The following is a 110,291-nucleotide window of genomic DNA, read 5'->3' as shown; positions in this document are numbered from 1 at the left end:
TGCTGCCCGTCACCTACGGGCTCGATCCTGCCGGGTCGCTCATCATGTTCGCGGGCATCTATTACGGCGGCATGTATGGCGGCTCGACCACCTCGATCCTTCTGAACACACCGGGCGAAAGCGCGTCCATTGTGACCGCGCTTGAGGGCAACAAGATGGCCCGCGCCGGGCGCGGCGGCCCTGCCTTGGCCACCGCCGCCATCGGCTCCTTCGTGGCCGGGCTTCTGGCCACGCTCGCGCTGGCCTTCCTTGCGCCCCATATTGTCAAACTCGCCCTCGTCTTTGGCCCGCGCGAATACTTCGCGCTGATGGTTCTGGCCTTTGTCACCGTCTCCGCCGCCTTTGGCGAAAGCACGATGAAGGGGCTGACCTCGCTCTTCGTCGGCCTTGCCTTGGCGATTGTCGGGATCGACGGGTTGACCGGTCAGGCGCGGCTCTCCTTCGGCGTCCCACAGCTTCTGGACGGCATTGAAGTCACCACCCTTGCCGTCGCCATGTTCGCCGTGGGCGAGGCACTCTTTGTCGCCGCCCAAGGGGCAGGCCTGCAAGACAAAGTCCATGCCATCAAAGGCTCTGTCGCCATGACGCGGGCGGACTGGTCGCGCTCCTGGCGGCCATGGCTGCGCGGCACGGCCATCGGCTTTCCCATCGGCGCCATGCCCGCAGGCGGGGCCGACATCGCAAGCTTCCTGTCCTATGGCACCGAAAAGCGCTTTGCCCGAAAGCCCGAAGAATTCGGCCATGGCGCGATTGAAGGCGTCGCAGGCCCCGAGGCCGCCAACAACGCCGCCGCCGCCGGAACGCTGGTGCCTTTGCTGACGCTGGGGCTGCCCACCACGGCCACCGCCGCGATCATGCTGGCAGGCTTCCAGCAATTCGGCCTGCAACCGGGGCCTTTGCTGTTCGCCACCGCGCCACAACTCGTTTGGGGGCTGATCGCCAGCCTGCTCATCGCCAATATCATGCTTTTGGTGCTGAACCTGCCGCTCATCCGGCTTTGGGTGAAACTCCTCACCATCCCGCGCCCGTGGCTTTACGCCGGGATCCTCCTCTTCGCGACCTTGGGCACCATCGGGGTCAACCCCTCGCCGGTGGAGCTGTCGATGCTGATGATCTTTGGCGTCATGGGCTATGCCATGCGCCTGCACGGCTATCCCATCGCGCCGGTGGTGGTGGGCCTGATCCTTGGCCCGATGGCCGAGGCGCAACTGCGCCGGGCACTGGCGATCAGCCAAGGCGATTGGTCCACGCTGGTCAGCACACCGCTCGCAGCAGGGCTTTTGGCGGTGGCGCTGGCGGCCTTGGTGATTCCACCCATCCTGCGCTGGCGCGGCAAAGGCGCCGTTCTCAAGCAGATTGCAGGCGACGAAGACTAAGCTTTGGGCGGCCCGTCCCGGTCGCCCAAACGCGCCCTTACGTCACGCAGGCTTCTGACGTGACGTTACATTTACGTTAACGTCAAGCACTCTACTATCATGGTCCAGCGCGCCCCACTTCGGCGCGGCACCCCAGCCCAAGGGCCAGCCATGACCGACACCGCCGACACTCTAACGATCCGCGAGATGTGCGCCGCATTTGACGTCAGCCCCCGCACGCTGCGCCTTTATGAGACGAAAGAGCTTTTGTCGCCCATCCGCCTTGGCACAAGGCGGCTTTTCACCAAACAAGACCGCGCGCGGCTGCGGCTGATCCTGCGCGGCAAACGCTTTGGCTTTTCGCTCGAGGAAATCCGCCAGCTTCTCGACATGTATGACCGCGACGGCTCGAACGAGGCGCAGCTTTTGCGCACCTATGACATTGCCAAAGACCGGCTCGCCCAGATGGAGGCGCAACGCGCCGAACTCGACGTGGCGATTGCCGATCTGAAAACCCAGCTGGCTGAGGGCGAAAAAGCCCTTGCCGCCTTCCGCAAAACCGCCAGCGCCGCCTAAGGAGACCCCGATGACCAGCTACACCGCGCCCCTCAAGGATATGGCCTTTCTCTTGCACGATGTGCTGAAGATCGGCGCATCGGACATCCCCGGCTACGCCGATCTGGACCGCGGCTTCACTGCCGCCGTGCTGGAAGAGGCGGGCAAACTCGCCACCGATGTGCTGGAACCGCTGAACGCGGTCGGTGACCGCGAGGGCTGCACCTTGGAAAACGGCGTAGTGCGCACCCCCACCGGGTTCAAGGCCGCCTTTGACAAGCTGCGCGAAGGCGGCTGGCCCGCGCTCGATTGCGATCCGGCTTATGGCGGGCAGGGGCTGCCTTACCTCATGGGCACTGCGGTGGGCGAGATTCTGGTTTCAGCCAATATGGCCTTCAACATGTATCAGGGCCTGACCCATGGCGCCTATTCCGCGATCCACGCCCATGGAACCGACGCCCAAAAGGCGCTTTATCTGCCCAAGATGGTGACCTGCGACTGGACCGGCACCATGAACCTGACCGAACCGCATTGCGGCACCGATCTTGGCCTCATGCGCACCCGGGCCGAACCTCAGGCGGACGGCAGCTACAAGATCACCGGCACCAAAATCTTCATCTCGGCTGGCGAACATGACATGGCCGACAACATCATCCATCTGGTGCTGGCCAAGGCCCCGGGCGGGGGAGAAGGCACCAAGGGCATTTCCCTTTTCATCGTGCCAAAGTTTCTGGTGAACGCTGACGGCTCGCTTGGCGCGCGCAACAGCCTTGCGGTGGGCAAGGTCGAACACAAGATGGGCATCCACGGCAACGCCACCTGCGTGATGAACTATGACGGCGCGACGGGGTATTTGCTGGGAGACCTCCACAAAGGCATGCGCGCCATGTTCACCATGATGAACGAGGCGCGGCTGGGCGTGGGCCTGCAAGGCTATGCCGTGGCCGAAGCCGCCTATCAAAACGCCGTCGCCTATGCGCGTGACCGTCTGCAAGGCCGCGCGATCACCGGGGCAGAAAACCCCTTGGGGCCTGCCGATCCCCTAATCGTGCACCCCGACATCCGCCGCAGCCTGATGGACCAGAAATCCTTCGTCGAAGGCGCCCGCGCCCTGACCCTGTGGGCCGCCAGCCTGATCGACCGCGGCCACCGCACGGGCGATGCCGCCGCCGAAGGTCTGGTGTCGCTGATGATCCCGGTCATCAAGGGCTTCCAGACCGACCGCGGGTTTGAAATGGCCGTGCAGGCCCAGCAGGTCTGGGGCGGGCATGGCTATATCGAGGACAATGGCGTCAGCCAATTCGTCCGCGACGCCCGCATCGCCCAGATTTATGAGGGCGCCAACGGCGTGCAGGCGCTGGACCTTGTGGGCCGCAAGCTGACGCAAGACGGCGGCAAACATGTCATGGCCTTCTTTGAAATGGTGAAGGCCGAATGCAAAGCGCATGACGCAGACCCCCGCATGGCCGCCTTTACCGAACCCCTGAAACAGGCGTCCAAAGCCATGCAGGCGGCGGGCATGTTCTTCATGCAGAACGGCATGAAAAACCCCAATGCGGCGCTCGCGGGGTCTTATGACTTCATGCTGATGATGGGCCATGTCTGCATGGGCCTGATGTGGACGCGCATGGCCGCAGCCGCCTCTCAGGCGCTCAACGCAGGTGGCGGCGATGATGCTTTCCTCACCACCAAAATCGCCACGGGCCGCTATTACATGGCCCGCCAACTGCCCGCTTGCGCCATGCACCTCGCCCGCATCGAAAGCGGCGCAGATCCGGTGATGGCCTTGGCGGCGGAGGCGTTCTAATCTTGGGGCAGAAAATTCTTGAAGTAAGAATTTTGCCCCAGAGCAACCCGAGGTATTAAATGCCCAAACGCTTTCGCCTGACCCGGCGCTTTCCCGTTGCCATGACCGAAGACGGCTACCGTCGCCTCACGCGCTTCGCGACCGAGGCCGGGCTGGATGAGGGCGAAGCGCTGTCGTTTCTGTTCGAGCATTTCGATTCTGTGACCAACCATGACAACCTCACCCACCGGCTGCGGCTCTTCAACGCCGAGCTGGAGGGGCGGAAAGGATAGGGAGGCGCGGGTGGACCGGGCGGGAGCCTCCGGCGGGAGTATTTGGACCAAGATGAAACCCAGATCCGCCCCGCCTTCGAGGCTCCGTTTTGGCTATCCGTCATGTCGAAGGCGGGGTTTCACCTTGGGAGGCCATCGGCTCTCCAGCCTGTGCCACGGGATGAGATTGAAAGGTAATGATGAACAAATCCTTTTCATCTTGGTGAAAATACTCTCTGGGGGTCCGGGGGGCGAAGCGCCTCCGGGGCTGGGGCAGAGCGCAACGATAGGGAGGACGCGATGACGATCACGCTTTATGGCTTTGGTGAAAGCGGCAATGCCTACAAGGTGGCGCTGATGCTGCAGCTCACCGGCACGCCTTGGGAGCTGCGCTTTGTTGATTTTTTCAAGGGCGAGGCGCGCAGTCCGGAGTTCCTCAAGCTCAATGAAATGGGTGAGGTGCCGGTGTTGGTCGACGGCGATCAGGTTCTGACCCAATCGGGCATGATCCTTGACCATCTGGCGGAAAAGACCGGGCGGTTTGGGGGGGCTACGGCTGATGAAGCGCGCGAGGTTTGGCGCTGGATCCTGTGGGACAATCACAAGCTGTCCACCCAGATCGGCACAGCGCGGTTCTTGGCCAACTTCCTGCCCGAGGACAAGCGACCGGCCGGTGTTGTGCCCTTTCTGCAAGGCCGGCTCAAGGCGGCCTACAAGGTGCTGAACAGCCATCTCGAGGGGCGCGATTGGATCGTTGGCCAAGGCCCGACCATCGCAGATTTCTCCTGCTGCAGTTACCTTTACTACCCCGAGCCTTACGGCTTTGACCGCGCCGAATGGCCTGCGATAGACCGCTGGCTGGCCCAGATCGCCGCGCTGCCAGGCTGGGCGCATCCCTATGATCTGATGCCGCGCGCACTGCCGGGGGCAGGCGGATGATCCCTCGGCCGGTTTCCACCGAAGGCCCCAGATGTGACGCAGCGAAAGCGTTGCGCGACGGGGCCGCAGGGCGGACAAAGGGACACCGCCCAGCCAAACTGACCTTCGATGACGCCCCCCGCCGACCCGACCAAGGAGCCCAACCATGACCGACGCTTTCATCTATGACGCCGTCCGCACCCCCCGTGGCAAGGGCCGCCCGGACGGGGCCTTGCATGAGGTCACCTCGGTTGCCCTGTCGGCAGGCCTCTTGAACGCCGTCAAGGCGCGCAACGGGCTTGAAGGCCACGCGGTCGAGGATGTGATCTGGGGCAATGTCACCCAAGTGGGCGAGCAGGGCGGCTGTCTGGCCCGCTCGGCGGTTCTGCTCTCAGACCTTGACCTGTCCATTCCCGGTCTTGCCATCAACCGCTTTTGCGCCAGCGGCATGGAGGCGGTGAACCTTGCCGCCAATCAGGTGCGGGGTGGGGCTGGCGCGGCCTATATCGCGGGCGGGGTCGAAATGATGGGCCGCGTTGCCATGGGCAGTGACGGGGCCGCCATTGCGGTGGACCCGGCCCTTGCCATGAAAACCTATTTCGTCCCGCAAGGCATTTCGGCCGATATCATCGCCACCGAATACGGCTTCACCCGCGAGATGGCCGATGCGTTGGCCGTAGAATCCCAACGCCGGGCGGCCGCCGCCTGGGCGGACAACCGCTTTGCCAAATCCATCGTCCCGGTGACCGACCGCAATGGGCTGACCATTCTGGACCGTGACGAATACATGCGCCCCGGCACCGATATGGCTACCCTTGCCGCCCTGAAGCCTGCCTTCAAGGATATGGGCGAAACCATGCCCGGCTTCGATAAGATCGCGCTGATGAAATACCCGCATCTGGAGCGGATTGCCCACATCCACCACGCCGGAAATTCCAGCGGCATCGTCGATGGCGCCGCCGCCGTGCTGATCGGCAATGCCGATTTTGGCCGCGCCCATGGGCTGAAGCCCCGCGCGCGCGTCCGCGCAACGGCCAAGATCGGCACCGATCCCACGATCATGCTGACCGGTCCGGTTCCGGTGACCGAAAAGATCCTGCGCGACAGCGGTATGTCCATCAAGGACATCGATCTGTTCGAGGTGAACGAGGCCTTCGCATCGGTCGTCCTGCGGTTCCAGCAGGCCTTCAACGTCGATCCTGCGCGCGTCAACGTCAACGGCGGCTCTATCGCCATGGGCCACCCGCTTGGTGCGACTGGCGCGATCATCATCGGGACGCTTCTGGATGAGTTGGAGCGCACGGGCAAATCGACCGGGCTTGCCACGCTGTGCATCGCCTCTGGCATGGGTGCTGCCACGATCATTGAGAGGGTGTAATGGCCAAGATCAATCTTGCCTCCCTGCCGGTCAAGACCGGCTCCATCTACCCCGCGCCCTATGATGCCTTGGTGGCGGGCCGGTCCTCCTTGCGGTTGGGCGATGCGGGCGGGTTGACGCAGTTCGGCGTCAATCTGGTGACGCTGGCCCCAGGCGCAATGTCCTCCATGCGCCACTGGCATCTGGCGGAAGATGAGTTCGTCATTGTCACCGAAGGCACCTTCATCATGGTCACCGATGCGGGCGAAACCGAAATGGGCCCGGGCGATTGTGCGGCCTTTCCGGCGGGCAAACCCGACGGCCATCACTTCCTCAATCGCACCGATAAGCCGGCCCGTTTCCTTGTGGTCGGCTCAAAAGCCCCGCGTGAGGTGGCCACCTACAGCGACGAGGACCTAATGGTCATGGTCGAAGCCGGTCGCGCCACATTCACCCACAAAGACGGCACCCCCTATATCGCCCCCAAGGGAGACCAGTGATGACCGATTTCACCTATGCGATGGACGCCGATGGCGTCGTGACCCTGACCTGGGACGTCAAGCACAAGTCGATGAACGTGATGTCGACCGAGGCGTTTATGGACCTGTCGGGCATGGTGGACCGGGCCTTGGCCGACCCTGCGGCGAAGGGGATCATCATCACAAGCGCCAAGAAAGATTTCGCGGGCGGGATGGACCTTAAGGTGATCGCCGCCATGCGGGCGGGCGGCGCTCAGGCGATCTTTGATGGCGTCATGGGCATGCACCACGTGCTGCGCAAGATCGAACTGGCGGGCATGGACCCCAAGACCAAAAAGGGCGGCAAGCCGATTGTTGCGGCCCTGCCCGGCACGGCGCTGGGCATCGGGCTGGAACTGCCCCTTGCCTGCCACCGCATCATTGCCGCCGACAATCCACGCGCCAAGATTGGCCTGCCCGAAATTCTCGTCGGCATTTTCCCCGGCGGTGGCGGCACCACGCGCCTGACGCGCAAGATGGGCGCGATGATGGCGGCCCCCTTCCTGTTGGAAGGCAAATTGTCTGATCCCAAATCCGCCAAAATGGCCGGGCTGATTGATGAGGTCGTGGCCCCCGAGGATCTCTTGTCGCGCGCCAAGGACTGGGTGCTGTCAGCCAAGGACGCGGACCTTGTGAAGCCTTGGGATGACAAGGGCTATAAAATGCCCGGAGGCGCGCCCTATCATCCGGCCGGGTTCATGACCTTTGTCGGCGCCAATGCCATGGTGGCGGGCAAGACCATGGGGGTCTACCCGGCCGCCAAGGAACTGCTGGGTGCGGTCTATGAGGGCGCGCTTGTGCCCTTTGACACCGCGATCAAGATCGAGGCGCGGCACTTCACCGCGCTGTTGATGAACCCGTCCTCCACCGCGATGATCCGCTCCTTGTTCATCAACAAAGAGGCGCTGGAGAAGGGTGCAAACCGGCCATCGGTGGCCGATCAGACGGTGAAGAAGGTTGGTATCATCGGGGCTGGCATGATGGGCGCGGGGATCGCCTATGTCTCGGCCAATGCCGGGATCGAGGTGGTCCTGATCGACGCCGCACAAGAGGCGGCGGATCGGGGCAAGGCCTATTCCGAGGGGCTGTTGGACAAGGGCATCCAGCGCAAGAAGGTTACGGCTGAAAAGAAGGCCGAAGTTCTGGGCCGCATCCAGGCCACCACCGATTATGCAGCGCTGGCCGGCTGCGATCTGATCGTCGAGGCGGTGTTCGAAGACCCGAAGGTCAAGGCCGAGGTGACGGCACGCGTCGAGGCGGCGGTGGGTGAGGCGTGCATCTTTGCCACCAACACCTCCACCCTGCCGATCTCGTCCTTGGCCAAGGCTTCAAAACGGCCCGAACAGTTCATCGGCATCCATTTCTTCTCGCCCGTCGACAAGATGATGCTGGTCGAGATCATCCGCGGCAAGGCCACGGGCGATGTCGCGGTGGCCAAGGCGCTGGATTACGTGCGCCAGATTCGCAAGACACCCATCGTGGTCAATGACGCGCGGTTCTTCTACGCCAACCGCTGCATCATTCCCTACATCAACGAAGGCATCCGCATGGTGGCCGAAGGGGTGGAACCCGCGCTGGTGGAAAACGCGGCCAAGCTGGTCGGCATGCCCTTGGGGCCGCTGCAACTGGTGGATGAAACCTCAATCGATCTCGGCGTGAAAATCGCCAAAGCCACCCGCGCCGCGATGGGCGATGCCTATCCTGATGGCGCGGTAGATGAGGTGCTGTTCTGGATGGCCGCTGAGGGGCGTCTGGGCAAAAAGGCCAACGCGGGCTTTTACGCCTATGACGCGGCGGGCAAGCGCGAGGGGCTGTGGGAGGGCTTGGAGGCTCGCTATCCCGTGGCCAAGGACCAACCCGATCTCGGGACCGTGCAGCACCGTCTGTTGATGGCCCAAGTGCTGGAAGCCGTGCGCGCGCTGGAAGACGGTGTCTTGACCGACATCCGCGAAGGCGATGTGGGCGCGATCCTTGGCTGGGGCTTTGCGCCCTGGTCCGGCGGGCCGTTTGGCTGGCTCGATATCATCGGGGCGGTCAAGGCGGTGGAGATTTGCGAAGGTCTGACCGCCAGCGAAGGCGCGCGCTTTACCCCGCCGCAGATGCTGCGCGATATGGCGGCCAAGGGGCAGAGTTTCTACCCGGCTGCCGGTGCCAAAGCGGCCTGACCGCCAAGCTGCCCCCCACCCCCAACCCCTCCCCACAAAGGGAGAGGGGAGGCGGGCGCTGGTCATGGGGCAGGATCGTCAAACGCGTAGCCGAAGCGCGCAATATCCTCGGCGCAATCTTCGGCAATAAGGGCGGCGTCGGCATCACTGTAATAACCCCGCCAATCGCGCGCGCGCGCGCTTTCATTGGCGCGCGGCAGAGGGGTGAGGCGAAAGCCCAGATGCGCCTCTAACGGGGCAAGATCGCTGTCCAGATGCTCTACGCGTGCGTAAAGCTGGCAGCGATCAGTGCCCCTGCGATCGCGCAGATAGGCGGCGGCGGGCCAAAGCCGAAAGGCGGTGCGCGTCTGCGGATGGGCCAGAAAGCCGCTGAAGGTCGTGGCCTTGGCCAGACCCACTGCCGGATGGGCAAAACTTTGGGCGCGCAGCCAGTGGTAATAGCTGACCGCCCGATCCCAAGGGTTGCGCACAAGGGTAAAGCAGAACATGCTGGCCAGATCGTCCGCCGACAGAACCCCGTCGATATCGGCGAGCGTGGCATGTTTCCACAGCCGCCCCGCCGGCTTGAGCGCCTTGAGCCGCCCCCGCCGCGCCCTCGCCTTGGGCGTGTCACCGATCAAGATATCGTCTTTCATCGCCCGCCCTTCCAGCGCCAGCGTCAGTGCGGTCCCCCCGGTTTTGGGGATATGGACAAAGACAAAGCGGCGGCCGGGCGAGATGATCATGCGGCCGCCCGGTCGTGGGTAGAGCGGGCGGGTGCCTCCGGCGGGGGTATTTGGGCCAAGATGAAACGCATGGCGCTAGACCGGATTGGGCAGCGGGCGGCCTTCGGCAAAGGCAAAGACATTGTCCAGCGCCATAAGACCCATGGCGGTGCGCACCTCCAGTGTGGCGGTGCCGAGATGGGGCAGCAGCGTGACCGTGTCGAGCGGCAGAAGATCGGGGTGGATCGTGGGTTCGTGCTCGTAGACATCCAGCCCCGCACCGGCGATCTGGCGCGCTTGCAGCGCCTTGGCCAAGGCGGCCTCATCCACCACATCGCCGCGCGCGATGTTGATGAAGAGGCCATGCGGCTTCATGCAGGCCAGCGCCTCGGCGTTGATGAGGTGGCGGGTGGCAGGCCCGCCGGGGACGGCGACCACCACGAAATCAGCCGCCATGACCTGCTCTAGCGGCGCCGCGCGGGCGGGCAGGCCCGGATCGGTGGCGCTGCGGTTGTGGTAAAGGATTTCCATCCCGAAGCCATGATGCGCGCGCCGCGCGATGGCCTTGCCGATGCGGCCCATCCCGATGATGCCCAGCGTCTTGCCCGAGACATGGGTGCCGAGCATCTGCGTCGGGTGCCAGCCTTCCCAAAGCCCGGCGCGCACCAGCCGCTCGCCTTCCGCCGCGCGCCGGGCGGTCATCAGGATCAGCATCAGCGCGATGTCGGCGGTGGCATCGGTCACCGCACCGGGGGTGTTGGTGACCTGCACGCCTGCCGCGCGGGCGGCGGCCACGTCGATGTGGTTAAAGCCAACACCAAAGTTGGCCAGCAGCTTGGCGCGGGGTTGGGCGACATCGGCAAAGACCTGTGCCGAATAAAGATCGCGCAGCGTCGGCAGCACGATGTCATAGTCGCGCAAGGAGGCGCGGAGTTCGTCCGGGGTCAGCGGCAGGGTGTTTGCGCGGGCCGTGACGTTAAACCGCGCATGGGCGGCGGCCATCACAGGGTCGGGCAAGGGCCGGGTGATCAGTAGTTTCATCAAAACAGTTTTCCTCCCAAGGGCACGTCATGGCCCGGTCCTATTAGCACCACCTCGCCTGTCTCATCTGGCAGGCCCAAGATCAACACCTCGGACATGACCTTACCGATCTGGCGGGGTGGAAAGTTCACCACCCCCAAGACCTGCCGCCCGACCAGCCCTTCGGGCGTGTAGTGGCGGGTGATCTGGGCAGACGAGCGTTTCTCGCCAATCTCAGGCCCGAAATCGACCCAAAGCTTGATCGCAGGCTTGCGCGCCTCGGGGTAAGGTTCGGCGCGGGTGATGCGGCCCACGCGGATGTCGACGCGTTCGAAGTCAGCATAGGTGATGGTCATTTGCCAAGCTCCCGTCCACGGTCGGCTGCGGCCTGAATGGCGCGCGCCATCAAAGGGGGCAGGCCGGTGTCTCCGTCCATCAGCACAGCCAAGGCCGCCGCTGTGGTGCCGCCCGGCGAGGTGACATTGATGCGCAATTGTGCGGCGGGGTCAGGGGATTGAAAGGCCAGTTCTCCCGCCCCGCATACCGTGGCGCGTGCGAGCTTCATCGCCACATCGGGCGACAGCCCCTGCGCCACACCGCCCGCGGCCATCGCCTCGATCAGGTGGAACACATAGGCCGGGCCTGAGCCCGAAACCGCCGTCACCGCGTCGATCTGATGCTCGCCGTCAAGCTCCACCACCTCACCCACCGCGGCCATAAGATCGGCGGCCAGCCGCAGGCCCGCCGCCCCGGCATGAGCATTGCCGCAGATGCCGGTGATGCCGCGCCCCACCATGGCGGGGGTGTTGGGCATGGTGCGCACAATCGGGGTGCGGTCGCCAAAGGTGCTTTCAAAGGTGGCAATCGAGGTCCCTGCCGCGATCGACACCATCAGCGTCGTGCCATTGCCCAGCGCTTGCAGCGCAGGCAGGGCCGCGCCCATCATCTGGGGCTTCACCGCCAAAAGCGCCACCGCAGGCGCGGGCGGCACACCTGCGTTCAGATGCACGCCGGTGGAGGTCAGCCAGTCAGACGGGTTCGGTTCCAAAACCCAGATCGCTGACGGCGGCAAGCCCGCCTTCAGCCAGCCCGCCAAAAGCGCCGAGCCCATCTTGCCGCAGCCCAAAAGCACAAGCCCGTCGCGGGCAACCTGTTCCAACGCCATTGAAATCCCCCATCTCTCGGGGCAGAGGTTAGGCCCGACCGTAGGCCTCGGCAATGGCAACCTTCATCGCCTCGGCCGGGCTGCGGTCGCCCCATACGGCCAATTGGAAGGCCGGGTAGAACCGTTCCGCCGCCAACACCGCCGATGAAATCAGCCGGTCAATCTGTTCGGCCCCGGCCATCTGACCGCCGGCAAGGCACAGGCCATAGCGCCAGACCATCAACTTTTGCTCGGCCCAATAGGTGAAGGCCCCGGTCCAGACCATGTCATTGCAGCGGTTCAAGATGTCATAGACCACCGGCAGCCGGTCTTCGGGCGGTTCCATCTCAAAGGTGCAGATCAGGCGCAGGGTTTCATCTTGGGCCGACCAGGCCAGCGTCAGCGAATAGGTGCGCCACTGGCCTTCAACCGCCATGGCGATCTGGTCATCGGTGACGCGGTCAAATTCCCAGTCATGATGGGCGGCCAGATCTTCGACGATGTCGATCGGATGCAGGTCATCCAGCGAAAGGAAATCTTCTGAAACCGACATACCCGCCCCATCATTAGGCCCTTTGCGGATAAGATCCCACAACTGGCTGAGTGTCTGGCAAAGATCTGCGTAAGCCCGACTAGAACTTACTAGATATAGTGGGGCGAAGGCGAAAGCCTGTAAAGTGAAATCTGATGAAATCTTCTGTGGATAAGCCCGTGAGGCAGGCCTTGCGCCCTAGAAGGGGGGGCTTGGTCGCCGATTTGGTTGGCCTATCGGCTGAACCAGATCGCCCGATCAGCGCCGCAAAAGGCGGAAGCCTGCCGAAGCGGCCCAGCCCGCGACGGCGGCCAGCACCAGTGAGATCAGGCCGTAAAGCAGGGGCTGTTCATGCGCCATGATATAGAGCGTGCGCTCCAGCCCGGTCTTGCGTACGCCGATCACGCGCTCCATTTGGTCGATCACTTGGCCATCGCGGGTGATGAACATCCGCACCTTATAATCGCCCTCGATCAGGTTCGCAGGCAAGGTCACATCGGTGCGAAACAGCGTTTCCTCCGCCAGTTGCACCTGGCCTTGCAACAGGCGGTAGATGTCTTCGTTGCTGCGGATGCGTTCAAGGGCGGCGATGAATTCATCCACGCTGGCGGCCTCGGAGGCGCCGCCGATGACTCGGATCGCATGGGGCAGGGTGATGCGATAACGCAGGTCGTCAGTGTCCGACAGGATGTCATCGACCAAACCGGTGGTGGCAACGGCATAGAAGGACGGTGCAGCGTCCACCGTGACCGATGAGGTGTTCACCCAAATGCCCGCCACCCGTTCCTTGCGGCGGATCACCAGCGGGATCGAGGGGCCTTCGACCGTGATGATCACCTCAAGTGGAGCGCCTGTGGGTGCAGGTGCCTCGCGTTTCACCGCGCCGTAGATCAGAATTTCGGACCCGTCAAAGTTTGCCGTGATCGCCACGCGGTTCTGCGACAGGCCCGACACGATCTCTTCGCCCTGTGCCCGTGCGGCGCCGGTAACCAGCACCAGCGCCGTGGCTAACCACAGCGCCAGCGCACCCGGGACCCAGCAACGGCGCGCGGCGGCACGCAGGCCGCTCACGGCAGCACCAAGGGGGTCAGCGAGAAGAGCTCGGCCGGGCGCAGCAACAAATCCAGCGCGATCTTGATCGCCACCGCCAGCACCAGCGCGGCGAGGAGGATCCGCAATTGCTCGGCCTTCAGCCGCGTGCCCACCAGCGTGCCAAACTGCGCCCCAATCACCCCGCCGATGATCAGCAACAGCGCCAGCATCATATCAACGGTATGGCTGTTGACCGCATGCACAACCGTGGTGAAGCCGGTCACAAAAATGATCTGAAAGAGCGACGTGCCGATCACCACCTTGGTCGGCATGCCAAGGATATAGATCATGGCCGGAACTAGAATGAATCCGCCCCCCACCCCCATGATCCCGGCCAGAAAGCCCACCAGCGCGCCCACGCCCAAAGGTGGCAGCACCGAGATATAAAGCCCCGAAGCGCGGAACTTCATCTTCAGCGGCAGCCCATGCACCCACGTGTGGACATGGGCGCGGCGAATGGGGGCCGCCCCGCCATGGCGGCGGGCGCGCAACAAGGCGCGCGCGCTTTCAAAGAACATCATCGCGCCGATCAGGCCCAGAAACAGCACATAGGACAGCTGCACAAAGAGATCGACCTGCCCAAGCTCGGTCATCCAGGAAAACACCCGGACCCCAACCCAAGAGCCAAAAAGGCCCCCGACCAACAGCACAGACCCCATGCGGAAATCGACGGCCTTGCGTTTCAACTGCGCCAGCACGCCGGAAATCGACGAGGCCACCACCTGATTGGCCCCGGTCGCCACCGCAACCCCGGGCGAAATGCCGATGAACAAGAGGAAGGGCGTGATCAGAAACCCGCCGCCCACACCGAACATGCCCGACAAAAAGCCCACGATTCCGCCAATCCCGAGAAGCAGGAAGGCGTTGACCGAGACCTCGGCGATGGGGAGGTACAGTTGGAACATCAAGGTATGTTGGAAAGGGGCCTGTTGTCCAAGACTTGCGCCCGTTTCGCGGGCTTGTCAAATCCAGATCGAGATGGCGGATAACGCCAGTTGGCAGGGGGGTGTGCGGTGGGGCCTTTTGCCTGCCGGATTGCCCCCACCCCCAACCCCTCCCCACCAGGGGGAGGGGAGGCGGCTGAGGTCAGATGGGGCTGTCAGGGGCGGGCGGCCAACCCGCGCAAATAGGCCCGCAAGATGCGCTCCAGCTTGGCCGCGCCCAAAGGCGCCATGGCCTTGGTGTGCTCATGGCTGATTTGTTCGTCCGACATCCCGGCAGCCATATTGGTGATGGTGGAGATGGCGGCCACCTTCAGGCCCAAGAACCGCGCCAATATCACCTCGGGCACGGTGGACATGCCCACGGCATCCCCGCCGAGGATCTTGATGGCGCGGATCTCAGCCGGGGTTTCGAACGAAGGGCCGGAATACCACGCATAAACCCCTTCCGGCAGGGCCACGCCTTCGGCCCTGGCCGCATCCCGCAGGGCGGCGCGCAGATCAGGGTCATGGGCGGTGGTCATCGGGACAAATCGGGCATCGGTTTTTTCACCGATCAGCGGGTTCAGGCCGGAAAAGTTGATGTGATCGTTCAACAGCATCAGATCGCCTGGCCGAATATCGGGGCGCAGGCTTCCCGCCGCATTGGTCACGATCAGATGATCCGCCCCCAGCGCCTGAAGAAGGTCCAAGGCCGGGCGCATGGCGGCTGGATTGCCGTTTTCATAATAATGCTCCCGCGCGCCAAAGACCGCGACCCGCACGCCTTCCAGCGTGCCGATGTGCAGATGCGGGTTGTGGCCCGACACGCCGACATGCGGAAAGCCCGGCAGATCGGCGTAAGGAATGGCCACGCCGTCGACGGCATGGGCCAGATGGCCCAAGCCAGAGCCGAGGATAAGGCCCAGTTTCACAGGCTCGGTTCCCGCGCGGGATTGGACGGTGTGCAGCAAATCAGTCATCGGTCAGTCCAGCGTTGAGGGCAGGAGCGGGGGGTTCACACCCCCGCACCCCCGTGGGATATTTGGGCCGCATTGAAGGCGTCAGCGTTCTTTCACATAGGGCTCACCGCCCGCGCGGGGCGGGATGGCCTTGCCGACAAAGCCCGCGAGCACGAGGACCGTCAGGACATAAGGCAGCGCGTCGAGCATCGAGACCGGAACCTTTTGACCCACCACGCCTTCGACCACATCAGGGCGGAGTGCGAGGGCTTGGAAGAAGCCGAAGAGCATCGTCGCGCCCAAGGCTTGCCAAGGCCGCCATTTGGCGAAGATCAGAGCGGCGAGCGCGATATAGCCGCGCCCGGCCGTCATCTCGCGGCCAAAGCCAGCTTGCAGGGCTGTGGCCATATAGGCGCCGGCAAGGCCGCAGAGGACGCCCGTGATCATCACCGCGGCAAAGCGCAGCCCCATGACCGACACCCCCGCCGTATCGACCGAGGCCGGGTTTTCCCCCACCGCGCGCAGGCGCAGGCCAAAGCGGGTGCGATAAAGCAGCCACCATGTAAGCGGAACGCATGCGAGGGCCGCATAGACCAGGATCGAATGGCCCGAGATCACCTCATAGTAAAGCGGGCCGATGACGGGCACATCTTTCAGCGCCTCGGCAAAGGGCAGGGTGATGGGATTGAACCGCCCGTCGCCCGACAGGGGCGGCGTGCGCCCGCCTTGGCCAAAGAGCGCTTGCGCCGTCAGCACCGTGATGCCCGAGGCCAGAAAGTTCAGCGCCACGCCTGAGATAAGTTGATTGCCGCGGAAGGTGATCGAGGCGATGCCGTGCAAAACGGCGAACAGCATCGATCCCGCAATCGCCGCCAAAAGCCCGATCCAGACCGAACCGGTCAGGGCCGCCACCGCGCCTGCGCTCATCGCGGCCATCAGCATCTTGCCTTCCAACCCGATGTCGAAAATGCCCGCGCGTTCGGAGTAAAGCCCGGCCAAGCAGGCCAAGAGGAGGGGCGTGCCAAGGCGCAGCGTGCTGTCCAAAAGTTGCAGAAGCGTTGCGTAATCCATCACGCGGCTCCTTTCACGGCGGCAGGGCTGCGGAAAAGCGCAAAGACCCTGACCAGCATCATCCGCACCATGTAATCCAAGGCCCCGGTGAAGAGGATCACCAGACCCTGCACCACGATGCGCAATTCGATCGGGATCTTAGTCCACAGGCCCAGTTCCGCCCCACCTTGGAAGAGGAACCCGAAGAGAACCGCCGCCAGCACCACGCCCACCGGGTGATTGCGGCCCATGAGGGCCACGGCAATCCCGATGAACCCGGCGCCGGAGGCCGAGTTTTGCAACAGCCGTTCCGCCTCGCCCATCACGTTGTTGATCGCCATCAGGCCAGCAAGGCCGCCCGACAGAAGCATCGCAATCATCGTGATGCGAAACCCGTTGATCCCCGCATATTGCGCCGCCGCCCCCGGTTTGCCAAAGGCGCGGATCTGATAGCCAAGCCGCGTGCGCCACAGGATCGCCCAAACCACCCAAGCCGCCGCAAGGGCAATGAGGAAGGTGATATTGGCCGGCACATCCTTGGTGAAGAAGAGGTTGAAACCGGGGATATCGTTCAAGGTCGGCAGGTTGGTCACCTCGGGGAAATTGGCGGTGGCCGGGTCCATCTGGCCATCGGGGCGCAGCACGTCCACCAGCATGAACACCATCAAGGAGGCCGCGATATAGTTGAACATGATCGTCGTGATGACGATATGGCTGCCGCGTTTGGCCTGCAAATAGGCCGGGATAGCGGCCCAAGCGGCCCCGAAGAGGGCGGCTGCCATGGCCGCACCGATGAGGGCCAGCGACCAATGCGGCCAAGGCAGGAAGAGGCAGGCGAAGGCCACGCCAAGCCCGCCAAGCTGCGCCTGCCCCTCACCGCCGATGTTGAACAGGCCCGCATGAAAGGCAATCGTCACCGCAAGCCCGGTAAAGATGAAACTGGTGGTGTAATAGAGCGTATAGCCCCAGCCATAGGCCGACCCCAAGGCGCCGGTGACCATGGTGTTCAAGGCCTCCATCGGGTCTTGGCCAATCGCCAAGATCACCAGCGCCGAGATCAGCGCGGCCAGTGCGAGGCTGACCAGCGGCACAAGGGCGACATCGGCCCATTTCGGCAGTCGGTCCATCAGGCGGCCTCCCCGTTCATGCCGGCCATCAAGAGGCCCAACTCGCGTTCATTGGTCTGGGCCGGGTCGCGCAGGCCCATGATCTGGCCGTCAAACATCACCGCAATCCGGTCGGACAGGCTCATGATTTCATCCAGCTCCACCGACACCAACAGCACCGCCGTCCCCGCATCGCGCAAAGCGACGATCTGTTGGTGGATGAATTCAATCGCCCCAATGTCCACCCCCCGCGTCGGCTGGCCGATCAGCAACAGCGCGGGCTTGCGCTCCATCTCGCGGGCGACCACGATCTTTTGCTGGTTGCCCCCCGAAAAGGACTTGGCGGGCAAGGACGGGATCGGCGGGCGCACGTCGAAGGTGGCCATCTTCCGCTCGGTGTCGGCAATCAGCGCGGCATTGTCCATGAAGAGCGCGTTCTTCTGATAGGCCGGGTCGTTGTGATAGCCCAAGGCCACATTTTCCCAGGCCGCGAAATCCAAGATCAGCCCGTGGTGGTGGCGGTCCTCCGGCACATGGGCAATGCCCGCCGCGCGGCGCGACTGGCCGTCAGCGCCCTTGCCCGACAGCGGCAAGTCGGCCCCCTTCATGGTGATGCGCCCAGTGGCCCGCGCCATCCCGCCAAGGGCGGCCAAAAGCTCAGACTGCCCATTGCCTGCCACCCCGGCAATGCCAAGGATTTCCCCGGCGCGGATGTCAAAGCTGATGCCTTTCAGCCGCTCCACCCCGTGATCGTCCTTCACGCGCAGGTTTTGCACCGACAGAACCACCTCGCCGGGCGTGGCCGGGGCCTTCGCCACCTCCAAAAGCACCTTGCGGCCCACCATCAACTCGGCCAGCGCCTCCGGGCTGGTCTCGGCGGTCTTGACCGTGGCCACCATGGTGCCGCGCCGCATGACGCTGACATTGTCGGTCGCCTCCATGATCTCGCGCAGCTTGTGGGTGATCAGGATCACGGTCTTGCCCTGATCTTTCAGCCCTTTCAGAATGCGAAACAGATGGTCCGCCTCATCCGGGGTCAAAACCCCGGTCGGCTCGTCCAAAATCAGGATATCGGCTTGGCGATACAGCGCCTTCAGGATCTCCACCCGCTGCTGGTGGCCCACCGACAGATCTTCGATCAAGGCATCCGGATCGACGTCCAACTCATATTCCCGCGCCAGATCCGCCAGCACTTTCCGCGCCCGCGACAAGGAGGTGTTCAGCATCGGGCCATCCTCGGCCCCCAGGATCACGTTCTCCAGCACGGTAAAATTCTGCACCAGCTTGAAATGCTGGAACACCATGCCAATACCGGCGCGAATGGCGCTCTGGCTGTCAGGAATGGTGGTCAATTTGCCATCCACAAAGATCTGGCCCGCATCGGCTTTGTAAAAGCCATACAGAATCGACATCAGCGTCGACTTGCCCGCGCCGTTTTCGCCGATGATGCCGTGAATGGTGCCTTTCGGCACGGCAATGTTGATGTCTTTGTTGGCCTGAACCGGACCGAAGGCTTTGGAAATGCCCTTCAGCTCAATCGCGTATTGGGCGTCGCCCATGCGCATCTCTCCCCCGTGTGGAAAAGCAAGGCCCGTCCGCTGTGGCGCGGCTTCGGTAACTGGCCCTTGGTAAAATGTGCCGCGCCTGATGGGTCAGGCGCGGCACGGATGCAAGTCAGACGTTCTTAGAACGTGGCAGCCGGGCAGGTGTTGTCCGACATATAGTCGTGAACGACCAACTCACCCGATTTGATCTGAGCGGCGGCGGCATCAACGGCGGCCTGCATCTCAGGGGTCACAAGCGCCGCGTTGTTTTCGTCCATCGCATAGCCGACGCCGTCATTGGCCAGACCCATGACGTTGAAGCCGGGGGTCAGTGCTTCGCCTTCTTTGAAGGCCTCATACACAGCGTTGTCCACGCGCTTCAGCATCGAGGTCAGAACCTTGCCGGGGTGCATGTAGTTTTGGTTGCTGTCCACGCCGATCGACAGGATGCCTTCGTCGGCAGCGGTTTGCAGAACACCAATGCCGGTGCCGCCTGCGGCCGCATAGATCACGTCTGCGCCTTGGGCCTTCTGAGCCTTGGCCAGTTCCGCGCCCTTCACCGGGTCATTCCACGCTGTGGGGGTGGTGCCGGTCATGTTCAGAACCACGGTCGCATCGGGGTTCACAGCCTTGACGCCCTGCGCATAGCCGCAGCCGAACTTGCGGATCAGCGGGATGTCCATGCCGCCGATAAAGCCAACGGTGCCCGACTTCGACGCCAAGGCCGCCATCATGCCAACCAGATACGAGCCTTCATGCTCGTTGAAGACCACCGATTTGACGTTCGGCTGATCCACGACCATGTCGATGATCGCAAACTTGGTGTCCGGGAAATCCGGGGCCACTTTGGCCAGCACGTCGCCAAAGGCAAAGCCGGTCATGACAACGGGGTTCGAACCGGCTTCGGCCAGACGACGCAGCGCCTGTTCGCGCTGGGCTTCGTCCTGCATTTCCAGCTCTTTGTAGGTGCCGCCGGTTTCGGCTTTCCAACGCTCAGCGCCGTTGAAAGCGGCCTCGTTAAAGGATTTGTCGAACTTGCCGCCAAGGTCGAAAATGATCGCCGGCTCTGCCGAGGCAACGCCTGCGGTCAGGGCCAAGGTCGCGGCAGCGCCAAGCAAGTGTTTCATAAGGGTCATGGATGTTCTCCCGGTTACCATTCGTGTTGCCCTCTGTCGTGGCCGCAGCGGCCTTGTACAAGAGGATTGCCAACAGTTTAGGTCGAAAGCCGCGCAAAGGGTCAACAGGAATCTGTGAGCCGCCGAAGTGACGCCGGGTTTCGCCGATTGGCTGACCATTTGGCTGACAATTGGTATTACATTGGTTACATTAAGGATCTGACCAAGATCAGCGCATCTTCGGACGCGCCATCGGGTCGGTGGTAATAGCCCCGCCGCCGCCCGGCAGGGGCAAAGCCGCAGGCGGCATAAAGCGCACGGGCGGCGGCATTGCCTTCCGCCACCTCCAGAAAGGCCGATTCGCCTCCGCGCGCAATCGCCTCTGTCAGAAAGGCTCCCACAAGCGCCCCCCCCAGCCCCGCGCGGCGCTGATCGGGATGCACGGCGATGGTCAACAACTCCGCCTCACCCGCCACCACGCGGCCCAGCAAAAAGGCCCCGGGCCGGGTCAGCGCAAAGACCAGCGGGCTGGCCAAAAGGTCGGTGATCTCTGCCTCAGACCATGGGCGCGGGGTGGTAAAGGAACGCGCATGCAGCGCCGCCATCTCGGCCGGGGTCATGGCAAGATGACCGGGGGCGGGTCAGAGGGCGGGGCGGCATCGGCCCCGCGCAGGTAAAACGGCGCCGGGCGCGGCTGGGGCAGATCACGGGCGACTGCAAGGTGCGCCATCGCCTCGGCCAAGGGCATGGCCGGGGGCAGGGCAGCAGGCGCTGCAGCGTTTCCGGTGACATGCGCCGTCTCCACCACATGCGCCAGATCCGAGCCGTCCAGCAACAGCGCATCAGACGTCTCAGTGCCAAAGGCCTGGACATAAACCTCACCGCGCCTGGCATCTTCGACCACCGTAATCGGGCGCGGCAGGCCAAAGGCCAAGGCCTCAAGCCGGGTGATTCCAATCGCCGGAATCCCAAGCCCCAAGGCCAACCCCCGCGCAGCAGCGACCGCAATCCGCACCCCGGTGAAATTCCCCGGCCCGGTGCCGACAGCCAACCGCGTGAGGTCCGACCAGCCCAAGCCCGCCTCGCGCAACAGCTCCTCGAGCAGCGGCATCAGCCGCTCGGCCTGACCCTTTTCCATCGGCTCCAGCCGGGTCAGCACCCGGCCATCCGGCAAAAGCAAAGCGGCGGCGCAATGCGCCGCCGATGTGTCAAAGGCCAAAACCGTCTCAGCCATAGCTTTAGGCCGCAACCGGGCGCACCTCGGTGACTTCGGGGATATAGTGGCGCAAGAGGTTCTCGATCCCCATCTTCAGCGTCAGGGTCGAAGACGGGCAGCCCGCGCAGGCGCCCTTCATATGCAGATAGACGATCCCCCGGTCAAAGCCGTGGAAGGTGATGTCGCCGCCATCTTGGGCCACAGCCGGGCGCACGCGGGTGTCCAGCAGTTCCTTGATCTGGCGCACGATGTCGCTGTCCGGTCCGTCATGCGCCTGATGCGCGGCGGCCTGCTCGCCCTCAATCACCGGGGCGCCGGACTGGTAATGCTCCATGATCGCGCCCAAGATCGCGGGCTTGATATGGCCCCAATCCACCGCCTCGGCCTTAGTCACCGTTACGAAATCGGTGCCAAAGAACACGCCCGTCACCCCTGCCACCGCAAAGATGCGGGCGGCCAAAGGCGATTTGCCCGCCGTCTCAGAGCTCGGGAAATCGGCGGTGCCCATCTCCAACACGGTCTGGCCGGGCAGGAATTTCAGCGTCGCCGGGTTCGGCGTGGATTCGGTCTGGATGAACATCTGCGTATCTCCGACAGTTCAAGTCGGATATGCGCCCGAGGGGGGCAAGAGTCAAGGTTCGCCCGGCGGGTTGGCCCAGCTTGGCACCGGCATTGGCCGATCAATCCTGTGGGCTGTAATAGCCATACATCGCGTCCAACACCTCGGCCGCTGCGCTTTGTGCAGGCGGGCTGAGATGCGTGGTCGCTGGGACGGGAGGGGCCGAGTAATAGGCCAAACCCGGAATCTCAAAGGCTTTTGGCGGTGCGGTGCTGGGCAGGCTACGGGGATGAAGAGTCATGGCGACGTCCTTCTATGATCCCCCCTCAGTACAGACCCTACGTTATTTTCTGCATTGCAGCATTGATTCTTTTGCGCCCGCAGCATGCGCGCCCGGCATGGCGGTCAGGCGGCCTTAGGTGATGCTTTCCAGCCGTTCCTTGCTCATCTCGCCCGGAACAATGGTGATCGGGATCGGCAAGTTGCCCGAATTGCGCGACATTTGCGTGACCAGCGGGCCAGGGCCTGATTTGTCCGTGCCTGCGCCCAGAACCAGCACGCCAATCTCGGGATCCTCGCGCACCTGCGCCAAAATCTCGGTCGCCGGGTCACCTTCGCGGATCACAAGCTCGGGGTTCACCCCCTTCTTGTCGCGCATCCATTTGGCAAAGACCTGAAAATGCGCCTCGATCCGCTCGCGCGCCTCGGCGCGCATGAGGTCTGCGACCCCAATCCAGCCCTGAAACTCTTCAGGCCGGATGATCGACAAAATCTGCACCCCGCCGCCGGTATGGGCAGCGCGCAGCGCGGCAAAGCGCATGGCATTCAGACATTCGCGGCTGTCGTCGAGGACCACAAGGAACTTGCGCATAATCTCTCCCCTTCCAGTCGAGTATTGCCGGAAGGGGCGCGTCGGCGCAAGCCTTTGCGATCAGCTTAGCGATGCGAGGCCGCCCAATCCCAATAAATCGCCCGCGCGCGGGTCGCCATGGCGTGCGATTTGTAATGCGTGTCGTCAAAGCGGGTGACGCGGGTGACCTTGTTGAAGTTGCCGGTGAGGAACACCTCATCCGCGGCGTGCACCTCGTCAAAGCTGATGATCTTTTCCACCACCTCCACCCCATCGGCGCGCAGATTGGCGATGTGGCGCGACCGGGTGATCCCGGCGAGGAAGGTGCCATTGGCGATCGGGGTAAAGGCCACGCCATCCTTGACGATGAACACGTTCGCCGTGGCACTTTCGGCCACATTGCCAATCGCATCGGCGACAAGGGCGTTGGAAAAGCCCTTTTTGCGGGCCTCGGCGATCATGCGGTAATTGTTGGGGTACAGGCAGCCCGCCTTGGCGTTGCAGACGTTGTCGGCCAACACGGGGCGACGGAACGAGGTGGTGGTCAGCGTCACCGAATTTTCGGGCGCGGACATCGGAATCTCTTCCAGACAGACCGCAAAGCCCGTGTAATCGCGGTGCGGCCCAAGGCCATAACCGTCGTCTTCGATCCCCCAATACATCGGGCGGATGTAAAGCGCCTGATCGGCGCGATAGGATTTCAGCCCATCGCGCACAATGCCTTCGATGTCCTGCGCGGCATGGGTGGGCGTCATCAGCATCGCCTCGGCCGACCGGTTCACCCGCGCGCAATGCAGCGCAAGATCGGGCACCATGCCATCAAAGGAGCGCGCGCCGTCAAACACGGTCGATCCAAGCCACGACCCATGATCGGCCGCGCGCATGACGGGAATATTGCCCTCATGCCATTTGCCCTCGAAAAAGGTGCGGATATTGGTGCCCGATGCCATGGTGGTCCTCCCGAATTTCGGCGGAGTTAATCAGGATGGGCGGGCAAGGGAAAGGGGGGCCGATGTCGAAGCGGGGGCCAGCCCCCGCACCCCCGGAGTATTTTTGCCAAGATGAAAGCCGGGGCGGCGAAGGCGCGGGTCCGTGTGAAAAAAAGCGTCGCCGCTGGGGAACGGCGACGCGATAGGCAGAAGACGAGGCCGGGGAGCCTCAGCCGCGATTATGACGGGAGAATGAATCGATTCCGTGACGCTTTAGCGCCGCGACCGGATCATTCCCACGATGTCATAGACCTGATCGACGATCGGCCGCGCAATCGCCTCGGCGCGCTCGGCCCCTTGGCCCAAAATGCGGTCAATCTCGGCGGGGTCCTTCATCAACCGGTTCATCTCGGTGGTGATGGGGGCAAGCTTTGCCACGGCCAGATCGGCCAGCGCGGGCTTGAAGGTGCCAAACTGCGCACCTGCGAAATCGGCGATCACCTGATCCACGGTATGCCCGGCCAAGGCGGCATAGATGTTCACCAGATTGCGCGCATCGGGGCGGTCTTTCAGCCCTTCTACCGTGTCAGGCAAAGGCTCGGGGTCGGTCTTGGCCTTGCGGATCTTGGCGGCGATCTGGTCGGCATCATCGGTCAGGTTGATGCGGCTTTGATCGGAAGGGTCGGATTTCGACATCTTCTTGGTGCCATCGCGCAGGGACATCACGCGGGTTGCTGCCCCTTCGATCAAGGGATCGACCACCGGGAAGAAATCCACCTTGAAGTCATTGTTGAACTTGATCGCGATGTCGCGGGTCAGTTCCAGATGCTGCTTTTGATCCTCGCCCACCGGGACCATGGTGGCATGATAGGCCAGAATGTCGGCGGCCATCAGGGCGGGATAGGCGAAAAGGCCCAAGGATGCCGCTTCGGCGTTTTTGCCCGCCTTGTCCTTCCACTGGGTCATGCGCCCCATCCAGCCCATGCGCGCCACGCAGTTGAAAATCCACGCGAGTTCCGCATGGGCCGTCACTTGGCTTTGGTTGAAGAGCACCGAGCGTGCCGGATCAATCCCCGCCGCGATAAAGGCCGCAGCCCCTTCGCGGGTTTGCTGGCGCAGCTTTTCCGGGTCTTGCCAGACGGTGATCGCATGCAGATCGACAAGACAATAGATCGTCTCGATCCCTTCATCCTGCTTTTCGACAAAGCGTTTCAGCGCGCCAAGGTAATTGCCAAGGGTCAACCCGCCCGAAGGCTGGATGCCCGAGAAAATCCGGGGCTTGAATTGGGTCTGAGGCGTTTGGACCGGCTCGGACATCGGGAACTCCATCTGGAATGTTGTGCCGCATCGGCTTATCGCTGTGGGGCAGGGGCGTCAATGAAGCCCCGAGGAGAGTTGCATGCAAGATCACACCGCCGCCCCGCTGAACCCCTTGCCGCCCGCGGTTTGGGCCTTGGCCCTGCCGATGATCGCGATGGAGATTGTGCTGCAGCTGGGGGCGTCCGGCGTCGCAGGCGGCCCCGAGGCGGTGGGCTGGCGGATCGATGCCATCACCCGGCTGGCCTTTGTGCCCGACCTCTGGCGTGAGATGCTGTCCTTGGGCCAGTTCCCGCCCGAGCATCTGGCGCGGTTTGTCGGCTATGCCTTTGTGCATGGCAACCTGACCCATACGGTCTTTGCCGTGGTCATCCTTCTGGCGCTGGGCAAGTTTGTGGGCGAGGTTTTGCGCTTTTGGGCGGTTCTGGCGGTGTTTCTTGCCGCCACGATTGCCGGGGCCTTCGCCTATGGCCTTTGGGCCGGGCCGCAGCCGCTGTTTGGGGCCTATCCCGGCGATTACGGGTTGGTAGGGGCCTTCACCTACCTCATGTGGCTGCGGTTGGCCGGATCGGGAAGCGAATACCGCGCCTTCACGATGATCGGCTTTCTTCTGGCCGCGCAGCTTCTCTTTGGTGTCTTGACGGGCGGCCCGTTGGATTGGGTATCGACTTGGGTTGGACTTCTAGTGGACGGGAACCTTGATCTCGCCAGTCAGCATTTTTTGAAAGGTTTCAGTGACGATGGCGTAATTTGGGTGGAGGGCAGGCTCGGTTTCGTGGCCGATCTCGCAGGCTTTGCCGCGGGCTTTGCCGTGACCATTCTGGTGGTGCCCGGCGGGATTGGCCGGTTGATGGACCGCCTGCGTCAGCGCTGACCGCGCAGGCCCTTCAACTCTGACCAGCGAAAGGCTTTCAGCGCAAAGCCGCTGCCGAAATAGGCCACGCCGCCAAGGCCCACCAGCAGCGCCAGCGCCGGATAGCGCCAGCCCGCCGCTTGCAGCCAAGGCTGCAACAAAAGCGCCCCGGCCCAGACCACCAGAACCATCGCCACACAGGCCATCAAGACCAAGGGCAGGCGCGACATCAGCCGGTCGTCAAACTGCGCCTCTGGCCCCATCCGGCGCGCGCCCCACCACAATTGCCCCACCATGATCCAGGCTGACAATGTGGTGGCCAGCGCTGCGGCGGTAAAGCCGATCAGCGGCATCAGACCCACGGCCAGCACCGCATTGGTGACCATCGACCAGACCGCATAGCGAAACGGGCTGCGCGTATCTTCCCGCGCGAAATACAAGGGCTGCATCACCTTTTGCAGCACAAAGGCCGGCAGCCCTGCGGCATAGATCGCAAGCGCAAGTGCCGTATTGGCCGTGTCCACTGCGCCAAAGGCGCCGCGCTGATACAAGACCTCGATGATCGGATGCGACAGCACCATCAGCCCCACGGCCGAAGGCAGCGTCAAGACCAGCGCAAACTCGGTCCCCCGGTTGAACGCATCCTGCCCCCCTGCCGCGTCATTCGCGCGCAGACGGCGCGACAGTTCCGGCAACAAGACCGTGCCGACCGCAATCGCCACCACGCCCAAGGGCAGTTGATACAGCCGGTCCGCATAGACCAGCCACGAAATCGCGCCCTCGGTCCCCGAGGCGACCTGCCGCGACACCAAAAGGTTCACCTGCACCACGCCCCCGGCCAGCATCGCAGGCCCGGCGACGATCAAAAGCCGCTTCAGGTCCGGCGTCATCTGCGGCATCCGCAGGCGCGGCACAAAGCCAATGCGCGCGGCGGCAACCCACGTGAACGCCAATTGCGCCACCCCCGTCACTGGCACCGTCCAGGCCAGCGTCAGGCCCATATCCCAGCCTGCAACAGCGGCCAGCCACATGGCGGCAATGAACACAAGGTTCATCAAAACCGGCACAAATCCGGCCTCGGCAAAGCGGCCATGGGCGTTCAGCACACCCGCCAGCATGGCGAAAAGCGAGATGAAGAAGATATAGCAAAAGGTGATCCGGCCATAAGTTACCGCCAGATCAAACCGCGCATCCCCCACAAAGCCCGAGGCCATGGCCCAGACCAGAAACGGCATCGCCACCGTGCCAATCAGCACCAGTGCCAGCAGAATGGCCGACAGGCCCGCAAAGGCGTCTTGGGCAAAGGTTTCGGCATCCTCGCCTGCCTCAAGCTTCTTGGCATAGATCGGCACAAAGGCCTGATTGAAGGCCCCTTCGGCGAAAAACCGGCGGAACATATTGGGCAGCGAAAAGGCGACGTTAAAGGCATCGGCCACCGCGCCCGCGCCCAGATAATTCGCCATCATCAGATCGCGCGCGAGCCCCGCACCGCGTGACACCAGCGTCCAGATCCCCAAGGTCATGATGTTGCGGATCATCCGTGCCGCGCCGCTCATGCGCTGGCCCTTTCCGCGCCTTCTGTGATCGCCTGACGCAACTTCTTCTCCAATGCTTCTTGACGGTTCTTCGCGTGCAGTTTCAGACCGAACATGTCTTTCACATAGAAGGTGTCCACCACCTGCGCGCCATAGGTGGCAATCACCGCACTGGAAATCTGCATGTTGTTGACCGCCAGCGTGCGGGTCAGGTCAAACAACAGGCCGGGCCGATCGCGGGTGTCGACCTCGATGATCGTGTAAATCTCGGACCCCTCATTGTCGAAGGTGATATGGGTCGGAAAACGGAACTCGCGCTCGCGCTTTTTCACCTTATCGCGCCCGGCCAAAGCCTCGCGCGCCACAACTTCGCCCTTCAGCGTCTTGTCGATCATCTGCGTCAGACGCGGCAACCGCTCCACGTCATAGGGCTTGCCCTCGGCGTCCTGTATCCAGAACACCGGCGTCGCATAGCCGTCTTTCGACGTATAGGTCTTGGCATCCACCACATTGGCCCCGACCAAAGCCAAGGCCCCGGCCAGACGGCTGAAAATGCCGGGATGGTCGGCCAAGGCAAAGGCCGCGCGGGTGGCATCGCGCGCGGGTTCTGGGTGCAGGTCTATGCGAATTTCGCTGTCGTCCAACCCCTGCAGCAACCGGGCAAACACCTCTTGGGTGTCGGTGGTCAGGCCCTGCCAATAGGGCGCATAATGGCGCGCCCATTCGGCGCGGATCGCCTCATCGGTCCAATCCACCAGCCGGGCGCGCAACGCGGCCTTCGCCTCATCCTCGCGCTTTTCGCGGTTGATGCTTTCCAGCCCGCCTTCCAGCGCATCGGTCGTCAACCCGTGCAACTGGCGCAAAAGCATGGCCTTCCAGTTGTTCCACGTGTTCGGCCCGACCCCGCGAATGTCGCAAACCGTCAGCACTGTCAAAAGGTCCAACCGCTTGCGGGTTTTCACCGCCTTGGCAAAATCGCGCACCGTGCGCGGATCGCCAATATCGCGCTTCTGCGCCATGTCTGACATGAGAAGGTGATAGCGCACCAGCCATTCGACGGTCTCGCTTTCTTCCTCATCCAGCCCCAGCCGCGGCGCAATCCGCCGCGCCATCTGCGCGCCGATGATCGAATGATCCTCAGGCCGCCCTTTGCCAATGTCATGCAACAAAAGCGCGACATAAAGCACCCGCCGACTGATCCCCTCTTTCAGGATCGACGACGACAGCGGCAAATCCTCCACCAACTCGCCGCGCTCAATCTGCGCAAGGGTCGAGATGGTCTGGATGATATGCTCGTCCACCGTGTAATGGTGATAGACGTTGAACTGCATCATCGCGACGATGTTTTCGAACTCGGGGATAAAGGCCGACAAGACCCCCAATTCGTTCATCCGCCGCAAGGCACGTTCCGGATTGCCGTGCTTCAGCATCAGATCCAGAAAGATGCGCTGCGCCTCGGGGTCGTCGCGCATCTCGTCGTCAATCAGGTCCAGATTGGCCGCGATCAACCGCATGATATTGGGGTGCAAGAGATAGCCTGACCGCAACGCCTCCTCAAAGGCGCGCAACAGGTTCAGCTTGTCCGACAGGAACTTCGCCGGGTCCGCCGCATCAATCCGGCCCTGCACCAGCTTATAGCCCTTGGCCACCGATTTGCGGCTGAAAAACCCCATCAGCCGCGCCTCTGGCTTGGCGTGACGGGCCTCCAACTCGGTCAGAAACACGCGGGTCAATTCGCCCACACGGGTGGCGTGGCGGAAATAGTCCTGCATGAAATGCTCAACCGCGCGGCGGCCATGCCCGTCGCGATAGCCCATCCGCGCGGCGACCTCTACCTGCATGTCAAAGGTCAGCTGATCCACCGGGCGCTTGGCGATGTAATGCAAATGGCACCGCGCGGCCCACAGGAAGTTCTCGGCCCGCTCGAACTGGGCATATTCCTCGCCCGTCAAAAGCCCCGCCGCCACCAACCCGGCAGAGGACGGCACCCGGTGCAGATATTTGCCAATCCAATAGAGCGTCTGCAAATCGCGCAGACCCCCCTTGGCCTCTTTGACATTCGGTTCCAGCACATACCGCTGCCCGCCTTGGCGCTTGTGCCGCTCGGCGCGCTCGGCCAGCTTCGCCTCAATGAACTCGCGCCCCGTGGTCTTGAAGAGATCGCCCCAAAGCCGGTCACTCAGCTCGGTCTCAAGCGGCGCATGGCCGCAGATGAACCGATGCTCCAAAAGCGCGGTGCGGATGGTGATGTCGTCGCGCCCAAGCCGCAGGCAATCGGCCACAGTGCGGCTGGAATGGCCGACCTTCAGCTTCAGATCCCACAGCATATACAGCATGGATTCGATCACCGCCTCGGCCCAAGGGGTGATCTTCCACGGCGTCAGAAACAGCAAATCCACATCGGAATGCGGCGCCATTTCGGCCCGCCCATAGCCACCCACCGCCAGAACCGCGATGCGCTCGCCCTCGGTGGGGTTGGACAAAGGGTGCAGATGCTGGGCAACCGCCAGCGCGGTCCTCACCAACCCATCGGTCAGCCGCGATTGGTCGCTGACCAGTTCGCGGGCGCGCAACGGGGCCTCGGCAAAGGCCGCCGCAAGCGCCGCATTGGCCCGGGCTTTTTCGGCCGCCATATGGCGCACGGCACAGGCCCGCGCGGCGCGCGCATCGGTGTCGGTCAACCCCGCAATCTCGGCGCAGATCGCGGCGGTCAGGCTTGGGGCGTCAATCAGATCGGTGTGCGGCACAAGACCCGTGGCCGCAGGGGCTGCGGTCGCCGGGACCTCGGGGGTAGAATTTAACCTCATCCCGTCAGATCCCGGCGTGTCAGATCAGAACCCCGGCCCGGCAAAGCTGCGCGGCGCGGAATCGATGATAACGGCTTGCCCGTCTTTGATCTGAGCAACAGCAAGGCCGCGCTCGTTCTTGCCATCCTCAAGCAGGCGGAAGATGCCGTTGACGCCGACAAACCCGGCCGATTGGGTCAGCGCATCGCGCGGCAACGGGCCCCGCAGGCTCGACCGGCTCAGCGCGCCGACAGCGGCAATCCCGTCATAGGCCAAGCCCGCAATCGGATGCGGCGCCTCGGCATAGGCGGCGGTAAAGCGGTTTTGGAACTGCGCGAAAAGCGCCGGATCCGGCAGCGCAAACCAGCCGCCCTGCACGCCGGGCAGGCCCAAGGTCGCGGCGGGAATATCCCAGCGGGTCAGGCCAATGAACTGGGCATCCGCCGAGGACAGCCCGTTGTCGACCAAAAGCTGCGAGATCAAGGGCAAGGCCCCCGAACTGTCCGCCGTCATAAAGACAGCCTGCGCGCCGGTCTCTCGTGCTGCGCGTACCAAAGCAGGGGCGGCCGAGACGACGCCGTTTTGCGAAAACTCGTAATCGCCCACGGACACCACGGTGCCCCCAGTGGCACGCACGCCCCGCTCAATCGCGGCACGGCCGATGGTCCCGGCGGTGTTGCGATCATGCACGATCATGATGTTGCCCTTGCCCTGACGCACCGCAAAGCTGGCCAGACGCGCGGCGGTGTTGTCAAAGGTTGGCCCCAGAACAAAGACGTTGTTCCCGGCAATGTCGGGATTGTTCGAGAAGGACAAGACGTTCACGCCCGAGGCAGCCACCGCAACCCCGGCGGCATTGGCCTCTTGGGCAAAGACCGGCCCAAGGATGACCTGCGCGCCATCAGCCACAGCCTTTTGCGCCTGCGCGGCAGCTTGGGAAGGCGATCCGGCGGTGTTGTAAACGCGCAGATCAATCTCCACGTTTTGCAAATCGCCCATCGCCAGCCGCGCGGCATTCTCAAGGCTCTTGGCCAAAACCTCGTCGCTGAGCTGACCCGAGCCACCCGGCACCAACAGGGCGACCTGAATGGCCCCGCTGCCCGAGCCACCCGAAGGCGACAAACCGCCTCCCGGGACACAGGCCGCAAGCACGGCAGTGGCGGCAACAAGGGCAAGATGGCCCAGCGACTTGCGGGCCCGACGCAAAACAGACAACATCTGACAATTCCCCACTCGAAGAGATTGGTACACGAAGGCGGAAGTTAAGGCCTTCGCCGGGGGAAGTAAACGCAAAGAGGAGGGCATGGGCCCATGGCAGGCGGCAAGACGGTGCATGAGCTAACCCCGCTGGCGCCCGGGCTCTATCTGGTGGCCACCCCAATCGGGACGGCCCGCGACATCACGCTTCGGGCGCTGGATGTCTTGGCCTCGGCCGATGTGCTGGCGGCCGAGGACACCCGGACCTTGCGGCACCTCATGGAAATCCACGGCATCCCCTTGGGCAAGCGGCCGCTTGTGGCCTGTCATGACCACAACGAGGCGCAGACCAGCCCGCGTCTTGTGCAAGCCATCGCCGAGGGCAAATCGGTGGCCTATGCCTCCGAGGCGGGCACGCCGATGGTGTCAGATCCGGGCTTTCCCTTGGCGCGGGCGGTGATTGAAGAGGGCCTGATGGTGACAGCAGCCCCCGGCCCCTCAGCCGCGCTCTGCGCGCTGATGGTGGCGGGCCTGCCCACCGACCGCTTTGTCTTTGCCGGATTTGCCCCCAGCACCAAGGCCGCGCGCCGCAGCTTTCTGCAAGACTTGGCGCATCAACCGGCGACGCTGGTGCTTTATGAAAGCCCAAGGCGCATTAACCAAATCTTGGAAGATCTCTGCGATATCTTGGGAGAAGGGCGCAAAATGGCGCTCTGCCGCGAATTGACCAAGCGATTCGAAGAGGTGATCCTCGGCACCGTGGCCGAGGTGCGCGCAGCGTGCCAAGACCGCGACTTGAAGGGAGAGATCGTGCTTGTTCTCGGGCGCGGTGAGGCGGTTGAAGCAGATGCGGCGACAATTGAGGCAGCTTTGGATCGGGCGTTGACAACGATGAAGGTCAAGGATGCTGCGACAGCCGTCGCAGAGGCTTTCGGTCTGCCAAAACGCGATGTGTATCAAATGGCGCTGGCCCGCGGGTCTGCGGATCGGTCAAAGTAAAGGAATCGGGATGAGCGGCGCGCGATCTTATCAGGCAGGTTTGGCCGCTGAGGCTATGGTTGAACAGCTTTATGCGGGCTCAGGCCGGCCGATTTGCGCCCGGCGTTGGCGGGGCTCCTGCGGTGAGATCGATCTGATCGCCCGCGACGGCGCCGAGGTGATTTTCATCGAAGTGAAGCACAGCAAGACCCATGCGCAGGCCGCAGAACGGCTGGGCCCGCGCCAGATGGCGCGGATCTACGACGCGGCCTCTGAATTCATCGGCGGTGAACCTGCAGGGCAGTTGACCCCTGTCCGCTTTGACGTCGCCTTGGTCGATGGGCGCGGGCAGATCGAAATCCTTGAGAACGCCTTCGCGGCCTAAGGGGCGGGCGTGACGGGGGGTTTGCAACTCGGCCGGGCATCGGTCACAAAGGGCGCGCAATTTGAAGGAGCGCGCCATGGGTCTCAAAGTAGCCTTGCAGATGGATCCGATCGGATCGGTCAACATCAACGGCGACTCGACATTCCGCATTGGGCTTGAGGCGCAGGCGCGCGGGCATTCGCTGTTTTTCTACACCCCCGACAAGCTGGCCTTTGTCGAAGGCCGCGTCATGGCGCGGGGCTTCCCGATTGAGCTGCGGCGTGAGCAGGGCAACCACGTCACCTATGGCCCCGAGACCGAGGTGGATCTGGGCGAGTTTGACGTGGTCTGGCTGCGGCAGGATCCGCCCTTTGACATGGGTTATATCACCACGACGCACCTTCTCGAGATGATCCACCCCAAAACGCTCGTCGTGAATGACCCGTTCTGGGTGCGCAACAGCCCTGAAAAGCTTTTGGTCCTGCGCTTTCCCGATCTGACGCCGCCCACCGCCATCGCCCGCGATCTGGCCACGATTCGCGCCTTCAAGGCGCGGCACGGCGACATCATCCTCAAGCCCCTGTACGGCAACGGTGGCGCGGGCGTGTTCCGGCTGGATCCGAACGACCGCAACCTTGCCTCGCTCCATGAGTTGTTCACCGGGATGAGCCGTGAGCCGATGATCGTGCAAAAGTTCCTGCCCGATGTGTCCAAGGGCGACAAGCGGGTGATCTTGGTGGATGGTGCGCCCGTCGGCGCGATCAACCGCGTGCCGCAGGCGGGGGAAACCCGGTCCAATATGCATGCGGGCGGGCGGCCCGAAAAGGTGGGGCTCACGGCGCGCGATCTGGAGATTTGCGCGCGGATCGGGCCGGTCTTGAAAGAAAAGGGGCAGGTCTTTGTCGGCATCGACGTCATCGGCGATTGGCTGACCGAGATCAACGTCACCTCGCCTACTGGCATTCAGGAGCTCGAGCGGTTTGACGGCACCAACACCGCCGAGAAAATCTGGCAGGTGATCGAGGCCAAGCGCGGCCTCTGACGCCCTCCTCGTCCGCCGTCGGCAGCTCGTCGTCCCCCCGAGGAGCGCCGCAGGCGACGACGAGGTTCACCCCTTTGCCCCCACCGTCAGCCGAAAACTCACCGCCTCGGCGATATGCGGATGGCGCACCGCCTCGCTGCCATCAAGATCGGCAATCGTCCGCGCCACCCGCAAGACCCGGTGATAGCCCCGCGCTGAAAGGCCAAAGCGTTCCGCCACCCGGACCAACAGCGCGCGCCCCTCCGCGTCTGGGCTGGCGGTGGCCTCCAAAAGGCTGCCCTCGAGATCGGCATTCACCCGCGCCGTGGCATGGCCCTGAAACCGCAAAGCCTGCCGCGCCCGCGCCGCCGCCACCCGCGCGGCCACCGTGGCCGATGTCTCGCCCGAGGCCGGCAGGTCCAGATCGCTATAGGCCACCGGCGGCACCTCCACCCGCAGATCAAACCGGTCCAACATCGGCCCCGAAATCCGCCCCAGATATTCTTCGCCGCACACAGGCACCCGGGCACAGGCGCGCGCCGGGTCGGTCATATACCCGCATTTGCAGGGGTTCGCCGCCGCCACCAGCAAGAACCGCGCGGGATAGCGGATATGGGCATTGGCCCGCGCCACCACCACATCACCCGTCTCGATCGGCTGGCGCAGGGTTTCCAGCACCGCGCGGGGAAACTCGGGGAATTCGTCCATGAACAAAACCCCATTATGCGCCAGCGAAATCTCCCCCGGCTTCGCGCCCTTGCCACCCCCCACGATGGCCGCCATGGATGCCGTGTGATGCGGCTCGCGAAACGGCCGCGCGCGCGAAATCCCCCCTTCCGTCAACAGCCCCGCCAGCGAATGGATCATCGAAGTTTCCAGCGCCTCCACCGCCGACAAGGGCGGCAGGATTGACGACAACCGCGCCGCCAGCATCGACTTGCCCGACCCCGGCGTGCCCACCATTAGAAAATGATGCCGCCCCGCCGCCGCAATCTCCAACGCGCGTTTGGCCCGTTCCTGCCCCTTCACATCGCGCAGATCGCGCCCCCCCGCCTCGGGCATCACCTCGCCCGCCTCGGCCGGGCTCAGCACCGACTGATTGGTGTAATGGCGCAAAACCTCGTGCAACGACGCCGCACCCAGCACTTGGGTCGCCCCGACCCAAGCCGCCTCGGCCCCGCAGGCCTTGGGGCACAGCAGCACCTTATCCTCCTCGGCCGCGCACATCGCCGCAGGCAGCGCGCCAATCACCGGAATAAGCCGCCCATCCAGCGCCAGTTCCCCCAGCGCGATGGTGCCCTCCACCTCATCCTTCGGGATGATCTCCAGCGCGGCCATGAGCGCCAGCGCGATCGGCAGGTCGAAATGGCTGCCCTCTTTCGGCAGATCAGCGGGCGACAGGTTGACGGTGATCCGCTTGGACGGCAGCGCAATCGACAGCGCGTTCATCGCCGCACGCACCCGCTCTTTCGCCTCGCTCACCGCCTTGTCGGGCAGTCCCACAAGGTGAAACGCCGGCATCCCCGGCGACAGCGCGCATTGCACTTCGACCAACCGCGCCTCGACCCCTTCGAATGCCACCGTAAAGGCCCGCGCGACCATCTTGCCCCCGCTTCAATGGTAAACGGTTAGGCGAACAGCGTTAGCAAAGGGTTAACGCTGGCGGGGGCCTGCGCGAAGAGCGACGGGAACCGAGCGATGAGCCGCTTCAGATCAGGGCCTAGAGAAGCGCCATGAACGCAGGCCAAGCCTCGGGGTCAGCCACGGTCTTGTCGCGGCAAAACGCGTTGCAAAACCCAAAGCGGCGGCCCTGCATCTCCAGCACATGGGTCACGGGCTTGCCCGAATAGGGGCAGGCGGCGTTCTCGGCCTCAGTCCCTTCCACCGCGCGGGCCGCCATTGGCACCGGGCCGGGCCACGGGCGCAGCGGATAGGGGCGGCGGTAGAACTCCTGATCCGCCCCATCCACCAGCCCCATCGCGCGCCAGCGCCGAAACGACGGATGCGCCAGATGGGCCTGCACATAGGCCATCGCGCGGTCCGACACCGGCAGGTTATAGGTCGCGATCCGCGTCGCGACGGGTGCAAAAAACGCATCCGCCGCCGAATAGTCTCCGGCCAGCCAAACCGTCGATCCGGTCTGATCGCGCGCCCAATCCCAGATCACCTCCAGCCGTGCCAGATCGGCCAGAACCGCCTCGGGTGGGGCGCAATCGGTGTAGCTCACCCGCAGGTTCATCGGGCAATGGCTGCGGAGCGCGGTGAACCCGGCATGCATTTCAGCAGCCAGCACCCGCGCCACCGCCCGCGCCTTGGGGTCTGGGGGCCAGATCCCGACCTCAGGGTGCCGACTGGCCAATTCCTCGGCGATGGCAATGGTTTCCGGCACCACAACCCCATCGGGCGTGCGCATGGTGGGGGCGGTCTTGCCGGGATGAAACTGCTTCAAGAGGGTCGGCAATTCGTCGGTGTAAAGCCGCGCAGTATGCAGTTTGACCGGCAGGCCAAAGGCATCAAACAACAGCCAGCCGCGCAAGGACCACGAGGAATAGGCGCGATCCCCGATCACCAGATCATAGGTCATGGGACATCTCCTTTGTCGTCAAGAAAGCACGGGTGCCGCCAAGAAAGCACGGGGGCCCCAAAGGGAAAAGCGCCGATTTGTGCGCCCGCCCATCACGGGATGTGATTGATCGACAAAACGCGCGGCGCGGCACCAAACTCAAGGCAGGTCACCGACAGATTGTCGATCTTGTGACCAAAGGCCTGCGTGGCCGTCAGCCCGCCCGCGTGCTGGATGGCTGCGACAATGGCCCCGAAATGGGCCACCACAATCACCTCGGGCACAGGGGCCAACCGCTGCACCGCCCGCTCAATCCGCCCACAAATCGTGTTCCAACTTTCGCCACCGGGCGGGCTGATCTCGCCGGGCGTCTCCCAAAAGGCGCGGATGTGGTCGGGGCTGGCGGCTTCGACCTCGGCAAAGGTCTGCATCTCCCACGCGCCGAAATGCAACTCGCGCCAGTCGGCATCATGGGGCAGGCGCGGGCGGCTGTGCAGGGTGTCCGCCGTGGCCACCGCCCGCGTCAGGTCTGACGAGATCACCGGCACCTGCGGCAAATGCGCGTTCAGCCGGGCCAGTGCGGCCGCATCTGACAGATCGGCGGGCAGATCGGTCCAACCCACCATCCCCTTGGCATGGGTCGGCCCATGGCGCACCAACCAGATCCGGCTCATTGCAGCACCGGCATTTGGCCCTTTAAGACCATGGGCAGCCCGGCCATCACACCCGCCACCAGATCGGCCGCCTCGGCCAGCCTCTGGTTCAGCCGCCCCTGCGCGTCGCGGAAATCGCGCGACAGCTTGTTGTCCGGCACAATGCCCCAACCGACCTCATTCGAAACCACGATCACCGGGCCGGGATAGACGGCCATGGCCGCAAGCATCTCCGCCGTCTCGCGCTCAACATCGCCGCCCCCCAGCATCACATTGGTCAGCCACAAGGTCGCGCAATCGATCAGCACCACGCCCTCCGCGCGGGCCAAAGCCCCCGCCACATCACGCGGGGCCTCCTGCGTCACCCAACCCTCGCCCCGGTCGGCGATATGGCGGTCAATCCGCGCCCGCATCTCCTCGTCCCAGATCTCCGCCGTCGCGATATAGGCGCGCGGCAGCCCGGTTGCCGTGGCCAACCGCGCCACCAACCTCTCGGCCAGCCGCGATTTTCCCGACCGGGCCCCGCCGACGATCAACGATAACTTGGGCAAGGGCAGGCCGGGCGCAGAAAAACTAGAATGGTCCATGGGCAGCGGTGATCCGATCACTGGTTCGATCCGTAATTAAGTCAACAGCCGAGAACGAGAAACTTAGGGAGGCGCAGATGGCCCTGGACGGATATACCGATCAAACCCTGTCGCGCCAAGCGCGCGCCGCAGAACTTCTGGACGCCGAGACCGAGGCAGGCCTCGCCCGCGCTTGGCGCGACCACCGCGACACCGCCGCACTCCACCGTCTGGTGACAGCCTACATGCGTCTGGCGATTTCGATGGCGTCGAAATTCCGCCGCTACGGCGCGCCGATGAACGACCTCATTCAAGAGGCCTCACTTGGCCTTATGAAAGCCGCCGAAAAGTTCGACCCCGACCGTGGCGTGCGCTTTTCCACCTATGCCGTCTGGTGGATCAAAGCCTCGATCCAAGACTATGTGATGCGCAACTGGTCCATGGTCCGCACCGGCTCCACCTCCGGGCAAAAGGCCCTGTTCTTCAACCTGCGCCGCGTGCAGGCCAAACTCTCGCGCGAAGCGGCGGCAGCGGGCGAGGAACTCGACAGCGCCCAGCTGCGCGAACGTGTCGCCAATGAGGTCGGCGTGACGCTGGCCGAAGTGGAGATGATGGAAGGCCGTCTGGCCGGCATGGACGCCTCGCTCAACGCCCCGCAAGCCTCTGATGAGGACGGGCGCGAGTGGATCGACGTTTTGGAAGATGACGGCGTGCAGGCCGCCGAAGCGGTTGAGGTCGCGCATGACCACGCGGCGCTTCGCGGCTGGTTGGCCAAAGCCATGGCCGGGCTGAATGAGCGTGAACGCTACATCGTCGCCCAGCGCCGCCTGCGCGACGAACCCCGCACGCTCGAAAGCTTGGGCGCCGAAATGGGCCTCTCCAAAGAACGCATCCGCCAGCTTGAGGCCGCCGCCTATGGCAAGCTGCGCCGCCATCTTGAGACCCGCGCCGAAGGGGTGCACGACTTTCTGTGATGAAAGTCCTCGCCGCCCTTGCGATCCTGGCCGCAGGCCCGGCGCTTGCCGTTGAACTCCCGCCTCAGGCGCTTGACCGCGCGGCCACCTTCGCCGGGGCCGATGTGGTGATCTTGGGCGAGTTGCACGACAACCCCACCCACCACGCCCATCAGGCCCGCGCCGTCACGGCCCTTGCCCCCAAGGCGCTGGTCTTTGAAATGCTTACCCCCGAGGCGGCGCAGAAGATACCCGACACGCTTCCCGATGCGGACAGCTTGGGTCAGATTTTGGGCTGGGAGGCCGCAGGCTGGCCCGATTTCTCCATGTATTACCCCATCTTCACCGCCGCCCCTAAGGCGCGGGTCTACGGTGCCGAAGTGCCCCGAACCGAGGCCCGCCGCGCCTTTGACACCGGCATTGCCGCTGTCTTCGGTCCCGAGGCCGCCGCCTACGGCCTGACCAATCCCCTGCCGCCTGACGACCAATCAGCGCGTGAGGCCGAACAGGCCAAGGCCCATTGTAACGCCCTGCCGCCCGATCTTCTGCCCGCCATGGTCGATGTCCAGCGCCTGCGCGACGCCGCCCTCGCCCGCGCCGTGGTGCAGGCCATGGCTGACACCGGCGGCCCGGTGGCCGTCATCACCGGCAACGGCCACGCGCGGCGCGATCAGGGCCTGACCCTGCCCTTGGCACGGGTCGCGCCCGATCTCAGCGTGCTCACCATCGCCCAATTCGAAGAGACAGCCCCCGCCACCCCGCCCTTCGACCTCTGGCTCCTCACCCCCATCATCCCCCGCGACGACCCCTGCGCCACCCTCACAGGCAACGCCTCCGGGGGCGGTTGAGTTTGCCGCCGCGCGGGCCTAACGTGGGCCAACCTTGAACGGAGCCCGCCATGCTGGCCGGAAAACGCATTCTTCTCATCATCGGCGGCGGCATCGCGGCCTATAAATCCTTGTCGCTGATCCGGCTTTTGAAAACCGCAGGCGCTGCGGTCACCCCGGTTCTCACCCGCGCGGGGGGCGAGTTCGTTACCCCCCTGTCGGTCGCGGCGCTTGCGGGTGAAAAGGTGCATTCCACCCTTTTTGACCTGACGGATGAGGCCGAGATGGGCCATATCCAGCTCTCCCGCGTGGCCGATCTCGTGGTCGTGGCCCCGGCCACCGCCGATCTGATGGCAAAACTTGCCACTGGCCGGGCCGAAGATCTCGCCTCCACCCTCCTTCTTGCCACCGACACCCCTGTCCTGATGGCCCCGGCGATGAATGTGCGGATGTGGGAACACCCCGCCACCCAGCGCAATCTGGCGACGCTCAAGGCTGATGGCGTGGCCTTCGTCGGCCCCGACGCGGGTGAGATGGCCTGCGGTGAGTTCGGCTCCGGCCGCATGGCCGAACCCGAGGCGATCCTTGCCGCGATCACCGCGGCGCTGACCGATGGGCCGCTGAAAGGCCGCCATGTGCTGGTGACCTCTGGCCCCACCCATGAACCCATCGACCCCGTGCGCTATATCGCCAACCGCTCCTCTGGCGCGCAAGGCACGGCAATTGCTGCCGCGCTGCGCGATCTGGGGGCGAAGGTGACCTTTGTCACCGGGCCTGCTTCTGTGCCGCCCCCCGCTGGCGTGCAGGTGGTGCGGGTGGAAACGGCGCGCGAGATGCTAGAGGCCGTCACCGCCGCGCTGCCCGCCGATGCCGCTGTAATGGCCGCCGCCGTGGCCGATTGGCGCGTCGCCAATGCGGGCGCGCAGAAGATGAAGAAAGACGGATCAGGCCGCGCGCCCGCGCTCGAATTCGCCGAAAACCCCGACATTCTGGCCACCGTCGCAAAAGGCGCCCTGCGCCCGCGTCTGGTGGTGGGCTTTGCTGCTGAAACCGAGCATGTGGTCGCCCACGCCACTGCCAAACGCGCCCGCAAGGGCTGTGACTGGATCGTGGCCAACGACGTTTCACCCGAAACCGGCATCATGGGCGGCACGGAAAACGCCGTGGTGCTGATTTCCGAGGCGGGGTCCGAGACATGGCCGCGGATGGGCAAGGATCAGGTGGCCCGCGCCTTGGCCCAGCGCATCGCCGAGGCGCTGAAAAATTCTTGATGCAAGAATTTTGGCCGGAATTTGTGCAAATTCCGGGGGTGCAAGCGGGTTGGGCGGGATCGTCTGGGGCGGATGTGCGCCTCCGGCGGGGATATTTGGGAACAGATGAATGGCGATTAAGATAAGCGTGCTTCGCGAGGATTGGGCGGACCCCTTGGTGCCCTTGCCGGCCTATCAGACGGTGGGCAGCGCGGGGGCCGATATCTGCGCCAACCTGCCGGTCGAGATGCGCGCGGCCGGATTTGTGCTCCAGCCGATGGAGCGGGCCATTGTGCCGACCGGATTGCGGGTCGCGATCCCTGAGGGGTTTGAGATGCAGATCCGTCCCCGGTCTGGCCTTGCCTTGAAGCATGGCATCACCCTGCCCAACACGCCCGGCACCATCGACAGCGATTATCGTGGGCCTTTGGGGGTGGCCTTGGTCAATCTTGGAGCTGCGCCCTATGTCGTGAGCCATGGTGACCGGATCGCGCAATGCGTGATTGCCCCGGTTCTGCAGGCAGGGTTTGAGGTGGTGGAGGACTTGGACACCACGGCCCGCGGCGCGGGTGGCTTTGGCTCCACGGGAACGCGCTGATGGGCGTGGTGGTGCTGGCGGCCGGGTTCTGGGCCTTGGGCTGGGTCATGGGCGTGCCCGTGGCGCGGCGGCTTTGGGGTTTGCTGGGCCTTTGGCTCGCGGCGATTGCGGTGCATCTGGCCCTGCCCGAGGGCCATGGGTTGCGCGTGCTGGCCGGGGGCGATGCGCAGGTCTGGGCCGTGGTGGGCGGGCTGGCGGCGCTGGGCGCAGGCTATGTCCTTGGCCTTCGCCGGTTGCGCGCGCGGGTGAAGCCGGTTGAGCCGCCCACTGAGAGCGGACCCTTTCGCGCCGCCGAGTTGGACCGCTACGCCCGCCACATCCTGTTGCGCGAAATCGGGGGGCCGGGGCAGCAGCGGCTTAAGGCGGCGCGCGTTCTAGTGGTGGGGGCAGGGGGCCTAGGCTCACCGGCCCTGCTCTATCTCGCCGCCGCCGGGGTTGGCACCATCGGGGTGATCGACGATGACACGGTCGAAGGCTCGAACCTGCAGCGCCAGATCATCCACACCGACGCCCGCATCGGCCTGCCCAAGGTGCAATCGGCCGAAATCGCCATGCGCGCCCTGAACCCCTTTATCGAGGTGCGCCCCTATCAGCGCCGCCTTGATGCTGAAACGGCCGAGGCGCTGGTGGCCGACTATGACCTTGTCCTTGACGGCACCGACAATTTCGACACCCGCTATCTGGTGAACCGGGCCTGCGCACAGGCGCGCGTGCCGCTGATTTCCGCCGCCATCACCCAATGGGAGGGGCAGATCTCGCTTTATGACCCCGCTCACGGCGGGCCCTGCTATGAATGTGTTTTCCCCGAACGCCCCTTGCCCGGCATGGTCCCCACCTGCGCCGAGGCCGGCGTGGCCGCCCCCTTGCCCGGCATCATCGGCGCGATGATGGCGATGGAGGCGCTCAAGCACATCACCGGCGCGGGCGAGGGCTTGCGCGGGCGCATCCTGATCCATGACGCGCTTTACGCCGAAACTCGGGTGATCGGGGCCAAGAAGCGCCCCGATTGCCCGATTTGCGGCTCAGCCCATCCGGTAGCTTGAGGCGGTCACACCGCCAAAAAGCCCCTTGTCATGATACACTCTGCGCGCCGCATCGCCTTCGGCCGCCCCCACGGCGGCCCAGATCGGGGCAAAGTGGTCTTCCTGCAAATGGCAGACCCGTGCAAAAGGCGCTGTCTCCCATGCGATCAGGTCGGCGCTGCGCTGGGCGCCGGGTTTCGCCATCACCTCGGCCAGCCAGGCATCAAACGCCTCAGACGGCTCTTTCGCCCCCGGCCCGAAAAGCCGCAGGTTGTGATAGCTCAGCCCCGATCCCACGATCAGCACCCCCTCATCGCGCAACGGCGCCAGCGCGCGCCCCAAGGCCAAATGCCGCGCCGGATCATGGCCCTTTTGCAGGGAAATCTGGAACACCGGCACGCTGGCATCGGGATACATCACAAAGGCCGGCACAAAGCAGCCATGGTCAAACCCCTGCCTGTCATCCAGCCGCACCGGCAGACCGGCCGCCGCAATCAACCCAGCCGCACGGCGGGCAATCTCGGGCGCGCCGGGGGCGTTGTACTGGATCTGAAAGGTCTCTGGCGGAAACCCGTGGTAGTCATAGACCATCGGCGGGTTCGCACTGGTCATGACGGCAAAGCTTGCGTCCTCCCAATGGCCCGAGATCATCAAGATCGCCTTCGGCCGTTCCGGCAGGTCTTTCACCATCTGCACAAACGACGCCTCAAGGTTTTTGAACATCGCCCGCCAGTCGGGCATCCACGGCCAAGGGCCGCCGCCGTGGCTGATGAAATAGGTGGGCATGCGGGTCATGATGTGGCTCCGGGTTGATGTGGACAGGATGGGCGCAGTCGCAGCTTCGCGCAACGTCGGGTTCTGGCGGCGCATGGGCAAATGACTGTGCGCAGTTGCACAAAGACACGGAGTCCACCCCCATTTTGGTGCGCGCCTTTTGTCCGCACGCTGTCGGGACAAATGCCATGCGCCCGCCAGACGCAAACCCGACGCGGATCAGACGCCTTGCCACCCCTTGCGCCACGCCGCTTGGCGCTGTCATAGTCAGCCATCACCTTGTGACAGGGAGTTCACACATGAAGATTGCCGCCGCCGCCGCCCTCATGGGTATGACGATGTTCGCCACTGCCGCCATGGCCCAAGACCTGCCGAATCTTGAGGGCAAGGAAGTGGTCGTTGTGACCGAAAACGCCTATCCGCCCCTGCAGTTTCTGGACAAGTCCGGCGCAGCTGTGGGCTGGGAATATGACGCCATGGCCGAGATCGCCAAGCGCATCAACATCACCGTCAAGTATGAGAACACCTCATGGGATGCGATGATCCCGGCGGTGTCAGAGGGCCAGTTTGATCTCGGGATGACCGGCATCACCATCAAGGACGAGCGCAAGGAAAAGGTCGATTTCTCGGAACCCTATATGCGCTCGGAAATGCTGATGATCGTGCGCGGCGACGAGGCACGCTTCACTGATGCGGCCTCGTTCGCGGCCATCCCTGAGCTTTTGGTGTCGGCCCAGCCCGGCACCTCGCCCTTCTATGCCGCCATTTACAACATTCTGGACGGCAACGAAGAAAACCCCCGCGTCATCAAGTTCGAAACCTTTGGCGCGGGCCTTGAGGCCCTGAAGGCGGGCGATGTCGATCTGACCCTCTCCGACAGCACCGCCGCCAATGGCTATGTCACCGCCTCGAACGGCGGGCTGAAGATCATCGGCGAGCCGCTGGCCTCGGAAGACTTCGGCTTCATCTTCCCGAAAGGGTCTGAGCTTGTCGCGCCGATCAACGCCGCAATCGCCTCGATGAAGGCGGACGGCACGATGGATGCGCTGAACCAGAAGTGGTTCGTTGACTACAAGATGGGCGAATAAAGAGCTCAGGCGGCCCCCACCCATGGTGCGGGGCCGCCGATTTCCCGCATGACTCCCTCCTCAAAACCTGATGACGATTTTCCCTGGTGGCTGGTAATTCTGGCCCTGACCGGGGCGTTCTTGTTTTGGCAGGTCGCCACCTCTGAGGTCTATTCGGCGGCCCTTGCCGCGCTGTCCAAGGGCATCTGGATCACCATCGGGGTGGCGGTTGTGGCCTATCTTGGGGCCTGTGTCATGGGGCTTGGCCTTGCGGTCATGTCGCTCTCGCGCCACATGATTCTGCGCCAGATGGCGCGACTTTATATCGAGGTGATGCGCGGTATCCCGATCATTGTCCTCCTCCTCTATGTCGCCTTCGTGCTGGCCCCGGGGCTCGTATGGCTGGCCAATCAGGTCTTGGAACCCTTGGGCCTGTCGCCGCTTCGAACCCGCGATTTCCCCCTGCTGTACCGCGCCGTCATTGCCCTGATGCTGGCCTATTCCGCCTTTCTGGCTGAAGTGTTCCGCGCTGGCCTGCAAGCGGTGGACAAAGGCCAGATCGAGGCCGCCCAAGCGCTGGGCCTGAACGGCTGGCAGCGCTTTCGCCATATTAGTTTTCCTCAAGCCTTTCGCATGATCCTCCCGCCCTTGGGCAATGACTTTGTGGCCATGGTCAAGGACAGCTCCTTGGTCGCGGTGCTGGGCGTGACCGATGTCGCCCAATTGGCCAAAGTGACGGCTGCGGGGAATTTTCGTTACTTCGAGACTTACAACATCGCCGCGCTGATCTATCTGACCATGACAATCACCCTCAGCCTGATCTTGCGGCGCATCGAACACCGCCTGCGCGCCCGAACTCAGCCCTGATTCCGAAAAGGCCCCCCGATGAACGCTCTTATAAGCCCTTGGAACACAACGTTTTCCTTGCCCCCCTTTGCCGAAATCCGGGATGAGGAGTTCGCCCCCGCCTTCGACGCCGCCCTGGCCGAGGCGCGCGCAAACATCGGCCAGATCGCCGCAAACCCCGACGCCCCGACCTTTGCCAACACCATTGACGCGCTGGAACTGGCCGAAGCCCTGCTCGACCGTGTCTCGGGCGTTTTCTACAACCTCGCAGGTGCTGACGCGAACGACACCCGCGAAGCCCTGATGCGCGACCTCGCCCCCAAGCTCAGCGCCTTTTCGTCCGAAGTGACCAACAACAAGTCTTTGTTTTCAAAGATAGAAACGCTGTGGCAAAACCGCGCCACGCTCAGCCTGACGCCTGAACAATCCCGCGTGCTTGAGCTGTACCGCCAGATGTTCGTCCGCTCCGGTGCCAATCTGGACGGTGCCGAGGCCGCTCGCCTGACCGATGTCAAAGCCCGCCTCGCCGTCCTTGGCACGCAGTTCAGCCAGAACCTTCTGGCCGACGAACGCGACTGGTTCATGCCCCTGACCGAGGGCGATCTGGACGGCCTGCCCGATTTCGCCATCGCCGCCGCCCGCGCCGCCGGGGCTGAGAAAGGCCAATCCGGCCCCGTGGTGACCCTGTCACGCTCGATCATCGTGCCCTTCCTGCAGTTCAGCCCCCGCCGTGCCTTGCGGCAAAAAGCCTATGAGGCTTGGGTCGCACGCGGCGCAAATGGCAACGCCAACGACAACCGGGCAATTGCGGCCGAAACTCTCTCCTTGCGGGAGGAGCGGGCGAAACTCTTGGGATATCAAAGTTTTGCCGATTTCAAACTGGAACCCGAAATGGCCAAAACCCCGCAGGCGGTGCGCGGCCTTTTGATGCGCGTCTGGGAACCCGCCCGCGCCAAGGCTCTGTCCGATGCCGCCGTGTTGGAGGCGATGCTGCACGCCGATGGCATCACTGGGCTGCTGGAGCCTTGGGATTGGCGCTTTTACAGTGAACAGCGCCGCAAGGCCGAACATGATCTGGATGAGGCCGCGCTAAAGCCCTACCTGTCGCTCAACGCCATGCTGGCCGCGCAGTTTGACTGCGCACATCGCCTCTTCGGGCTCCAGTTCCGCGAGATCGATGGCCCCTTCTACCACCCCGATGTGCGGGGCTGGGAGGTCACCCGCAACGGCGCGCATGTGGCTGTTTTCTTGGGGGATTACTTCGCCCGTGGCTCCAAACGCTCGGGCGCTTGGTGTTCGGCCATGCGCAGCCAGAAGAAACTGGGCGTGGAGACAAGGCCCATTGTGGTCAACGTCTGCAACTTTGCCAAGGGCGAGCCTTGCCTTCTGTCCTATGACGACGCGCGCACGCTGTTTCACGAGTTTGGCCATGCGCTGCACCAGATGCTGTCCGATGTGACCTACGGCTTCATCTCGGGCACCTCGGTCGCCCGCGACTTTGTCGAACTGCCCAGCCAGCTTTATGAGCACTGGCTGGAAGTGCCTGAAGTCTTGGAAAAACACGCCCGCCATTGGCAAACCGGCGCGCCGATGCCCGCCGATCTTCTCCAGCGCCTTCTGGCGGCCGGAACCTATGACCAAGGCTTTGCCACGGTGGAGTTCGTGGCCTCCGCGCTTGTGGATCTCGCCTTCCACGAAGGCGCCGCCCCGGCCGACCCCATGCAGAAACAGGCTGAAGTGCTGGAATCGCTTGGCATGCCCCGCGCCATCCGTATGCGCCATGCCACCCCGCATTTTGCGCATGTCTTCTCGGGCGACGGCTATTCCTCGGGCTATTACAGCTATATGTGGTCCGAAGTGATGGACGCCGACGCCTTTGCCGCCTTTGAAGAGACAGGCAACCCCTTTGATCCTGAAACCGCCAAGCGGCTGGAAACGTTTATCCTTTCGGCTGGTGGCTCGCAACCTGCCGAATATCTTTACACCCAATTCCGCGGTCGCATGCCGGGGGTGGAGCCCTTGCTGAAAGGTCGGGGCCTGTTGGAGTCGGTGTAAGGGGGCCAGCCCCCTCGCCCGTTCCGGGCTCACCCCCGGAGTATCTCCGCCAAGATGAAAGCCCTTTCACTTTGGCCCAAATACTCCCGCCGGAGGCTTCCCTCATGGTGGCAGGGCGCAGGGTCTGGGCATTATCGGAGGCGGCTGGGGGCGGTGCCGAATTTCGCGCTGAAGGCGCGGGAGAGGCTGGAGGCCGAGGAAAACCCGCAGCGCAGCGCCACTTCGGCCAAAGGATGGCGCGTGTCGGTGATCATGCGCCGCGCCGCCTGTAGGCGCAGCGACAGCGCATAGGCGGCGGGTGCCAGGCCAAGGTTTTGGGTGAAGAGCTGTTCCAACCGCCGCGGTGACAGACCAACGGCGCGGGCCGTTTCTTCGGCGGTTTCGGGTTGGTCCAGTCGCGCCTCCATCCGGGCAATCGCTGTGGCCACGCGGGGGTCAAGCCGCAGGTCGGGTTTCTTCGGGCTGATCTGCGGATCATGCCCATCGCGGGCGGTGGTGATAAAGCTCGCCGCAACCTGCAAGGCCAGCGCCGGGCCATGGCGCGCTTTGATGAGGTGTAGCATCAGATCGGCCGCAGGGGCGGCCCCTCCGGCGGTAAAGCGGTTGCGGTCAAGGACAAAGCGGCTGGGTTGCACATCCACGCCGGGGTGGGCGGCGGCGAAATCTTCATGGTCTTCCCAATGCACCGTTGCCTTGTAGCCGTTCAAAAGCCCCGCCCGCGCCAGCACCCAGGCGCCTGCGTCGATCCCGCCGACGGCCGCAAAGCGCGGCGCCATGCGCGCAAGGCTGCGGATCAAGGGCTGTGTCGCCCCTTGCCACTGCTGGAACCCGGCGATCACGATCAGCGCATCAGCCCCTTCAGCCGCCGAGAGGGGCCCGTTTGACGGCAGTTCGATCCCGCAGGTCAGCGGCACCGCCCGGCCATCGGGGGACACCACGCGCCAGCGGTAACTGTCAGATCCCAAGTGCCGATTGGCCGACCGCAGGGGATCCAGCGTCGAGGCGACCTCAAGGATCGAGGATTGCGGCAGCACCAGAAGTGCCAGCGTCAGGGGTTGCTGCGATGCGGCGAAGATCGTTGCGCTTTTTGCCATGAAACTTGCGTAAATCGCAAAGCGTGCGCCTGCAAGCCCGTTATGCTGCCCGGCAACTGAATTGGAGGATTCCCATGCCCTTGGCCATGAACCGCGAAGTTTTCATCACCTGTGCTGTCACCGGATCGGGTGGCACGCAGGACAAATCCCCTCATGTGCCGCGCAGCCCCGAGCAGATTGCGACATCGGCCATTGATGCCGCCAAGGCGGGCGCGGCCGTGGTGCATTGCCATGTGCGCGACCCCGAAACCGGCAAACCGTCGCGCGACCTTGCGCTTTATCGCGAAGTCACCGAGCGCATTCGCGACAGCGGCACCGACGTGGTCTTGAACCTGACCGCCGGCATGGGCGGCGATCTGATGTTTGACGGATCCGAGGCGATGAACCGCATGTCGGCTAAATCCGACATGGCGGGGGCCACCGAACGTGTGGCGCATGTCGTCGAATGCCGGCCTGAAATCTGTACGCTGGATTGCGGCACGATGAATTTTAACGAGGCCGATTATGTGATGGTGAACACGCCCGGCCTCTTGCGCGATATGGCCAAGCGGATGGTCGACAGCGGCACCCGGATTGAGATTGAAGCGTTTGACACCGGCCATCTGTGGCTGGCCAAGCAACTGGCCAGCGAAGGCATCATCCCGGATCCGGTTCTGGTGCAGCTGTGCATGGGCGTGCCGTGGGGCGCACCGGATGACCTGAACACCTTCATGGCCATGGTCAACAATGTGCCGTCGAACTGGTTCTGGTCGGCCTTTGCTTTGGGGCGCAACCAGATGGCTTACGTTGCCGCCAGCGTGTTGGCCGGGGGCAATGTGCGGGTGGGGCTGGAAGACAACCTGTGGCTCGACAAGGGCGTGTTGGCCACCAACGCGCAGCTTGTGGAGCGGGCAGTCAGCATCATCAGCAATATGGGCGCGCGGGTGATCACCCCGGCTGAAGTGCGGGCGAAGCTGAAGCTGGAAAAGCGGGCGCCCTTGCCGCGCTGAGATAGCTGGCAAGCTGCGATGCGGACTGCCCTTGCATGGCAGACCCGCGCAGCGGTTCAGCGGTAACGCCGCTGGTCGGCTGTTTTGAAACGCGTGCAGAGGGCGGCCATAAGGTCGGCCCCTGCGCAGACGAACAAGGCCACCCGGCTTTCTGCCCTGCGAAAAAGGGTGCAGGGTCTTGGTATCGGGCGGCGCGAGAGATGAAAACGGCCCTTTGCCTTTCTCGATGGGGAAAGGCGGGGGTGCGGGGCGGGGCCCCGGCTTGAAAAGGAAATGACATGGCACGGAAAGCGGCAATCATTGGCGGTGGGGTGATCGGCGGCGGTTGGGCTGCACGGTTCCTGTTGAACGGGTGGGATGTGGCGGTGTTCGACCCCGATCCCGAAGCCCCGCGCAAGGTGGGCGAGGTGATCGCCAACGCCCGCAAGGCGCTTCCCGCCTTGTCGGATGTGCCGATGCCGCCCGAAGGCAATCTCTCATTTGCAGGCACCATCACCGAAGCGGTGGAGGGTGCCGAGTATATTCAGGAATCCGTGTCGGAACGGCTGGACCTGAAGCACCGCGTGTTTGCCCAGATTCAGCAGGTCGCCCCCGGTGTGCTGATCGGGTCGTCCACAAGCGGCTTCAAGCCCTCGGAACTGCAGGAAAAGGCACCCGAGCCGGGGATGATCTTCGTCGCGCACCCCTTCAACCCGGTCTACCTTTTGCCCTTGGCCGAAGTGGTGCCCAGCCCGAAAAACCCGCCCGAAGCGGTGGAACGCGCCAAGACCATCCTGCGCGAAATCGGCATGTTCCCCCTGCACGTGCGCAAGGAAATCGACGCCCATATCGCCGACCGCTTCCTTGAGGCCGTCTGGCGCGAGGCGCTGTGGCTCGTGAAAGACGGCATCGCCACCACCGAGGAAATCGACGAGGCGATCCGCATGGGCTTTGGCCTGCGCTGGGGGCAGATGGGCTTGTTTGAAACCTACCGCGTCGCAGGCGGCGAGGCGGGGATGAAGCATTTCATGGCCCAGTTCGGCCCTTGCCTCACCTGGCCCTGGACCAAGCTGATGGATGTGCCAGAGTTCAACGATGAACTTGTTGACCTCATCGCTGGCCAGTCTGACGCCCAATCCGGCCACCACTCCATCCGCGAGTTGGAGCGGATCCGCGACAGCAACCTGATCGGCTTCCTGCGCGCCTTGAAGGAACGCAACTGGGGCGCGGGCAAGGTCTTGCGTGAGCATGACGAACGCCAAGCGGCGGCCTTCTTTGGTGCGACCGATAGCGCGCCCAAGGCTGCACCTTTGACCATGGCCCATATGCAGGTTCTGCCCGGCTGGATCGACTACAACGGCCACATGACCGAAAGTCGCTATTACTTTGCCAATTCCGAAACCGTCGACGCCTTCCTGCGTCTGATCGGGGCGGGGATGGATTATGTCGCGGCAGGTCACAGCTATTACTCGGCGGAAACCCACATCCGCCATCTGGGCGAGGCCAAGCTGGGCGACCGTCTGACCGGCACGATCCAGATCATCTCGGCCGATGAAAAGCGCTTCCGGTCTTTCGTGCGGATCATGAAGGGCGAGGAGTGCGTGGCCACCATTGAACAGTTGTGCCTGCATGTGAACATGGCTGAGGGCAAATCGGCGCCTGCCTCGGCTGAGGTTTGGGCTAAGCTGAAGGCGATTGCCGATGCCCATGCCGCGCTGCCCTTGCCTGAAGGTGCGGGCCGCGCCGTGGGGCAAAAGAAGTGAAACGCGTCCTTATCACCGCAGGGGCGAATGGCATCGGTCTGGTGATGGCCCGCGCCTTCGCCGCCGAGGGCTATCGCGTCTGGGTGACGGATGTGGATGCAGGCCAGATCGCCGCCCTGCCGCCGGGTATCCGTGGCACGGTGGCGGACGCGGCCTGCGAGCCGGCGATGGAGGCGTTGTTCGCTGACATCGCCGCCGACTGGGGTGGGCTGGATGTGCTCTGCGCCAACGCTGGCATCAAAGGCCCGACGGCGACCATCGAAGACATGCCGCTGGAAGCTTGGCACCAATGCCTTGGCGTAAACCTTGATGGCGCAATGCTGGCCGCCAAACACGGTGCCCGATTGATGAAACCGGCAGGGCAGGGGGTGATGATCTTTACCTCCTCCACCTCTGGCCTGTACGGCACCCCCTTCCGCGCGCCCTATGTGGCGGCGAAATGGGGCGTCATTGGGCTGATGAAAACCGTGGCGATGGAACTTGGGCCCCATGGCATCCGCGCCAACGCGATCTGCCCCGGCTCGGTCAACGGCCCGCGCATTGACCGGGTGATCGACGCTGAAGCCGCCGCCAAAGGCATGACCCCGGACGCCGTGCGCCAAGGCTACGCCTCGGGCACCGCCATGAAACGGCTCAGCGACCCCGAAGATGTGGCTGACCTTGCCCTTTTCCTCGCCTCCGACCGCGCGCGCATGATCTCGGGTCAGGCGCTGGCGGTGGATGGCATGACCTATAACGTGGACCCGTAAGGAGACCCCGATGCATTTCGGACTGACCGAAGAACAGCAGATGATCGTCGATGCGACGCGCGCATTTGTGGAAAACGAACTTTATCCGCATGAACTGGCCGTGGAACGCTCTGGCCATCTGCCGTTGGAGCTGATCAAGGAAATCCAGCAAAAGGCCATTGCGGCGGGGCTTTATGCTGCCAACATGCCTACTGAAGTGGGCGGCGCGGGGCTTGATACCCTGTCATGGCTTTTGTACGAAAAGGAACTTGGCCGCGCGAACTACGCTTTGCACTGGACCTGCGTCGCACGACCCTCGAACATCCTGCTCGCGGGAAATGCCGAACAGCGCGAACAGTATCTGATGCCCTGCATCCGGGGCGAAACCTGGGATTGCTTGGCGATGACCGAACCCGGCGCAGGGTCGGACCTGCGCGGCATGAAGGCATCAGCCCGCCAAGACGGCGATGACTGGATCCTGAATGGCACCAAGCATTTCATCAGCCATGCGGACCTTGCGGGCTTTTCCATCGTCTTTATGGCGACAGGCGAAGAAGACACCCCGCGCGGCCCCAAGAAGAAGATCACCGCCTTCTTCGTGGACAAAGGCACCAAGGGCTTCACCGTCCGCGACGGCTACCGCAACGTCTCGCACCGGGGCTACACCAACGGCATTCTCGAATTCGACGACTGCCGCTTGAACAAACGCCAGATCCTGGGCGAGGTTCATAAAGGGTTTGAGGTGGCCAACAGCTGGCTCGGCGCCACCCGCCTGCAGGTTGCCTCCACCTGCCTGGGCCGCGCCGAACGCGCGCTGGGCCATGCCATCACCTATGCCGCCGAGCGCAAGCAATTCGGCCAGCAGATCGGCAAGTTCCAAGGCATCAGCTTCAAACTTGCCGATATGGCGATGGAGTTGAAAGCCGCGGAACTCCTGACCCGCGAGGCCGCGTGGAGATACGACCAAGGCTCGGTGACCGAGTCCGATATGTCGATGGCGAAACTGAAGGCCACCGAAGTGCTGGCCATGATCGCTGATGAGGCGATTCAGATCCATGGCGGCATGGGTCTGATGGATGAATTGCCGCTCGAGCGCATCTGGCGTGATGCGCGGGTGGAACGGATCTGGGAAGGCACCTCAGAAATCCAGCGCCACATCATCAGCCGCGAACTTCTGCGCCCGCACGGCGCGTGACACATGTCGGAACCGGGGGCCAGCCCCCGGACCCCCGGGATATTTGGGAACAGATGAAAGCAACGAAGTGTTAACCCCGTTGACCTATCGTGGACGTACCGAACAGGGGGGGACCCCGATGGCGGTAACAGGTGAAGATTCCCTGCCTCGTTGGTTCGGGGCAGGGCGTCTTGCCTTGGGTTTCATCTGTTCTCAAATATCCTCTGGGGGTCCGGGGGGCGAAGCGCCCCCGGGGGTGACTCATAAGGAACCTCTCAGATGAAAACCCTGGACCGCCTCTTGCGCCCGAAGTCCATCGCCGTTCTTGGCGCAGGCTGGGCGCTGAATGTCATCGAACAATGTCAGAAGATGGGCTTCAAAGGCCCGGTCTGGCCGGTGCATCCGACGAAATCTGAGATTGGTGGGTTGAAGGCCTACCCCTCGCTGGCCGATCTGCCAGAGCCACCTGATGCCACCTTCATCGGCGTCAACCGCTTTGCCACCATCGATGTGGTGCGCGAGCTGTCTGCCATGGGTGCGGGCGGGGCGATCTGCTTTGCCTCTGGCTGGACCGAGGCAGGTGAGCCGGAGTTGCAGCAAAAGCTGATCGACGCGGCCGGAGACATGCCCATTCTGGGGCCGAACTGTTACGGCGTCATCAACTACCTTGATGGCGCACTCCTTTGGCCCGACCAGCACGGCGGCATCCCGGTGGAAAAGGGCGTGGCGCTGGTCAGCCAATCCTCAAACATCGTGATCAATCTGGGCATGCAGCAGCGCGGCTTGCCGGTGGCCTATGTCGCCTGTCTGGGCAATGCTGCCGTGGTGGGCTTGGCCGATTTGGCTGGCGCGCTGTTGGACGATCCACGCGTCACCGCCTTGGGTCTTTACATCGAGGGCATCGATGATGCCCCGGCCTTTGCCGCCTTGGCCGAAAAAGCGCGGGCGGCGGGCAAAGGGGTGGTGGCGATCAAGTCGGGTAAGACTGAACTCAGTCGGACCGCCGCTGCCAGCCACACCGCCAGTCTTGCGGGCGGCGGGGCTGCCTCCTCCGCCTTCCTGCGTCAGATCGGGGTGGCTGAGGTCAACACGCCCTCGGAACTGGTTGAGACTTTGAAGCTCTTCCATGTCCACGGCCCCCAGATCGGCACGCGGATCTGCTCGCTGTCCTGCTCGGGCGGCGAGGCCGGGTTGGTGGCCGATCTCGCTGCCCCCTATGGCATAGACTTCCCGCCTGTGCCGCAGAACACCCATGATCGGCTGTTCGCGGTTCTTGGGGAGATCCCGACCATCTCCAACCCGTTGGATTATCACACCTTCATCTGGGGCGACGGGCCGAAAACCACCGAAGTCTTCAGCGCGATGCTCGACGCTTACGACGCTGGCATCTACATCATCGACAGCCCGCGCGCAGATCGCTGTGATCCCTCGGGCTATCAGCCCGCCTTTGATGCGATCGTGGCCGCCCAAAAGGCCACCGGCAAAATCGCTCTGCCGGTCGCTTTGATCGCCGAGAATTTCGGCGAGGCCCGGGTTGATGCGATGATGAAGGAAGGGGTCTGCGCTCTTCTGGGCCTTGAAACCGCGCTGGCCGCGATCAAGGCCGCGCAAACCCCTGCTGGCGTTCCGGGTTGGCGTCCCGCCAAGGCTCTTTCACCGCGCGAAACCCGGATGCTGAGTGAAGCCGAGGGCAAGGCCCTCTTGGCAGAGGCTGGGGTTAAGGTGCCGCAGTCCAGAACAGCGGCGCGTTTGGCCGATCTTTCGACCGAGGGGCTCACCCCGCCCTTCGCCCTGAAGGGTCTGGGCTTTGCCCACAAAACCGAGGCGGGCGCGGTGCGGCTGGGGCTGACCAGTTTGCAAGGTCAGGCCGAGATGCCCGGCGCCACCGGCTATCTCGTTGAAGAAATGGTCACCGGGGCGGTGGCCGAAATCCTGCTCGGCCTTCAGCGCGACCCGGTTTACGGCGTCACGCTGACCCTTGGCATGGGCGGGGTCACCGCCGAAGTGCTGGCTGATACCGTCACGCTGGTGCTGCCCGCGACCGAGGCCCAGGTGCTCGATGCGATGCGCGGCCTCAGGCTCTGGTCGCTTTTGGACGGCTATCGCGGGCGGCCAAAGGCCGACATGGCCGCTGTGGCGCAAATCGCCGTTGTCTTGGGCCAGCGCATGCTGGCCGATCAAACCATTGAAGAAATCGAAATCAACCCGATCCTCGTGCGCGCCGCCGGTGCTGTCGCGGTGGATGCCCTGATCCGGAAGGTATGACCATGGCGATGGAAATGAGAACCGAAGGCCCGATCAAGACCCGCCGCGAAGGCGCGATCTTGGAGGTAACGTTGGATGCGCCCAAGGCCAATGCGATCAGCCTGAAGACCAGCCGGGTGATGGGGCTCACGTTCCGCGATTTCCGCGATGATGACAGCTTGCGCGTCTGCATCATCCGCGCGGCGGGCGAGAAATTCTTTTGCCCCGGCTGGGATCTCAAGGCCGCCGCAGAGGGTGACGCCGTCGACGGTGACTATGGTGTCGGCGGCTTTGCGGGCCTGCAGGAACTGCCGAACCTCAACAAACCGGTGATTGCCGCCGTCCAAGGCATCTGCTGCGGCGGGGGGCTCGAGTTTGCCCTGTCGGCCGATCTGATCCTGTGCTCCACCAACGCCACCTTTGCTTTGCCCGAAATCCGCTCGGGCACCGTGGCCGATGCGGCGTCGATCAAGCTGCCCAAGCGCATCCCCTATCACGTCGCGATGGATCTTCTCCTGACCGGCCGCTGGTTTGACGCCGAAGAGGCGCATCGCTGGGGCATCGTCAAGGAAATCTGCGCGCCCGAGGATCTTTTGGCGAAGGCCTGGGATCTGGCGCGGCTCTTGGAATCCGGCCCGCCCCTCGTTTACGCCGCCATCAAGGAAGTGGTGCGCGAGGCGGAAAACATGCGCTTCCAAGACGCGCTGAACCGCATCACCAAACGGCAGATGCCGACGGTCGACCGGCTCTATTCCTCCGAAGATCAGCTCGAAGGCGCCAAAGCCTTTGCCGAAAAGCGCGATCCGGTCTGGAAGGGGCGGTAATCTCGCGACATGATCTGTCGGAAACAAACGCGGAAAACCGGCTTTCCGGGCTTATCAACGTGCTGACCCTTTGCCTTCAATGCGGCACAGATATCCCGGGGTCCGGGGCGGCGCCCCGGGGCATCAACAGGCGGACGGCATGCAGGATACCGACTATATCATCGTGGGCGCTGGCAGTGCGGGCTGCGTTCTGGCCAATCGGCTGTCCGAAGGCGGCAAGCACAAGGTGACCCTGATCGAGGCGGGCGGCAGCGATACTGCGCTCAGCCTCATCAACTTTTTCATCCATCTGCCGCTTGGCTATGGCAAGCTCTTTTACAACCCCGCTGTCAACTGGATGTATGGCACCGAACCTGATCCCGGTCTGAATGGCCAGCGCGACCACTGGCCGCGCGGCAAGGTTCTGGGTGGCTCCTCCAGCATCAACGCCATGGTCTGGATCCGCGGCCACCGTGCCGATTACGAAGAATGGGGCGCGGAAAACCCCGGCTGGGGCTATGACGACTGCACTGCCGCCTACCGCGCAATTGAGGACAACGAGGCCGGGGCGGATGCCTTTCGTGGTCAAGGTGGTCCCTTGTTTATTTCGGCCAATCGCACGGGTCTGCACCCTTTGGTCGATGATTACATTCGCGCCTGCGGTCAGGCTGGGCTGCCCTATACTCCCGATTTCAATGGGGAAAATCAGGAAGGCGCTGGCCACTACCAGATGACCATCAAGAAGGCACGGCGCAACTCCACCGCGCGGGCTTTCCTGCGCCCGGCGATGAAGCGGGCGAACCTGAAGGTTATCACCCGCGCGCAGGTCACGCGGGTCTTGATGGAGGGCAAGCGGGCCGTTGGTGTGGAATACGTTCAAAACGGTCAGCGCCAGGAACTGCGCTGCAATGCCGAGGTGATCTTGTCCGGCGGCGCGATCAATTCGCCGCAGCTTTTGGAACTGTCAGGCATCGGCAACGGGGCCCATCTGCAAGGTCTTGGCCTGCCTGTTGTCCTCGACAACCCCAATGTGGGCGAGCACATGTCCGATCATCAGGGCATCAACTATACCTTCCGCATGAAGGTGCCGACCTATAACAACATCCTGCGCCCGTGGTGGGGCAAGCTGATGGTGGGGTTGCAGTATTTCCTGACCGGTGGCGGTCCCTTGGCCAAGTCGATCAACCACGGCGGCGGCTTCTTCCGCACCCGGCCTGACTTGGCACGCCCCAATATGCAGCTTTATTTTCAGGCCTTTTCCACTCTGTTGCCCAAGGCGGGTGAGCGTCCGCTTCTGACGCCCGATCCCTATCCGGGCCTGTCCATCGGCCTGTCGAACTGCCGCCCCACAAGCCGCGGGCACATCCACATCGCAACGCCCGACCCCTTGGCGCATCCCAAGATCGTGGCCAATGTGTATTCGACCGACCATGACGTGCAAGAAATGCTGGAAGCGGTGAAATACCTGCGCCACATCGCTGCGCAACCGGCGATGGCGGGTCTGATCGAAGAGGAACTGCGCCCCGGCCCCGAGGTGCAATCTGATCCCGATCTTATCAACGATTTCCGCAACCGCTCGGGCACGGTCTATCACCATTCCTGCACCGCCCGCATGGGCCGCGATGCGGCGACCTCGGTCGTGGATTCGCGCTGCCGGGTACATGGGGTTCAGGGCCTGCGCGTCATTGACGCCAGCGCCTTCCCCAACCTGATTGCCGGCAACACCAATGCGCCGTCGATCCTGATGGGCTGGAAAGGTGCTGAAAAGGTGCTTGAGGACGCCCGCTAAGCCACGTCCGTCCCGCCGATGCCGAAAAAACCCGGCCAGAAGGATGTGCCGCCCCGCGCTTTGCCCTAGATAGGGTGCCATGGGCGGCAATTCGGCTGCACGGGGGATTGCATGCTTTTGGTGGCATCCGGGGTGACCAAGACCTACCGCACCGGGGACGAGGCGGTGCGGGTGCTGGACGGTGTTGATCTGACGCTGGCGGCGGGCGAAAGCCTTGCGCTGACGGGCGAATCCGGGTCGGGCAAAAGCACGCTTTTGCATCTGGTCGCCGGGCTCGACAGCCCCGACACTGGCCGCCTTGTGGTCGATGGCACCGATATGGCGCGGGCCACGGATGCGCAGCGCGCGGCGCTGCGCCGCGATGGCGTCGGGCTGGTGTTTCAGCAGTTCAACCTGATCCCCTCGCTCGATATCGCCGCCAATCTGGCCTTTCAGGCCCGTCTGGCCGGGCGATATGATCCCGCTTGGGCCCATGAACTGGCGCAGGTCTTGGGACTGGAGCCCCTGTTGCAGCGCTATCCCGAACAGCTTTCTGGTGGCCAGCAGCAGCGCGTGGCCATTGGCCGCGCACTGGCCGCGCGCCCGCGTCTGGTGCTGGCCGATGAGCCGACGGGCAATCTGGATGAGATGACGGGTGATGCCGTCATGGCGCTTTTGTTGCGGCTGGTGGCGCAGACCGGGGCGGGGCTTTTGATGGTCACCCACTCGCCCCGCCTGGCCGCCCGGTTGGACCGGCGCGTGCATCTCAGCGCCGGGCGTCTGCAACTTGAGCCTGCGGCATGAGGCCAGGCGTCGGTCTTGCGGCGCTCTTGTCGCATTGGGGGCGTCACCCGTTTCAGCTGGCCATGCTTTTGGTGGGGCTGTCGCTGGCCACGGCGCTGTGGTCGGGCGTGCAGGCGATCAACGCCGAGGCGCGCGCAAGCTATGCCCGCGCCGCCGATGCCTTGGCGCTGGATGGCCTGCCCCGCTGGGCCATGGCCGATGGCAGCGCCGTGCCGCTGGCGACCTATGCCGATTTGCGCCGCGCGGGTTTGCCGGTTTCTCCGGTGATCGAAGGGCCTTTGCCCGGCACCGATCTGCGGCTGATCGGGATTGACCCCCTGACCTTGCCCCGCGAGGCGCGGCTTCTGGATACCCAGACGCTTGATCTGCAAGGCTTTGTCTCGGCTGAGGGGGAGTTGTTGCTGAACCCCGATGCGGCCGAACTCTTGCCCGCCGATCTGCCTCCGTCCCGCGCCGCTCCCGATCTGCCCCAAGGCATTGCGCTCGCCGATATCGCGGTGGCCGACCGGCTTTTGGCCCAGCCGGGGATTGCCTACCTTCTTCTGCCACCCGATGCGGCCCAGACCGCCCCGCCTGTGGGCATCGTGGCGCAGCGCCCAACGGCGGGCGAGGATATCGCCCGGCTGACCGACAGCTTTCACCTTAACCTGACCGCCTTTGGCCTTCTGGCCTTTGCGGTGGGTCTGTTCATTGTCTATTCCGCCATCGGTTTGGCCTTTGAACAACGCCGCCCGATGTTTCGCACCCTGCGGGCCTTGGGGGTGTCGGCGGTGGCGCTGACCGGGCTTTTGCTGGCAGAGCTTCTGTTGCTCTCGCTGATCGCCGGGGCCATCGGGGTGGGGCTGGGCTATCTGGTTGCCGCAGCGCTTTTGCCCGATGTCGCCGCCACCCTGCTCGGACTTTACGGGGCCGAGGTGCCGGGCACGCTGGCCTTACGCCCGTCGTGGTGGCTGGCGGGTCTTGGCATTTCGGTCGTGGGCACGCTGGTGGCCGCCGGACAAAGCCTGTGGCGGCTGTGGCATCTGCCCTTATTGGCCACTGCCCAACCGCGCGCTTGGGCGCGTGAGGCGGCGCGGGGTTTGCGCTGGCAGGCTGGGGCTGGGGTCACGCTTTTCGCGCTGGCCGTTAGCCTTGGACTTTGGGGCGTCGGGCTTTGGGCCGGGTTTGGCCTCTTGGCGGCGCTCCTGTTGGGCGCGGCCCTTCTTTTGCCGGTGTTCCTCTATACCCTGACCCTTGCCGCAAGCCGCATGGCGCGCGGCGTGCTGGCTCAGTGGTTTTGGGCCGACACCCGCCAACAACTGCCGGGCCTCTCGCTTGCGCTGATGGCGCTGATGTTGGCCTTGGCCGCGAATGTCGGCGTCGGCACCATGGTTGGCAGCTTTCGCCAGACCTTCACGGGCTGGCTTGATCAGCGGTTGGCGTCTGAGCTTTACCTGACCGCCCGCAGCACCGAAGAGGCGGCGCAGATGGTTGATTGGCTGACCCCGCGCACCACGGCCATCCTGCCCATCTGGTCGGCCGAAACCACGCTTTCCGGCCAATCGGCCGAGGTTTACGGCATGACCGACCACGCCACTTATCGCGACAATTGGCCGATGTTGCTGGCCCGCCCCGATACCTGGGACAGGCTGGCCGCCGGGCAGGCGGTTTTGGTCAACGAACAGCTTTACCGCCGCAATGGCCTGAGCTTGGGCGATCTGGTGGACCTGCCCGGCGGCGCGCTGCCCGTGGCGGGGGTTTACTCCGACTATGGCAACCCGCGCCCGCAGATCATTATCGCGACCGATCTTCTGGTCGCCCGCTTTCCCGACATCCCCCGCCTGCGCTATGGGCTGCGGGTGGATCCGGCCCAATCAGAGGCCCTTGCCCAAGACCTGCGCGACACCTTCGATCTGCCCGAAGGGGCCGTCTTGTACAACACGCGCATCAAGGCGATGTCGCTGCAGGTGTTCGAGCGCACCTTTGCCGTCACAGGCGCGCTGAATGTGCTGACGCTGGCCGTGGCGGGTGTGGCAATCTTTGCCAGCCTGATGACGCTGTCGGGCATGCGGGTGGTGCAGCTTGCCCCGCTCTGGGCCTTGGGGCTGACCAAGGGGCGGCTCGCGGCCTTGGATTTTGCCCGCACGCTGGTTCTGGCGGTCTTGACGCTGGTCATTGCGCTGCCCTTGGGGCTGGTGTTGGCTTGGGCGCTCTTGGCGGTGGTCAATGTGGCGGCCTTTGGCTGGCGCCTGCCGATGGCGCTGTTCCCCGCCGACTGGCTGGTTCTGGCGGGCTTTACGCTGATTGCCGCAGCACTTGCCGCGCTTGGGCCGTGGCGCAGGCTGGCCCGCATGGCCCCGGCGGATTTGCTGAAGGTGTTTGCCAATGGACGTTAAGGGATGCTCTGCCGCGCTGTGCATGCTCTTGGCTCTGGTCGGTCCAGCGGCCCACGCGCAGGGCTTTGCTGGCATGGGTCAAGCGGTCGAAGGCTTTGCCACCCCAGACCCGGACGATTGGCTGATTTTCCCGGCCGATCACGGCCCGCATCCTGATTTCCGCATCGAATGGTGGTATTTGACCGCCGCTTTGACCGGTCCGGATGGCACGGATTATGGCGCGCAATGGACACTGTTTCGCACCGCCCTGCGCCCCGGTGAGTCGGCAGGCTTTGCCAGCCCGCAGCTTTGGATGGGCCATGCGGCGCTGACCAGCGCCGAGACCCATCTCTTTGCCGAGAAGCTAGGCCGCGGCGGTGTGGGGCAGGCGGGGGTGACGCCCGCGCCCTTCAAGGCGTGGATTGATGATTGGCAGATGATCAGCCGCGCCGCGCCGGGGGCGGATGCGCTTTCCGCGCTGGATCTAAACGCTTCGGGCAGCGGGTTTTCCTATGCGCTGGCTTTGCAGGCCCAAGGCCCGCTCGTCGCCCAAGGCGACCAAGGCTATTCGGTGAAATCGGCGGCGGGGCAAGCGAGCCATTACTATTCGCAACCCTTCTACACGGTCACTGGTACGATCAGATTTGGCGATCAGGATATCCCGGTGACGGGCCAGGCATGGCTTGACCGCGAATGGTCGTCACAACCCTTGGCCCCCGATCAGACCGGCTGGGACTGGTTTTCACTGATCTTCGACGATGGCGCGCGCATGATGGGGTTTCGGCTGCGCGATGCGGGGGCGGGGTATCTGTCTGCGACATGGATTGATGCGGATGGCACCCCCACCCCCATGCCGCCGGGAGCTTTGCGCCTGACGCCGCTAGAGACGGCCAGCGTCGCCGGGCGCACTGTTCCCGTGCGCTGGCGTGTGGAACTGCCGCAAAAATCGGTCGATGTGACAGTGACCACGCTGAACCCGAAGGCTTTCATGCAAACCACCGTGCCCTATTGGGAAGGTCCGATCCGCTTTACCGGCAGCCACGCCGGGCAGGGGTATCTGGAGATGACGGGCTATGAATGAGGCGCGCCGCTAAAACCCCGGCAAGACCCCTTGCGCGGGGGGCGGCAGAACCTCGGCCAAGATGCGCGGGATGCGCTCTTTCACCTTGAAGAACCCTGCCGTGGCATGGGGCCAGATCGCGCTGTCCCAGTCGCGCTTCCACTCGGTCAGGGTGATCCCGCGCGCCGCGAGTGCGGGTGTGGCCGCGTCCAGCCAGTCGCGGAGGGGGCCTTGCGGCACATAAGGCGTGACGATCTGGGCAACCCCGGCCCGCGCGGCCCAAGCGGCAAGATCAGAGGGGACGCCCGCGCGCAGAGCTTGCGCTGCAAATCCCGTCCGCCCCGCCGCATCGGCCAAGGCCGCGCGTTCGAACTGCACCACCGGATCGCCCACCGCGCCAGTGGATCGCAGGTGGCTCGCCTCCAGCGTCCAGGCGGCGCGGATATCGAGTGCAGCAAGGTCAAAGTCCTCCACCCGGCAATCTTCTTCGGTGATGAGAAGGGCGGTGGGTTGGCCGAGTTTCGGCGGCGCAACGGCGCGCAGGGGCATCAGCGGCGGCAGCCCATCGGGCTCTTGATGCTCCAACCCCTGTATTTGGCCCTCTAGATCCGCCTCGCGCGGGGTAAAGCGCTGATTGGTAAAGGTCGCGATGTTCCACGCCTGCGCGTGATAGGGCTTTCCGCGCGTGTGAAGCCCCGCCACCCAGCGCCAGCCCAGCGTGTTCGAGGCCGGATCACCATCGATCAGATGGCGCAAAAAGAAATCCGCGCCCAGCCGCCACGGCAGCCCCAGCGTGAAGATCCAGATCGAGGCGAACCACATCCGCGCGTGGTTGTGCAGGTAGCCAGTCTCCACCAGCTCCTCGGCCCAAGCGTCCATGCAGGCAAGGCCCGTTTGCCCTGCCTCGGCATCGGCCACAGCGCGGCGCAGGCGGCGGTCTTTGTCCAAGTCGGCCAGATCGCGCTCTAGCCCGTCGCGGGTGCTGGCCCAGACCTGCGGGCGGCGTTCCAGCCAGCCTTTGAAGTAACCGCGCCAGACCACTTCTTGCACGAACTTCTCGGCCCCCTCGGCCCCATGGGCGGCAAGGGCGGCGGCGACCACATCGGATTCCAGCACCAGACGACGGCGAAGATAGGGCGAGAGTTGCGACACCGCCTTGTGCTGGCCGGGGCCTTCATCGGTGTTGCGCCCATTGGCATAGCGTCGCCCCATGCGCGGCACAAAGGCGGCCATGCGCGCCTCACCTACGGCGCGGGTGGCTGTCCAGTCGGTCATCTTGATCTATCCCGTCTTGTTCAAGGGCCAGATGGCGCGGCCGGGCGATATGTCAACCAGCGCCTAGCGATAGCGCTCGACCATGGGGCGCAGCGCCACGCGGGCGCAAAGCTTGGCGGCCATCAGATAGGTGCCCGCAATCTTGCGATGCAGGAAAAGCGTGGCCGCCGGGGGCACATGGGCAAGGTCACGTTCTGACCCCAAGGCAAGCCCCCGGTCGCGCAAGCGCTCCAAAAGATCGCTCTGGCCAAAGTCAAAGGGTGTGCTTTGGCGCAGGGGTTCCATCGCCATGTCGAACAGGGACTGGATCAGATCCTGATGATGCGGCGCGGTCTCGGGGGCGAAATAGCCGATGCGCAGCATGGCCGCGCGGATCGTCTCGGGGGTGCCGTCAAGTGCGGTGGCCAGAAGGTCGCGGAAATCGGCGGCCAGCGCCGGCGCGATAGTTTGCACCGCGCCGAAATCCAAAAGAACGATGCGGCCGGACTTGGGGTCATAGCGGTAATTGGCGAGATTTGGATCGGTCTGCAAGGCGCCGAATTCGAACAACTCACGCAGAACCAGGTCAATCAGGGCGCTTGCCACCCGGTCGCGGGTGGCTTGTGGGGCGGTGGTCAGGCTTTCAAGCGGAGCGCTTTCGACATAGCTCATCGCCAGCACCTGAGGTGTGCAAAGATCGGGCTCCAACTCGGGCAGGACGAAGTCTGCCGACCCGTCCAAGAGGGTGCGAAACCGGGCCAGATGCTGCGCCTCGGCCAGATAATCTGCCTCGCCGTGCAACTGGCGCTTGGCCTCGGCCATCAGGGGCGCAAGGTCCAACCCGCGCGGCAAAAGGCCGGGCAGGCGCATCAGGCTGGCCATATTGTCCACATCGCTGTCAATGCTGTCGCGCACGCCGGGGTATTGCACCTTGATCGCCAGCATTCGCCCCCCGGGCAGCACCGCGCGATGCACCTGCCCGATTGAGGCGGCGGCAAAGGGGCGCACGTCAAAGCGCTGAAAGCGGCCATACCAGCCCGCACCCCATTCGGCGTTGAGCACCGCCTGCAACTGCTTGGGCGGCATGGGCTGCGCGTCATCGCGCATCCGGGCCAAGATCGCGGTCAGCTCTTCGGGCAGCACGGCCCCGCTGTCCATCGACAGCATCTGCCCCAGCTTCAGCGCCGCCCCGCGCAGATGCGACAGGCCTTGCGTGACCCGCAGCCCGTTGGAGGGTGTCATCAGAAGGCTGGCCAGATCGGGCCGTTTGCCCTGCACCAGTGCCCTAAGGCCCCCCGCCGCCACGTCCCCCGCAACGCCCGAGGCGATGCCGCCCATCCGCAGCATGCGCGCCACCCGGCCTGTGGGCACCATGGCACCGGTGCTGTCGTCATCCCGCTGCATCACCCGCTCCGCATTTCCCTTCCCGCTAGATGTGCCAAAGCGCCCCCGCGTCGAGGGGCAGCTGGCAATTGGGCGCGGTTTTCGGCGCGGATGCGGGATTAATCTGCTAATCCCGGCGCGACAGGGCTTAACCGCTGAGCTTCGTCCAACTCGCGGCGCAGTCGGGCCTCTTCGGCGGCTTGCGGCGTCGTGAAGCGCGCCAGCAGAAGATAGGCGACGGGCGTCAGGTACAGTGTCACCACCGTTGAAAGCCCCAAGCCCCCGACAATCACCCAGCCCAAAGCCTCACGCGCCTCGGCCCCGGCGCCGGAGGACAGGATCAAGGGCACCCCGCCCAGGACGGTTGAGATCATCGTCATCATCACCGGGCGCAGTCGGATCACCGCGCCTTCGCTGATCGCCCGGCGCACGTCATGGCCTTGTTCGCGCAGCTGATTGGCAAATTCGACGATCAAGATGCCGTTCTTGGCCATGATCCCCACCAACAAGACCAAGCCGATCTGCGAATAGACGTTCAGACTGCTGCCAGTCAGCAAAAGCGCAAAGATCGCGCAGGCCAGCCCAAGGGGCACCGTGGACATCACGATGATCGCCGAGACAAAGCTTTCAAACTGCGCAGCCAGCACCAGAAACACGATCAGGATGGCAAAACCAAAGGTCAGCAAAAGCCCCGATCCGGTTTCGTCCAGCGTCGCCGCCTCGGCCAAGGGCACGATGCGCGCGCCGGGGGGCAGCGTTTCGGCTGCCAGCGCCTCCACCTCGGTCAGGGCCTGACCCAAGGACATCTCGGGCGTCAGCCCGGCTGTGATCGGCACCGCGCGCTGTTGGGCCTCGCGGCCCAACTCAGGGGCCACCGCGCGTTCCTCAAGCCGCACAAAGGACGAGATCGGCACTGTCTGCCCCGTCGCGCTGCGCATGAACACCCGTTCAAGGTCAGACGGGTCATTCACCGGATCAGCGGTCGAGATCAGCTGCACATCGTGCGACTTGTCCCCGATGAACACCGTGCCCACGCTGCGCCCGTCCAGAACGGCCTGCAATGCCTCGCCCAGACCTTCGATCCGAATGCCAAGATCGGCGGCACGGGCGCGGTCGACCTCGATGAACAGCTGCGGCTGCGTGGTGTCATAGCCAAGCCGCACCTGGCCAAAAGCGGGGTTTTCTTCCATCGCTTCAACAAGGGCTGTGGCATCGCGGCCAAGATCATCATAGCTCGCCCCCACCAGCGCAAAGCGCAGGCCCTGACCGGCCCCGCGAATGCGCAGGCTGTTGGGTTGCAGCGCAAAGGCGCGCACCCCGATCACGCCGCGCAGGCGGGCGTTGATGTCTGCTGCAATCTCTTGCTGGCTGCGCGCCCGTTCGGCCCAAGGGGCGAGGGTCATAACAATGAATCCCGAATTGGCCTGCCCGCTGCTGCCGGTGATGGCGAAAAGGTTGGTGACCTCACCCGCCTCTTGCAGGCTGGCCACGGCATCCTCGATCTCGCGCATCTTGGCGGCAGTATGGTCGAGCGAGACGCCCTGCGGTGCCTCGACCCGCAGTAATACCACGGCGCGGTCCTCGGGCGGGGTCAATTCCTGCCGGATCTGGCCAAAGGCAAGCGCGGCGGCGGCGGCAAAGATCAGGCTTGCGCCCACCACCAGCCACGGCGCGGCCAGTGCAGCCTGCAAACTGCGGTCATAAAATCCGGCCAGTGCCGCCCCTGTTCGGGCCAACCCATCCGGTGCTTGGCCCCCCGCGCCGGGGGCGGCTTCTTTCAGGATGCGGCTGGCCAGCACCGGGCACAGCGTCAACGCCACGACCGACGACAGCAAGACCGCCATCGCTAGCGTAAAGCCAAACTCGCGGAACAAGGCCCCGGCCTGCCCGCCCAGAAAGGACAAGGGCACAAAGACTGCCGCCAGCGTCGTCGTGGTTGCCACCACAGCAAAGAACACCTGCTGGGTGCCCAAGACCGCCGCCGCCCGTGCGCCCATCCCTTCGGACCGCCGCCGCACGATGTTTTCCAAAACCACGATGGCATCATCCACCACCATGCCCGTGGCCAGAACCAGCGCCAGCAGCATCAGGATGTTGATCGAAAATCCCGCCAGCCAGACAGCCGCGAAGGTGCCGATCAAGGCCACCGGCAGCGCGATGGCCGGGATCAAGGTCGCGCGCAGATCCATCAGAAAGGCGAAGATCACCGCAATCACAATCAGGGTCGACAGGATCAGCGTCAAGACCACCTCATCCAGCGCGCCTTGAACGAAAACCGCATCATCCGAGGTGACCTTCAGCGTCACATCGGGCGGCAACAGGGGTTGCACATCCGCCACCACGGCCCGCACCGCCTGCGAGATCGACAGCGTGTTCGATTGCGCCGCCCGGATGATGCCAAGGCCGATACCCGTCTCGCCATTGGCGCGCAGAACGCTTTGGCCCAAGGCCGGGCCAAGGCTGATTTGCGCCACATCGCCCAAACGCACGCCCTGCGCCAGCGTCAGGGCGGCAAACGCCTCGGGCGTGCTGATCGCCGCCGTGGTGCGCACCACCATCGACTGGCTGTTCGAGGCCAGCGACCCCGCTGGCGCGTCCAACGACACCGTGGCAACCGCCGCGCGCACATCGGCCAAGGACAGCCCCCGCGCGGCCAGTTGGCGCATGTCGATGTCGATGCGGAACACCTCATCGCGGTCGCCAAAAATCTGCAGATCGGCCACGCCTTCGGCGGCGAGCAGCCGCTCTTGCACCAGATCCTCGGCGATCCGTGTCAGCGCCTCGGCACTTTGCGAGGGGGATGTCAGCGACAGCCGCATGATGGCATCGGAATCGGCATCGGCCTTGACGATGCGCGGCGGCTCGACCCCATCCGGCAGATCGCCCGACAGCCGCGCGATGGCATCGCGCATGTCTGTGGCGGCGGTGTCCAGATCGGTGCCTGCGGTAAACTCCACCGTGACCCTGCTGCGGCCAAAGCGCGACGAGGAGGAGATGTCCTTGACCCCCGAAATGCGTCCGGCCGCGCCTTCGATGGCGGCGGTGATTTCGCGGTCAATGGTTTCGGGGGCGGCGCCGGGGTAGTCGGTGCTGATGGTGATAACGGGGCTGTCCACATCGGGCAACTCGCGCACCTCACCCCCCAGCCAGCCCGCAAGGCCCGCAATCAGGATCATCGCGTTCAGCACAAAGGCCAAGATCGGGCGGCGGATGAACAGCGCCGTGCCAGACAGATGCGCGCTGCGCTCGATGCGGGTGGTCATGGCGTGGCCTTGGTCTCGGACGTGGCGGCATCAGGTGCAGAGGCCTCGGCCCCGCGCACCTCAACCTCTGCCCCCGGTCTCACCGATTGCACTCCTTCGATCACCACCAGATCGCCGGGTTCAAACGCAGCCTCAACCAGAACCCGCTCGGCCTCGCGCTGCACGATCTGCACCGGCAGTCGCGTGGCCTTGCCGTCGCGCACCACCCAGACATAGGCCCCCTCGCGGCTCCATTGCACGGACAAAGGGTCAACCGCGGGGGCCGCTGCGCCGGGCAGGTCCAGCGTCATCGCAAAGGCCATGCCCGCGCGCAGCCTGTCGTCCGGGTTCGGCAGTTCCGCCTGCACCCGCAGCGTGCGGCTCGCGGGATCAACCCGGTTGTCGATGGCGCTGATCCGCCCTTCAATCACGCCAAACCCACCGGCCAGAGCCTCGGCCTTGACCGGGTCACCCACGGCCACCCGGCCCACCATCCGTTCGGGCAGCCGCACATCGACCAAGAGCACCGACCGATCATCCACCCGCGCGATTTCGGCTTGTGTGCCGATCTGTGCGCCCACTTCGGCGTTCAGAATGCCAAGCCAGCCTGAGACCGGCACGACAACCTGCCGCTGTGCCAGATCATAGCCAGCCTCGCGCAGCTCCAACTCGGCCTGCCGCAGCGAAAGCTCTGCCTCCCGCAGTTGCACATCGGTGCCCGTGCCCGAGGCCTGCAACTGCCGCGCGCGTTCAAGCCGCGCGACGGCATCTTCCTGCACCAACTTTGCGCGTTCCAGCGCGATGGTCTCGGCCTCATTGTCCAAGTGCAACAAAACATCGCCCGCCTGCACCTGTTGGCCCGAGCGCGCGCGCAGTTCGGTCACCCGGCCCGGCGTTTCGGCAAAGACGGCAACCGATCGCAGCGCTTGGCCATCGCCAATGGCGCTGATGCGGTCGGCGATTTGGCCTTCGCTGGGGGGCAGGGCGGTGACCTTTGTCGCCGTGCGTGCTCCGCCTTGGCCGCCACCCCAGCCGCCGCCACCCTGCGCGGGCTTTGCCGCGCCCTCCTCCTCAGTCCCGCCAAAGCCAAGGCTGTTGAGCACACCGGGCACAAAGACCGCCGCGGTCATCAGGCCTGCGGCACCCAGCGCCAGCGTCAGGGCGATTTGCTTCCAGAACGGCATCGGACCTCTTTTCGGTGGCATGTCGGCGTGGCTTAAGTTGTGGGGCAATGTGCGAGGAAAGCAAAGAAAGGCGCGGCCTTAACCCCTGTCGATCTGGAAATTCGATCGCGCTGCGCGCAAAAGCTGCAGGGCGGTGCCAAGGTTCGCCTCCTGCGAACCGCTGACGTTCAGCGTCCAGCCCTCACTAGGGGCCAAGGGTTCCAGCGTGGCCAACTGGCTGTCCAAGAGCGCCAAGGGCATGAAATGCCCCCGCCGCTCTGCGAGCCGTTCGGCAATCACCTCACGCGGGGCCACAAGGTGCAGGAACTGCACCGGCCCTGCCGTGTCGCGCAGGCGGTCGCGGTAGGACCGCCGCAGGGCCGAGCAGGCCATCACGCCCGCGCCCTTTGCCAGAACCGCCCCCACCGCCTGCAACCATGGCCGGCGGTCGGAATCGGTCAAGGGCTGGCCCGCCGCCATCTTGGCGCGGTTGGCCGCCGGGTGCAGATCATCGGCGTCCGTAAATGGCAGCGCCAGTGCTGTGGCCAGCGCGGCCCCAAGGCTTGATTTGCCGCAGCCAGACACACCCATGACGACAAGCCTCATGGCTTATGCCTCATCGCGCACCAAGAGCACCAGCGCCAGCACCGTCAAGCCCACGCCCCCCAGCACCAAGGTCGGCGGCGGGCTGCGCCCCAGCGCGATTTCCCACAAAATCACCCAGCTGGGCACCAGGTAGGTGTAGGCCATCACCTTGGCCGAGGGCAGCCGCATCGTTGCATATTGCAGCAGCACAAAGGTCATCGCACTGGCCGCAACCGAGACATAGATCAGGCAGATCCAGACAATGCCGGGCAGGGCGGTCCAATCGGTGGCAAGCACATCCTGCCAGCCCCACAGCACCAAAAGGATGAACCCCGCGAACATCGTGCCAAAACTGAACACGACTGCAGGCTCGCCTCGGTTCAACTTGCGGACCATGGGCGCATAAAAGGCGTGGGCCACACAGCCCCAGAAAAAGATGATCTCGCCCGACCCGATCTGAAACCGCAAAAAGGCGGCAAAATCGGCGCGGAATATCACCCAAAGCGCGCCGGCCGCCCCAACGGCCAGCGCCAGCGCCATGCGCGGTGTCGTGATCTGGCACAAAAGAAGCCAGCCAAACCCCGCTGCCATCACCGGGGTCAGGGTAAAGACGGCGGCGGTTGAAACGGCCTCGGCGGTTTGCAAGCCCTTGAACATCAGCACGAAATAGGCTGCCAACAACCCGCCCAAGATCACATAGCGCCACGGCGCGCGCCATGTCTGGCGCGAAATCCCCGTGGTCGCCAGCGCGGCCACGCCCACCAAGGCCCCGGCCAAGGCAAAGCGCAGCACCGTCAGTGCCTCGGGGGCGACATAGGGTGCGGCCATCGCGCCCAAACTGAACGACCCCGCCACCAAAGCCGAAAAGGTCAGCATGGCCACATGCCCGCGTTGGGCGGCTGTCAGATGCATGTGGTGGCCCAATCTTCGCTTGCGCGCTTTAGGTGTGTCAGAAAACTTTGCACCTTCAGCGTACGATGCAAATCGACATGGGTCACAATCCACAAAGGCGCCGCCCATTCAGGGCGGGGGGCAAAGACCTGCACCAAGTCAGGGTTTTGGCTGGCAAAATGGCTGGTGCAGAACCCAAGTCCAAGCCCAGCCTTCAGGGCCTCAAGATTGGCGGCGGGTTCGGTGATGCGAAAGGCAATCGCTTCGGCCGGCACCTTGTCGCGCAGCCAGCGGTAAAACGGCGCGCGGTTGTCGGGGCTTTCCGGGCCGATGAACTGGTGCTGGGCCAACTCCGCCTCAGACCCCGGCAGGCCGTGCATGTCGACATAGCTGCGCGCGGCGTAAAGCCCATAGTCCATGGTGATCAAAGGCTGCACCACATTGTCCGGCTCTTGCGGTGCGGCCCCAGCGCGGATGGCAACATGCGCCTCGCCGTAATCCAGCCGGAACACCCGCATATCGGTCAGAAAGCGGATTTTGACCTCGGGGAAATCGGTCAGATAGGCGGCAAAGACCGGGGCCATCAGATCGGCGATCCCGGTGATTGCGGTGACGACAAGTTCGCCCGTCACCGTCTCGCCCTGACCCTTGATGCGGCTGGCCAATTGGCCAAACTGCTCTTCGGTGGTCTGGGCGACCAACAACAGATCGCGCCCCGCTTCGGTGGGCGTATAGCCCCGCGCATGGCGCTGAAAGAGCTTGGCCCCCAGCCGCTTTTCCAAGGCATCGATGTGCCGGATGACGGTGGCATGATGCACGCCCAAAACCTCGGCCGCGCCCGACACTGTGCCCAGTCGCGCAACCTGAAAGGCGGTGCGAATTTCGTCCCAGTTTTCCATGTCTTCGGTTTCCCTGTGCGCGGTTGCACAGATGAAAAGACCGGAGCGCGGTGGGATGCAAGGGAGAAAACGCCCGGGCCGGGGGTGGCCGTGCCCTATTTAGATGGCCCGTTGCCCCGCGATCAGGACGCGCCGTCGCCGCGCATCATGCCGATGGCGGCCTTCATCGCCCCGTCAAGCCACAGCCGCGCGCCGTCAATGGCAGCGACATAGCCGGTCAAGACGCCCTCCAGCCCCGGGATCTGCTGGGCCAGTCGGGGGGCCATGACATAAAGCGCCACCACCACCGCCCCGATCACCACCGAGAGCACAAAGCCCGACCGAAACGCGCTTTTGTCGCCTGCACCGGGCAGGCCGTCCGACACTGCGCCCACATCTCCCGCCCGGCGCTCGGTTGAGGCGCGAAGCGTCGTGTTGATCTCGTCAATCTCGGGCAGCATGTCGCGGCGTGATTGCGGCTTGGCCGGGGTGGGTTCTTCGCCCTTCATCCGCGCGATGCGTTGGGCGACGGCGTCCGGCTCTGCCATCTCGGCACTGCCCTGCGGTGCCGCGGCTGCCGCCACCGTGGCGGCGATCGCCTCGGTCAATCCAAGGTCGGTCTGAGTCTCAATCGGGGGCGGGGCCTCGTTCCGGCGTGCCAGCTTTTCGCGCTCGGCTTCTTCACGCAGCACGGCAAGAACCGACTCATCCAGCGCCCGCGCGGGGGGCTCTGCGGCCCTGTCCTCATCGGCGGTCTGCACAGGGGGCGGATCAAACAGCGCCTGTTCGGCGGCCAGGTCTTCTTCAACCCGAGTCGACAGCTGAAACCATGCATGACCACAGTTCGAACATTGCACGTCGCGTCCGGTGTCGGGGATGGCCGAGGCGTCCACCTCATATTCCGCATCGCAGTTGGGGCAGATAAGGCGCATTGAAATCGATCCGACCACGGGAAACACAAGTTGATGCGCGTTTGTAGCAACGATGCGGGCCATGTCCAAGCCTTTGTGCTGGATTGCCCAACGCTGGCGATTGAAACCGCCGCGCCCATGGGCGAGTATCGCGCCCGTAACAGAGTGGGTGCAGGGACGGCCGTTCGTGATTTCCTTTGACAATGTGGCCTATAACTACGGCGGCGGAGAGCTGTTGTCGGACATGTCCTTGCGGCTTGCACCGGGGTCGTTCCATTTCCTGACCGGCCCATCGGGGGCGGGTAAGACCACCTTTCTGAAACTGTGTTACGCGGAACTCCTGCCCACGGCGGGCCATGTCACCCTGTTTGACCGCGATGTGCATGGGCTGACCCGCGATGATGTGGCCATGACGCGCCGCCGCATCGGCGTCGTGCATCAAGACTGCCAGTTTCTGGACCATCTGAGCCTTGCCGCCAATGTCGGCTTGCCGCTGACGGTCGCGGGCCGCCATTCGGGAGAGGGTGATCTGGCCGATCTTCTGGCTTGGGTGGGGTTGGACAAACTCTCTGGTGCCCTGCCGCCCTCGCTGTCGGGGGGCGAGCGGCAGCGCGCCGCGCTGGCGCGGGCCATCATCATGGGGCCGGATGTGATCTTGGCCGATGAGCCGACGGGCAACCTGGATTGGGAGATGTCGCTGCGCCTGCTGACCCTTTTGGTCGAGTTGAACAAGATGGGCAAAACCGTGCTCGTCGCGACCCATGATCTGAACCTGATCCGGCAGGCGAAAGCGCAGGTGCCCGCGCGGGTCTTGCGGATCGCGAAGCGCCGGGTGCAGCTTGCGGGGGCGGATCTGTGAGCCCCGTCCTGTCCTCGCTTGTGACCCGCCTCATGCCGTCGGCGCCCGCTGATTCTGTGGTGCCACCTTCAGGCCATACTGCGTGGCTGACCTCGTTCACCGCAGGGGCTATGACCTTTCTCGCCGTCTTTGCGCTGGCGCTCTCGCTCGCCTCGGGCCGCTTGGCCGACCGCTGGTCGGGCGCTTTGGAGCGCACGGCCACCGTGCGGCTTTCCGCCCCCGAGGACCAGATTGATCTGCAGGTCACCGCCGTCCTTGGCGTTCTGGCCACTACACCCGGCATCGAAAGCGCCCGCGCCCTGACCGAGGACGAACAGCGTGCCCTGCTGGAGCCGTGGTTCGGCCCCGATCTGCCGGTCGAGGCGCTGCCCTTGCCGCGGCTGATCGAGGTGGTCGAGGATGGCACCGGCTATGACAGCACCGGCCTGCGCCAGCGTCTGGCCGCCGAGGCCCCCGGCGCTGTTCTGGACGACCATACCCGCTGGCGCGAACCCATGGCGCAGGCGGCCACGCGGCTGCGGCTTTTGGGGCTTTTGTCGATCGGGCTGATTGGGGCTGCCATGGCGGCGATGATCACGCTGGCCGCCAATGCCTCACTTGCGGCCAATGCCCAAGTGATCAAGGTGCTGCGCCTTGTCGGCGCACGCGATGCCTATATCGCCCGCGCCTTCGTGCGCCGCTTTACGTTGCGCGCCACCGCCGGGTCGGCCATCGGCGCTGTCGCTGGGCTGTTGGGTGTGCTGGCGCTGCCCGCCACCCATGCCGCAGGCGGCTTTCTGACCGGCCTTGGCTTTCAGGGCTTGGGCTGGCTTTGGCCGTTTGTCCTGCCCCCCTTGGCCGCCTTTGTCGCCTTTGCGGCCACCCGCGCCGCCGCCCTTCGCACATTACGGGAGTTGACCTGAGATGCTGGCCATCCGCTGGGTTCTGTCACTGATCTTCATCATCCAGATGTATCTGGCCATGGCGGTGGTGGCGATCGGCTTTGCCCCCTTCGCGCTGTTTTCCCGCGCGGCCGCCGTTAAGGCCTGCCACGTTTACTGCCAATGGGTGATCTTTTCGCTGCGCATCCTGTGCGGTCTGCGCTGCGAGGTGCGGGGCACGCCCCCCACCGATGAAGTGGTGATCGCAGGCAAGCATCAAAGCTTTCTCGACATCATCCTGATCTACAGCGCTGTGCCGCGCGGCAAGTTCATCATGAAACGCGAGCTGATGTGGACCCCTTTCTTGGGCCAATACGCCCGCCGCATCGGCTGTGTACCGGTCAACCGGGGTAAGCGCGGGGCGGCGATTGCCAAGATGAAGGCCGATGTGATGGCTGGGAGCGAATTTCCGGGCCAGCTGATCATCTACCCCCAAGGCACCCGCGTCGCCCCGGGGGTGAAACGTCCCTACAAGGTGGGCACTGGGCTTTTGTATGAGCAGCTTGGCCAGCCTTGTGTGCCGGTGGGCACCAATGTTGGCGTGTTCTGGCCCAAGCGCGGCATCCTGCGCAAGCCGGGGCTGGCGGTGGTGGACTTTCTGCCCCGCATTGAGCCCGGCCTGCCAGTGGCCGAGTTCATGGAGCAGCTGGAGACGGTGGTGGCGCAAAGCTCCAACGCGCTGATGGCCGAGGCAGGGTTTCCCGGCTGACCGCCCCTGTCTTTCAGGGCGGTCGGCTTAGGCCAGCTTCAGAGCGATAACACCGGCAAGGATCAACAAGACCCCCGCCACCCGCAGCGTGTTGACAGGCTCGGCAAATAAGAACACCGCTGCAATCGCGGTTCCCAAGGCCCCAATCCCGACCCAGACCGCATAGGCCGTGCCAACCGGCAGCGTTTTCATGGCGACCGACAGCATCCAAAACGACGCCAGCGCCAGCACGATGGTCACGATCGAGGGGATGGGGCGGGTGAAGCCTTCTGAGTATTTCAGCCCCATCGCCCAGCCGGTTTCTAGAACGCCAGCAATCAGCACAATCAGCCAGGCGTTCATGCGGCAAGCCCCTTTGACCCCATCGACAGGAACTTCTGCCGCCGGTCCTTGATGATCTCGGCGCGTTTCTTGCCGGCCATTTCGGCCAGCATCGCCTCAATCGCCTTGCCCACGGCGGCCACGGTATCGGCCCGGCCGCGCTGCGCGCCGCCCACAGGTTCCTTGATGATCCGGTCGATCACGCCCAGCTTTTGCAGATCCTGCGCCGTCAGCCGCAAGGCCTCGGCGGCCTCGCGCATCTTCTCGGCGTCTTTCCAAAGGATCGAGGCGCAGCCTTCGGGCGAGATCACCGAATAAACCGAATGTTCCAGCATGGCGACGCGGTTGGCCGTGGCAAAGGCCACAGCCCCGCCCGATCCGCCTTCGCCCACCACGATGGAGAAGAGCGGCACGCCAATTTCCAGACATTTGGCGGTGGAGCGGGCAATTGCCTCGGCCTGACCGCGCTCTTCCGCGCCCTTGCCGGGATAGGCGCCGGGCGTGTCGATTAGGGTCACAACCGGCAGGTTGAAGCGGTCGGCCAGATCCATCAGTCGCACCGCCTTGCGATAGCCCTCAGGCCGCGCCATGCCAAAGTTGCGCTCGATCCGGGATTTGGTGTCATGGCCCTTTTCATGGCCGATCACCACCACGGGCAGGTCATTGAACCGCGCGATCCCGCCCATCACCGCATGGTCATCGGCAAAGCTGCGGTCGCCCGCGAGCGGGGTAAACTCGGTGAACAGCCCCTCAATGTAATCTTTGGTGTGCGGGCGGTCCGGATGGCGCGCCACTTGGCATTTCTGCCATGGGGTCAAAGACTTATAGAGATCTTTCAAGAGGCTGTCCGACTTGCGGTCCAGCGCCTCTGCCTCTTTCGAGACGTCCATGGCCGGGTTTGCGCGCGCCAGCGCCCGCAGTTCCTCGGCCTTGCCTTCAATCTCGGCGAGTGGCTTTTCGAAATCCAGATAGTTCATCGGGCACCCTTCAGACGGATCGCCCCTATATGGCCAGAAGCGGGGCAAGATGCAACTCGCCCCGGCAGCCTCGGCCCTATCCTGCCGCTTGCCCCTGATCCAGCGCGATCAGATGCGCCACATGGTCGGGCCCACAGGACAGCTTCTTGGCCACCTTGCTGTCGGGTGTGACCACCCGCCAAAAGGGCACCACCTGATGCAGCTGCTTGCCCGCCGCCAGATCGGCCAGCGCCACTTCGGCCACCACGCGCAGATAGATCGCCGTTGTCACAGGGCACATGGAATTCGCACCCGCCTTGCGCGCCAGTTCGTTGCGCAGTCGGTCCACCGTCCGCGTCTCGCCATGGGGAATGCGGGCAAGATAGTTCGCGATCTCGCCGGGAGAGGAAATCAGCATCGTGTTCCCAGCTTTCACCCCTGCGAAATCGGCATGCAGCATGACCACATGGGGTGCTTTCGGCGCGTCGAACCGCTTGCGCCAATCGGTTGGTTTGCGTGGCTTCACTGACATTGATTACCCCTCCGCTCGTGCCTTAAGTGCCGCCAGATATTTGGTGGCGAAGGCTTGCGGGTTAAAGAGGAGCCGCGCCAAAATTCGCCCCAAAGGCGAAGGGATATGGGCGCGCTCCAGCACCTTCATTTGCGTGCCCTGGGCCTGCGGCGTCATCACCGCCTCCCATGTCCCCGAGTAGCCCGCCTCTGAGGCAAAGCGCAGGCGGATGCTCGCCTCGCTCATCTCCTCGGCGACAAAGCTGATCCGCTCACCCCGGGCCGTCACCTCGACCCAACCCTCGGCGGTGCGTTCCACAGCGGCAATTCCGTCGCGCCACGCCACTTGTGCCTCCACATCCGCGATCACTGCGACAATGCGGGCGGGCGGTGCATCGATCACCGTCTCGGCCCGTCCCTCGCGCGTTGCGGGCAAAAGCCAGCCCACCAGTACCACCAGCCCCGCCGCAACCAGCAAGGCAACAGCCGCCCATATTATGATCCGCATAAAAATCTCCGTATGAACCCTGCACCTGCCTTAGCAAAGGACCGAGTTCCGCCGAAGTATCTTCATTTTTTAGATTTATTTTCAGGGACATACCCGAAATTAGCCCCTAAAACAGCACCGCCCCGTGGCTGGGCCACGGGGCGTGCATCTCCTCCCAAGGATGCGGGTTCGGGCCTCCTCTCCCAGCCCCCGCGCGGGTATCTCTTGGCGTCTGACCCGAAGCTGACGCTAAGTCACGTTGCTTGCCCGGTTCCGGGCCAATCTGTCAACGATTCCTCAGGCCCCTAGCTCAGGCGCCCATGATCAGTTCATACTGTTTCACGATCACCTCGGCCTGTTTCATCGAGGCGATGTCAATCAGCTTGCCCTTATAGGTCGTGGCCCCCTGCCCATTGGCCTTGGCCTCTTCCATCGCGGCCAGAATGGCGCGGGCGTCGGCCACGGCGGCATCAGAGGGGGTAAAGACCTCGTTGGCCAGCGCGACCTGCTTGGGGTGGATCGCCCATTTGCCGACCATGCCAAGGGTGGCGGACCGCAGCGCCTGCGCGCGGAAGCCCTCATCGTCAGAGAAATCACCAAAGGGACCGTCCACCGGCAAGACGCCATGGGTCCTGCAGGCCGCGACGATGGCAGCCTGCGCCCAGTGCCACGGGTCCGACCAATGCTTTGCGCCTTCACGCAGCATGTAATAGTTCTCTTGCGTCCCGCCGATGCCTGTCGTCTGCATCCCCATGCTTGCCGCGAAATCCGCAGCACCGAGACTCATGGCCTGCAGGCGCGGGGAAGAGGCGGCGATTTCCTCAACATGGGCAATCCCGGCAGCCGACTCGATGATGACCTCAAAGGAAATCGGCTTCGTCCGGCCCTTGGCGCGCTCTACCGCCGTCACCAGCGCATCCACCGCGTAAACGTCAGCCGCACAGCCCACTTTCGGGATCATGATCTGGTCAAGGCGCGGCCCGGCCTGTTCCAAAAGATCCACCACATCGCGGTACCACCACGGCGTATCCAACCCGTTGATCCGCACGGACAGGGTCTTGTTGCCCCAATCAATGCCGCTGATCGCGGCAATGATATTGGCCCGCGCGGCGTCTTTGTCCGAAGGCGCCACCGAGTCTTCCAGATCGAGATTGATGACATCCGCCGCCGATGCTGCCATCTTTTCAAACAAGGCTGGGCGTGAGCCGGGGCCGAACAGCTGGCAGCGGTTCGGACGGGCAGGGGGGGCGGGCTGCAGGCGGAAGCTCATCGGATGCCTCGGGTAAGTTAATTTCAAGTTCCTGCGGCGCAGCGATAGATTATTGCGGGGCTATTCGCAAGCGCTTGTTTGCAGGCGCAGCATCTCTTGTACAAGCTGTCGGGCTTGAAGGGATCGCTTGACAGGCTGTCGCAATTGCTTTTGTACGAACGTACATCAGCCCGCAAATGACGCCTCAAGGAACACTCCGAATGCTCGATCTGAGCGGTACCAAAGCGCCGGTGAACCAAAAGCTTCGCATCACGGCCTTAAGGATTGTGTTTGTCCTTTTCCTGCCGTTGATCGTGTTTTCCCGACCCGTCTGGATCGATAACCCTTGGCTGCTCGAACCGATGGAATTGGTTGGAACACTGCTGATAATTGCTGCTGTGCTTGGCCGTTTCTGGGCGATACTCTATATTGGCGGTCGCAAGAACAGAAGTGTGTTTCAAGATGGTCCTTATTCGATGATGCGGCATCCTCTATATACCTTTTCAACAATCGGCGTGGCGGGCTTTGGCTTTATGCTTGGATCGGTGCTGCTGACCGTGATGCTGACCTTGATCTTTTTTACGATCCTGTCGGTGACTGCATCCAAGGAAGAGGTATACCTGCGTGCTCAATTCGGCACTGCCTATGATGAGTATGCCGTGCGCGTGCCGCGATTGATCCCCAAATTGCCATTGTTCAAAACAGGACCCGACGTGACCTTTGACGTGGCAAGCTTGTGGGACAACCTGCGGGACGCCTTCGTCTTCCTTGGTCTGATCCCGATTGCAAAGCTTCTGGGGATGGCCAAGGCCACTGATCTTTGGCCCACCTTCGCGATCTTCTAAGATGTTCAGCGTCTGCCATAACGTCTTTGCCCTCGCCCAAACGTTCACCATCTCACGCGGGTCCAAGACCCATGCCCATGTGCTGACCGTTCGCATCACGCGCGGCGGGATCACCGGCTGGGGCGAATGCGTGCCCTATGCCCGCTATGGCGAAAGCCTTGAGTCCGTGACCGCCCAGATCGAAAGCCTGCCCGAAACCATCACCCGTGCCGCGCTGCAAAGCGCGCTTCCGCCAGGTGCCGCCCGCAATGCGGTGGACTGCGCGCTGTGGGATCTGGAGGCGAAAACAGCAGGCCGCCGCGTTTGGCAGCTGGCCGGCCTCCCTGAGCCGGGGCCAAAGGTGGTGACCTATACCCTATCGCTCGACACGCCCGAGGCGATGCGCGCCATGGCCGCCACTCATGCCCATCGCCCGGTTCTCAAGATCAAACTCGGCACGCCCGATGACATGCCCCGGCTGGAGGCTGTGCGCCAAGGCGCGCCGCTTGCGAAAATCCTGATCGACGCCAATGAAGGCTGGACGCCCGAGATTTACACCGAGCTTGCCCCGCACCTTTTGCGCCTTGGGGTGGCTTTGGTCGAACAACCCTTGCCTGCGGGGGCTGATGAGATGCTCGCTGAGATCGCCCGCCCGCTGCCGGTTTGTGCCGACGAATCCTGTTTCGACGCCGCCAGCCTGCCCGCGCTCAAGGGCAAATATGACATGGTGAACCTTAAGCTCGACAAGACCGGGGGGCTCACCGAGGCGCTGCGCACACGTGACGAAGCCGCCCGGCTTGGCTTTGGTCTTATGGTGGGCTGCATGGTTGGCAGCAGCCTAGCGATGGCCCCTGCGGTCTTGGTGGCGCAGACGGCGGATGAGACAGACCTTGACGGCCCGCTTCTGCTGGCCCAAGACCGGGAGCATCCGCTGCGCTATGATGCCCATGGCGTGCATCCGTCCACACCAGAGCTTTGGGGCTGACCATGACCCGCACCGTTTACCTGAATGGCGACTACCTGCCCGAGCATGAGGCCAAGGTCTCGGTCTTTGACCGTGGCTTCCTGATGGCCGATGGGGTCTACGAGGTGACCTCGGTGCTGGATGGCAAGCTGATCGACTTTGCCGGTCATTGCGTGCGCCTTGCCCGCTCTTTGGGCGAGTTGGAGATGAAAAACCCCCATAACAACTTGGAATGGCTGGCCATTCACCGCGAGTTGGTGGCCCGTAACGGCGTGACCGAGGGCATGGTCTATCTGCAAGTCACGCGCGGCAACCCCGGCGACCGCGACTTTGCTTATCCCACCCCCGAGACGGAACCCACCGTGGTGCTGTTCACCCAGTCAAAGCCTGGCCTTGCCGACAATTCACTCGCCAAGACCGGCATGAAGGTGATCTCGATCCCCGATCTGCGCTGGGCGCGGCGCGACATCAAAACGGTGCAGCTTTTGTATCCGTCGATGGGCAAGATGGCCGCCAAAAAGGCCGGGGTCGATGACAGCTGGTTCGTCGAAGACGGCGTGGTGACCGAAGGCACTTCGAACAACGCCTATATCGTCAAGGGCAACCGCATCATCACCCGCCAGCTCTCGCATGACATCCTGCACGGCATCACCCGCGCCGCCGTTTTGCGCTTTGCCACCGAGGCACAGATGGAGGTGGAGGAACGCCCCTTCACCATCGCCGAGGCGCAAGCGGCCGATGAGGCCTTCATCTCCAGCGCATCGGCCTTTGTCATGCCGGTGGTCGAGGTGGACGGCAAAGCGGTGGGCACCGGCAAACCCAGCCATATCGTCGCGCGTCTGCGCGAGATCTACCTTGATGAGATGCGCCGCGCGGCGGTCTAAAGCGCCGCCAAGACCTCTTGCAAGATCGGCGCCAGCCGCGCAGCCCACGCGCGCTGTTGGCCCTCGGTCGCAATCAGATCATTGCGCAGCTCAATCAGCGTGTTGTGCCGCCCCACGGCCAAGGCATGCCGATCAATCGCATCGCCGGGCAGGTGGCCGTTGTAGGGCTCGTTGTCGCCCACACAGAGATCTGCCTCGGCCTGAAGCCGCGCAATCAGCGGCAGCGAAAACCGGCTGTCCAGATGCGAATGGAGGACGCCCACATGCCAAGGCCGGGGCGGGCGGCCCTTCAGGCAGGGGGTAAAGGAATGGATGGCGACGATCACCGTATCCTCGCGCCGCGCGGCAAGCTGGGCATAGGCGGAATGATAGGGCCGATAAAGCCGCGCCAGCCGCTCTTCAATCCCCGCTTCATCCAGATACCGATTGGCGGGAATGATCGTGCCGTCATAAAGCCGCATCACCAAGGTCGGGTCATCCTCGCCCCGGTTCGGGTCAATCACCAAACGCGAGAAATCCGACAGGATCGCCGGGCTGTCCAAGGCCTCGGCCAGCGCGCGGGTCAGCCCCGCTGCGCCCACATCCCATGCGATATGCCGCGCCATATCCTCGGGCGCGATGCCCAAAGACCCGGCCCCCACCCAATCCGGCACCCGATTGGACGCATGATCGCAGGTCACCAGCCAGCGCCCCGGACGGCTCTCGCCCATGATCTGATAGGCCTCCTGCACGGTTGTCACCTTGTCTTTACCGATCCTGTCTAGCCTTCCACCGGAAAAACCTTGCTCATGCAACAGGGCAAGCAGAAAGTTAGCGCTAACGGCTTGCCTCGTTGCCCCCAGAGGCATATTCGTCCATAAACCCGCGAAACCCCGAAGTTTCCAGACACAGACCAAAAGGACTAGGCCGCCATGAGACGCCTGCGCAGTGTAAAGATCGTTGCCACTCTCGGCCCAGCCTCTAACGACTACGCCACCATCCGTGCCTTGTTTGAGGCGGGTGCCGACGTGTTCCGCCTGAATATGAGCCACGGCACCCATGCCGACATTGAGGCCCGCCACACCATCATCCGCAAGGTCGAGGCCGATCTTGGCCGCCCCATCGGCATTCTGGCCGATCTTCAGGGCCCGAAGCTGCGCGTCGGCTCCTTTGCCAATGGCGAGGAAGAGCTTGTCGAAGGCGCCAAGTTCCGGATGGACCTTGCCGCCACGCCGGGTGACGCCACCCGCGTGCAACTACCCCATCCCGAGATTTTTGCCGCCCTTGAACCCGGTGCCAGCCTTTTGGTGAATGATGGCAAGATCCGCCTTGTGGTGGATGACTGCGGCAAGGATTTCGCCAATTGTACCGTCACCGTTGGTGGCACGATTTCCAACCGTAAGGGCGTGAACGTGCCCGACGTGGTGCTGCCCCTAGCGGCACTCTCGGAAAAAGACCGGGGCGATCTGGAATTTGCCTGCGCGCTGGGCGTGGATTGGCTGGCCCTGTCCTTCGTCCAGCGCCCCGAAGATGTGACCGAGGCGCGTGGCCTAGCCAAAGGCCGTGCCGCGATTCTGTCGAAAATCGAAAAGCCCGCAGCGGTAAAGGCCTATGACGCTATCTTGCAGGTGTCAGACGGCATCATGGTGGCGCGTGGCGATCTTGGCGTGGAGCTTCCCGTCACCTCGGTGCCGCCGATCCAGAAGCGCCTTGTGCGCGGCGCGCGTGCGGCGGCCAAGCCGGTGATCGTGGCAACCCAGATGCTGGAATCGATGATCGAAAGCCCGGTGCCCACCCGCGCCGAAGTGTCCGACGTGGCCACCGCAATCTATGAAGGTGCCGATGCCGTCATGCTGTCGGCCGAATCCGCCGCCGGCAAATATCCGATCGAAGCCGTGACCACGATGCACAACGTCGCGCTCTCGGTTGAAAAGGACCCGACCTATCGTCAGGTGATCGAAGCCTCTCGCGTTGTGCGCCGCGAAACCATTGCCGATGGCATCGTCTCCGCCGCGCGCGAGATTGCCGAGGCGACCAACATCAAGGCCATCGCCTGCTTCTCGCAATCCGGCCAAACCGTAAGCCTTGTGGCGCGTGAACGGCCCCGCGTGCCGATCATTGCGCTGACACCGCTGATGTCCACCGCCCGCCGCCTTGCGCTGACATGGGGCGCGCATTGCGTCATCACCGAACCGCAAGAACGCTTTAAGGGTGCGGTGATTTCTGCCGTTAAGGCCGCCCGCGCCGATGGCTTTGCCGGGGAAGAGGACATGATCGTCGTCACCGCTGGTGTGCCTTTCAACGTCAAGGGCACCACCAATATCCTGCGCGTCGCGCCCTGCGATGAACGGTTGATTTCGAAGGTCGATCCTGAATAACTGAACTTAGGTTCAGTGTGTGAGGGTGCGATGGATACGGATCTGATGCTGGTTCTTGGGCTGGCCATCTCGGTGCTGGCCATTCCCTCGCTTCTGTCGGCCTTTGCCGAAAGCCGCGCGCCGCGCGCTGGTGCCATTATGGTGCTGATCGGCGGTGTGCTTGTGGTGGTGGCGCTGACGCAAAAGCCGTCAGGTTATACCTTTGCCGAAATCCCCGAAGTCGTGTTTTCGGTGATTGGGCGCTTTATCAACTGAACTCTTGCACCTTTCGCAAAGCCCGCCTATGACGGCGGCTTCAATACCCTGCGGGGCCGGCCAACGTGGCATGCCGAGTCGCGCCTGTAACCATGGAGATGGAAATGCCCAAGATGAAGACGAAATCCGCTGCGAAAAAGCGGTTCTCCTTCACGGCCAATGGCAATGTGAAGGCAGGCGTGGCCGGCAAGCGCCACGGCATGATCAAGCGCTCGACGAAGTTCATCCGCGACGCATCCGGGACGATGATCCTGTGTGATAGCGATGAGAAGATCGTCAAGAAATACATGCCGTATAACCGCTAAGGAGGCCTGAGATATGTCCCGCGTAAAATCCGGCGTTGTGACCCACGCCCGTCACCGCAAGGTGATCAAGAAGGCGGCTGGCTATTATGCCGCCCGCTCGACCAATTTCCGCACCGCAACTCAGGCCGTCGACAAGGCCCAGCAGTATGCGACCCGTGACCGTAAGGCCCGCAAGCGCCAGTTCCGCGCCCTGTGGATCCAGCGGATCAACGCCGCTGTGCGTCTGTTCGACCTTGAAATGACCTACTCGCGCCTGATCGACGGCCTCTCCAAGGCTGGCATCGAAGTGGACCGTAAGGTTCTGGCCGATCTGGCCGTGCATGAGCCCGAGGCGTTCAACGCCATCGCCGCCCAAGCCAAGGCCGCTCTGGCCTAAGACGCGACCAAGTTTGAAAAGGCCCCGCCATTGTGCGGGGCCTTTTTCGTTTTGCCAGTCAGTTTGCGTCCCCAAGCCCCGTGGCCAGCCCCCGCTGCGCAGCACGCCGCTTCGCACCCAGAGTATTTTGGCCAAGATGAAAGCCTAGCGATTGGACGGGTGCTGCGGGCAGGTCAGAAGATGGTCATTCACCATGCCCACCGCCTGCATGAAGGCATAGGTGATCGTCGGACCGCAAAAGGTGAAGCCCTCTTTCTTCAGCGCCTTGGCCAAGGCCTGCGCCTGAAGCGTTTGGGTTGGCGCGGCGGCCATGTTGGGCAGATGGTTGAGGATCGGCTGATGGTCCACATGCTTCCAGATGAAGTTTGAAAACCCCTCACCCGCCTCAATCCGCAAAAAGGCCCGCGCGCCGCGGATGGTGGCTTCGATCTTGCCGCGGTGGCGGATGATGCCGGGGTCTTGCAGAAGGCGTAGGGTTTCCGCCTCGCCCCATGTGGCGACGACGGCGGGGTCGAACCCGGCAAAGGCCGCTCGAAAGGTTTCACGGCGGCGCAGGATGGTGATCCAGCTGAGCCCTGCCTGAAAGGCCTCCAGCATCAGGCATTCCCATAAGGCGCGCGGATCATGTTCGGGGATGCCCCATTCGCTGTCATGGTAGGCGACATAAAGCGGGTCTGTGCCGCACCATGGGCAACGGGCAAGGTCGGTCATGCAGGCTCTCGCGAATGTGGATCATTTGAGGCAAGAGCCATCTTTTACCGGGTCTTTACCTGAAAGGCGACACTTTGGCGCGGTGAAGGGATTGCTCTTTCGCAGGGCGAACTTGGGGGGCCATATGCAGCCAGAACAGCGCAAACCGAAACTTGACGCCGTTTCAGGTGTGGCAAGCCCGTTGGGCGTCATGATCTCGCAGCAGGATCGTGAAACCATTTCAATGGTCCGCGAGGCGATCGACGCCCGCCGTATGCGGCTGGCCTATCAGCCGGTGGTGCTGGCGCGCGACCCTGATCGCGTTGCGTTTCACGAAGGGCTGATTCGCGTGTTGGATCCAAATGGCCGGGTTATTCCCGCCAAGGACTTCATCGGTGCCGTCGAAAGCACCGACATCGGGCGCGAGATTGACTGCATCGCGCTGGAACTGGGGTTGAGCGCCCTGCTTCGCCATCCGGCAACACGCATTTCCATCAACATGTCGGCCCGCTCCATCGGCTATCCTCGCTGGATGCGTGTCCTGAAAAAAGGCCTCGCCGCCGATCCCACGGTGGGAGAGCGGCTGATCCTTGAGATCACCGAAAGTTCGGCCATGCTGGTGCCCGAACTGGTGATCGCTTTCATGAAAGATCTGCAGACCGAAGGCGTCGCCTTTGCGTTGGATGATTTCGGATCGGGCTATACCGCCATCCGCTATTTCAAGGATTTCTTCTTTGATATCCTCAAGATCGACGGTCAGTTCATCCGCAACATCCACCGCGACCCGGACAATGCCGCCCGCACGGCGGCGCTGTTGTCGATTGGTCAGCATTTTCACATGTTCACCGTCGCCGAAGCCGTCGAAAGCCCCGAGGAAGCCCGGTTTTTGATGAACCTGGGGGTAGATTGCCTGCAGGGTTATCTCTTTGGCGCGGCCAACCTGAAACCCGATTTCGGCCCCGCCATTCCCCAGCGCAAACGCGCGTAACGGTGTGCTGCGTCACAATGGCACGCAAGCATGCTTGCTTTTGCATGTCGCTTTGCCTAGCCATGCTGCAAAGCGGCATCCCGTCGCTGGGCGAATGGAGGGGATAGTTCATGACCAATGTGGTAATCGTTGCAGCGGGGCGGACCGCCGTTGGCAGCTTCAACGGCGCGTTCGCGGGCACTCCGGCCCATGATCTGGGTGCTGCGGTGATCGAAGGCGTCGTGGCCCGTGCCGGGATCGACAAGGCCGAAGTGGAAGAAATCATTCTGGGTCAAGTGCTGACCGCAGGTCAGGGCCAGAACCCGGCCCGTCAGGCCGCCATCCGCGCCGGTCTGGCGAAAGAATCCAGCGCCTGGGGTCTGAACCAGGTCTGCGGCTCGGGTCTGCGGGCGGTTGCCTTGGGCGCGCAGCATGTCACGCTGGGCGACGCCAAGATCGTCATCGCCGGTGGTCAGGAAAACATGTCGCTGTCGCCCCATGTCGCGCATCTGCGTGCCGGGCAGAAGATGGGCGACCTCAACTTCATCGATTCGATGATCCGTGACGGTCTGTGGGATGCCTTCAACGGCTATCACATGGGTCAGACCGCCGAAAACGTCGCCAACCAGTGGCAGATTTCGCGCGACATGCAGGATCAATTCGCGCTGGAAAGCCAGAACAAGGCCGAGGCCGCGCAGAAGGCGGGCAAGTTCGCCGATGAGATCATCGCCTTTACCGTGAAAACCCGCAAAGGCGATATCGTGGTCGATGCCGACGAATATATCCGCCATGGCGCGACGTTGGAGTCGATGCAGAAACTGCGCCCGGCCTTCACCAAGGACGGCTCGGTCACCGCAGGCAATGCCAGCGGCATCAATGACGGCGCAGCGGCGGTTCTGCTGATGACCGACAAAGAGGCCGAAAAGCGCGGCCTGAAGGTCTTGGCGCGGATTGCCTCCTATGCCACCGCCGGGCTTGACCCGTCGATCATGGGCGTCGGCCCGATCTATGCCAGCCGCAAGGCGCTGGATAAGGCGGGCTGGAAAGTCGGCGATCTTGATCTGGTCGAGGCGAATGAGGCCTTTGCCGCCCAAGCCTGCGCTGTGAACAAAGACATGGGCTGGGATCCGGCGATTGTGAACGTGAACGGCGGCGCGATTGCCATCGGCCACCCGATCGGCGCCTCGGGCTGCCGCGTTCTGAACACGCTGATCCACGAAATGGGCCGTCGCAACGCCAAGAAGGGTCTGGCGACCCTGTGCATCGGTGGCGGCATGGGCGTGGCCCTGACGCTGGAACGTTAAAACTTCGCCGCAATCGCGAAATTTCGCCGCATCTGCAAAATGGGCGCGCAATAAAGTTGCGCGCCCCTCGTCATTTCGGTAACAGGATTTCAACGACGTACACTGTCATACCTAAAATGGAGGAATCATGGCACGGGTAGCATTGGTCACAGGCGGATCGCGCGGCATTGGCGCGGCGATTTCGGTGGCACTGAAGGCGGCAGGATACAAGGTGGCCGCAAACTATGCAGGCAATGATGAGGCGGCAGCCGCCTTCACCAAGGAAACCGGTATCCCGACCTACAAATGGTCAGTCGCCGATTACGACGCCTGCGTGGCGGGCATCGCCAAGGTTGAGGCTGAAGTTGGCCCGGTGGATGTGCTGGTGAACAACGCGGGCATCACGCGCGACGCCATGTTCCACAAGATGACCCCCGGCCAGTGGAAGGAAGTCATCGACACCAACCTGACCGGCCTGTTCAACATGACCCACCCCCTGTGGTCGGGTATGCGTGACCGCAAGTTTGGCCGTGTCATCAACATCTCGTCCATCAACGGCCAAAAGGGTCAGGCGGGCCAAGCCAACTATTCGGCCGCCAAGTCGGGCGATTTGGGCTTTACCAAGGCTTTGGCGCAAGAAGGCGCCCGCGCGGGCATCACCGTGAACGCGATCTGCCCGGGCTATATCGGTACGGAAATGGTCCGCGCCATTGACGAAAAGGTGCTGGCCGAACGCATCATCCCGCTGATCCCGGTGGGCCGTCTGGGCGAGCCGGAAGAGATTGCGCGCTGCGTGGCCTTCTTGGCCGCCGACGATGCGGGCTTTATCACCGGCGCCACGATTTCTGCAAATGGCGGGCAGTACTTCGTCTAAGCCGAACTCATGACCCTCCAAAGCCCGGCCCTGCGGCCGGGCTTTTTCATGCCGACCCTTGCGGCAGGCCAGATGCCGCCGTAACGCTGGGCGCAAAGCGCAGGGGGCAGAGATGACACGGCAAAAGGCGACCGCCATCGGCTTTACCGCCATTCTGATGTGGGCGCTGCTGGCGCTGATGACCATCGGTTCGGCCCCAGTGCCGCCTTTTCTGCTGAACGCTTTGTGTTTTGGCATTGGCGGGGCCATTGGGCTTGTCTGGATCGGGTTTGGCGCGGGGTTCGGGGTGCTGCGTCAAATCTCGTGGAAGGTCTATGCTTTTGGCACGATTGGCCTTTTCGGCTATCACGCGCTCTATTTCACCGCCTTTCGCATCGCCCCCTTCGCCGAAACCGGGCTGATCGCCTATCTTTGGCCCCTCTTCATCGTGCTGTTTTCCGGCCTCTTGCCGGGCGAGCGTTTACGCCCGCTGCATGTCATCGGCGCGCTGGTGGCCTTTGCTGGGGCCGGGTTGATCGTGATGGGTCGGGGGGGCAGCGCGGAGGCCGTGCCGGTTCTGGGCCTGTCGCTGGCCTTTCTCTGTGCGCTGGCTTGGGCGGCCTATTCGGTGCTGTCGCGGCGTCTGGGCGATGTGCCGACGGAATCGGTTGTTGTCTATTGCCTGCTGACCGCAGCCCTTTCGGTGCCTGCGCATCTGATCTGGGAGGTCACCGCATGGCCGCAGGGCAGTTGGGGCTGGCTGTCGGTGATTGGCCTTGGCCTTGGCCCGGTGGGGGCCGCGTTCTTTACATGGGACATCGGCATGAAGAAGGGCGACATCCAACTTTTGGGCGTCGCATCCTATGCCGCGCCCTTGCTGTCCACCTTGGCCCTGATCGCCGCCGGGCTTGCCGAGGGCAAACCGATCTTGCTTTTGGCAGCGGTTCTTATCACGGGCGGGGCGGCGTTGGCCGCCCGCGCCAGCCTGAAAGCTCAGGCATAAGGAATCGGGCCTAACCGCTTAGGCTTGCGACAGGCGGCCGATCTCTTCCTTGATCTTCAGCTTCTGCTTTTTCCACTCAGCGATCTGCAAGTCACTTGCACCCGGCGCGCGCTGCGCTTTTTCGACCATATCGGCTAGGTTTTCGTGCTTCTTCTTGAGTTCGGAGATGTGGGAAGCGACGCTCATGGAAGTCCTCCTGATGATGGTGGCAACATCTTCAGTGCACCACGAATCGGGCGGTCTGTCACGAAAACTTCACATCGCGTTCCGGCGCATTTGGTCAAAATTCGCTGAATTCCGCTGAGAGGCTTTCGCCGCCGCGCAGCACCGCGCTGGCGCGGGGGGTATAGTTCTCGCGGTCGCCATCATGCGCCGCGCCCTGATGCAGCACCAAGGGTGCCAAGAGCTGGAACGCGCCTTTGCCGCCCTTGCGGGCGCGCAGCACGATGCGCAGCGCCGCGCGACCCTCACGTGGTTGCAAGGGCAGGACGCTGGCCGAGCCCATCTTGCTGCCCATCGCCGCCAGAACGGCAGGCAGCCCATCGGCCCCGCAGATCAAGGTCAGCCAACCGCCAGGGGCCAGACGGCGCGCGGCGGCCTGCACCCAATCGCCCAAGGGGGTGTCCACCTGCAAGGCCGTCGCCCGCGCCGCATTGGGCGAGCGCGTGCCTCCGGCCGGGTAATAGGGCGGGTTGGCAATGACGTGGTCGAAATCCCGGCGCAGCGCGACGGGCATCTGCGCCAGATCGCCGCATTCGACCTGCATCTCGACCCCGTTTTCGGCCGCATTGCGCCGCGCCAGCGTCGCATAGGCGGGCTGCAACTCCAGCCCGGCAAGCTGCACCCCCGGAACCCGTGCGGCAAGGCACAACGCCGCCGCTCCGGCGCCGCAGCCCAGATCCAACACGCGTTCGCCCGCCTTCGCCGGGCAGGCGGCTGCCAAGATCACAGGGTCTGTCGCCGCGCGATAGCCCTTTTTCGGCTGCCACAGGTGCAAACGCCCGCACAGGAACGCATCACGCGACAGCGCGGCCTCGTCAAAATCAGGGCTCTGCATCATAGCCTTCGTCAATGCCATTGGCCCGAATAACCGAGCGCGCCTCGACCCAATCCCGCTCCAGCACCATCAGCCGGCGCGGCAGAATGCCTATGCTGCCTTCGAACACGCTCATGTGGACGTCCAGCACAAAGCTGGCTATATCCTCGCCTTCAAGAAGGGCTTGGGCAAAGGCGATCACAGTCGGATCGGTTGTCTGAAGCAAAAGTTTCATGGCCCTAGTTTCGCGGCTGTGAGACAGAAAGTCGAGACGAATGGGGATGTCCTTGGATCACATGCCAAAACCGCAGGATCGTTTGGCAGATTATCTGGCTGCCGATATGGCTGCGGTCAATCTGTTGATCCGCGAGCGTATGGCCTCGGAACACGCCCCCCGCATTCCGCAAGTCACCGCCCATCTGATCGAGGCGGGCGGCAAGCGCCTGCGCCCAATGCTGACCTTGGCCGCAGCGCGGCTGTGCGGCTATGCAGGGCCCTATCATGTGCATCTTGCCGCGGCGGTGGAGTTCATTCACACCGCCACGCTGTTGCATGATGATGTGGTTGACGAAAGCGCCCAGCGGCGCGGGCGGCCGACGGCGAACCTGCTGTGGGACAACAAATCATCGGTTCTGGTTGGCGACTACCTTTTCGCCCGCAGCTTTCAGCTGATGACCGAACCTGGGCAGATCCGCGTCTTGGCGATCCTTGCCAATGCTTCGGCCACCATTGCTGAGGGTGAGGTTTTGCAACTGACCGCCGCGCAGGATCTGGCGACGAGCGAGGACATCTATCTGAAAGTGGTGCGCGGCAAGACCGCTGCCCTGTTCTCGGCGGCGACCGAGGTGGGCGGCGTTGTCGCAGGCGCGCCCGAAGATGTGGTGCAAGCGCTTTACACCTATGGCGACGCTTTGGGCATCGCCTTTCAGATTGCCGATGATCTTCTGGATTACACCGGCACCACGGCCGCCATCGGCAAGAATGTGGGCGACGATTTCCGCGAGCGCAAGCTGACCTTGCCGCTGATCAAGGCGGTGGCCAAGGCCAATGCCGAAGAGCGCGCCTTTTGGGTGCGGGTGATTGAAAAGGGCGACCAGCGTGAGGGTGACCTCGCGCAGGCGCAGGAAATCATGAACCGTCACGGCGCTCTGGACGCGGCGCGCGCGGATGCGCTCGCATGGGCTGCCCGCGGGCGTGCGGCTTTGGCGCAGGTGCCTGACCATCCTTTGCGCCAGATGCTGGATGATTTGTCGGCCTATGTGGTGGCCCGGATCGCCTGATCAGGCCGCTATCGCCGCCGCTTCAACCCACCATGTCGGATAGGCGGCGCGGATGGCCGCCGCTGCTGCCCCTGCCGATTGCGCATCGGCGAAAAGCCCAAAGCAGGTGGCCCCTGATCCCGACATCCGTGCGAGATAGCAGCCCGCCTGCGCCCCAAGCGCTGCCTTGGCCAGCCCGATGACAGGCTCTGCCTGCAGGGCGGGGGCTTCCAGATCGTTGCGCTGTGCTGCCAGAAACGCCGCCAACTCGGCCACGGTGCTGAGCCGTGGCAGATCGGCGGGCATGGGGGCGTTGTCCTTGCGCGCCAGACCCTTGAAGACCACCGGGGTGGACACCTGAACGCGCGGATTGACCAGCACCAGATGGGCGGGTGGGAGGGCATGGGGCAGGGGGCTGACCTGCTCTCCAACCCCTTGCATCCGAGCGGCATGCCCGGCAAGGCAGACCGGCACATCGGCCCCAAGCGCCAAGACCTGGTCTGCCGAGGGCAAACCCAGCCCCCACAACCGTGACAAGGCCACCAGCGTCGCCGCCGCATCGGCAGAGCCGCCGCCAATGCCCGAGGCGACGGGCAGCCGTTTGTCCAGCGTGATCGCCGCCCCAAAGGGCGCGCCAAAGGCCCGCGCCGCGCGCAAGACCAGATTGTCCTCGGCCGCTGTCAGCCCTTGGCTTTCGGGGCCGCACAGGTCCAACGTCAGCGGCTTTGCCCCTGTGCACGTGATCACATCGCCCAGATCGGCAAAGACCACCAAACTGTCCAAAAGATGATACCCATCGGCCCGCTGCCCGGTGACATGCAGCGACAGGTTGACCTTAGCGCGCGCCAGCGCGGTTTCCGCCCGCGCGCTCACGGGTTGGCCTTGGCCTCAACCGGGGCAAGGGGTGGCGCCCCTTCTTCGGCCAGCACGGCGTCCAGCCCGATCTCAAGCTTGCGGCGGATGCGGGTGGCGTCCTTTTCGGTCGGCCCATAAGACATCGCTCGGTGCCACTGGAATTCGGCCTCGCGCGTGCGGCCCACGGCCCAGTAAACATCACCCAGATGGTCCGTGACAATCGGATCAACCGGCTCCAGAAGCGAGGCCCGCTCCATCGGCGCGACTGCATCTTGATAGCGGCCCAGCCGGTAATAGGCCCAAGCCAGACTGTCGATGATATAGCCCGATCCCGGTTCCTTTGCGACGGCGCGTTCGATCATCGACAGGGCTTCTTCAAGGTTTTCGCCCCGGTCGACATAGCTGTAGCCAAGGTAGTTCAGCACCTGCGGCTGGTCAGGGTTCAGCCGCAGCGCCTCACGCATGTCGGCCACGGTGCCTTCAAAGTCGCCCAGACGCTCGGCGCAGATGCCCCGGCTGAAAAACAGCCCCCAGTTCTCGGGGCGTGGCGGGCCCAAAAGGTCGATGGCGGTGGTGTAGACATCGCGCGCCTCGGCGAAACGCTCGTCGCGCCGATAGGCATCGGCAAGGGCGACATGGGCGACCAACAGATCAGGCTTTGCGCGGGCAAGGCCCTGCAGGATCTCAATCGCCGCTTCGGTGCGACCTGCGGACCGGTTTGCTTCTGCGCGCCCGATTTCCGCAATGTGGAACGTGGGGCTTGTGGCGGGAACCGTGGCATAAACCTCAATGGCAAGGTCATGCTGGCCTTGTTCCTCCAACAGCCCGGCGACCAAAAGGGCGGTGTCATCCTGATTGGGTCGCAGGGCCTGTGCGGCGCGGGCATAGATCAGCGTATGGGTCGCGTCGGCGTCCTGCCCCAGCGCCATGGCAACGGTGTAGAACACCTCGGCCAAGCCTTCCTTGGCGCTGGTGACGCTGTCGAACGGCACCGGTTCGCCTGCCGCAAGCCTGAGGCGCAACTGTGCCAATTCGGGATCTGGCTCGCCAACAAAGCTGGCGTCCAAAAGCGCCAAGGCTTCAGCGTTGCGCTCCAGCTGCGATAAGATGCGGGCATGGGCCAGCACTGCGCGCCGCAGGGACTGCAAGGCGCCCTGATTGGGATCGGATAAGATCGCATGGGCGCCTTCGTAGTCCCCTGCTGAGGCCAAGGCCAAGGCTTTGTGGTACATGCCAAAGGTGGCCATACCTTGGGTCTTGGAGAGGCTGTCCAAGGTCGCGGTCGCTTCGGACATGCGGCCCAGCCCGACCTCGGCCCATGCGCTGACCAACACATCCAAGAGCGCGCCATCGCTGGCCCCATCGCGGCTTGTCTCCAACACAAGCGCGTAATCCTCGGCCGCAATCGCCTCGACCAAAAGCGCAAGATATCCAGCCTGTGAAGACGCCCCAAGCTCTTGCAGCGCCCGGGCCATATTGGCCGCAGGCCCCCATTCCCCGAGCCCGATATTGGCGAGGATCGCACCTTCCAAAAGACCTGCGTTGGTCGGGTCACTCAGCAGAGCACGGGCGAACCAGTCTGCGGCGGCGGTGTGGTCAGACTGGCCCGCCGCAGCACGCGCCGCCAGAAAGGCCCCCGCATCGCCATCCACCATTTCGACCGGGTCGGTTTCGGCCTCTTGCGCCAAGGCGGGAAGCCCCAGTCCAAGGCAAAGCGCCATCAGAACCGGGCCGAACACAGGGCGAAGCACCTTGGGCGCGGGCGATGGCATGGGCAGGCTCCTTGTTGGATTGCCAAATAGCTAGTGAGACGGGCCGACAAAAGCAATGCGGGCCGGGGGATAGTTCCCCCGACCCGCATGAATTTGTCAGAAAATCCGCTGCCCTGCGATCACATGTTCGGGTAGTTCGGTCCGCCGCCGCCCATTGGCGTGGTCCAAGTGATGTTCTGCGACGGATCTTTGATGTCGCAGGTTTTGCAATGCACGCAGTTTTGGAAGTTGATCTGGAAGCGCGGCTCTTTGCCCTCTTCGGCGATCACCTCATACACACCTGCCGGGCAATAGCGCTGCGCGGGTTCGGCATATTCGGGCAGGTTCACCAAAATCGGCACCGAGGCATCCTTCAGCCGCAGATGGGCGGGCTGGTTTTCATCGTGGTTGGTGAAGGAAAACGCCACGTTGGTCAGCCGGTCGAACGACAACACGCCATCGGGCTTGGGGTAGTCGATGGGCGCGAAATCCTTGGCCTTGCCGGTCGCCTTGGCGTCGTTCTTGCCGTGGCGCAGCGTGCCCAGAATGGTCAGGCCAAAGGTATTGGCCCACATATCGGCCCCGCCCAAGGTCAGGCTGGCGATCAGGCCATACTTGGACCAAAGCGGTTTGACGTTGCGGACCTTCTTCAGGTCCTTGCCAATCGAGCCGGTGCGAACGGCCGTCTCGTAATCGTTCAGCTCATCGCTGGCACGTCCCGCCGCGATGGCCTTGGCCGCCGCCTCTGCCGCCGCAATGCCCGACAGCATGGCGTTGTGGTTGCCCTTGATGCGCGGCACGTTCACGAGGCCCGCCGAGCAGCCTAAGAGAGCCACGCCCGGCGCGACCATCTTCGGGATCGACTGCCAGCCACCCTCGGAAATCGCCCGCGCGCCGTAGGCCACGCGCTTGCCGCCCTTCAAGAGTTCCGCCACCATCGAGTGGTGCTTGAAGCGCTGGAATTCCATGTAGGGGTAAAGGTGCGGGTTTTCGTAGTTCAGGTGGACGACGAAGCCGACGTAAACCTGATTGTTCTCGATGTGATAGATGAACGACCCGCCACCTGCGTTCGACCCAAGCGGCCAACCCATCGTGTGGGTGACAGTGCCAAGCTTGTGCTTGGCCGGGTCAATCTCCCAGATTTCTTTCATGCCAAGGCCAAACTTCTGCGGGCACTTGCCGGCCGAGAGGTCATACTTGGCGATCACCTCTTTCGAGAGGCTCCCACGCACGCCTTCTCCGAGGAACACATATTTCCCGGCCAGAACCATGCCCGGCTCATAGGACGGCCCCGGCGTGCCATCGGGGTTGCGGCCAAACTCGCCCGCGACCACGCCGCGCACTTCGCCATTTTCGCCGTAGATCACTTCCGAGCACGCCATGCCCGGGAAAATCTCAACCCCCAATTCCTCAGCCTGTTGGCCAAGCCAGCGGCAGACATTCGCCATCGAGACGATGTAATTGCCGTGGTTGTTCATCAAGGGCGGCATCGGAAAGTTCGGGATGCGCATCTGACCGGCTGGCCCAAGGATATAGAAGTTATCCTCCTGCACCTCGGTCTTGATCGGCGCGCCTTTGTCCCGCCAGTTGGGGATCAGCGCATCAAGGCCCGAAGGGTCCAGAACCGCGCCCGATAGGATATGCGCGCCAACCTCGGATCCCTTTTCCAAGATCACGACTGACAGGTCAGGGTTGATCTGTTTCAACCGGATCGCCGCCGACAGGCCGGACGGCCCCGCGCCCACGATCACAACGTCATATTCCATCGTTTCGCGCACGATTTCGGTCATGGCTTCCTCTTCGGTTCCCGGCTTTTTCGTTGCGCCCGTGTTTGCCCTTTGGGCAGGTCAAGGTCAACCATGACGCAACATCATGTTTTGGTATTGCGGCATGAGGGAAACTTTCTGTCGCGTCCGCTTGGCCCGCCCCGACGCCATAATGCCTATTCGCGCCATTCCCCCTTGCATTTGGTGCGCCTTCGGGGTCTGTTGGGATTGTAGGTTTCTCAAGGTCATGGTCCGCACCCGGGCCGTGGCCTTGTCATTTATGTGAAAAGGCTCATGGAAAAGATCCCGATGACACGCGCCGGCTTCGTCGCACTCGACGAAGAGTTGAAGCATCTGAAAAGCGTGGAACGCCCCGCCATCATCCGCGCCATCGCGGAAGCGCGCGAGCATGGCGATCTGTCGGAAAACGCCGAATACCATTCGGCGCGTGAGAAACAGAGCTTCATCGAAGGCCGCATCAAAGAGCTTGAGGGCCTTTTGTCCCTGGCCGAAGTGATTGATCCGACCCGCCTGTCGGGGGCGATCAAGTTTGGCGCGACGGTCACCATCGTCGACGAGGACAGCGACGAGGAGAAAACCTATCAGATCGTCGGTGAAACCGAGGCAGATATCGAGGCGGGCAAGCTGAACATCCGCTCGCCTTTGGCCCGCGCCCTGATCGGCAAGGACGAGGGCGACTCGGTCGAGGTCAAGACCCCCGGCGGCAATCGCAGTTACGAAATTCTTTCGATCCGCTACATTTAAAGCCCGGGGGAGCGCCCCCGCAACTGCCGACCAAACCAGTGAGTGACGATGCCTGACAAGGACATCCAGCACACCCGAGACCCCGAGACGCGCGGATTCGAACCGCGCCCGGGGGAGCTTGGGCTATATGCGCCCCGTGGGGCCGATCCGCGGCTGTCCTCCACCGAGTGGGTGGCGATTGCTTTGTGTGTGGTCTGGGTATCGGCGGTGGTTGCCTATATCTGGAAAGCCCCGCCCGATGCGGCCCCGCTGGGCCTCGTGCTGACGCTTTTGGTGGTGTTCCTGCCCTTGGCGCTGATCTGGGCGGCGGCAGTGACCCTGCGGTCCGTCCGCAGCCTGCGGCATGAGGCGGCGCGGCTGCAAGCCACGGTGGACGCCATGCGCAGCGCCTATTTGGCGGGCCAGCAGGGCGGCATCAAGCCGTCGGTCGAGCGCAAGATCAACGAGATCGCCCAAACCGCGCGGCAAACTGAAACAGCGCTCGCCACCTTCACCTCGCGGCGCGATACGTCACTGGTGCAGCCCTCGGCGGATCGCAAGGCCACCATGGCCACCCCGCAGCCCGACCCGGCCGCCGAACAGCCCGCGCTGGCGCTTGGCACCCCGGCCGAGGCGCTGCGCCCGCCGCTGTCGAACACCGATTTCATCCGCGCGCTGCAATTCCCCGAAAACCCCGACGACAAGGAAGGCTTCCGTGCGCTGCGCGCCGCGCTGGAAGATCGCAATGTCGCCAAACTGATCCGCGCGGCGCAGGATGTGCTTACACTGCTCAGCCAAGAGGGCATCTATATGGATGACCTCAAGCCCGACCGCGCCCGCCCCGAAATCTGGCGGCGCTTTGCGATGGGTGAACGTGGGCGTGGCATCGCGGCCTTGGGCGGGGTGCGCGACCGCGCATCGTTGGCTTTGGCGGCGGGTCGGCTGCGCGAAGATGCGATCTTTAAGGATGCCGTGCATCACTTCCTGCGCAGCTTTGACAAGGTGTTTCTCGAATTTGAGCAAGGCGCGACCGACAGCGATCTGACCGACCTTGCCGAAACCCGCACGGTGCGGGCTTTCATGCTGTTGGGCCGGGTGACCGGGATTTTTGACTAAACTTGCGCCAGCGGCCCCCCACCCCCGGCCCCTCCCCACGCGGGGGGAGGGGAGGCGCCCTGTTAATCGACATCTCGCCCCTACCTCATAGGAGGATCAGCGGCCCCCTCCCCCTTGTGGGGAGGGATGGGGTGGGGGGCTTTGGTGGGCAGAGCCTTTAGGCGATCAGACCGGCTTCACCATGGTCACCGCCGCGTCAAAGCCGAACACATGGCGCAACGGCCCCAAGGGGGCAGTCTTGATGCCCATATATCCCAAACGCTCATAAAGTGCGCGCGCGCGCCAGTTGGTGTCGATCACATCCAGCCGCACATAGGCATACCCGCGCGCCCGCGCTTCATCTTCGATCGCGGCCATCAGGGCAGACCCCACCCCCAGCCCGCGCGCGGCCGGGGCCACGCAGATGCCGTCCAGCAGGAAGCGGTCGTTGTCCACCTCGCGCGACAACAGCGCCAAAAGCGGCAGACGCCAGGCCAGCCCCGCCAGCCCAAAGACCGCCCGCATGTCGGTCCAGCTGCCCCCCGCAAAGCTGCCCTGCGGCGTCTTGAACCCGGCAAGGCCCAACAGCGCCCCGGTCTCATCGCGCGCCACCAGCGCATGATCGGCCCGCATCACCCGCGCCAAAAACGCATGGGCGCGCGCATCTGGCCCCATGACCCGGCCCAGCTTGCCGCCAAAGGCCTGCCAATAGATCACCGCCGCCTGATCGCGCAGCGAAGGGGGCAGGCCCAAGGAGACGGTGATGCCGCGCGTCATGCCAGCGCCGGCTCCAACGCTGGCCCGTGACCTGCGCCCAGGATCCAGCCCTCTTCGGTGATGACCGCGCCCCCGGGTGTGGCGAAAAGAGGGGCGATGCGCCCGCCCTGCGAAAGCCGCCACAGCGCGCGCGATAAAAGCCGCACCTGCGCCTCATCCTTGATCGGGGCCGGGTCTGCCGCCACGGCACGCGCCAGAAGCGAGGGGTAAACCTCGGCCAGTACCACCCGCGCATCGGCCGGATCAAAAGGCCACACCGCCACGCCCGGCAGCATTGCCAGCCGGTGGATCATCGGCTGCCCCACCAGACCCTGACCGCCTGCCGCACCGGTGGTGTAAAGCTTCCACACCGGCTGGGCGCGCGGCACCACGGTCTCGACCTGCCGCCGCTCGGCCAGCCCAAGGGCCTGATAATTCACCGCCTTGGTCTCGGGCAGGGCGGGCAGGGGCAAGCTGCGCGGTCGGCCCCAAAAGGGACCCGCGCCACCAAGGGAGGCATTGATGCTTGCCGCTGTTTCAAATCGTGAGTTGCGATTGTCGGTCGCATCGCTGAGATGCTGGGCAAGCCAGCCCCAGACCGCGCGGGCAGTCGGCACCCCAGTCACCCGCGCGGCAAAGCCCGCAGGATAGCCCATCGGAAAATCGAACCCGATCAAGAGCCTGCCTTGGGACGCCTCGACAGCCTCGGTCAGATAGGCCTCGGCGCTGGCGCGGCTGCGGAAATAGCGCGTCTCGGTGCCTGCGCTGTCGCTGATCCCTAACCAGATCGCATTGGCCGAAGGCCGCGCGGGGGATACAGACCCGGCCGCCGACCAATCAGCTACGATCACCCGGTCAAAGGGCCTCATCCGGCGGACCCGCGCAAGATGGCCTCGGCGCGCGCCAGATCCTCGGGCGTGTTGAGGTTGTCGAACCCTGATCCTTCGGCAAAGCGCGCCTCGGTCGCGCCATGGGCGGCTACGAAATCCATCACCTTGGGCTTGGCACCAGACATCAGAAACGCGGCCAGAGGCTCGGCCAGTTCCACGGGCCAGAGCGCAAAGGTCGGATGCAACCGTCCGCCCGCCTGTGCCACGGCCAGTCCCTCTGGGGCACTTTCGGCCGCCAGACACAGGCGCGGGCACAGATCACCGGGCAGGAAGGGGCCATCCACCGGGGCCGACAAAATCGCCGTCGCGCCCAAAGGTGCGGCCCACCGCAGCGCCGCCAGAACCCCGGCCAAAGGGCCCGCACCCGGCCCATCAGGCAGCACCGGCAGGCCAAAACGCGCAAAGCGCGCGGCATCACCATTGGCCGAGAGCGCCAGCCGTTCCACCTGCGGCTCCAGCCGCGCGATCACATGGGCAAGCAAGGGCGCACCGGCCAAAGGCTCCATCGCCTTGTCCACCCCGCCCATGCGCTGGCCCTGTCCGCCCGCAAGGATCACCCCAAAGATCCGCATCCGGCCCTTTCCCTTCGCTTACGAAAGCCGTAAGCCCAAGGCACGCGTTCGACAAGCGGATTGCCCCCGGATTGCCCAGACCCACATCTCAGACCCGCAAGGCGTTTTACAAAGGTGCCGCCCACGCGCTGCCTTTCTTTGTGGTTATCGTGCCTTTCGCGATGCTCTTTGGCGTGCTGTCGGCCGAGGCCGGGCTTGGTCCTTGGGAGACGCAGATTTTTTCCGTCGCGGTCTTTGCCGGGGCCAGCCAACTTGCTGCCCTGCAACTGATGCAGGATCAGGCGCCGGTCTTGGTGATCTTGGCCACTGGCCTTGCGGTGAACCTGCGGATGATGATGTATTCGGTCGCACTGACCCCGCATCTGGGGGCTGCGCCCTTTGGGATCCGCGCCCTCATCGCCTATTTCCTTGTGGACCAAAGCTTTGCCCTGTCGCTGGCCGAGTTTGAAAAGAACCGCAGCCTAACGGTGGCTGAGAAGGTGGCCTATTTCTTCGGCACCGTCACGCCGATCACCGCGATCTGGAACATCTCAACGGCTGTCGGCGCGCATCTGGGCCGCGCGGTGCCAGACACATGGGGGCTCGATTTCGCGATGCCCATCACCTTTGTCGGGATGACCGCGGCCATGCTGACCACATTGCCGCATGCGGTGGCCATGGCGGTGTCGGTTGGGGTGACGCTGATGCTCTGGGCCATGCCTTACGGCACTGGGCTTTTGGTCGGCGCGGCGGTGGGCATGGCGGCCGGGGCGATCACCGAAGCGTGGAGGGATCGGGCATGATCGACCGTCCGACCTTTTGGCTGGTGGTCGTGGTGCTTGGCATCGGCACCTATCTGATCCGGCTGTCGTTTCTGGGGCTTCTCGGCAACCGGCCGCTGCCGCTTTGGCTGGTGCGGTCGTTGCGCTACACGGCGGTGGCGGTGCTGCCGGCGCTGGTGGCCCCGGCCGTCCTCTGGCCGCCCGCCACGGCAGGCGCGCTGGATCCCGTGCGCCTTGGTGCTATTGCGGTGACGGTTCTGGCAGGTGTGCTGACCCGCAACATGATTGCCGCCATCGGCGCGGGCGGGGTGACGTTTTATCTCTTACCGGTGGTGCTGGGCGTGGCCTAAGCCGGACCGCCGGGCTTAGTTCCCGTTAATGTTGATCGTCGCCGCGACTTCGACGGGATCAATCAGCAAGACCCCGTGGTTATCATCGGCATCGTCATCGGTGATGACGCGGGTCATCACACCGGGCAATTCGCCAAACTGGTCGGCCAGCCGATTGGGGAAGTAGGTCACCCCTAGGCTTTCGAACCCCGGCACATCGCGCAAGATGGCCGAGATTGAATTGGCGCAATGCGCCTTCGGCACGGCGCCGCGGGCCTTGGCGCGGGCGAGCACCATTTCGGCCACTTGGGGCGATACGGACAGCTTCTGTTCGATCACCCGATAGGTCTCACGCGCATGATAATCGATGTAGAAGGCCACCATCGGGTCGGACATGCCATGGTGCATATCGCCGCGTTCAGGCAGCCGGGGGTGGTTGAAGCTGCCCGCGGGATCAAAGAGCACGCGCTCTGATCCGTTGACCAAAAGCCCCGAATGGGCGCCAGATCCGCTTTGGTTGTTCACCACCGTGAACAGCGTCACCGAGGGCTGGCTGTCATCGACATAACGCGCCGCAAGAATGGCACTGTCCGAGGCATTCGGCGCCGAACTCGTCCCGCCCGCGCCACAGGCAGTCAAGGCAACCAGCGCCACAAAAGCAAATGAGAGGCGCAGCATGGCGGCAGGTCCAATTCTGGCGGGCGACGAAGAACGTTAAACCGATCAGGCGTTCACAAGCGCCATGAAAATCAGAACGCCAATCGCGATGCCGGCGGTCCACATAGCGAGCTTGATAAAGCCCGCAAAGGTCTTTTCATGATCGCGGATGTCCATCGAACCATGTTTGTGTTCGGCCATTTGAAAGCTCCTTCGTATCGCGTTTGCCAGCCTTTAGCCGATTCACCGGGCGCTGTCACGGGGGCAGGTGGCCGCAGAATGGTTTCGTCCGTTGCAGCGGCAGGGCCGCCACGGCAGCCCGAGCGCAAGGCCGCTGCTTAGGCCGACCCGTCCCCTGCCTCGCCCCCTGTCCAGCCGGGCGCGAGGTGAAAACCGATCCGCCGCGCCGGGATTTCCGGCGCCACCTTTGGCACCGCGCGCAAGATCACCGAAAGCTGCGTGACATGCTGCACCAGCTGGGTTTTCATCCCCTCTTCGTCGCGGCCATAAAAGGTCAGGATATCAGGGTCGTAATAGCCCAAGCCCTCGATGCTGACGACACCGGCATCTGATCCGGCAAAGCCCATCGCTACCTCTTCATTGGCGTTTAACTGCGCTTCAAAGTTGCGGATATACTGGACCATCCGCTCATAGGCCCAGCGTGCTGGGCTTTTGTCCTCGGGGGAAAGCGCGGGCTCAAAGGCTGCTACGACCTCAGCCGCCGCCTGTGCCGTCTCGTCCTGCCCCCGCTGAGGCAGCCCGCTGGCCTTGCGCACGGCCTCTGCAAGCTTTGCCTCAGCCTCTGGATCGGTCTTGGTCATCCGACACTCCTGTCTCAACCCGCCCGGCTTACAGGGCAGGGCGCACCCCTTACACGGCCTGCCAAAGCCAAGCACCATCGGCGCGCAGCGAACGGCAAACCTGACCGCGGCGCAAGAGGCAGTTCAGATGCGCCACCGCCTCAACCAGCGCCAACCCATATTCCCCCTCGCCGATCGGGCGCTTGTAAAGCGCGGGAAAACACCCTGCCGCCGTTTGGGGTTCGTGCAGGTGGCCCAGCAACCGCTCCAAAGCCTGATGGTGATTCTCGGCCATCTGCTGCAAGCGAAAGGGCAGACCCGTGAAAGGCAGCTTATGGCCCGGCAGCACCAGCTGATCGTCGCGCGCATGGGGCACAAAACGCGCGGTCGCCTCCAGCCAATCGGTCAAGGGATCGGCCTCGGGCTCGGTCGGATAGACCCCGATATTGGGTGAAATGCCGGGCAAAAGCTGATCGCCGCCGATCACCAACTCGTCCACCTCGCTCCACAGCGTGATGTGGTCTGGCGCATGGCCCTGGCCCAGCCGAACCCGCCAGCGCCGCCCGGCCAGCGTCAGGGTCTCGCCCTCCTCAACCCGGGTGAAGCCCAAGGGCATCGGCGCCACCACATCGGCAAAGTTGAAGGGTCGCTCAGTCGCCCGTTTGGTCAGCATCTCCGGGGTCATCCCCGCGCGGGTGTAGAATTGCATCGACTGCGCCGAAGGCCGGTCCTGCACGTCCAAGGTCAGCATCCGCGCATAAAGCCAGGCGGTGCGGGTGGTCAAAAGCTCGGCCCCGCGGTCCTGAAACCAGCCCACAAGGCCGACATGATCGGGATGATGATGCGTCAGCAGCACCCGCGCCACCGTCTTGCCCGCAAGGGGGCCGGCCAAAGCAGCCTCCCAGATGTCGCGGGTTTTGCGGCTGTTCATGCCGGTGTCGATCAGCGTCCAGCCATCGGCATCGGCCAGCGCATAGACATTCACACGGTCCAAGGCCATCGGCAGCGGCAGGCGCAGCCACAAGACACCCTCGGCCACCTCTACCGCCGCGCCGGGGTCGGGCGGGGTCTCGAACGGAAAACGCAAACTCACGCCTGCAACGCCTGCGGTGTCAGCGCGTAAAGCCCGGCGGCCCCTTCGCGCAACTGCGCCAGATGCGCCGCATGATCGGGCATCAGACGGCGGATATAGACCCGGGCGAGATCGGCGCGCGCCGCCTCGGCCATCGCGGCCTTCAAGTGGAAATGTCCGCCCAAGACCCGCGCAAAGGCGGTCAGATAGGGCACGGCCCCGGCGTTGCGGTCCTCAGGCGATTGGGCGAGCAAAAGCTCCGTCCCCTCGCGCAGCGCCTCGGCGGCGTTCCAGACCGGCGTCGCCAGATCGGGCCACAGGCTGCGCGCCGCCTCAGCCCCGGCCTCGATCTCGTCGATCAGCCGAAGCGCTGCCTCGCCCCCGTCCATCATCTTACGCCCCACCAGATCCATCGCCTGAATGCCGTTGGTGCCCTCATAAATCGTCGTCACCCGCACGTCGCGCAGAAACTGCGCTGCACCCGTGTCTTCGATGAACCCCATGCCGCCATGCACCTGCACGCCCATCTGCGCCACCAGATTGCCCACATCGGTGCCGTAAGCCTTGGCAATCGGCGTCAGAAACCCCGCGCGGGCCAGCCATCCAGCCTCGCCCGTGGCGGTTCCCATGTCGATGGCCACGGCACAGGCCAGCGCAATGGCACGAGCGGCAAAGGTCTCGGCCTTCATCTCGGCCAGCATGCGGCGCACATCGGCATGGTCAACGATCGCCCCCTGCCCAAAGGGCGTGCGGCCCTGCTTGCGCTCCATCGCATAGGCCAGCGCCTGCTGAAACGCGGCCTCGGCAATCGAGACGCCCTGCACTCCAACGCCCAACCTTGCGTTGTTCATCATGGTGAACATGGCGGCCAACCCCTTGTGTGGCGCACCCACAAGCCAGCCCTTGGCGCCCTCATACTGCATCACCGCCGTGGGAGAGCCGTTCAGCCCCAGCTTATGCTCAAGGCTGACGACCTTCACGCCGTTGCGCGCGCCCAAGGTCCCGTCCGCGGCGGGAATGACCTTTGGCACCATGAAGAGGCTGATCCCGCGCGACCCTTCCGCCGCGTCCGGCAGCCGCGCCAATACCAGATGGCAGACGTTTTCGGTGAAATCATTGTCGGCCCATGAGATGTAAATCTTCTGCCCGGTGATCGCATAGGTGCCATCCGCCAAAGGCTCGGCCTTGGTGCGCAAGGCTCCCACATCGCTGCCCGCCTGCGGCTCGGTCAGGTTCATCGTCGCGCACCAGTCACCGGAAATCAGCTTGGGGATGTAAAGCGCCTTGATCTCGTCGCTGGCATGATGCTCCAAGGCTTCGATCTGGCCTTGGGTCATCAAAGGGTTCATCTGCAGCGCAAGGCAGGCCGACCCAAGCATTTCATTGACACAGGATGTCAGCGCCATCGGCAGACCCATGCCGCCATAGGCTGGGCTGGCTGCGATCCCCACCCAACCGCCTGCGGTGATGGCGCGATATCCTTCGGCAAAGCCGGGCGAGGTGCGCACCACTCCGTTTTCCAGACGCGCCGGATGGGTATCGCCCACCCGGTTCAACGGCGCCAACGTCTCTTCGCTCAGCCGCCCGGCCTCAGCCAGAACGGCGGCCACGGTTTCGGGGCTGGCCTCGGCAAAGCGCGGCGTTGCGGCCACTTGGGCAAAGCCTGCCACATGATCCAGCACAAAGCGCAATTCGGTCAGGGGGGCGCGGTAGGGCATGAAAACCTCGGTCGGGTCTGGCGGCTTCTTGGCAAATGGCGTGGGGCCGGGTATGGCCCATGGGCATACCCTAGCCCCTTGGGCCACCCCCGCAACCCCAACGCTGCGTCACGCATGACCCTGACCGAACCCCTTTTGCCCGACGCCTCGGGCCTTGCCCGCGCCGCGCAGATGCTGCGCGACGGCGGGCTTGTCGCCTTTCCGACCGAAACGGTCTACGGGCTTGGGGGCGATGCGCAAAACAACCGGGCGGTGGCCGGGATCTATGAGGCCAAGGGCCGCCCGCGCTTTAACCCTCTCATCGTACATGTCGCCGATCTGGCCATGGCCGAGACCTTCGCCGTGTTCGACGCGCGCGCCCGCACGCTGGCTCAGGCCTTCTGGCCCGGCCCTCTGACCTTGGTGCTGCCCTTGCGTGAGGGGGTAGGCCTCTCACCGCTCGTCACGGCAGAGCTTGACAGCGTTGCCATCCGCATCCCGGCCCATCCGGTGGCCCTTGCGCTGATCCGCGCCTTTGGCGGCCCCTTGGCGGCTCCCTCAGCCAACCCCTCTGGTAAGGTCTCGCCCACCCGCGCCGAGCATGTGGCGCAAGGGCTTTCGGGCCGCATCGGCGCGATCCTTGACGGCGGGCCCTGCGCGGTGGGGGTGGAATCTACGATCCTCGGACTGACTGGTCCTGCAACCCTCTTGCGCCCCGGTGGCATCGCGCTGGAACAGATCGAGGCGCTGATCGGCCCTGTCGCGCTGCACCAAGCCGGTGATCCGCTCACCGCACCGGGCCAACTGGCCAGCCACTATGCCCCCGCCGCGCCCTTGCAGCTTAACTGCGGGCCGGAGCCAGATGCGGTGCATCTTGGCTTTGGCCCCAGCCCCGAAGGGATCGCCCGCGCCATGCTGAACCTGTCGCCTTCGGGCGATTTGACTGAGGCGGCGGCCAACCTGTTTCACAGCCTGCGCGAAGCCGACCGGCTTGCAGGGCCCCGTGGCCGCATCACCGCCGCGCCGATCCCCGACCACGGCTTAGGCCGCGCCATCAATGACCGGCTGTCACGCGCCGCAGCCCCCCGGCCATCGGACGGTTCGGCCTAAGGTTTTGCGCCTTTGGAACTACTCTCGGGGGGAAGCGGGTTTGGTCCTCAAACCCGCGCGGGGGGCGAAGCGCCCCCGTTTGCTTGGCAAAACCGTTAGGCTCAGCCGCCGTTCAGCACTTCTTCTGGCGCGCCCATCGTAAAGCACTGCACACCCTTGGACTGCAGCCGCGCGCAGGCCAGATCGGCCTCGCGCTGGGTCAGGCCCAGCACATTGCCAGTATAGCCCTGATTGCCATGTACGACCTTTCGCAGCCCATGGCCCAAGGTCGGACCCTCGGCGAGCACGGTCTTGGTCAGGAACCGATCTGCCTCATTGTGGCTGTTGAACTGCCCGATCATCACCCCGTAATGCCGCCCACCCGAGGTGGACAACGTCACGACCTCGTTCGCCGCCACCTGCTCGGCCTCGGCGACGGCCAATTCCGCTGTGGTGTCATAAATCGGCGCCGCGCGCTTCTCGGGGCGTGGGGCCATCGCCACCAAAGCCACATTGGATGTCACGGCCGGTGCTGCGGTGACCGACAATGCCACGGCTTGGCCTTCCAGACTGTCAGCCGGCGGTGGCGCGCCTGCCGCTTCGGCCAAGGCCCCCGCAATGCTGTCTTGCATAGAGGCCACAACCTCTTCGGCCGCCTCCCCATATTCGGGCCGCGCCTGCGGCCGCAGTGAGGTCTTTACGGCCAACTGAAGCCGAATGGTCTTAGCCGCGCCGCCCTCAACTTCTGGCAAGGCCTCATCGGCGCTGTTGGCGGCCATCAGGGCTTCATCATCGGCTGGGGCAATCTTGGTCGGCGGCTGTTCCTGCACATTCTTGCCCGCCTTGCGGAAACCCATATCAAGAAGATCGGCCATCTTCGCATTGCGGTCAGCGGTCGATTTGCCGCCGAACACGGTGGCAATGATCCGCACGCCGCCACGTTCGGCGCTGCCGGTCAGGTTAAAGCCCGCCGCGTCGGTGTAGCCGGTCTTGATGCCATCTGCGCCCTTGTAGGCGTCCAGAAACCGACGGTTGGTGTTGTTGACCTGCGCAAGCCCCGCATCGGTCGAGCGGCGCGAGAAGATGTTGTAATACTGGGGGAAATCATAAAACAGATGCCGCCCCAGAACCGACATATCGCGGCTGGTGGACAGATGGCCCTTGGCCGTCAGACCATGGGCATTCTTGAACGTGGTGTCCTTCATGCCCAAAGCGCGCGCCGTCTTGGTCATGCGGGCGGCAAACTTTTCATGGTTTCCGCCGATATGGTCGCCGATCGCGGCGGCCGCGTCATTGGCTGATTTCACGGCTGCAGCGCGGATCAGATAGCGCAGTTGAATCTTCTGCCCCGCCTTCAAACCCAACCGCGACGGCGGTTGTGCAGCAGCATATTTCGACACCGTCACCATCGTATCCAGCGACAGACGACCGCGCTCAATCTCTTCAAACGCGATGTAAAGCGTCATCATTTTGGTGAGTGAGGCCGGGTGCAACCGCGTTTCGGAATTGTCCGAATACAGCGTCTCGCCGGTGCGGGCATCCATCACATGAGCCGAATAGGGCGCGGCCCCAGCGGGCTGCATGCCCCCGCAGGCGCCCAACAGGCCCACTGCCATCACAATAGCGAAATTGCGAACGTACTGCCCCAGAAGGTGCGTCGTAGCCTTGCCGATCATGCTCTGCCTCAATGCCCCCTGTTGCCGGGGGCTTATCTTTATGCTCAAGCCAGAGTAGCACGGGTTTTGAAACCGGAAAACCCCTTAGTTTCAATGGCTTTCACAGGGTTTCTCATGGTTGCAATTTACACGCATCGCGTGCGCCACCACTAGGTCTTGTGGCTTTGTGCCAGCTCAGACACCAAATCGGGCAGGGGGGCCAAGTCGGTTATCTCATGAAATCGCCGGTGGCCGACGGGTGGATCGGCGCGCTCCAGTGCCCATGTCAGCCCATGCGGCACATGTACGCCCCAGCCGCCGACGGCTAGCATCGGCAGCACATCGGATTTCAGCGAGTTGCCCACCATAAGCCCCTGATCCGCCCCTGTGCCGTGGCGGGCAAAGGCGGCGCGATAAATCTCGGGCGTCTTGTCCGACACGATCTCGACCCCGTCGAAGAGATCGCCAAGCCCGGATTGCGCCAATTTGCGTTCCTGATCCAGAAGATCACCCTTTGTGATCAGCACCACCCGATACGCCTCCGCAAGGGCTGTCACTACAGCGCGGGCGTGGGGCAAAAGCTCGACCGGATGCTCTAGCATCTCACGCCCCGCTGCCAGAATTTCCCCGATCACTGCGGCGGGCACCCGGCCTTGCGAGACTTCGATGGCCGTCTCAATCATCGACAGGGTGAAGCCTTTGACGCCAAAGCCATACTGGCCAAGATTGCGCCGTTCGGCCGCCAGCAGCCGGTCATGCAAATGGTCGGCTGGCGAATGATCGGCCAAAAGCTCGGCAAAGCGGTCTTGGGTCAGCCGAAAGAAGGTTTCGTTGTGCCAAAGCGTGTCGTCGGCATCAAACCCGATGGTGGTCAGCATAGTCATCTCCTCTGCCGCACAGCCTTTGCGGGAAGGGGGCCTTTCCGCAAGCCGGAAATCCGCTATATTGCGCCCCAAGACCCTGAAGCACGAATCCGAAGATGAGGCCGCCTTGGCAGTAACGCCCTTTACCATGTCTGAAAAAGATGGCGGGTCCGGTGACGGTCCTGACTCTGGGCTTTTGACCAAGACCAAGACGCGCACCCAGCGCCCGCCGCTGTATAAGGTCATGCTGTTGAACGACGATTACACGCCGATGGAATTCGTCGTGCATATCCTTGAACGCTTCTTTGGCCTGAACCATGCGCAGGCTTTTGAGATCATGCTGACGGTCCACAAGAAGGGACTCGCGGTGGTGGGTGTGTTCTCGTATGAGATCGCCGAAACCAAGGTGGCGCAGGTGATGGATTTCGCTCGGCGTCACCAGCACCCGCTGCAATGCACGATGGAAAAGGAGTAGGCCGTAAGGCCGCACCAGCCCATGCGATCTGCCCGACTGGAAATGGCGCTGGACAGCGGCGCCTTTGTCTTGCCGCCCTTGGGCGACATCGTGGTGCTGTCGCCGCAGGCCGGGGATGATCTGTCGCCCCTGCCGAAGGCGCGGGTTGTGGTGCTGACCGGGTTTAAGCCCGATGTCGACCATTTTCAGGCGCAAGCCTATCGGATGGAGGGCGGCAAGCCCTCAGCCGCAGTTGTCTGCCTGCCCCGCGCGCGGGCCGAGGCGCTGGCACTGATTGCCCAAGCCTCGGCACTTTTGCCCGCTGGGGCACCGATCCTTGTGGATGGCCAAAAGACCGACGGGATCGACTCTGTACTGAAACTGGCCCGCGCCGCAGGCTTTACGCTTGGCGAGGTGATCTCAAAGGCCCATGGCAAGGCCTGCGTGCTGGACGCGGGGCCGCAGCCCGCAGGCTGGGCCGCCACCCCGCGCCAGATTGAGGGCGGTTTTGTCACGCTTCCGGGCGTGTTCTCGGCCGATGCGCCGGATCGGGGTTCGGTCCTTCTGGCCGCGGCCCTGCCCGAAAAGCTTTATGGCCGCGTGGCCGATCTGGGGGCGGGCTGGGGCTATCTCGCCCGCGGCATCCTGACCCGCGCCGATGTCAAAGCGCTGGATCTGGTCGAGGCTGATCGGGCCGCGCTGGACTGTGCGGAACGCAACATCACCGACCCCCGCGCGCGCTTTCACTGGGCCGATGCCACCCGTTTCAAACCCGCTCAGCCGTGGGATGCGGTGGTGATGAACCCGCCCTTCCACATCAGCCGCGCCGCCGACCCCGAGCTTGGCGCCGCCTTCCTGCGCGCCGCCCATCGCGGGCTTCTGCCGGGCGGGACACTGTGGCTGGTGGCAAACCGCCATCTGCCTTATGATCGCATCTTGACCCCGCTGTTTCGCACGGTCGAAGAGATCGGCGGCGACGCCGTCTTCCGTCTGTTCCGCGCGGCCCACCCGATCCGGGCGCGCTGAGCCCTTCGAAAGGTTTTCTCATGTCCTTTTCCATCACCGGCAAGACCGCCATCGTGACCGGTGCCGCCAATGGCATCGGTCTCGCGATTGCCCGCCACTTTGTCGACAAGGGCGCGAATGTGATGTTCGCTGATATGGACGAGGCGCGGCTTGAAGATGAAATCGGCGAGGAAGCGCGTGGCGATGGGCCGGTGCGCATGTTCGCAGGCGATTTGCGCCAGAAATTGACCATCGCCAACCTTTTGTCTGCCACCATCGACGCCTTTGACCGCGTGGATATTCTCGTCAACGCCAGCCGGATGATGCGGGTCTCTGAACCCCTGAAGGTTGAAGAAGACGCGGTGGACGAGATGTTGCAGCAAAACCTGATTACCAGCCTGCGCCTCAGCCAGATGACCGCCAAGCGGATGATCAAACAGGCGGACCTGTTG

The 110,291-nt window shown here is 63.8% G+C and carries 113 protein-coding genes (2 of these 113 only partly in view); 54 read left to right on the top strand and 59 right to left on the bottom strand.

Annotation, left to right across the window (positions count from 1 at the left end; genetic code table 11):
• The 8 genes from AC72UB_RS15110 to AC72UB_RS15075 all read left to right on the top strand — a co-directional run.
• A protein-coding gene (locus AC72UB_RS15110) for a tripartite tricarboxylate transporter permease (protein ID WP_505190494.1) crosses the window boundary here: on the top strand, positions 1–1,376 show its 3' portion. 142 nt of this gene lie to the left of the window's left edge; only the last 1,376 of its 1,518 coding nucleotides appear in the window; its start codon lies off the left edge, out of view; its stop codon occupies positions 1,374–1,376.
• 150 nt (positions 1,377–1,526) lie between these two features.
• On the top strand, positions 1,527–1,931 hold the full coding sequence (locus tag AC72UB_RS15105) for a MerR family transcriptional regulator (RefSeq protein WP_505190493.1): 405 nt from the start codon (positions 1,527–1,529) through the stop codon (positions 1,929–1,931).
• 10 nt (positions 1,932–1,941) lie between these two features.
• Positions 1,942–3,717 (top strand): acyl-CoA dehydrogenase C-terminal domain-containing protein, encoded by a 1,776-nt coding sequence (locus AC72UB_RS15100; RefSeq protein WP_505190492.1) that lies wholly within the window; start codon positions 1,942–1,944, stop codon positions 3,715–3,717.
• Positions 3,718–3,776: 59 nt separating this feature from the next.
• Positions 3,777–3,989, top strand: coding sequence for a hypothetical protein (locus AC72UB_RS15095; RefSeq protein WP_463289264.1), 213 nt, complete (start codon positions 3,777–3,779; stop codon positions 3,987–3,989).
• A 279-nt stretch (positions 3,990–4,268) separates the two neighbouring features.
• On the top strand, positions 4,269–4,907 hold the full coding sequence (locus AC72UB_RS15090; protein ID WP_505190491.1) for a glutathione S-transferase family protein: 639 nt from the start codon (positions 4,269–4,271) through the stop codon (positions 4,905–4,907).
• A gap of 145 nt (positions 4,908–5,052) precedes the next feature.
• Positions 5,053–6,264 carry an acetyl-CoA C-acetyltransferase gene (locus tag AC72UB_RS15085; protein WP_505190490.1) on the top strand — a complete coding sequence of 404 codons (1,212 nt, stop codon included), beginning with the start codon at positions 5,053–5,055 and terminating at the stop codon, positions 6,262–6,264.
• Entirely contained in the window at positions 6,264–6,743 is a 480-nt protein-coding gene (locus tag AC72UB_RS15080) for a cupin domain-containing protein (RefSeq protein ID WP_505190489.1), read from the top strand. Before AC72UB_RS15085 ends, AC72UB_RS15080 begins: the two co-directional genes overlap by 1 nt.
• Positions 6,743–8,926 carry a 3-hydroxyacyl-CoA dehydrogenase NAD-binding domain-containing protein gene (locus AC72UB_RS15075; RefSeq protein ID WP_505190488.1) on the top strand — a complete coding sequence of 728 codons (2,184 nt, stop codon included), beginning with the start codon at positions 6,743–6,745 and terminating at the stop codon, positions 8,924–8,926. Before AC72UB_RS15080 ends, AC72UB_RS15075 begins: the two co-directional genes overlap by 1 nt.
• A gap of 62 nt (positions 8,927–8,988) precedes the next feature.
• Here the strand turns inward: AC72UB_RS15075 and AC72UB_RS15070 are convergent, their stop codons facing one another.
• The 19 genes from AC72UB_RS15070 to trpS form a co-directional block, all read right to left on the bottom strand.
• The gene (locus tag AC72UB_RS15070; RefSeq protein WP_505190487.1) at positions 8,989–9,651 is read right to left on the bottom strand and encodes a sulfotransferase family 2 domain-containing protein; all 663 of its coding nucleotides are present in this window, start codon (positions 9,649–9,651) and stop codon (positions 8,989–8,991) included.
• Positions 9,652–9,726: 75 nt separating this feature from the next.
• Entirely contained in the window at positions 9,727–10,671 is a 945-nt protein-coding gene (locus AC72UB_RS15065) for a 2-hydroxyacid dehydrogenase (protein WP_505190486.1), read from the bottom strand.
• Positions 10,671–11,006: a tRNA-binding protein gene (locus AC72UB_RS15060; RefSeq protein WP_505190485.1), complete on the bottom strand. Its 336-nt coding sequence runs from the start codon at positions 11,004–11,006 to the stop codon at positions 10,671–10,673. Before AC72UB_RS15060 ends, AC72UB_RS15065 begins: the two co-directional genes overlap by 1 nt.
• The gene (gene proC, locus AC72UB_RS15055; RefSeq protein ID WP_463289272.1) at positions 11,003–11,815 is read right to left on the bottom strand and encodes a pyrroline-5-carboxylate reductase; all 813 of its coding nucleotides are present in this window, start codon (positions 11,813–11,815) and stop codon (positions 11,003–11,005) included. Before proC ends, AC72UB_RS15060 begins: the two co-directional genes overlap by 4 nt.
• 28 nt (positions 11,816–11,843) lie before the next feature.
• Positions 11,844–12,347 carry a type III secretion system chaperone family protein gene (locus tag AC72UB_RS15050; RefSeq protein ID WP_463289273.1) on the bottom strand — a complete coding sequence of 168 codons (504 nt, stop codon included), beginning with the start codon at positions 12,345–12,347 and terminating at the stop codon, positions 11,844–11,846.
• Positions 12,348–12,584: 237 nt separating this feature from the next.
• Positions 12,585–13,397 (bottom strand): TIGR02186 family protein, encoded by an 813-nt coding sequence (locus AC72UB_RS15045; RefSeq protein WP_505190484.1) that lies wholly within the window; start codon positions 13,395–13,397, stop codon positions 12,585–12,587.
• Positions 13,394–14,323 carry a sulfite exporter TauE/SafE family protein gene (locus tag AC72UB_RS15040; protein ID WP_505190483.1) on the bottom strand — a complete coding sequence of 310 codons (930 nt, stop codon included), beginning with the start codon at positions 14,321–14,323 and terminating at the stop codon, positions 13,394–13,396. The genes AC72UB_RS15045 and AC72UB_RS15040 overlap by 4 nt, the downstream gene beginning before the upstream one ends.
• A 194-nt stretch (positions 14,324–14,517) precedes the next feature.
• Positions 14,518–15,321 (bottom strand): purine-nucleoside phosphorylase, encoded by an 804-nt coding sequence (locus AC72UB_RS15035; protein WP_505190482.1) that lies wholly within the window; start codon positions 15,319–15,321, stop codon positions 14,518–14,520.
• Between the two features lie 81 nt (positions 15,322–15,402).
• Positions 15,403–16,371, bottom strand: a complete 969-nt coding sequence (locus tag AC72UB_RS15030) for an ABC transporter permease (protein ID WP_505190481.1) — start codon at positions 16,369–16,371, stop codon at positions 15,403–15,405.
• On the bottom strand, positions 16,371–17,477 hold the full coding sequence (locus AC72UB_RS15025; protein WP_505190480.1) for an ABC transporter permease: 1,107 nt from the start codon (positions 17,475–17,477) through the stop codon (positions 16,371–16,373). Before AC72UB_RS15025 ends, AC72UB_RS15030 begins: the two co-directional genes overlap by 1 nt.
• Positions 17,477–19,015 (bottom strand): ABC transporter ATP-binding protein, encoded by a 1,539-nt coding sequence (locus AC72UB_RS15020; protein WP_505190479.1) that lies wholly within the window; start codon positions 19,013–19,015, stop codon positions 17,477–17,479. Before AC72UB_RS15020 ends, AC72UB_RS15025 begins: the two co-directional genes overlap by 1 nt.
• A gap of 125 nt (positions 19,016–19,140) precedes the next feature.
• On the bottom strand, positions 19,141–20,136 hold the full coding sequence (locus AC72UB_RS15015; protein ID WP_505190478.1) for a BMP family lipoprotein: 996 nt from the start codon (positions 20,134–20,136) through the stop codon (positions 19,141–19,143).
• A 185-nt stretch (positions 20,137–20,321) separates the two neighbouring features.
• The gene (locus AC72UB_RS15010; protein ID WP_505190477.1) at positions 20,322–20,735 is read right to left on the bottom strand and encodes a GNAT family N-acetyltransferase; all 414 of its coding nucleotides are present in this window, start codon (positions 20,733–20,735) and stop codon (positions 20,322–20,324) included.
• Positions 20,732–21,349, bottom strand: a complete 618-nt coding sequence (tsaB, locus tag AC72UB_RS15005) for a tRNA (adenosine(37)-N6)-threonylcarbamoyltransferase complex dimerization subunit type 1 TsaB (RefSeq protein ID WP_505190476.1) — start codon at positions 21,347–21,349, stop codon at positions 20,732–20,734. The genes AC72UB_RS15010 and tsaB overlap by 4 nt, the downstream gene beginning before the upstream one ends.
• A 4-nt stretch (positions 21,350–21,353) precedes the next feature.
• Complete coding sequence (locus AC72UB_RS15000) at positions 21,354–21,911, bottom strand: NifU family protein (protein WP_463289283.1); 558 nt, start codon at positions 21,909–21,911, stop codon at positions 21,354–21,356.
• A gap of 100 nt (positions 21,912–22,011) precedes the next feature.
• The gene (locus tag AC72UB_RS14995; protein ID WP_505190475.1) at positions 22,012–22,191 is read right to left on the bottom strand and encodes a hypothetical protein; all 180 of its coding nucleotides are present in this window, start codon (positions 22,189–22,191) and stop codon (positions 22,012–22,014) included.
• Between the two features lie 114 nt (positions 22,192–22,305).
• Positions 22,306–22,761, bottom strand: a complete 456-nt coding sequence (locus AC72UB_RS14990; protein WP_505190474.1) for a universal stress protein — start codon at positions 22,759–22,761, stop codon at positions 22,306–22,308.
• A gap of 65 nt (positions 22,762–22,826) precedes the next feature.
• On the bottom strand, positions 22,827–23,690 hold the full coding sequence (locus AC72UB_RS14985; RefSeq protein ID WP_463289286.1) for a branched-chain amino acid aminotransferase: 864 nt from the start codon (positions 23,688–23,690) through the stop codon (positions 22,827–22,829).
• A gap of 252 nt (positions 23,691–23,942) precedes the next feature.
• Positions 23,943–24,986, bottom strand: coding sequence for a tryptophan--tRNA ligase (gene trpS / locus AC72UB_RS14980; protein ID WP_463289287.1), 1,044 nt, complete (start codon positions 24,984–24,986; stop codon positions 23,943–23,945).
• 82 nt (positions 24,987–25,068) lie between these two features.
• Here trpS and AC72UB_RS14975 point away from each other — a divergent pair, with 82 nt between their 5' ends.
• The gene (locus AC72UB_RS14975) at positions 25,069–25,860 is read left to right on the top strand and encodes a rhomboid family intramembrane serine protease (protein WP_505190473.1); all 792 of its coding nucleotides are present in this window, start codon (positions 25,069–25,071) and stop codon (positions 25,858–25,860) included.
• Here AC72UB_RS14975 and murJ read toward each other — a convergent pair.
• Genes murJ through AC72UB_RS14960 form a run of 3 tightly spaced genes read right to left on the bottom strand, consistent with a single transcriptional unit; the run spans position 25,851 to position 31,378 of the window.
• Positions 25,851–27,395 carry a murein biosynthesis integral membrane protein MurJ gene (murJ, locus tag AC72UB_RS14970; protein ID WP_505190472.1) on the bottom strand — a complete coding sequence of 515 codons (1,545 nt, stop codon included), beginning with the start codon at positions 27,393–27,395 and terminating at the stop codon, positions 25,851–25,853. The genes AC72UB_RS14975 and murJ overlap by 10 nt on opposite strands.
• Positions 27,392–30,181, bottom strand: a complete 2,790-nt coding sequence (locus tag AC72UB_RS14965; protein WP_505190471.1) for a [protein-PII] uridylyltransferase — start codon at positions 30,179–30,181, stop codon at positions 27,392–27,394. The genes murJ and AC72UB_RS14965 overlap by 4 nt, the downstream gene beginning before the upstream one ends.
• Positions 30,182–30,205: 24 nt before the next feature.
• A complete protein-coding gene (locus tag AC72UB_RS14960; protein WP_505190470.1) occupies positions 30,206–31,378 on the bottom strand; it encodes a penicillin-binding protein activator in 1,173 nt (390 codons plus the stop codon).
• 93 nt (positions 31,379–31,471) lie between these two features.
• Between AC72UB_RS14960 and rsmI the strand changes: the two genes are divergently transcribed.
• The 3 genes from rsmI (at position 31,472) to gshB (ending at position 33,741) form a co-directional block, all read left to right on the top strand.
• Positions 31,472–32,356 carry a 16S rRNA (cytidine(1402)-2'-O)-methyltransferase gene (gene rsmI, locus AC72UB_RS14955; RefSeq protein WP_505190469.1) on the top strand — a complete coding sequence of 295 codons (885 nt, stop codon included), beginning with the start codon at positions 31,472–31,474 and terminating at the stop codon, positions 32,354–32,356.
• Positions 32,357–32,366: 10 nt separating this feature from the next.
• Positions 32,367–32,720, top strand: a complete 354-nt coding sequence (locus tag AC72UB_RS14950) for a YraN family protein (protein ID WP_505190468.1) — start codon at positions 32,367–32,369, stop codon at positions 32,718–32,720.
• 76 nt (positions 32,721–32,796) lie between these two features.
• Positions 32,797–33,741, top strand: coding sequence for a glutathione synthase (gene gshB / locus AC72UB_RS14945; protein ID WP_463289294.1), 945 nt, complete (start codon positions 32,797–32,799; stop codon positions 33,739–33,741).
• Positions 33,742–33,807: 66 nt separating this feature from the next.
• Here the strand turns inward: gshB and AC72UB_RS14940 are convergent, their stop codons facing one another.
• The 4 genes from AC72UB_RS14940 to cobU form a co-directional block, all read right to left on the bottom strand.
• Complete coding sequence (locus AC72UB_RS14940) at positions 33,808–35,322, bottom strand: YifB family Mg chelatase-like AAA ATPase (protein WP_505190467.1); 1,515 nt, start codon at positions 35,320–35,322, stop codon at positions 33,808–33,810.
• Between the two features lie 118 nt (positions 35,323–35,440).
• Entirely contained in the window at positions 35,441–36,304 is an 864-nt protein-coding gene (locus tag AC72UB_RS14935; protein ID WP_505190466.1) for a glutathione S-transferase N-terminal domain-containing protein, read from the bottom strand.
• A gap of 92 nt (positions 36,305–36,396) precedes the next feature.
• Positions 36,397–36,957: a histidine phosphatase family protein gene (locus tag AC72UB_RS14930; RefSeq protein WP_505190465.1), complete on the bottom strand. Its 561-nt coding sequence runs from the start codon at positions 36,955–36,957 to the stop codon at positions 36,397–36,399.
• A complete protein-coding gene (gene cobU, locus AC72UB_RS14925) occupies positions 36,954–37,523 on the bottom strand; it encodes a bifunctional adenosylcobinamide kinase/adenosylcobinamide-phosphate guanylyltransferase (protein ID WP_505190464.1) in 570 nt (189 codons plus the stop codon). Before cobU ends, AC72UB_RS14930 begins: the two co-directional genes overlap by 4 nt.
• A gap of 77 nt (positions 37,524–37,600) precedes the next feature.
• Here cobU and AC72UB_RS14920 point away from each other — a divergent pair, with 77 nt between their 5' ends.
• From AC72UB_RS14920 to AC72UB_RS14900, 5 genes are all read left to right on the top strand, one after another.
• Positions 37,601–38,476 carry an RNA polymerase factor sigma-32 gene (locus tag AC72UB_RS14920; protein ID WP_505190463.1) on the top strand — a complete coding sequence of 292 codons (876 nt, stop codon included), beginning with the start codon at positions 37,601–37,603 and terminating at the stop codon, positions 38,474–38,476.
• Complete coding sequence (locus tag AC72UB_RS14915; protein ID WP_505190462.1) at positions 38,476–39,303, top strand: ChaN family lipoprotein; 828 nt, start codon at positions 38,476–38,478, stop codon at positions 39,301–39,303. Before AC72UB_RS14920 ends, AC72UB_RS14915 begins: the two co-directional genes overlap by 1 nt.
• A gap of 50 nt (positions 39,304–39,353) precedes the next feature.
• Positions 39,354–40,553: a bifunctional phosphopantothenoylcysteine decarboxylase/phosphopantothenate--cysteine ligase CoaBC gene (coaBC, locus tag AC72UB_RS14910; protein ID WP_505190461.1), complete on the top strand. Its 1,200-nt coding sequence runs from the start codon at positions 39,354–39,356 to the stop codon at positions 40,551–40,553.
• 109 nt (positions 40,554–40,662) lie between these two features.
• Positions 40,663–41,130, top strand: a complete 468-nt coding sequence (gene dut, locus AC72UB_RS14905; protein ID WP_505190460.1) for a dUTP diphosphatase — start codon at positions 40,663–40,665, stop codon at positions 41,128–41,130.
• On the top strand, positions 41,127–42,173 hold the full coding sequence (locus AC72UB_RS14900) for a HesA/MoeB/ThiF family protein (protein WP_505190845.1): 1,047 nt from the start codon (positions 41,127–41,129) through the stop codon (positions 42,171–42,173). Before dut ends, AC72UB_RS14900 begins: the two co-directional genes overlap by 4 nt.
• Here AC72UB_RS14900 and AC72UB_RS14895 read toward each other — a convergent pair.
• Positions 42,153–42,947, bottom strand: a complete 795-nt coding sequence (locus AC72UB_RS14895; RefSeq protein ID WP_505190459.1) for a dioxygenase family protein — start codon at positions 42,945–42,947, stop codon at positions 42,153–42,155. The two genes, AC72UB_RS14900 and AC72UB_RS14895, sit on opposite strands and share 21 nt — an antisense overlap.
• A 278-nt stretch (positions 42,948–43,225) precedes the next feature.
• Between AC72UB_RS14895 and AC72UB_RS14890 the strand changes: the two genes are divergently transcribed.
• The 3 genes from AC72UB_RS14890 to AC72UB_RS14880 are packed head-to-tail and all read left to right on the top strand — an operon-like array spanning position 43,226 to position 46,894.
• Positions 43,226–44,014 carry a transporter substrate-binding domain-containing protein gene (locus tag AC72UB_RS14890; RefSeq protein ID WP_505190458.1) on the top strand — a complete coding sequence of 263 codons (789 nt, stop codon included), beginning with the start codon at positions 43,226–43,228 and terminating at the stop codon, positions 44,012–44,014.
• A gap of 48 nt (positions 44,015–44,062) precedes the next feature.
• Positions 44,063–44,860 carry an amino acid ABC transporter permease gene (locus AC72UB_RS14885; RefSeq protein WP_505190457.1) on the top strand — a complete coding sequence of 266 codons (798 nt, stop codon included), beginning with the start codon at positions 44,063–44,065 and terminating at the stop codon, positions 44,858–44,860.
• 18 nt (positions 44,861–44,878) lie between these two features.
• A complete protein-coding gene (locus tag AC72UB_RS14880) occupies positions 44,879–46,894 on the top strand; it encodes a M3 family metallopeptidase (RefSeq protein ID WP_505190456.1) in 2,016 nt (671 codons plus the stop codon).
• Positions 46,895–47,025: 131 nt separating this feature from the next.
• Here the strand turns inward: AC72UB_RS14880 and AC72UB_RS14875 are convergent, their stop codons facing one another.
• The gene (locus AC72UB_RS14875) at positions 47,026–47,988 is read right to left on the bottom strand and encodes a GlxA family transcriptional regulator (RefSeq protein WP_505190455.1); all 963 of its coding nucleotides are present in this window, start codon (positions 47,986–47,988) and stop codon (positions 47,026–47,028) included.
• Positions 47,989–48,062: 74 nt separating this feature from the next.
• On the opposite strand from AC72UB_RS14875, the gene bcoG reads away from it, so the two are divergent.
• The 10 genes from bcoG (at position 48,063) to AC72UB_RS14825 (ending at position 61,675) form a co-directional block, all read left to right on the top strand.
• Positions 48,063–48,977 carry a 3-dehydrocarnitine:acetyl-CoA trimethylamine transferase BcoG gene (gene bcoG / locus AC72UB_RS14870; protein WP_505190454.1) on the top strand — a complete coding sequence of 305 codons (915 nt, stop codon included), beginning with the start codon at positions 48,063–48,065 and terminating at the stop codon, positions 48,975–48,977.
• A 278-nt stretch (positions 48,978–49,255) separates the two neighbouring features.
• Positions 49,256–50,719, top strand: a complete 1,464-nt coding sequence (locus AC72UB_RS14865; protein WP_505190453.1) for a carnitine 3-dehydrogenase — start codon at positions 49,256–49,258, stop codon at positions 50,717–50,719.
• Positions 50,716–51,468, top strand: a complete 753-nt coding sequence (locus AC72UB_RS14860) for an SDR family oxidoreductase (RefSeq protein WP_505190452.1) — start codon at positions 50,716–50,718, stop codon at positions 51,466–51,468. Before AC72UB_RS14865 ends, AC72UB_RS14860 begins: the two co-directional genes overlap by 4 nt.
• A 10-nt stretch (positions 51,469–51,478) precedes the next feature.
• A complete protein-coding gene (locus tag AC72UB_RS14855; RefSeq protein ID WP_505190451.1) occupies positions 51,479–52,642 on the top strand; it encodes an acyl-CoA dehydrogenase family protein in 1,164 nt (387 codons plus the stop codon).
• Positions 52,643–52,900: 258 nt separating this feature from the next.
• A complete protein-coding gene (locus tag AC72UB_RS14850) occupies positions 52,901–54,886 on the top strand; it encodes an acetate--CoA ligase family protein (RefSeq protein WP_505190450.1) in 1,986 nt (661 codons plus the stop codon).
• Between the two features lie 14 nt (positions 54,887–54,900).
• Complete coding sequence (locus AC72UB_RS14845) at positions 54,901–55,689, top strand: carnitinyl-CoA dehydratase (protein ID WP_505190844.1); 789 nt, start codon at positions 54,901–54,903, stop codon at positions 55,687–55,689.
• A gap of 139 nt (positions 55,690–55,828) precedes the next feature.
• The gene (locus AC72UB_RS14840; RefSeq protein ID WP_505190449.1) at positions 55,829–57,457 is read left to right on the top strand and encodes a GMC family oxidoreductase; all 1,629 of its coding nucleotides are present in this window, start codon (positions 55,829–55,831) and stop codon (positions 57,455–57,457) included.
• A 111-nt stretch (positions 57,458–57,568) separates the two neighbouring features.
• Positions 57,569–58,240, top strand: a complete 672-nt coding sequence (locus AC72UB_RS14835; protein ID WP_505190448.1) for an ABC transporter ATP-binding protein — start codon at positions 57,569–57,571, stop codon at positions 58,238–58,240.
• Positions 58,237–60,615, top strand: coding sequence for an ABC transporter permease (locus tag AC72UB_RS14830; protein ID WP_505190447.1), 2,379 nt, complete (start codon positions 58,237–58,239; stop codon positions 60,613–60,615). The genes AC72UB_RS14835 and AC72UB_RS14830 overlap by 4 nt, the downstream gene beginning before the upstream one ends.
• On the top strand, positions 60,605–61,675 hold the full coding sequence (locus AC72UB_RS14825) for a lipocalin-like domain-containing protein (RefSeq protein ID WP_505190446.1): 1,071 nt from the start codon (positions 60,605–60,607) through the stop codon (positions 61,673–61,675). The genes AC72UB_RS14830 and AC72UB_RS14825 overlap by 11 nt, the downstream gene beginning before the upstream one ends.
• Positions 61,676–61,684: 9 nt before the next feature.
• On the opposite strand, the gene AC72UB_RS14820 is transcribed toward AC72UB_RS14825, so the two are convergent.
• From AC72UB_RS14820 to AC72UB_RS14785, 8 genes are all read right to left on the bottom strand, one after another.
• Entirely contained in the window at positions 61,685–62,929 is a 1,245-nt protein-coding gene (locus tag AC72UB_RS14820) for an FAD-binding domain-containing protein (RefSeq protein ID WP_505190445.1), read from the bottom strand.
• Between the two features lie 63 nt (positions 62,930–62,992).
• On the bottom strand, positions 62,993–64,312 hold the full coding sequence (locus AC72UB_RS14815; protein ID WP_505190444.1) for an ABC1 kinase family protein: 1,320 nt from the start codon (positions 64,310–64,312) through the stop codon (positions 62,993–62,995).
• A 98-nt stretch (positions 64,313–64,410) separates the two neighbouring features.
• Entirely contained in the window at positions 64,411–67,554 is a 3,144-nt protein-coding gene (locus AC72UB_RS14810; protein ID WP_505190443.1) for an efflux RND transporter permease subunit, read from the bottom strand.
• The gene (locus tag AC72UB_RS14805; RefSeq protein ID WP_505190442.1) at positions 67,551–68,717 is read right to left on the bottom strand and encodes an efflux RND transporter periplasmic adaptor subunit; all 1,167 of its coding nucleotides are present in this window, start codon (positions 68,715–68,717) and stop codon (positions 67,551–67,553) included. Before AC72UB_RS14805 ends, AC72UB_RS14810 begins: the two co-directional genes overlap by 4 nt.
• A gap of 78 nt (positions 68,718–68,795) precedes the next feature.
• Positions 68,796–69,302 (bottom strand): gluconokinase, encoded by a 507-nt coding sequence (locus AC72UB_RS14800; RefSeq protein WP_505190441.1) that lies wholly within the window; start codon positions 69,300–69,302, stop codon positions 68,796–68,798.
• Positions 69,303–69,305: 3 nt separating this feature from the next.
• Entirely contained in the window at positions 69,306–70,193 is an 888-nt protein-coding gene (locus AC72UB_RS14795) for a DMT family transporter (RefSeq protein ID WP_505190440.1), read from the bottom strand.
• Positions 70,184–71,071, bottom strand: a complete 888-nt coding sequence (locus AC72UB_RS14790) for a LysR family transcriptional regulator (RefSeq protein ID WP_505190439.1) — start codon at positions 71,069–71,071, stop codon at positions 70,184–70,186. Before AC72UB_RS14790 ends, AC72UB_RS14795 begins: the two co-directional genes overlap by 10 nt.
• 122 nt (positions 71,072–71,193) lie before the next feature.
• Positions 71,194–71,982, bottom strand: coding sequence for a zinc-ribbon domain-containing protein (locus AC72UB_RS14785; protein WP_505190438.1), 789 nt, complete (start codon positions 71,980–71,982; stop codon positions 71,194–71,196).
• A 33-nt stretch (positions 71,983–72,015) separates the two neighbouring features.
• Between AC72UB_RS14785 and AC72UB_RS14780 the strand changes: the two genes are divergently transcribed.
• From AC72UB_RS14780 to AC72UB_RS14765, 4 genes are read left to right on the top strand one after another with little or no spacing between them, the layout of a single operon-like run.
• Positions 72,016–72,162 carry a hypothetical protein gene (locus AC72UB_RS14780; protein ID WP_505190437.1) on the top strand — a complete coding sequence of 49 codons (147 nt, stop codon included), beginning with the start codon at positions 72,016–72,018 and terminating at the stop codon, positions 72,160–72,162.
• Positions 72,149–72,820, top strand: coding sequence for a cell division ATP-binding protein FtsE (locus AC72UB_RS14775; RefSeq protein WP_505190436.1), 672 nt, complete (start codon positions 72,149–72,151; stop codon positions 72,818–72,820). Before AC72UB_RS14780 ends, AC72UB_RS14775 begins: the two co-directional genes overlap by 14 nt.
• 32 nt (positions 72,821–72,852) lie before the next feature.
• On the top strand, positions 72,853–73,722 hold the full coding sequence (locus AC72UB_RS14770; protein WP_505190843.1) for a cell division protein FtsX: 870 nt from the start codon (positions 72,853–72,855) through the stop codon (positions 73,720–73,722).
• A 1-nt stretch (position 73,723) separates the two neighbouring features.
• Entirely contained in the window at positions 73,724–74,449 is a 726-nt protein-coding gene (locus AC72UB_RS14765; RefSeq protein WP_505190435.1) for a lysophospholipid acyltransferase family protein, read from the top strand.
• 27 nt (positions 74,450–74,476) lie between these two features.
• Here the strand turns inward: AC72UB_RS14765 and AC72UB_RS14760 are convergent, their stop codons facing one another.
• The 5 genes from AC72UB_RS14760 to AC72UB_RS14740 form a co-directional block, all read right to left on the bottom strand.
• Positions 74,477–74,791 carry a DMT family transporter gene (locus AC72UB_RS14760; protein WP_463290320.1) on the bottom strand — a complete coding sequence of 105 codons (315 nt, stop codon included), beginning with the start codon at positions 74,789–74,791 and terminating at the stop codon, positions 74,477–74,479.
• Positions 74,788–75,747, bottom strand: coding sequence for an acetyl-CoA carboxylase carboxyltransferase subunit alpha (locus AC72UB_RS14755; RefSeq protein WP_505190434.1), 960 nt, complete (start codon positions 75,745–75,747; stop codon positions 74,788–74,790). The genes AC72UB_RS14760 and AC72UB_RS14755 overlap by 4 nt, the downstream gene beginning before the upstream one ends.
• Before the next feature lie 76 nt (positions 75,748–75,823).
• Positions 75,824–76,258 (bottom strand): hypothetical protein, encoded by a 435-nt coding sequence (locus AC72UB_RS14750; RefSeq protein WP_505190433.1) that lies wholly within the window; start codon positions 76,256–76,258, stop codon positions 75,824–75,826.
• A gap of 3 nt (positions 76,259–76,261) precedes the next feature.
• A complete protein-coding gene (locus AC72UB_RS14745; RefSeq protein ID WP_505190432.1) occupies positions 76,262–76,744 on the bottom strand; it encodes a hypothetical protein in 483 nt (160 codons plus the stop codon).
• 289 nt (positions 76,745–77,033) lie between these two features.
• Complete coding sequence (locus tag AC72UB_RS14740) at positions 77,034–77,993, bottom strand: L-malyl-CoA/beta-methylmalyl-CoA lyase (protein ID WP_505190431.1); 960 nt, start codon at positions 77,991–77,993, stop codon at positions 77,034–77,036.
• 200 nt (positions 77,994–78,193) lie between these two features.
• Between AC72UB_RS14740 and AC72UB_RS14735 the strand changes: the two genes are divergently transcribed.
• Genes AC72UB_RS14735 through AC72UB_RS14725 form a run of 3 tightly spaced genes read left to right on the top strand, consistent with a single transcriptional unit; the run spans position 78,194 to position 80,644 of the window.
• Positions 78,194–78,817: a methyltransferase family protein gene (locus AC72UB_RS14735; protein WP_505190430.1), complete on the top strand. Its 624-nt coding sequence runs from the start codon at positions 78,194–78,196 to the stop codon at positions 78,815–78,817.
• Between the two features lies 1 nt (position 78,818).
• Positions 78,819–79,781, top strand: coding sequence for an N-acetyl-D-Glu racemase DgcA (gene dgcA / locus AC72UB_RS14730; RefSeq protein ID WP_505190429.1), 963 nt, complete (start codon positions 78,819–78,821; stop codon positions 79,779–79,781).
• A gap of 2 nt (positions 79,782–79,783) precedes the next feature.
• A complete protein-coding gene (locus tag AC72UB_RS14725) occupies positions 79,784–80,644 on the top strand; it encodes a D-amino-acid transaminase (RefSeq protein WP_505190428.1) in 861 nt (286 codons plus the stop codon).
• Here the strand turns inward: AC72UB_RS14725 and AC72UB_RS14720 are convergent.
• Complete coding sequence (locus AC72UB_RS14720) at positions 80,641–81,354, bottom strand: N-formylglutamate amidohydrolase (protein WP_505190842.1); 714 nt, start codon at positions 81,352–81,354, stop codon at positions 80,641–80,643. The two genes, AC72UB_RS14725 and AC72UB_RS14720, sit on opposite strands and share 4 nt — an antisense overlap.
• A 201-nt stretch (positions 81,355–81,555) precedes the next feature.
• Here AC72UB_RS14720 and pyk point away from each other — a divergent pair, with 201 nt between their 5' ends.
• The 4 genes from pyk to rplT all read left to right on the top strand — a co-directional run bounded on the left by pyk (position 81,556) and on the right by rplT (position 83,937).
• Positions 81,556–83,001 carry a pyruvate kinase gene (gene pyk / locus AC72UB_RS14715; protein WP_505190427.1) on the top strand — a complete coding sequence of 482 codons (1,446 nt, stop codon included), beginning with the start codon at positions 81,556–81,558 and terminating at the stop codon, positions 82,999–83,001.
• 30 nt (positions 83,002–83,031) lie between these two features.
• A complete protein-coding gene (locus AC72UB_RS14710; protein ID WP_463290327.1) occupies positions 83,032–83,256 on the top strand; it encodes a hypothetical protein in 225 nt (74 codons plus the stop codon).
• A gap of 104 nt (positions 83,257–83,360) precedes the next feature.
• A complete protein-coding gene (rpmI, locus tag AC72UB_RS14705; protein ID WP_505190426.1) occupies positions 83,361–83,561 on the top strand; it encodes a 50S ribosomal protein L35 in 201 nt (66 codons plus the stop codon).
• Positions 83,562–83,574: 13 nt separating this feature from the next.
• The gene (gene rplT / locus AC72UB_RS14700) at positions 83,575–83,937 is read left to right on the top strand and encodes a 50S ribosomal protein L20 (protein ID WP_463290328.1); all 363 of its coding nucleotides are present in this window, start codon (positions 83,575–83,577) and stop codon (positions 83,935–83,937) included.
• Positions 83,938–84,081: 144 nt separating this feature from the next.
• Here rplT and AC72UB_RS14695 read toward each other — a convergent pair whose 3' ends face one another.
• The gene (locus AC72UB_RS14695; protein WP_505190425.1) at positions 84,082–84,648 is read right to left on the bottom strand and encodes a DNA-3-methyladenine glycosylase I; all 567 of its coding nucleotides are present in this window, start codon (positions 84,646–84,648) and stop codon (positions 84,082–84,084) included.
• Between the two features lie 124 nt (positions 84,649–84,772).
• On the opposite strand from AC72UB_RS14695, the gene AC72UB_RS14690 reads away from it, so the two are divergent.
• The 4 genes from AC72UB_RS14690 to yddG all read left to right on the top strand — a co-directional run bounded on the left by AC72UB_RS14690 (position 84,773) and on the right by yddG (position 88,733).
• Positions 84,773–85,615, top strand: a complete 843-nt coding sequence (locus AC72UB_RS14690) for an EAL domain-containing protein (RefSeq protein WP_505190424.1) — start codon at positions 84,773–84,775, stop codon at positions 85,613–85,615.
• 110 nt (positions 85,616–85,725) lie between these two features.
• Positions 85,726–86,898, top strand: coding sequence for an acetyl-CoA C-acetyltransferase (locus AC72UB_RS14685; RefSeq protein ID WP_505190423.1), 1,173 nt, complete (start codon positions 85,726–85,728; stop codon positions 86,896–86,898).
• A 127-nt stretch (positions 86,899–87,025) separates the two neighbouring features.
• Positions 87,026–87,751, top strand: a complete 726-nt coding sequence (phbB, locus tag AC72UB_RS14680; protein WP_505190422.1) for an acetoacetyl-CoA reductase — start codon at positions 87,026–87,028, stop codon at positions 87,749–87,751.
• A gap of 112 nt (positions 87,752–87,863) precedes the next feature.
• Complete coding sequence (yddG, locus tag AC72UB_RS14675) at positions 87,864–88,733, top strand: aromatic amino acid exporter YddG (RefSeq protein ID WP_463290335.1); 870 nt, start codon at positions 87,864–87,866, stop codon at positions 88,731–88,733.
• 18 nt (positions 88,734–88,751) lie between these two features.
• Here yddG and AC72UB_RS14670 read toward each other — a convergent pair whose 3' ends face one another.
• The 3 genes from AC72UB_RS14670 to AC72UB_RS14660 form a co-directional block, all read right to left on the bottom strand.
• Positions 88,752–88,919, bottom strand: coding sequence for a YdcH family protein (locus tag AC72UB_RS14670; protein ID WP_463290336.1), 168 nt, complete (start codon positions 88,917–88,919; stop codon positions 88,752–88,754).
• 94 nt (positions 88,920–89,013) lie between these two features.
• A complete protein-coding gene (locus tag AC72UB_RS14665; protein ID WP_505190421.1) occupies positions 89,014–89,790 on the bottom strand; it encodes a tRNA1(Val) (adenine(37)-N6)-methyltransferase in 777 nt (258 codons plus the stop codon).
• The gene (locus AC72UB_RS14660) at positions 89,777–90,004 is read right to left on the bottom strand and encodes a putative signal transducing protein (protein ID WP_505190420.1); all 228 of its coding nucleotides are present in this window, start codon (positions 90,002–90,004) and stop codon (positions 89,777–89,779) included. The genes AC72UB_RS14665 and AC72UB_RS14660 overlap by 14 nt, the downstream gene beginning before the upstream one ends.
• Positions 90,005–90,050: 46 nt before the next feature.
• Here AC72UB_RS14660 and AC72UB_RS14655 point away from each other — a divergent pair, with 46 nt between their 5' ends.
• Positions 90,051–91,049 carry a polyprenyl synthetase family protein gene (locus tag AC72UB_RS14655; RefSeq protein ID WP_505190419.1) on the top strand — a complete coding sequence of 333 codons (999 nt, stop codon included), beginning with the start codon at positions 90,051–90,053 and terminating at the stop codon, positions 91,047–91,049.
• On the opposite strand, the gene AC72UB_RS14650 is transcribed toward AC72UB_RS14655, so the two are convergent.
• The 3 genes from AC72UB_RS14650 to AC72UB_RS14640 form a co-directional block, all read right to left on the bottom strand.
• Positions 91,050–91,901, bottom strand: coding sequence for a 4-(cytidine 5'-diphospho)-2-C-methyl-D-erythritol kinase (locus AC72UB_RS14650; RefSeq protein WP_505190418.1), 852 nt, complete (start codon positions 91,899–91,901; stop codon positions 91,050–91,052). It abuts the gene before it with no gap.
• Positions 91,898–93,655 (bottom strand): tetratricopeptide repeat protein, encoded by a 1,758-nt coding sequence (locus AC72UB_RS14645; protein WP_463290340.1) that lies wholly within the window; start codon positions 93,653–93,655, stop codon positions 91,898–91,900. The genes AC72UB_RS14650 and AC72UB_RS14645 overlap by 4 nt, the downstream gene beginning before the upstream one ends.
• Before the next feature lie 119 nt (positions 93,656–93,774).
• The gene (locus tag AC72UB_RS14640; RefSeq protein ID WP_505190417.1) at positions 93,775–95,424 is read right to left on the bottom strand and encodes an electron transfer flavoprotein-ubiquinone oxidoreductase; all 1,650 of its coding nucleotides are present in this window, start codon (positions 95,422–95,424) and stop codon (positions 93,775–93,777) included.
• Positions 95,425–95,694: 270 nt separating this feature from the next.
• Between AC72UB_RS14640 and greA the strand changes: the two genes are divergently transcribed.
• Complete coding sequence (gene greA / locus AC72UB_RS14635) at positions 95,695–96,165, top strand: transcription elongation factor GreA (RefSeq protein ID WP_463290342.1); 471 nt, start codon at positions 95,695–95,697, stop codon at positions 96,163–96,165.
• Positions 96,166–96,213: 48 nt separating this feature from the next.
• Positions 96,214–97,260 (top strand): hypothetical protein, encoded by a 1,047-nt coding sequence (locus AC72UB_RS14630; protein ID WP_463290343.1) that lies wholly within the window; start codon positions 96,214–96,216, stop codon positions 97,258–97,260.
• Positions 97,261–97,425: 165 nt separating this feature from the next.
• Here AC72UB_RS14630 and AC72UB_RS14625 read toward each other — a convergent pair whose 3' ends face one another.
• From AC72UB_RS14625 to mobA, 3 genes are read right to left on the bottom strand one after another with little or no spacing between them, the layout of a single operon-like run.
• Complete coding sequence (locus AC72UB_RS14625) at positions 97,426–98,016, bottom strand: GNAT family N-acetyltransferase (protein WP_505190416.1); 591 nt, start codon at positions 98,014–98,016, stop codon at positions 97,426–97,428.
• Positions 98,013–98,864 (bottom strand): molybdopterin guanine dinucleotide synthesis, encoded by an 852-nt coding sequence (locus tag AC72UB_RS14620; protein WP_505190415.1) that lies wholly within the window; start codon positions 98,862–98,864, stop codon positions 98,013–98,015. Before AC72UB_RS14620 ends, AC72UB_RS14625 begins: the two co-directional genes overlap by 4 nt.
• Positions 98,861–99,457, bottom strand: coding sequence for a molybdenum cofactor guanylyltransferase MobA (mobA, locus tag AC72UB_RS14615; protein ID WP_505190414.1), 597 nt, complete (start codon positions 99,455–99,457; stop codon positions 98,861–98,863). The genes AC72UB_RS14620 and mobA overlap by 4 nt, the downstream gene beginning before the upstream one ends.
• Positions 99,458–99,528: 71 nt before the next feature.
• Here mobA and AC72UB_RS14610 point away from each other — a divergent pair, with 71 nt between their 5' ends.
• Together AC72UB_RS14610 and AC72UB_RS14605 are read left to right on the top strand one after the other, a co-directional pair.
• The gene (locus AC72UB_RS14610; protein WP_505190413.1) at positions 99,529–100,239 is read left to right on the top strand and encodes an AzlC family ABC transporter permease; all 711 of its coding nucleotides are present in this window, start codon (positions 99,529–99,531) and stop codon (positions 100,237–100,239) included.
• Complete coding sequence (locus AC72UB_RS14605) at positions 100,236–100,568, top strand: AzlD domain-containing protein (protein ID WP_505190412.1); 333 nt, start codon at positions 100,236–100,238, stop codon at positions 100,566–100,568. The genes AC72UB_RS14610 and AC72UB_RS14605 overlap by 4 nt, the downstream gene beginning before the upstream one ends.
• Positions 100,569–100,583: 15 nt before the next feature.
• Here the strand turns inward: AC72UB_RS14605 and AC72UB_RS14600 are convergent, their stop codons facing one another.
• The 5 genes from AC72UB_RS14600 to AC72UB_RS14580 all read right to left on the bottom strand — a co-directional run bounded on the left by AC72UB_RS14600 (position 100,584) and on the right by AC72UB_RS14580 (position 104,794).
• Positions 100,584–101,225: a hypothetical protein gene (locus AC72UB_RS14600; protein ID WP_463290349.1), complete on the bottom strand. Its 642-nt coding sequence runs from the start codon at positions 101,223–101,225 to the stop codon at positions 100,584–100,586.
• A gap of 45 nt (positions 101,226–101,270) precedes the next feature.
• Positions 101,271–101,405, bottom strand: coding sequence for an aa3-type cytochrome c oxidase subunit IV (locus tag AC72UB_RS14595; protein WP_463290350.1), 135 nt, complete (start codon positions 101,403–101,405; stop codon positions 101,271–101,273).
• A gap of 137 nt (positions 101,406–101,542) precedes the next feature.
• Positions 101,543–102,025, bottom strand: a complete 483-nt coding sequence (locus AC72UB_RS14590) for a DUF6173 family protein (protein ID WP_505190411.1) — start codon at positions 102,023–102,025, stop codon at positions 101,543–101,545.
• 49 nt (positions 102,026–102,074) lie between these two features.
• Positions 102,075–103,097: an MBL fold metallo-hydrolase gene (locus AC72UB_RS14585; RefSeq protein ID WP_505190410.1), complete on the bottom strand. Its 1,023-nt coding sequence runs from the start codon at positions 103,095–103,097 to the stop codon at positions 102,075–102,077.
• Positions 103,094–104,794: an acyl-CoA dehydrogenase gene (locus AC72UB_RS14580; RefSeq protein WP_505190409.1), complete on the bottom strand. Its 1,701-nt coding sequence runs from the start codon at positions 104,792–104,794 to the stop codon at positions 103,094–103,096. The genes AC72UB_RS14585 and AC72UB_RS14580 overlap by 4 nt, the downstream gene beginning before the upstream one ends.
• A gap of 114 nt (positions 104,795–104,908) precedes the next feature.
• On the opposite strand from AC72UB_RS14580, the gene AC72UB_RS14575 reads away from it, so the two are divergent.
• Entirely contained in the window at positions 104,909–105,883 is a 975-nt protein-coding gene (locus tag AC72UB_RS14575) for an L-threonylcarbamoyladenylate synthase (RefSeq protein ID WP_505190408.1), read from the top strand.
• A 101-nt stretch (positions 105,884–105,984) separates the two neighbouring features.
• Here the strand turns inward: AC72UB_RS14575 and AC72UB_RS14570 are convergent, their stop codons facing one another.
• On the bottom strand, positions 105,985–107,538 hold the full coding sequence (locus AC72UB_RS14570) for a D-alanyl-D-alanine carboxypeptidase family protein (RefSeq protein ID WP_505190407.1): 1,554 nt from the start codon (positions 107,536–107,538) through the stop codon (positions 105,985–105,987).
• 149 nt (positions 107,539–107,687) lie between these two features.
• A complete protein-coding gene (locus AC72UB_RS14565) occupies positions 107,688–108,401 on the bottom strand; it encodes an HAD family hydrolase (RefSeq protein ID WP_463290356.1) in 714 nt (237 codons plus the stop codon).
• 127 nt (positions 108,402–108,528) lie between these two features.
• On the opposite strand from AC72UB_RS14565, the gene clpS reads away from it, so the two are divergent.
• The 3 genes in view from clpS to AC72UB_RS14550 are tightly spaced (at most 21 nt apart) and all read left to right on the top strand, a layout consistent with a single transcriptional unit that may run on beyond the window.
• Entirely contained in the window at positions 108,529–108,855 is a 327-nt protein-coding gene (gene clpS, locus AC72UB_RS14560; RefSeq protein ID WP_463290369.1) for an ATP-dependent Clp protease adapter ClpS, read from the top strand.
• Positions 108,856–108,876: 21 nt separating this feature from the next.
• Positions 108,877–109,860, top strand: coding sequence for a class I SAM-dependent methyltransferase (locus AC72UB_RS14555; RefSeq protein WP_505190406.1), 984 nt, complete (start codon positions 108,877–108,879; stop codon positions 109,858–109,860).
• Between the two features lie 20 nt (positions 109,861–109,880).
• A protein-coding gene (locus AC72UB_RS14550) for an SDR family NAD(P)-dependent oxidoreductase (RefSeq protein WP_505190405.1) crosses the window boundary here: on the top strand, positions 109,881–110,291 show its 5' portion. 408 nt of this gene lie beyond the right edge of the window; only the first 411 of its 819 coding nucleotides appear in the window; its start codon is at positions 109,881–109,883; the stop codon falls past the right edge of the window.

The organism is Allotabrizicola aquatica (SeqCode) (assembly GCF_965194375.1).
GTDB classification, from domain to species: Bacteria; Pseudomonadota; Alphaproteobacteria; order Rhodobacterales; family Rhodobacteraceae; genus Tabrizicola_A; species Tabrizicola_A aquatica.
Note: the sequence above shows the minus strand (reverse complement) of the source record. Positions and strands in the feature narration are given on the sequence as shown.

Coding starts and splice junctions, on each gene's coding strand:
- trpS (WP_463289287.1), bottom strand. CDS start 24,986: ATGTCCGAGCCGGTCCAAACGCCTCAGACCCAATTCAAGCCCCGGATT.
- AC72UB_RS15095 (WP_463289264.1), top strand. CDS start 3,777: ATGCCCAAACGCTTTCGCCTGACCCGGCGCTTTCCCGTTGCCATGACC.
- AC72UB_RS14720 (WP_505190842.1), bottom strand. CDS start 81,354: ATGGGCGAGAGCCGTCCGGGGCGCTGGCTGGTGACCTGCGATCATGCG.
- dut (WP_505190460.1), top strand. CDS start 40,663: ATGGCGATTAAGATAAGCGTGCTTCGCGAGGATTGGGCGGACCCCTTG.
- AC72UB_RS15020 (WP_505190479.1), bottom strand. CDS start 19,015: ATGGGCGACGCCCAATACGCGATTGAGCTGAAGGGCATTTCCAAAGCC.
- gshB (WP_463289294.1), top strand. CDS start 32,797: ATGGGTCTCAAAGTAGCCTTGCAGATGGATCCGATCGGATCGGTCAAC.
- AC72UB_RS14755 (WP_505190434.1), bottom strand. CDS start 75,747: ATGAACTATCTGGATTTCGAAAAGCCACTCGCCGAGATTGAAGGCAAG.
- AC72UB_RS14875 (WP_505190455.1), bottom strand. CDS start 47,988: ATGGCAAAAAGCGCAACGATCTTCGCCGCATCGCAGCAACCCCTGACG.
- AC72UB_RS14990 (WP_505190474.1), bottom strand. CDS start 22,761: ATGCGCAAGTTCCTTGTGGTCCTCGACGACAGCCGCGAATGTCTGAAT.
- AC72UB_RS15040 (WP_505190483.1), bottom strand. CDS start 14,323: ATGTTCCAACTGTACCTCCCCATCGCCGAGGTCTCGGTCAACGCCTTC.
- AC72UB_RS14725 (WP_505190428.1), top strand. CDS start 79,784: ATGACCCGCACCGTTTACCTGAATGGCGACTACCTGCCCGAGCATGAG.
- AC72UB_RS15000 (WP_463289283.1), bottom strand. CDS start 21,911: ATGTTCATCCAGACCGAATCCACGCCGAACCCGGCGACGCTGAAATTC.
- AC72UB_RS14880 (WP_505190456.1), top strand. CDS start 44,879: ATGAACGCTCTTATAAGCCCTTGGAACACAACGTTTTCCTTGCCCCCC.
- AC72UB_RS14920 (WP_505190463.1), top strand. CDS start 37,601: ATGGCCCTGGACGGATATACCGATCAAACCCTGTCGCGCCAAGCGCGC.
- AC72UB_RS14935 (WP_505190466.1), bottom strand. CDS start 36,304: ATGACCTATGATCTGGTGATCGGGGATCGCGCCTATTCCTCGTGGTCC.
- AC72UB_RS14580 (WP_505190409.1), bottom strand. CDS start 104,794: ATGCCCTACCGCGCCCCCCTGACCGAATTGCGCTTTGTGCTGGATCAT.
- AC72UB_RS14865 (WP_505190453.1), top strand. CDS start 49,256: ATGGCACGGAAAGCGGCAATCATTGGCGGTGGGGTGATCGGCGGCGGT.
- AC72UB_RS14655 (WP_505190419.1), top strand. CDS start 90,051: ATGTCCTTGGATCACATGCCAAAACCGCAGGATCGTTTGGCAGATTAT.
- AC72UB_RS14570 (WP_505190407.1), bottom strand. CDS start 107,538: ATGATCGGCAAGGCTACGACGCACCTTCTGGGGCAGTACGTTCGCAAT.
- AC72UB_RS14805 (WP_505190442.1), bottom strand. CDS start 68,717: ATGCCGTTCTGGAAGCAAATCGCCCTGACGCTGGCGCTGGGTGCCGCA.
- AC72UB_RS14565 (WP_463290356.1), bottom strand. CDS start 108,401: ATGACTATGCTGACCACCATCGGGTTTGATGCCGACGACACGCTTTGG.
- AC72UB_RS14815 (WP_505190444.1), bottom strand. CDS start 64,312: ATGCAGCGGGATGACGACAGCACCGGTGCCATGGTGCCCACAGGCCGG.
- AC72UB_RS14745 (WP_505190432.1), bottom strand. CDS start 76,744: ATGCGGATCATAATATGGGCGGCTGTTGCCTTGCTGGTTGCGGCGGGG.
- rsmI (WP_505190469.1), top strand. CDS start 31,472: ATGGCAGGCGGCAAGACGGTGCATGAGCTAACCCCGCTGGCGCCCGGG.
- AC72UB_RS14960 (WP_505190470.1), bottom strand. CDS start 31,378: ATGTTGTCTGTTTTGCGTCGGGCCCGCAAGTCGCTGGGCCATCTTGCC.
- AC72UB_RS14685 (WP_505190423.1), top strand. CDS start 85,726: ATGACCAATGTGGTAATCGTTGCAGCGGGGCGGACCGCCGTTGGCAGC.
- mobA (WP_505190414.1), bottom strand. CDS start 99,457: ATGCGGATCTTTGGGGTGATCCTTGCGGGCGGACAGGGCCAGCGCATG.
- AC72UB_RS14750 (WP_505190433.1), bottom strand. CDS start 76,258: ATGTCAGTGAAGCCACGCAAACCAACCGATTGGCGCAAGCGGTTCGAC.
- AC72UB_RS15100 (WP_505190492.1), top strand. CDS start 1,942: ATGACCAGCTACACCGCGCCCCTCAAGGATATGGCCTTTCTCTTGCAC.
- rpmI (WP_505190426.1), top strand. CDS start 83,361: ATGCCCAAGATGAAGACGAAATCCGCTGCGAAAAAGCGGTTCTCCTTC.
- AC72UB_RS14810 (WP_505190443.1), bottom strand. CDS start 67,554: ATGACCACCCGCATCGAGCGCAGCGCGCATCTGTCTGGCACGGCGCTG.
- AC72UB_RS15085 (WP_505190490.1), top strand. CDS start 5,053: ATGACCGACGCTTTCATCTATGACGCCGTCCGCACCCCCCGTGGCAAG.
- tsaB (WP_505190476.1), bottom strand. CDS start 21,349: ATGGCTGAGACGGTTTTGGCCTTTGACACATCGGCGGCGCATTGCGCC.
- greA (WP_463290342.1), top strand. CDS start 95,695: ATGGAAAAGATCCCGATGACACGCGCCGGCTTCGTCGCACTCGACGAA.
- AC72UB_RS15065 (WP_505190486.1), bottom strand. CDS start 10,671: ATGAAACTACTGATCACCCGGCCCTTGCCCGACCCTGTGATGGCCGCC.
- AC72UB_RS15060 (WP_505190485.1), bottom strand. CDS start 11,006: ATGACCATCACCTATGCTGACTTCGAACGCGTCGACATCCGCGTGGGC.
- AC72UB_RS14965 (WP_505190471.1), bottom strand. CDS start 30,181: ATGAGGTTAAATTCTACCCCCGAGGTCCCGGCGACCGCAGCCCCTGCG.
- AC72UB_RS14845 (WP_505190844.1), top strand. CDS start 54,901: ATGAGAACCGAAGGCCCGATCAAGACCCGCCGCGAAGGCGCGATCTTG.
- AC72UB_RS15030 (WP_505190481.1), bottom strand. CDS start 16,371: ATGGATTACGCAACGCTTCTGCAACTTTTGGACAGCACGCTGCGCCTT.
- AC72UB_RS14600 (WP_463290349.1), bottom strand. CDS start 101,225: ATGCTGCGCCTCTCATTTGCTTTTGTGGCGCTGGTTGCCTTGACTGCC.
- AC72UB_RS14890 (WP_505190458.1), top strand. CDS start 43,226: ATGAAGATTGCCGCCGCCGCCGCCCTCATGGGTATGACGATGTTCGCC.
- AC72UB_RS14605 (WP_505190412.1), top strand. CDS start 100,236: ATGATCGACCGTCCGACCTTTTGGCTGGTGGTCGTGGTGCTTGGCATC.
- AC72UB_RS14665 (WP_505190421.1), bottom strand. CDS start 89,790: ATGCAGAGCCCTGATTTTGACGAGGCCGCGCTGTCGCGTGATGCGTTC.
- proC (WP_463289272.1), bottom strand. CDS start 11,815: ATGGCGTTGGAACAGGTTGCCCGCGACGGGCTTGTGCTTTTGGGCTGC.
- AC72UB_RS14765 (WP_505190435.1), top strand. CDS start 73,724: ATGCTGGCCATCCGCTGGGTTCTGTCACTGATCTTCATCATCCAGATG.
- AC72UB_RS15025 (WP_505190480.1), bottom strand. CDS start 17,477: ATGGACCGACTGCCGAAATGGGCCGATGTCGCCCTTGTGCCGCTGGTC.
- AC72UB_RS14575 (WP_505190408.1), top strand. CDS start 104,909: ATGACCCTGACCGAACCCCTTTTGCCCGACGCCTCGGGCCTTGCCCGC.
- pyk (WP_505190427.1), top strand. CDS start 81,556: ATGAGACGCCTGCGCAGTGTAAAGATCGTTGCCACTCTCGGCCCAGCC.
- AC72UB_RS14885 (WP_505190457.1), top strand. CDS start 44,063: ATGACTCCCTCCTCAAAACCTGATGACGATTTTCCCTGGTGGCTGGTA.
- AC72UB_RS14595 (WP_463290350.1), bottom strand. CDS start 101,405: ATGGCCGAACACAAACATGGTTCGATGGACATCCGCGATCATGAAAAG.
- AC72UB_RS14735 (WP_505190430.1), top strand. CDS start 78,194: ATGCTCGATCTGAGCGGTACCAAAGCGCCGGTGAACCAAAAGCTTCGC.
- AC72UB_RS14940 (WP_505190467.1), bottom strand. CDS start 35,322: ATGGTCGCGCGGGCCTTTACGGTGGCATTCGAAGGGGTCGAGGCGCGG.
- AC72UB_RS14780 (WP_505190437.1), top strand. CDS start 72,016: ATGCGCGTTTGTAGCAACGATGCGGGCCATGTCCAAGCCTTTGTGCTG.
- AC72UB_RS14995 (WP_505190475.1), bottom strand. CDS start 22,191: ATGACTCTTCATCCCCGTAGCCTGCCCAGCACCGCACCGCCAAAAGCC.
- AC72UB_RS14770 (WP_505190843.1), top strand. CDS start 72,853: ATGCCGTCGGCGCCCGCTGATTCTGTGGTGCCACCTTCAGGCCATACT.
- AC72UB_RS14850 (WP_505190450.1), top strand. CDS start 52,901: ATGAAAACCCTGGACCGCCTCTTGCGCCCGAAGTCCATCGCCGTTCTT.
- AC72UB_RS14950 (WP_505190468.1), top strand. CDS start 32,367: ATGAGCGGCGCGCGATCTTATCAGGCAGGTTTGGCCGCTGAGGCTATG.
- AC72UB_RS14760 (WP_463290320.1), bottom strand. CDS start 74,791: ATGAACGCCTGGCTGATTGTGCTGATTGCTGGCGTTCTAGAAACCGGC.
- AC72UB_RS14660 (WP_505190420.1), bottom strand. CDS start 90,004: ATGAAACTTTTGCTTCAGACAACCGATCCGACTGTGATCGCCTTTGCC.
- AC72UB_RS15010 (WP_505190477.1), bottom strand. CDS start 20,735: ATGACCCCGGCCGAGATGGCGGCGCTGCATGCGCGTTCCTTTACCACC.
- AC72UB_RS15105 (WP_505190493.1), top strand. CDS start 1,527: ATGACCGACACCGCCGACACTCTAACGATCCGCGAGATGTGCGCCGCA.
- AC72UB_RS15050 (WP_463289273.1), bottom strand. CDS start 12,347: ATGTCGGTTTCAGAAGATTTCCTTTCGCTGGATGACCTGCATCCGATC.
- murJ (WP_505190472.1), bottom strand. CDS start 27,395: ATGAGCGGCGCGGCACGGATGATCCGCAACATCATGACCTTGGGGATC.
- AC72UB_RS14620 (WP_505190415.1), bottom strand. CDS start 98,864: ATGAGGCCCTTTGACCGGGTGATCGTAGCTGATTGGTCGGCGGCCGGG.
- rplT (WP_463290328.1), top strand. CDS start 83,575: ATGTCCCGCGTAAAATCCGGCGTTGTGACCCACGCCCGTCACCGCAAG.
- AC72UB_RS14785 (WP_505190438.1), bottom strand. CDS start 71,982: ATGCGCCTTATCTGCCCCAACTGCGATGCGGAATATGAGGTGGACGCC.
- AC72UB_RS14855 (WP_505190451.1), top strand. CDS start 51,479: ATGCATTTCGGACTGACCGAAGAACAGCAGATGATCGTCGATGCGACG.
- AC72UB_RS14790 (WP_505190439.1), bottom strand. CDS start 71,071: ATGGAAAACTGGGACGAAATTCGCACCGCCTTTCAGGTTGCGCGACTG.
- AC72UB_RS14835 (WP_505190448.1), top strand. CDS start 57,569: ATGCTTTTGGTGGCATCCGGGGTGACCAAGACCTACCGCACCGGGGAC.
- AC72UB_RS14825 (WP_505190446.1), top strand. CDS start 60,605: ATGGACGTTAAGGGATGCTCTGCCGCGCTGTGCATGCTCTTGGCTCTG.
- AC72UB_RS14930 (WP_505190465.1), bottom strand. CDS start 36,957: ATGAGCCGGATCTGGTTGGTGCGCCATGGGCCGACCCATGCCAAGGGG.
- AC72UB_RS14695 (WP_505190425.1), bottom strand. CDS start 84,648: ATGACCGACCTTGCCCGTTGCCCATGGTGCGGCACAGACCCGCTTTAT.
- AC72UB_RS14840 (WP_505190449.1), top strand. CDS start 55,829: ATGCAGGATACCGACTATATCATCGTGGGCGCTGGCAGTGCGGGCTGC.
- yddG (WP_463290335.1), top strand. CDS start 87,864: ATGACACGGCAAAAGGCGACCGCCATCGGCTTTACCGCCATTCTGATG.
- phbB (WP_505190422.1), top strand. CDS start 87,026: ATGGCACGGGTAGCATTGGTCACAGGCGGATCGCGCGGCATTGGCGCG.
- dgcA (WP_505190429.1), top strand. CDS start 78,819: ATGTTCAGCGTCTGCCATAACGTCTTTGCCCTCGCCCAAACGTTCACC.
- coaBC (WP_505190461.1), top strand. CDS start 39,354: ATGCTGGCCGGAAAACGCATTCTTCTCATCATCGGCGGCGGCATCGCG.
- AC72UB_RS14820 (WP_505190445.1), bottom strand. CDS start 62,929: ATGACCGACTGGACAGCCACCCGCGCCGTAGGTGAGGCGCGCATGGCC.
- AC72UB_RS14630 (WP_463290343.1), top strand. CDS start 96,214: ATGCCTGACAAGGACATCCAGCACACCCGAGACCCCGAGACGCGCGGA.
- AC72UB_RS14710 (WP_463290327.1), top strand. CDS start 83,032: ATGGATACGGATCTGATGCTGGTTCTTGGGCTGGCCATCTCGGTGCTG.
- AC72UB_RS15035 (WP_505190482.1), bottom strand. CDS start 15,321: ATGACTGATTTGCTGCACACCGTCCAATCCCGCGCGGGAACCGAGCCT.
- AC72UB_RS14915 (WP_505190462.1), top strand. CDS start 38,476: ATGAAAGTCCTCGCCGCCCTTGCGATCCTGGCCGCAGGCCCGGCGCTT.
- clpS (WP_463290369.1), top strand. CDS start 108,529: ATGTCTGAAAAAGATGGCGGGTCCGGTGACGGTCCTGACTCTGGGCTT.
- AC72UB_RS14795 (WP_505190440.1), bottom strand. CDS start 70,193: ATGCATCTGACAGCCGCCCAACGCGGGCATGTGGCCATGCTGACCTTT.
- AC72UB_RS14555 (WP_505190406.1), top strand. CDS start 108,877: ATGCGATCTGCCCGACTGGAAATGGCGCTGGACAGCGGCGCCTTTGTC.
- AC72UB_RS15015 (WP_505190478.1), bottom strand. CDS start 20,136: ATGACCCTTATGAAACACTTGCTTGGCGCTGCCGCGACCTTGGCCCTG.
- AC72UB_RS14895 (WP_505190459.1), bottom strand. CDS start 42,947: ATGACCCGCATGCCCACCTATTTCATCAGCCACGGCGGCGGCCCTTGG.
- AC72UB_RS14985 (WP_463289286.1), bottom strand. CDS start 23,690: ATGGCATCGGGCACCAATATCCGCACCTTTTTCGAGGGCAAATGGCAT.
- AC72UB_RS15090 (WP_505190491.1), top strand. CDS start 4,269: ATGACGATCACGCTTTATGGCTTTGGTGAAAGCGGCAATGCCTACAAG.
- AC72UB_RS14670 (WP_463290336.1), bottom strand. CDS start 88,919: ATGAGCGTCGCTTCCCACATCTCCGAACTCAAGAAGAAGCACGAAAAC.
- AC72UB_RS14800 (WP_505190441.1), bottom strand. CDS start 69,302: ATGAGGCTTGTCGTCATGGGTGTGTCTGGCTGCGGCAAATCAAGCCTT.
- AC72UB_RS14640 (WP_505190417.1), bottom strand. CDS start 95,424: ATGACCGAAATCGTGCGCGAAACGATGGAATATGACGTTGTGATCGTG.
- AC72UB_RS14830 (WP_505190447.1), top strand. CDS start 58,237: ATGAGGCCAGGCGTCGGTCTTGCGGCGCTCTTGTCGCATTGGGGGCGT.
- cobU (WP_505190464.1), bottom strand. CDS start 37,523: ATGGACCATTCTAGTTTTTCTGCGCCCGGCCTGCCCTTGCCCAAGTTA.
- AC72UB_RS15075 (WP_505190488.1), top strand. CDS start 6,743: ATGACCGATTTCACCTATGCGATGGACGCCGATGGCGTCGTGACCCTG.
- AC72UB_RS15080 (WP_505190489.1), top strand. CDS start 6,264: ATGGCCAAGATCAATCTTGCCTCCCTGCCGGTCAAGACCGGCTCCATC.
- AC72UB_RS15070 (WP_505190487.1), bottom strand. CDS start 9,651: ATGATCATCTCGCCCGGCCGCCGCTTTGTCTTTGTCCATATCCCCAAA.
- AC72UB_RS14690 (WP_505190424.1), top strand. CDS start 84,773: ATGCAGCCAGAACAGCGCAAACCGAAACTTGACGCCGTTTCAGGTGTG.
- AC72UB_RS14975 (WP_505190473.1), top strand. CDS start 25,069: ATGCAAGATCACACCGCCGCCCCGCTGAACCCCTTGCCGCCCGCGGTT.
- AC72UB_RS14590 (WP_505190411.1), bottom strand. CDS start 102,025: ATGACCAAGACCGATCCAGAGGCTGAGGCAAAGCTTGCAGAGGCCGTG.
- AC72UB_RS14645 (WP_463290340.1), bottom strand. CDS start 93,655: ATGCCATCGCCCGCGCCCAAGGTGCTTCGCCCTGTGTTCGGCCCGGTT.
- AC72UB_RS14740 (WP_505190431.1), bottom strand. CDS start 77,993: ATGAGCTTCCGCCTGCAGCCCGCCCCCCCTGCCCGTCCGAACCGCTGC.
- AC72UB_RS14625 (WP_505190416.1), bottom strand. CDS start 98,016: ATGACGCGCGGCATCACCGTCTCCTTGGGCCTGCCCCCTTCGCTGCGC.
- bcoG (WP_505190454.1), top strand. CDS start 48,063: ATGCCCTTGGCCATGAACCGCGAAGTTTTCATCACCTGTGCTGTCACC.